Annotated in this window: 102 protein-coding genes (1 of these 102 only partly in view); 37 read left to right on the top strand and 65 right to left on the bottom strand. The window is 67.8% G+C overall.

Going from position 1 to position 114,579, the window contains the following annotated elements; all coding sequences use genetic code 11:
- The 3 genes from V9K99_RS33165 to V9K99_RS33155 all read right to left on the bottom strand — a co-directional run.
- Positions 1-27: the beginning of a PhoH family protein gene (locus V9K99_RS33165; RefSeq protein WP_337323967.1), read on the bottom strand. It extends 888 nt beyond the left edge of the window; 27 of the gene's 915 nt are visible here — the first part of the coding sequence; it begins with the start codon at positions 25-27; its stop codon lies beyond the left edge, outside the window.
- Between the two features lie 326 nt (positions 28-353).
- Positions 354-899: a hypothetical protein gene (locus tag V9K99_RS33160; protein WP_337323865.1), complete on the bottom strand. Its 546-nt coding sequence runs from the start codon at positions 897-899 to the stop codon at positions 354-356.
- A complete protein-coding gene (locus V9K99_RS33155) occupies positions 896-2,098 on the bottom strand; it encodes a helix-turn-helix domain-containing protein (protein WP_337323866.1) in 1,203 nt (400 codons plus the stop codon). The genes V9K99_RS33160 and V9K99_RS33155 overlap by 4 nt, the downstream gene beginning before the upstream one ends.
- 151 nt (positions 2,099-2,249) lie before the next feature.
- On the opposite strand from V9K99_RS33155, the gene V9K99_RS33150 reads away from it, so the two are divergent.
- Together V9K99_RS33150 and V9K99_RS33145 are read left to right on the top strand one after the other, a co-directional pair.
- A complete protein-coding gene (locus V9K99_RS33150; RefSeq protein ID WP_337336416.1) occupies positions 2,250-2,759 on the top strand; it encodes a SigE family RNA polymerase sigma factor in 510 nt (169 codons plus the stop codon).
- 76 nt (positions 2,760-2,835) lie between these two features.
- The gene (locus tag V9K99_RS33145; RefSeq protein ID WP_337323868.1) at positions 2,836-3,957 is read left to right on the top strand and encodes a Gmad2 immunoglobulin-like domain-containing protein; all 1,122 of its coding nucleotides are present in this window, start codon (positions 2,836-2,838) and stop codon (positions 3,955-3,957) included.
- On the opposite strand, the gene V9K99_RS33140 is transcribed toward V9K99_RS33145, so the two are convergent.
- From V9K99_RS33140 to V9K99_RS33100, 9 genes are all read right to left on the bottom strand, one after another.
- On the bottom strand, positions 3,950-5,332 hold the full coding sequence (locus V9K99_RS33140; RefSeq protein ID WP_337323869.1) for a sensor histidine kinase: 1,383 nt from the start codon (positions 5,330-5,332) through the stop codon (positions 3,950-3,952). The two genes, V9K99_RS33145 and V9K99_RS33140, sit on opposite strands and share 8 nt — an antisense overlap.
- A complete protein-coding gene (locus tag V9K99_RS33135; protein ID WP_443137108.1) occupies positions 5,329-6,021 on the bottom strand; it encodes a response regulator in 693 nt (230 codons plus the stop codon). Before V9K99_RS33135 ends, V9K99_RS33140 begins: the two co-directional genes overlap by 4 nt.
- Before the next feature lie 16 nt (positions 6,022-6,037).
- On the bottom strand, positions 6,038-6,283 hold the full coding sequence (locus V9K99_RS33130; RefSeq protein ID WP_337323871.1) for a hypothetical protein: 246 nt from the start codon (positions 6,281-6,283) through the stop codon (positions 6,038-6,040).
- Positions 6,283-6,690 carry a hypothetical protein gene (locus tag V9K99_RS33125; RefSeq protein WP_337323872.1) on the bottom strand — a complete coding sequence of 136 codons (408 nt, stop codon included), beginning with the start codon at positions 6,688-6,690 and terminating at the stop codon, positions 6,283-6,285. The genes V9K99_RS33130 and V9K99_RS33125 overlap by 1 nt, the downstream gene beginning before the upstream one ends.
- Positions 6,691-6,785: 95 nt before the next feature.
- Positions 6,786-7,502, bottom strand: coding sequence for a 16S rRNA (uracil(1498)-N(3))-methyltransferase (locus tag V9K99_RS33120; protein WP_337323873.1), 717 nt, complete (start codon positions 7,500-7,502; stop codon positions 6,786-6,788).
- The gene (dnaJ, locus tag V9K99_RS33115; RefSeq protein ID WP_337323874.1) at positions 7,503-8,645 is read right to left on the bottom strand and encodes a molecular chaperone DnaJ; all 1,143 of its coding nucleotides are present in this window, start codon (positions 8,643-8,645) and stop codon (positions 7,503-7,505) included.
- Between the two features lie 25 nt (positions 8,646-8,670).
- Positions 8,671-9,693 (bottom strand): heat-inducible transcriptional repressor HrcA, encoded by a 1,023-nt coding sequence (hrcA, locus tag V9K99_RS33110; RefSeq protein ID WP_337323875.1) that lies wholly within the window; start codon positions 9,691-9,693, stop codon positions 8,671-8,673.
- Positions 9,694-9,815: 122 nt separating this feature from the next.
- Complete coding sequence (locus tag V9K99_RS33105; RefSeq protein WP_337323876.1) at positions 9,816-10,919, bottom strand: Gfo/Idh/MocA family protein; 1,104 nt, start codon at positions 10,917-10,919, stop codon at positions 9,816-9,818.
- Complete coding sequence (locus tag V9K99_RS33100) at positions 10,904-11,545, bottom strand: ThuA domain-containing protein (protein ID WP_337323877.1); 642 nt, start codon at positions 11,543-11,545, stop codon at positions 10,904-10,906. Before V9K99_RS33100 ends, V9K99_RS33105 begins: the two co-directional genes overlap by 16 nt.
- Before the next feature lie 140 nt (positions 11,546-11,685).
- Here V9K99_RS33100 and V9K99_RS33095 point away from each other — a divergent pair, with 140 nt between their 5' ends.
- The 4 genes from V9K99_RS33095 to V9K99_RS33080 all read left to right on the top strand — a co-directional run bounded on the left by V9K99_RS33095 (position 11,686) and on the right by V9K99_RS33080 (position 16,212).
- Positions 11,686-12,036, top strand: a complete 351-nt coding sequence (locus tag V9K99_RS33095) for an EF-Tu/IF-2/RF-3 family GTPase (protein WP_337323878.1) — start codon at positions 11,686-11,688, stop codon at positions 12,034-12,036.
- A 10-nt stretch (positions 12,037-12,046) separates the two neighbouring features.
- Positions 12,047-12,811, top strand: a complete 765-nt coding sequence (locus V9K99_RS33090) for an MBL fold metallo-hydrolase (protein ID WP_337323879.1) — start codon at positions 12,047-12,049, stop codon at positions 12,809-12,811.
- A gap of 117 nt (positions 12,812-12,928) precedes the next feature.
- Positions 12,929-14,464, top strand: coding sequence for an NCS1 family nucleobase:cation symporter-1 (locus V9K99_RS33085; RefSeq protein ID WP_337323880.1), 1,536 nt, complete (start codon positions 12,929-12,931; stop codon positions 14,462-14,464).
- A gap of 923 nt (positions 14,465-15,387) precedes the next feature.
- Positions 15,388-16,212, top strand: coding sequence for a DUF3097 domain-containing protein (locus V9K99_RS33080; RefSeq protein WP_337323881.1), 825 nt, complete (start codon positions 15,388-15,390; stop codon positions 16,210-16,212).
- On the opposite strand, the gene V9K99_RS33075 is transcribed toward V9K99_RS33080, so the two are convergent.
- Positions 16,187-18,766, bottom strand: coding sequence for a DUF3376 domain-containing protein (locus V9K99_RS33075; RefSeq protein ID WP_337323882.1), 2,580 nt, complete (start codon positions 18,764-18,766; stop codon positions 16,187-16,189). The genes V9K99_RS33080 and V9K99_RS33075 overlap by 26 nt on opposite strands.
- Before the next feature lie 138 nt (positions 18,767-18,904).
- Here V9K99_RS33075 and V9K99_RS33070 point away from each other — a divergent pair, with 138 nt between their 5' ends.
- Entirely contained in the window at positions 18,905-19,504 is a 600-nt protein-coding gene (locus V9K99_RS33070; protein ID WP_337323883.1) for a hypothetical protein, read from the top strand.
- Positions 19,497-20,333: a hypothetical protein gene (locus tag V9K99_RS33065; protein WP_337323884.1), complete on the top strand. Its 837-nt coding sequence runs from the start codon at positions 19,497-19,499 to the stop codon at positions 20,331-20,333. The genes V9K99_RS33070 and V9K99_RS33065 overlap by 8 nt, the downstream gene beginning before the upstream one ends.
- A gap of 9 nt (positions 20,334-20,342) precedes the next feature.
- On the opposite strand, the gene V9K99_RS33060 is transcribed toward V9K99_RS33065, so the two are convergent.
- The 4 genes from V9K99_RS33060 to hemW form a co-directional block, all read right to left on the bottom strand.
- A complete protein-coding gene (locus V9K99_RS33060; protein ID WP_337323885.1) occupies positions 20,343-21,350 on the bottom strand; it encodes a LacI family DNA-binding transcriptional regulator in 1,008 nt (335 codons plus the stop codon).
- An 82-nt stretch (positions 21,351-21,432) separates the two neighbouring features.
- Positions 21,433-22,755 carry an ABC transporter substrate-binding protein gene (locus V9K99_RS33055; RefSeq protein ID WP_337323886.1) on the bottom strand — a complete coding sequence of 441 codons (1,323 nt, stop codon included), beginning with the start codon at positions 22,753-22,755 and terminating at the stop codon, positions 21,433-21,435.
- A gap of 215 nt (positions 22,756-22,970) precedes the next feature.
- Positions 22,971-25,343, bottom strand: a complete 2,373-nt coding sequence (locus tag V9K99_RS33050) for a polysaccharide lyase 8 family protein (RefSeq protein WP_337323887.1) — start codon at positions 25,341-25,343, stop codon at positions 22,971-22,973.
- A 122-nt stretch (positions 25,344-25,465) separates the two neighbouring features.
- The gene (hemW, locus tag V9K99_RS33045) at positions 25,466-26,677 is read right to left on the bottom strand and encodes a radical SAM family heme chaperone HemW (RefSeq protein ID WP_337323888.1); all 1,212 of its coding nucleotides are present in this window, start codon (positions 26,675-26,677) and stop codon (positions 25,466-25,468) included.
- 83 nt (positions 26,678-26,760) lie between these two features.
- Here hemW and V9K99_RS33040 point away from each other — a divergent pair, with 83 nt between their 5' ends.
- The 3 genes from V9K99_RS33040 to V9K99_RS33030 all read left to right on the top strand — a co-directional run bounded on the left by V9K99_RS33040 (position 26,761) and on the right by V9K99_RS33030 (position 30,206).
- Positions 26,761-28,767 (top strand): MDR family MFS transporter, encoded by a 2,007-nt coding sequence (locus V9K99_RS33040; protein ID WP_337323889.1) that lies wholly within the window; start codon positions 26,761-26,763, stop codon positions 28,765-28,767.
- Between the two features lie 82 nt (positions 28,768-28,849).
- Positions 28,850-29,752 (top strand): DUF929 family protein, encoded by a 903-nt coding sequence (locus V9K99_RS33035; RefSeq protein ID WP_337323890.1) that lies wholly within the window; start codon positions 28,850-28,852, stop codon positions 29,750-29,752.
- A gap of 7 nt (positions 29,753-29,759) precedes the next feature.
- Entirely contained in the window at positions 29,760-30,206 is a 447-nt protein-coding gene (locus V9K99_RS33030) for a vitamin K epoxide reductase family protein (RefSeq protein WP_337323891.1), read from the top strand.
- Positions 30,207-30,585: 379 nt separating this feature from the next.
- On the opposite strand, the gene V9K99_RS33025 is transcribed toward V9K99_RS33030, so the two are convergent.
- Genes V9K99_RS33025 through V9K99_RS33015 form a run of 3 tightly spaced genes read right to left on the bottom strand, consistent with a single transcriptional unit; the run spans position 30,586 to position 33,094 of the window.
- A complete protein-coding gene (locus V9K99_RS33025) occupies positions 30,586-31,371 on the bottom strand; it encodes an ABC transporter permease (RefSeq protein ID WP_337323892.1) in 786 nt (261 codons plus the stop codon).
- Positions 31,368-32,126: an ABC transporter permease gene (locus V9K99_RS33020; RefSeq protein WP_337323893.1), complete on the bottom strand. Its 759-nt coding sequence runs from the start codon at positions 32,124-32,126 to the stop codon at positions 31,368-31,370. Before V9K99_RS33020 ends, V9K99_RS33025 begins: the two co-directional genes overlap by 4 nt.
- Positions 32,123-33,094 carry an ABC transporter ATP-binding protein gene (locus V9K99_RS33015; RefSeq protein ID WP_337323894.1) on the bottom strand — a complete coding sequence of 324 codons (972 nt, stop codon included), beginning with the start codon at positions 33,092-33,094 and terminating at the stop codon, positions 32,123-32,125. The genes V9K99_RS33020 and V9K99_RS33015 overlap by 4 nt, the downstream gene beginning before the upstream one ends.
- 62 nt (positions 33,095-33,156) lie before the next feature.
- On the opposite strand from V9K99_RS33015, the gene V9K99_RS33010 reads away from it, so the two are divergent.
- Positions 33,157-34,089, top strand: coding sequence for a helix-turn-helix transcriptional regulator (locus V9K99_RS33010; protein ID WP_337323895.1), 933 nt, complete (start codon positions 33,157-33,159; stop codon positions 34,087-34,089).
- Here the strand turns inward: V9K99_RS33010 and V9K99_RS33005 are convergent.
- Positions 34,086-34,460, bottom strand: coding sequence for a winged helix-turn-helix transcriptional regulator (locus V9K99_RS33005; RefSeq protein WP_337323896.1), 375 nt, complete (start codon positions 34,458-34,460; stop codon positions 34,086-34,088). The genes V9K99_RS33010 and V9K99_RS33005 overlap by 4 nt on opposite strands.
- A 52-nt stretch (positions 34,461-34,512) precedes the next feature.
- Positions 34,513-34,905: a nuclear transport factor 2 family protein gene (locus V9K99_RS33000; protein WP_337336415.1), complete on the bottom strand. Its 393-nt coding sequence runs from the start codon at positions 34,903-34,905 to the stop codon at positions 34,513-34,515.
- Between the two features lie 130 nt (positions 34,906-35,035).
- Here V9K99_RS33000 and V9K99_RS32995 point away from each other — a divergent pair, with 130 nt between their 5' ends.
- On the top strand, positions 35,036-35,716 hold the full coding sequence (locus V9K99_RS32995; protein ID WP_337323968.1) for a uridine kinase family protein: 681 nt from the start codon (positions 35,036-35,038) through the stop codon (positions 35,714-35,716).
- On the opposite strand, the gene V9K99_RS32990 is transcribed toward V9K99_RS32995, so the two are convergent.
- Complete coding sequence (locus V9K99_RS32990; RefSeq protein WP_337323898.1) at positions 35,706-36,665, bottom strand: helix-turn-helix transcriptional regulator; 960 nt, start codon at positions 36,663-36,665, stop codon at positions 35,706-35,708. The genes V9K99_RS32995 and V9K99_RS32990 overlap by 11 nt on opposite strands.
- 85 nt (positions 36,666-36,750) lie before the next feature.
- Between V9K99_RS32990 and V9K99_RS32985 the strand changes: the two genes are divergently transcribed.
- Positions 36,751-37,161 (top strand): VOC family protein, encoded by a 411-nt coding sequence (locus V9K99_RS32985; protein ID WP_337323899.1) that lies wholly within the window; start codon positions 36,751-36,753, stop codon positions 37,159-37,161.
- A 26-nt stretch (positions 37,162-37,187) separates the two neighbouring features.
- Entirely contained in the window at positions 37,188-37,469 is a 282-nt protein-coding gene (locus tag V9K99_RS32980) for a SelT/SelW/SelH family protein (RefSeq protein ID WP_337323900.1), read from the top strand.
- A 17-nt stretch (positions 37,470-37,486) separates the two neighbouring features.
- Here V9K99_RS32980 and V9K99_RS32975 read toward each other — a convergent pair whose 3' ends face one another.
- From V9K99_RS32975 to V9K99_RS32940, 8 genes are all read right to left on the bottom strand, one after another.
- Positions 37,487-38,488, bottom strand: a complete 1,002-nt coding sequence (locus V9K99_RS32975; RefSeq protein ID WP_337323901.1) for a Gfo/Idh/MocA family protein — start codon at positions 38,486-38,488, stop codon at positions 37,487-37,489.
- Position 38,489: 1 nt separating this feature from the next.
- Positions 38,490-39,467 carry a Gfo/Idh/MocA family protein gene (locus tag V9K99_RS32970; protein ID WP_337323902.1) on the bottom strand — a complete coding sequence of 326 codons (978 nt, stop codon included), beginning with the start codon at positions 39,465-39,467 and terminating at the stop codon, positions 38,490-38,492.
- Positions 39,468-39,852: 385 nt separating this feature from the next.
- Complete coding sequence (locus tag V9K99_RS32965) at positions 39,853-40,113, bottom strand: hypothetical protein (RefSeq protein ID WP_337323903.1); 261 nt, start codon at positions 40,111-40,113, stop codon at positions 39,853-39,855.
- Positions 40,113-41,618, bottom strand: a complete 1,506-nt coding sequence (locus tag V9K99_RS32960) for an FAD-binding oxidoreductase (RefSeq protein ID WP_337323904.1) — start codon at positions 41,616-41,618, stop codon at positions 40,113-40,115. Before V9K99_RS32960 ends, V9K99_RS32965 begins: the two co-directional genes overlap by 1 nt.
- Positions 41,615-42,829 carry a (Fe-S)-binding protein gene (locus tag V9K99_RS32955; RefSeq protein WP_337323905.1) on the bottom strand — a complete coding sequence of 405 codons (1,215 nt, stop codon included), beginning with the start codon at positions 42,827-42,829 and terminating at the stop codon, positions 41,615-41,617. Before V9K99_RS32955 ends, V9K99_RS32960 begins: the two co-directional genes overlap by 4 nt.
- Complete coding sequence (locus V9K99_RS32950; protein WP_337323906.1) at positions 42,826-43,878, bottom strand: LLM class flavin-dependent oxidoreductase; 1,053 nt, start codon at positions 43,876-43,878, stop codon at positions 42,826-42,828. The genes V9K99_RS32955 and V9K99_RS32950 overlap by 4 nt, the downstream gene beginning before the upstream one ends.
- Before the next feature lie 139 nt (positions 43,879-44,017).
- Complete coding sequence (locus tag V9K99_RS32945; protein WP_337323907.1) at positions 44,018-46,573, bottom strand: DUF4153 domain-containing protein; 2,556 nt, start codon at positions 46,571-46,573, stop codon at positions 44,018-44,020.
- Positions 46,570-47,268 (bottom strand): response regulator transcription factor, encoded by a 699-nt coding sequence (locus tag V9K99_RS32940; RefSeq protein WP_337323908.1) that lies wholly within the window; start codon positions 47,266-47,268, stop codon positions 46,570-46,572. The genes V9K99_RS32945 and V9K99_RS32940 overlap by 4 nt, the downstream gene beginning before the upstream one ends.
- Positions 47,269-47,431: 163 nt before the next feature.
- On the opposite strand from V9K99_RS32940, the gene V9K99_RS32935 reads away from it, so the two are divergent.
- From V9K99_RS32935 to V9K99_RS32910, 6 genes are all read left to right on the top strand, one after another.
- Positions 47,432-47,713 (top strand): hypothetical protein, encoded by a 282-nt coding sequence (locus V9K99_RS32935; RefSeq protein ID WP_337323909.1) that lies wholly within the window; start codon positions 47,432-47,434, stop codon positions 47,711-47,713.
- 17 nt (positions 47,714-47,730) lie between these two features.
- Entirely contained in the window at positions 47,731-49,110 is a 1,380-nt protein-coding gene (locus V9K99_RS32930; protein ID WP_337323910.1) for a DUF4331 domain-containing protein, read from the top strand.
- Positions 49,107-49,454, top strand: a complete 348-nt coding sequence (locus V9K99_RS32925; protein ID WP_337323911.1) for a hypothetical protein — start codon at positions 49,107-49,109, stop codon at positions 49,452-49,454. Before V9K99_RS32930 ends, V9K99_RS32925 begins: the two co-directional genes overlap by 4 nt.
- Before the next feature lie 78 nt (positions 49,455-49,532).
- The gene (locus tag V9K99_RS32920; protein WP_337323912.1) at positions 49,533-50,468 is read left to right on the top strand and encodes an ABC transporter ATP-binding protein; all 936 of its coding nucleotides are present in this window, start codon (positions 49,533-49,535) and stop codon (positions 50,466-50,468) included.
- Positions 50,468-51,820, top strand: a complete 1,353-nt coding sequence (locus tag V9K99_RS32915; RefSeq protein WP_337323913.1) for an ABC transporter permease — start codon at positions 50,468-50,470, stop codon at positions 51,818-51,820. Before V9K99_RS32920 ends, V9K99_RS32915 begins: the two co-directional genes overlap by 1 nt.
- A gap of 3 nt (positions 51,821-51,823) precedes the next feature.
- Positions 51,824-54,568, top strand: coding sequence for a bifunctional YncE family protein/alkaline phosphatase family protein (locus V9K99_RS32910; RefSeq protein WP_337323914.1), 2,745 nt, complete (start codon positions 51,824-51,826; stop codon positions 54,566-54,568).
- 132 nt (positions 54,569-54,700) lie between these two features.
- Here V9K99_RS32910 and V9K99_RS32905 read toward each other — a convergent pair whose 3' ends face one another.
- The 7 genes from V9K99_RS32905 to V9K99_RS32875 all read right to left on the bottom strand — a co-directional run bounded on the left by V9K99_RS32905 (position 54,701) and on the right by V9K99_RS32875 (position 64,340).
- Positions 54,701-55,330: a DUF7002 family protein gene (locus V9K99_RS32905; protein WP_337323915.1), complete on the bottom strand. Its 630-nt coding sequence runs from the start codon at positions 55,328-55,330 to the stop codon at positions 54,701-54,703.
- Positions 55,331-55,336: 6 nt separating this feature from the next.
- Positions 55,337-56,188: a protein NO VEIN domain-containing protein gene (locus tag V9K99_RS32900; protein WP_337323916.1), complete on the bottom strand. Its 852-nt coding sequence runs from the start codon at positions 56,186-56,188 to the stop codon at positions 55,337-55,339.
- A gap of 389 nt (positions 56,189-56,577) precedes the next feature.
- A complete protein-coding gene (locus V9K99_RS32895) occupies positions 56,578-58,413 on the bottom strand; it encodes an AMP-dependent synthetase/ligase (RefSeq protein ID WP_337323917.1) in 1,836 nt (611 codons plus the stop codon).
- A 171-nt stretch (positions 58,414-58,584) separates the two neighbouring features.
- Positions 58,585-61,347: an AfsR/SARP family transcriptional regulator gene (locus tag V9K99_RS32890; protein WP_337323918.1), complete on the bottom strand. Its 2,763-nt coding sequence runs from the start codon at positions 61,345-61,347 to the stop codon at positions 58,585-58,587.
- 61 nt (positions 61,348-61,408) lie between these two features.
- On the bottom strand, positions 61,409-62,434 hold the full coding sequence (locus V9K99_RS32885; RefSeq protein ID WP_337323919.1) for an aspartate-semialdehyde dehydrogenase: 1,026 nt from the start codon (positions 62,432-62,434) through the stop codon (positions 61,409-61,411).
- Between the two features lie 156 nt (positions 62,435-62,590).
- Positions 62,591-62,776, bottom strand: coding sequence for a tautomerase family protein (locus V9K99_RS32880; protein WP_337323920.1), 186 nt, complete (start codon positions 62,774-62,776; stop codon positions 62,591-62,593).
- Positions 62,777-62,828: 52 nt separating this feature from the next.
- On the bottom strand, positions 62,829-64,340 hold the full coding sequence (locus tag V9K99_RS32875) for a sodium:solute symporter family protein (protein WP_337323921.1): 1,512 nt from the start codon (positions 64,338-64,340) through the stop codon (positions 62,829-62,831).
- Positions 64,341-64,489: 149 nt separating this feature from the next.
- On the opposite strand from V9K99_RS32875, the gene kduI reads away from it, so the two are divergent.
- Genes kduI through V9K99_RS32860 form a run of 3 tightly spaced genes read left to right on the top strand, consistent with a single transcriptional unit; the run spans position 64,490 to position 66,847 of the window.
- The gene (gene kduI, locus V9K99_RS32870; protein WP_337323922.1) at positions 64,490-65,314 is read left to right on the top strand and encodes a 5-dehydro-4-deoxy-D-glucuronate isomerase; all 825 of its coding nucleotides are present in this window, start codon (positions 64,490-64,492) and stop codon (positions 65,312-65,314) included.
- Positions 65,311-66,072 carry an SDR family oxidoreductase gene (locus V9K99_RS32865; protein WP_337323923.1) on the top strand — a complete coding sequence of 254 codons (762 nt, stop codon included), beginning with the start codon at positions 65,311-65,313 and terminating at the stop codon, positions 66,070-66,072. The genes kduI and V9K99_RS32865 overlap by 4 nt, the downstream gene beginning before the upstream one ends.
- A 19-nt stretch (positions 66,073-66,091) precedes the next feature.
- A complete protein-coding gene (locus V9K99_RS32860; RefSeq protein WP_337323924.1) occupies positions 66,092-66,847 on the top strand; it encodes an IclR family transcriptional regulator in 756 nt (251 codons plus the stop codon).
- A 19-nt stretch (positions 66,848-66,866) separates the two neighbouring features.
- Here V9K99_RS32860 and V9K99_RS32855 read toward each other — a convergent pair whose 3' ends face one another.
- The 3 genes from V9K99_RS32855 to lepA are packed head-to-tail and all read right to left on the bottom strand — an operon-like array spanning position 66,867 to position 70,335.
- Entirely contained in the window at positions 66,867-67,493 is a 627-nt protein-coding gene (locus V9K99_RS32855) for an MOSC domain-containing protein (RefSeq protein WP_337323925.1), read from the bottom strand.
- Positions 67,494-67,537: 44 nt separating this feature from the next.
- Positions 67,538-68,449: an aminoglycoside phosphotransferase family protein gene (locus V9K99_RS32850; RefSeq protein WP_337323926.1), complete on the bottom strand. Its 912-nt coding sequence runs from the start codon at positions 68,447-68,449 to the stop codon at positions 67,538-67,540.
- Positions 68,449-70,335 carry a translation elongation factor 4 gene (lepA, locus tag V9K99_RS32845; protein ID WP_337323927.1) on the bottom strand — a complete coding sequence of 629 codons (1,887 nt, stop codon included), beginning with the start codon at positions 70,333-70,335 and terminating at the stop codon, positions 68,449-68,451. Before lepA ends, V9K99_RS32850 begins: the two co-directional genes overlap by 1 nt.
- A gap of 117 nt (positions 70,336-70,452) precedes the next feature.
- Between lepA and V9K99_RS32840 the strand changes: the two genes are divergently transcribed.
- The 3 genes from V9K99_RS32840 to V9K99_RS32830 are packed head-to-tail and all read left to right on the top strand — an operon-like array spanning position 70,453 to position 73,056.
- On the top strand, positions 70,453-71,352 hold the full coding sequence (locus V9K99_RS32840) for a hypothetical protein (RefSeq protein ID WP_337323928.1): 900 nt from the start codon (positions 70,453-70,455) through the stop codon (positions 71,350-71,352).
- Positions 71,353-71,407: 55 nt separating this feature from the next.
- Positions 71,408-71,935 carry a SigE family RNA polymerase sigma factor gene (locus V9K99_RS32835; RefSeq protein ID WP_337323929.1) on the top strand — a complete coding sequence of 176 codons (528 nt, stop codon included), beginning with the start codon at positions 71,408-71,410 and terminating at the stop codon, positions 71,933-71,935.
- Entirely contained in the window at positions 71,932-73,056 is a 1,125-nt protein-coding gene (locus V9K99_RS32830; protein ID WP_337323930.1) for a hypothetical protein, read from the top strand. The genes V9K99_RS32835 and V9K99_RS32830 overlap by 4 nt, the downstream gene beginning before the upstream one ends.
- Before the next feature lie 39 nt (positions 73,057-73,095).
- On the opposite strand, the gene V9K99_RS32825 is transcribed toward V9K99_RS32830, so the two are convergent.
- Complete coding sequence (locus V9K99_RS32825) at positions 73,096-76,068, bottom strand: S8 family serine peptidase (RefSeq protein WP_337323931.1); 2,973 nt, start codon at positions 76,066-76,068, stop codon at positions 73,096-73,098.
- A gap of 208 nt (positions 76,069-76,276) precedes the next feature.
- Between V9K99_RS32825 and V9K99_RS32820 the strand changes: the two genes are divergently transcribed.
- Positions 76,277-76,741, top strand: coding sequence for an SRPBCC family protein (locus V9K99_RS32820; protein WP_337323932.1), 465 nt, complete (start codon positions 76,277-76,279; stop codon positions 76,739-76,741).
- A gap of 156 nt (positions 76,742-76,897) precedes the next feature.
- The gene (gene rpsT, locus V9K99_RS32815) at positions 76,898-77,158 is read left to right on the top strand and encodes a 30S ribosomal protein S20 (protein ID WP_337323933.1); all 261 of its coding nucleotides are present in this window, start codon (positions 76,898-76,900) and stop codon (positions 77,156-77,158) included.
- Between the two features lie 222 nt (positions 77,159-77,380).
- Here rpsT and holA read toward each other — a convergent pair whose 3' ends face one another.
- Complete coding sequence (gene holA, locus V9K99_RS32810) at positions 77,381-78,364, bottom strand: DNA polymerase III subunit delta (RefSeq protein ID WP_337323934.1); 984 nt, start codon at positions 78,362-78,364, stop codon at positions 77,381-77,383.
- A 284-nt stretch (positions 78,365-78,648) separates the two neighbouring features.
- Between holA and V9K99_RS32805 the strand changes: the two genes are divergently transcribed.
- The gene (locus tag V9K99_RS32805) at positions 78,649-79,224 is read left to right on the top strand and encodes an isochorismatase family protein (RefSeq protein ID WP_337323935.1); all 576 of its coding nucleotides are present in this window, start codon (positions 78,649-78,651) and stop codon (positions 79,222-79,224) included.
- Here V9K99_RS32805 and V9K99_RS32800 read toward each other — a convergent pair.
- From V9K99_RS32800 to V9K99_RS32790, 3 genes are all read right to left on the bottom strand, one after another.
- Positions 79,216-81,639, bottom strand: a complete 2,424-nt coding sequence (locus V9K99_RS32800) for a ComEC/Rec2 family competence protein (RefSeq protein WP_337323936.1) — start codon at positions 81,637-81,639, stop codon at positions 79,216-79,218. The genes V9K99_RS32805 and V9K99_RS32800 overlap by 9 nt on opposite strands.
- Positions 81,626-82,468, bottom strand: a complete 843-nt coding sequence (locus V9K99_RS32795; protein WP_337323937.1) for a ComEA family DNA-binding protein — start codon at positions 82,466-82,468, stop codon at positions 81,626-81,628. Before V9K99_RS32795 ends, V9K99_RS32800 begins: the two co-directional genes overlap by 14 nt.
- Positions 82,469-82,544: 76 nt before the next feature.
- Positions 82,545-83,387 carry a DegV family protein gene (locus V9K99_RS32790; RefSeq protein ID WP_337323938.1) on the bottom strand — a complete coding sequence of 281 codons (843 nt, stop codon included), beginning with the start codon at positions 83,385-83,387 and terminating at the stop codon, positions 82,545-82,547.
- 53 nt (positions 83,388-83,440) lie between these two features.
- On the opposite strand from V9K99_RS32790, the gene V9K99_RS32785 reads away from it, so the two are divergent.
- Positions 83,441-83,977, top strand: coding sequence for a pyridoxamine 5'-phosphate oxidase family protein (locus V9K99_RS32785; RefSeq protein WP_337323939.1), 537 nt, complete (start codon positions 83,441-83,443; stop codon positions 83,975-83,977).
- A gap of 665 nt (positions 83,978-84,642) precedes the next feature.
- On the opposite strand, the gene V9K99_RS32780 is transcribed toward V9K99_RS32785, so the two are convergent.
- From V9K99_RS32780 to V9K99_RS32760, 5 genes are all read right to left on the bottom strand, one after another.
- Positions 84,643-87,204: an ATP-binding protein gene (locus V9K99_RS32780; RefSeq protein ID WP_337323940.1), complete on the bottom strand. Its 2,562-nt coding sequence runs from the start codon at positions 87,202-87,204 to the stop codon at positions 84,643-84,645.
- Between the two features lie 180 nt (positions 87,205-87,384).
- Positions 87,385-87,591 carry a hypothetical protein gene (locus tag V9K99_RS32775; RefSeq protein WP_337323941.1) on the bottom strand — a complete coding sequence of 69 codons (207 nt, stop codon included), beginning with the start codon at positions 87,589-87,591 and terminating at the stop codon, positions 87,385-87,387.
- Positions 87,592-87,692: 101 nt separating this feature from the next.
- Positions 87,693-88,112 (bottom strand): YjbQ family protein, encoded by a 420-nt coding sequence (locus V9K99_RS32770; protein WP_337323942.1) that lies wholly within the window; start codon positions 88,110-88,112, stop codon positions 87,693-87,695.
- A 72-nt stretch (positions 88,113-88,184) separates the two neighbouring features.
- Positions 88,185-90,680, bottom strand: a complete 2,496-nt coding sequence (gene leuS, locus V9K99_RS32765) for a leucine--tRNA ligase (RefSeq protein ID WP_337323943.1) — start codon at positions 90,678-90,680, stop codon at positions 88,185-88,187.
- A 221-nt stretch (positions 90,681-90,901) separates the two neighbouring features.
- On the bottom strand, positions 90,902-91,762 hold the full coding sequence (locus V9K99_RS32760; RefSeq protein WP_337323944.1) for a trypsin-like serine protease: 861 nt from the start codon (positions 91,760-91,762) through the stop codon (positions 90,902-90,904).
- A gap of 193 nt (positions 91,763-91,955) precedes the next feature.
- Between V9K99_RS32760 and V9K99_RS32755 the strand changes: the two genes are divergently transcribed.
- Positions 91,956-92,399, top strand: a complete 444-nt coding sequence (locus V9K99_RS32755) for a DUF3574 domain-containing protein (RefSeq protein WP_337323945.1) — start codon at positions 91,956-91,958, stop codon at positions 92,397-92,399.
- Here the strand turns inward: V9K99_RS32755 and V9K99_RS32750 are convergent.
- From V9K99_RS32750 to V9K99_RS32725, 6 genes are all read right to left on the bottom strand, one after another.
- Positions 92,396-93,286, bottom strand: a complete 891-nt coding sequence (locus V9K99_RS32750) for an AraC family transcriptional regulator (RefSeq protein WP_337323946.1) — start codon at positions 93,284-93,286, stop codon at positions 92,396-92,398. The two genes, V9K99_RS32755 and V9K99_RS32750, sit on opposite strands and share 4 nt — an antisense overlap.
- On the bottom strand, positions 93,283-94,050 hold the full coding sequence (locus V9K99_RS32745; RefSeq protein WP_337323947.1) for a phytanoyl-CoA dioxygenase family protein: 768 nt from the start codon (positions 94,048-94,050) through the stop codon (positions 93,283-93,285). The genes V9K99_RS32750 and V9K99_RS32745 overlap by 4 nt, the downstream gene beginning before the upstream one ends.
- 96 nt (positions 94,051-94,146) lie before the next feature.
- Positions 94,147-95,913 (bottom strand): GMC oxidoreductase, encoded by a 1,767-nt coding sequence (locus V9K99_RS32740; RefSeq protein ID WP_337323948.1) that lies wholly within the window; start codon positions 95,911-95,913, stop codon positions 94,147-94,149.
- Positions 95,913-96,812: a hypothetical protein gene (locus V9K99_RS32735; protein WP_337323949.1), complete on the bottom strand. Its 900-nt coding sequence runs from the start codon at positions 96,810-96,812 to the stop codon at positions 95,913-95,915. The genes V9K99_RS32740 and V9K99_RS32735 overlap by 1 nt, the downstream gene beginning before the upstream one ends.
- A gap of 100 nt (positions 96,813-96,912) precedes the next feature.
- Positions 96,913-97,179, bottom strand: coding sequence for a hypothetical protein (locus V9K99_RS32730; RefSeq protein ID WP_337323950.1), 267 nt, complete (start codon positions 97,177-97,179; stop codon positions 96,913-96,915).
- 16 nt (positions 97,180-97,195) lie between these two features.
- On the bottom strand, positions 97,196-98,875 hold the full coding sequence (locus V9K99_RS32725; RefSeq protein WP_337323951.1) for a sodium:solute symporter family protein: 1,680 nt from the start codon (positions 98,873-98,875) through the stop codon (positions 97,196-97,198).
- 157 nt (positions 98,876-99,032) lie between these two features.
- Between V9K99_RS32725 and V9K99_RS32720 the strand changes: the two genes are divergently transcribed.
- Together V9K99_RS32720 and V9K99_RS32715 are read left to right on the top strand one after the other, a co-directional pair.
- Positions 99,033-100,148: a sensor histidine kinase gene (locus tag V9K99_RS32720; RefSeq protein ID WP_337323969.1), complete on the top strand. Its 1,116-nt coding sequence runs from the start codon at positions 99,033-99,035 to the stop codon at positions 100,146-100,148.
- On the top strand, positions 100,141-100,779 hold the full coding sequence (locus V9K99_RS32715) for a response regulator transcription factor (RefSeq protein ID WP_337323952.1): 639 nt from the start codon (positions 100,141-100,143) through the stop codon (positions 100,777-100,779). Before V9K99_RS32720 ends, V9K99_RS32715 begins: the two co-directional genes overlap by 8 nt.
- Positions 100,780-100,836: 57 nt before the next feature.
- Here V9K99_RS32715 and V9K99_RS32710 read toward each other — a convergent pair whose 3' ends face one another.
- The gene (locus V9K99_RS32710) at positions 100,837-101,736 is read right to left on the bottom strand and encodes an endonuclease/exonuclease/phosphatase family protein (protein ID WP_443137112.1); all 900 of its coding nucleotides are present in this window, start codon (positions 101,734-101,736) and stop codon (positions 100,837-100,839) included.
- 203 nt (positions 101,737-101,939) lie between these two features.
- Between V9K99_RS32710 and V9K99_RS32705 the strand changes: the two genes are divergently transcribed.
- The gene (locus V9K99_RS32705; RefSeq protein WP_337323954.1) at positions 101,940-102,599 is read left to right on the top strand and encodes a hypothetical protein; all 660 of its coding nucleotides are present in this window, start codon (positions 101,940-101,942) and stop codon (positions 102,597-102,599) included.
- Here V9K99_RS32705 and V9K99_RS32700 read toward each other — a convergent pair.
- The 6 genes from V9K99_RS32700 to V9K99_RS32675 all read right to left on the bottom strand — a co-directional run bounded on the left by V9K99_RS32700 (position 102,596) and on the right by V9K99_RS32675 (position 110,570).
- A complete protein-coding gene (locus V9K99_RS32700; RefSeq protein WP_337323955.1) occupies positions 102,596-103,609 on the bottom strand; it encodes an ABC transporter substrate-binding protein in 1,014 nt (337 codons plus the stop codon). The genes V9K99_RS32705 and V9K99_RS32700 overlap by 4 nt on opposite strands.
- Positions 103,610-103,635: 26 nt before the next feature.
- Positions 103,636-105,918, bottom strand: coding sequence for a glycoside hydrolase family 95 protein (locus V9K99_RS32695; protein WP_337323956.1), 2,283 nt, complete (start codon positions 105,916-105,918; stop codon positions 103,636-103,638).
- A gap of 6 nt (positions 105,919-105,924) precedes the next feature.
- Positions 105,925-107,565: an ABC transporter substrate-binding protein gene (locus V9K99_RS32690; protein ID WP_337323957.1), complete on the bottom strand. Its 1,641-nt coding sequence runs from the start codon at positions 107,563-107,565 to the stop codon at positions 105,925-105,927.
- A gap of 41 nt (positions 107,566-107,606) precedes the next feature.
- Positions 107,607-108,548 carry a carbohydrate ABC transporter permease gene (locus tag V9K99_RS32685; protein WP_337323958.1) on the bottom strand — a complete coding sequence of 314 codons (942 nt, stop codon included), beginning with the start codon at positions 108,546-108,548 and terminating at the stop codon, positions 107,607-107,609.
- Positions 108,545-109,540, bottom strand: a complete 996-nt coding sequence (locus V9K99_RS32680) for an ABC transporter permease (RefSeq protein WP_337323959.1) — start codon at positions 109,538-109,540, stop codon at positions 108,545-108,547. The genes V9K99_RS32685 and V9K99_RS32680 overlap by 4 nt, the downstream gene beginning before the upstream one ends.
- Before the next feature lie 280 nt (positions 109,541-109,820).
- Positions 109,821-110,570, bottom strand: a complete 750-nt coding sequence (locus V9K99_RS32675) for an SDR family NAD(P)-dependent oxidoreductase (protein WP_337323960.1) — start codon at positions 110,568-110,570, stop codon at positions 109,821-109,823.
- 327 nt (positions 110,571-110,897) lie between these two features.
- Between V9K99_RS32675 and V9K99_RS32670 the strand changes: the two genes are divergently transcribed.
- Complete coding sequence (locus tag V9K99_RS32670; RefSeq protein ID WP_337323961.1) at positions 110,898-112,166, top strand: MFS transporter; 1,269 nt, start codon at positions 110,898-110,900, stop codon at positions 112,164-112,166.
- A gap of 16 nt (positions 112,167-112,182) precedes the next feature.
- On the opposite strand, the gene V9K99_RS32665 is transcribed toward V9K99_RS32670, so the two are convergent.
- Entirely contained in the window at positions 112,183-113,175 is a 993-nt protein-coding gene (locus tag V9K99_RS32665) for a TerC/Alx family metal homeostasis membrane protein (RefSeq protein WP_337323962.1), read from the bottom strand.
- Positions 113,176-113,480: 305 nt separating this feature from the next.
- Here V9K99_RS32665 and V9K99_RS32660 point away from each other — a divergent pair, with 305 nt between their 5' ends.
- Positions 113,481-114,452: a threonine ammonia-lyase gene (locus V9K99_RS32660; protein WP_337323963.1), complete on the top strand. Its 972-nt coding sequence runs from the start codon at positions 113,481-113,483 to the stop codon at positions 114,450-114,452.
- Positions 114,453-114,579: the final 127 nt, after the last annotated feature.

The following is a 114,579-nucleotide window of genomic DNA, read 5'->3' as shown; positions in this document are numbered from 1 at the left end:
GTCCCGGGCTCCGAGCAGGGCCACCATGTCGATGCTGTTCGGCACGACGATCTTGTGTGACGCCTGCGTGGCGGTGGCGGCGCCGTTCGCGCGCGCCTCCGGTTCGATACTGCGTGGCCTGGACAGGCTCTTCCTCCTGATGCCGGTGATAGTGACCCCATGCTAGCCCGCTCCGCCGACACCCTCACTTGTAATTCCCCGAACACGCCCAACCCGTGATCCTCCGGCCGCTGTTGTCAACCCGCTGCTTGTGCTGGCTCCTGCCGATCAGTGGCCGACGACACAGCCGCCAAGCGCCGCCAGAGCAAGTTGACGGCGATCCGACGGACGCCCCGGGCCGCCCACGGCACTCCTCAGCTGAGTCCTTCGTCGTCCGCCCACCGCGCAAAGCCGCCCGGGCCGAACGGGAGCCGGTATTGGTGCGTCAGCAGGTCGTCGGCGACAGCGGAAACGAGCGGGACCGTCAGGAGGCCCTGCCGGATCGCGTCACACAGGAGACCAAGCGTTCCGCGCACTTCGACCTGGCGGCCTTGAGCGGCCTTTTTCGCAACTCGGTCGTCGATGATGGCGACGGAGCCAGGTGTTGTCTCGGCCAGCGCGAGCACACCGCACTCGCCGATGTTGCGCCCGTCCGATCCCACGAGCCTCTGCTCGTAGTAGGCGACGGCGGCGAGTTGCTCAGGGGAGTCGATCGGCATGACGTTGATCCAGTCGGCCTCCAGCGCAGCCTGAAGGTGCTGATGCTGACCAGCGCCGTTGCGCAGTTCCAACTCCACTACGTCGGGGATCAGCACCGTGGCGGCGCCTAGGACGACTTTCAGCACACCGAGCCACTGCGCGCGAGCGAAGTGACTCAGTGGGCCCGTGTCGAGGACATACGCCTCCGGAGCACCATTCACGAGGTGACGGTCCAGATCTCCGACTCTGCCACCGGCGGGAGGTCAGGCAGGGCGTCCCGGTCGAACGTGCCGAAGAGCAATCCCAGCGCCCGATCTTCACTGATTGTTTCGCTCCGGTACAGGCCGAGCACCGCCTGCTCGTAAGGGCGCGGCAGTGAAACTGGCTCCATCTCATGGTGGACCACCAGGTTCTTCTCTACGATGTCGGCCCGCTTGGTCTGGACACGGCGGATCGTGGTGGCTTCGTCGCCGTCGACGACACCGAGCTCAGTGAGTCGCCGAGCCAGGGTGGCCATGTCCACTCGGTAGTGGCTTCCGGCACGGACAGCCGCGTCACGGAGCGTCTCCTCTGGAATGTCCAGCCAGTCGCTCCAGCGGACGATCAAGTCTGCCGCGGGCAGCAGCAATGCTCGTGCGAAGCGGTCCAGTCGTGCCTCCAGCGCGTCCGCCTCAGTGGAGGCGATGCGCCAGTCGGTCGTGTATGGATCCGCGACGAGGTAGTGGCCCAACTCGTGAGCGAGTGCGAGACGCCGACGTCCCACATGCAGGTCGCCGTTGACGACAGATACCCCGCCGTTCTGTAGCAGCACCGTCCCTGCATCCGCACCGTGACCCAAGGACACCGCGAACGGGAGGAGGCCGATGCGAGTGACGAGGCCTGCAAGGTCGTTCGCCGGCTGGTCCGCACGGAGCCCCAACAGTTCCCGCGCAAGTCGCGCAAGGGAATCGGCCTCGTTCAGGGTCTGGGGCGGTGCCGCAGGCTGGGGCTGGGCGGCGACAAGGCTCGGAACCTGTCCGACAACGAACTCGACGTCGCGGACCACGCGGTCCAGTTCGGCGTCGATGGCCTGGGTCGCCATCTCTGGGCGAGTCGCCCGGTAGGACACAATCGACTCCGGCCCTGGATCGACGAACCATTCGACACGTCGGCGCAGTTCGCGTGCGATGGATACGAGTTCGACGGCGGAGACGCGCCGCGCGCCAGTCTCGATCTTGGCCAGCGCACTGCGGTCGACACCGACGGCGGAAGCCAGCTGGGCCTGCGTCAGCCCAGACTCAGCGCGTGCCTCGGCTACCCGCTCTCCGATTCCCATGTGTGCGATTCTAGAACAATTGCGCAACCAGGGCGACTCAAGTCCCGAACCTAGATCGTGCCGCACGGGCTGCTCAGGTACTGGAACGCCGGCCGACCGCGGCATACGTCAGCTCCCGACGCCCGCCCAGAGCCCGCCGCCAAGTGCTTCACCCCTTACGTTGTCATCGCGTCGGGTCCGCAGCCGTTGTCAACCTGGGACGTGGTCTCCGCGTCATCGTTTCGTGGCGCAACCGGCGGTGGTGTACGAAGAGGAAGTGACACACGAGTCCTCGTGGGATGCCGACGAGGCGCTGACGGCTGTCTACACGGCGCACTACACGTCGCTGGTCCGCCTCGGCGCCTTGTTGCTGCGTGACACCGGTACGGCGGAGGAGATCGTGCAGGACGCGTTCGTCGCGATGCACGGCCGCTGGCACCGGCTGCGCGACCCGCACAAAGCTCTCGCCTACCTGCGCACCGCGGTGGTGAACCGCTGCCGCTCCCGCCAGCGCCACCTGGTGGTGGTGGACAAGCACACGCCCCGCTCGCTCCCCGACGAGCCGAGCGCCGAACAGGCCGTCCTGCGGACGGTCGAGACCGACCGGGTGATCGACGCGATGCGCCACCTGCCGGAGAAGCAGCGCACCGTGATGGTGCTGCGGTACTACGGCGACCTGTCCGAGGCCGAGATCGCCGAGACGATGGGAATCAGCCGGGGATCCGTGAAGAGCCACGCCGCGCGGGCGAGCAAGTCGCTCCGCCAGCTCCTGGAGCAGAACGTATGAACGAGCGAAGCGAGTTCAGCATCAAACACAGAACGACTTGTGCCTCAGCCGCGCCCGGAGCGAAGCGAGGACGCGGATGAGTGATCAGCCGAACGACCCGTTCGACGACCTGGTTCGGCGGGCTCTGGCCGAGGAGGCCGACCGGATCGAACCGGCCGACGCCCTGCCCGAGATCCAGGCCCGGGTCCGCACCCAACGCCGACCGGCTACGCGCCGTCCGTGGGTGCTCACCGCGGGTGTCGCCGCGATCGGCACGGCCGCGGCGATCGGCGCCTTCACCGTCCTGAACGACGACGCCAAGACCGCGGGCGACGACCAGTTCGCCGGCGGCCCGGGTACGACGACCAGCGCCACCGGAGCCCCGTCGACGACGCTCCCGACGACCGAGGCCGCCCCGACGCCGGAGCCGACCGAAGCCACCCTGCCGCCCACCGCCCCCAAGACGACCGCCCCGGTCGGCCGAGGCACTCCGGAGCCGATGCGGAGCGCCGCCGTACCGGTCTACTGGCTCGGTGAGAAGATCGGTGCGACGTCAGCCCAGCCGACGGTCCGGCTGTACCGCACCTGGACCAAGATCAACGGCCGCCCCGCGCTCGAGGCGGTCCGGATCATGACGTCGAAGGACCCCGGCGACCCCGACTACTACTCCGCCTGGCGTGGCGCCCAGGTGAACTCGGTGATCCGGGCCGACGGCGTCGTAACGGTGGACTTCAAGCATCTCCCGGAGACGAAACTGGACGAGGCTGCCGCGCACGTCGCGACCCAGCAGCTCGTCTACACGGTCCAGGGCGCGCTGAACGCTCCGCGCGAGCCGGTCCAGGTCACCCAGCAGGGCAAGCCCGGCGGCCGCCTGTTCGGCCAGGTCGACACCTCACGCCCGCTCACCCGTGCCCCGGCAAGCAAGGTCCAAGCCCTGGTGTGGATCGACAACCTCAACGAGGGCCAGGTCACCCAGAGCCCACTCACCGTCACCGGAATCGCCGCCGCCTTCGAGGCAACGGTGAACTGGCGCGCCATCAACCTGAAGACCCGCGCCCCCCTGACCGGCTACGTCAACACCAAGGAAGGCCAGACCTACTCCCCCTTCGCCATCCCCCTCAAACTCACCCCCGGCGAATGGCGCATCGAGGCCTACCTGCTGTCCGGCGAGGACGGCTCCATCACCGACACCGACTCCAAGACCGTGTTCGTCAAGTAGCCGGCAGCCAGACGGTGAAGGTGGCGCCGCCTTCGGGGGCGGGGCCGGCGGTCATGGTGCCGCCGAGCCGGGCGACCAGGCCGAACGCGAGGGCCAGGCCGATCCCGGAGCCGACCGGGCGGCGGCCGCGGTACTTCTCATGAAGTACGCCGCGCTCGAAAGCCACGGCGTAGTCCTCGGGCGCGAGCCCGGGGCCGCCGTCACGGACCTGGAGCGCGAGCGTCCCCGGTCGGCTGGCATCCAGTGCGAGGGTCAGCTGCGAGCCAGCCGGGGTGACCCGGAGTGCGTTCTCCGCGAGTCCGTCCAGGACCTGACGGATCCGCCGGGCGTCGGTCGTCGCCACTGCCGGTGTCGACGGCAGTTCGAGCCGGAAGTGCACGCCTTGCCGCTCGCACCGCACCCGCCAGACCTCCGCACAGGCGCTGATCGTCTCCCGGAGATCCACTTCGGCCACGTCGAGCCGGAATTGGTCCGCCCCGAGCCGGGCCAGGTCGAGCAGGTCGCTGACCAGCCGCTCGAGCCGTTGCGACTCCTGCTGGATCACCTGCCCCGCGTGCTGCGCTTCCGGCCCGGTGACGACACCGTCCGCGAGCGACTCGGCGAACCCATGAACGGCGGTTAGCGGCGTACGGAGCTCATGCGAGACGGAGAGCAGGAACTCGCGCTGACGTTCCTCGCTGTGCCGCAACGCGACCGACAGTTCGTTGACGGCTTCAGCCACCTCGGCGACCTCAGCCGGTCCCTCGACCGGGACGTGCAGATCCCGTCGGCCCTGCCGCATCGCTCCTGCGACATCCGCCGTACGGCGAAGTGGACGAGCCAGCAGTCGACCCAGGAGTCCTCCGGCCAAGGCCGCGACCAGGAGTCCGGCGCCCAGGGCGAGCAGGATGTTCCGGACCAGGATCCGCTGGGCGCCGGCCGGCATCCGCAACGGCTCGACCAGGGCGAAACCCGACCGCGGGCCCACTCCCCTGGCCTCGACCAGGTACTCCTGACCGCTCACCGACACCTTGGTGGAGATCCGCTGCCCGCCGTTGATCCCGGTCAGGCCGGCTGCCCTCGCCGCGTCAGCGGACCGCTGGTCGACCGGCTGGATACCGCGACGAGGCAACAGAATCACCACGACGATGCCCTGTCCGCGAACCACCTCGGCCGCCCGGCCCAACCCGGCCGCCCGCGACCCGAGGCCGCGCTCATCCACCTGGCTGGCCAGTACGTCGGCCTGCGCGGCGAGCGAGTCCTGCAACACGCCTTGAGCGGACCGCCTCGCCAGGCCGGCCATGACGAGACCGGCCACCAACACCGCGACTCCGGCGACTGCTACACACACGAGCACTATCCGGGTCGCCAGCGACCCCCGTCGACCAGTCGTCATCGGTCGAGGTCGGCGGCGTACCCGACGCCGCGGACAGTGCGGATGGGGCTGGACGGACCGAGCTTGGCGCGGAGCTGGGCGATGTGTACGTCGACCGTGCGGGTGCCGGCCGAGCTTTGGTACCCCCACACCGAGCTGAGGAGCTCATCGCGTTCGAACACCCGGCCCGGCCTGCGGAACAGCTGCGCGAGCAGGTCGAACTCGGTGGACGTCAGCGACACCTCCGCGTCGTCGGCCCAGGCTCGCCGACGACTCACATCAACCCGTACGCCGCCAACGCTGAGGACCTCACCGCCCGGGACAGCACCGCCGCTTCGGCGCAGGACGGTCCGCACGCGCAGGGCGAGTTCGCGCGGGCTGAACGGCTTGGTGATGTAGTCATCGGCGCCCAGTTCCAGGCCGAGCAGCCGATCGACCTCGTCGTCGCGCGCGGTGACGAACAGGATCGGAGTCCAGTCCTCAGCGGCACGGATCGTGCGGCAGACGTCCGCACCATCCCGGCCCGGCAGGCCGATGTCGAGGATCACCGCGACCGGCCGGAGTCGCCGCCAGGCGGCCAGCGCGGCATCACCGTCGGTCTCGACGTGGACGGCGTACCCGTCCCGCCGCAGGTAGAGCGTGATCACCTCGGCGATCGCGGCCTCGTCCTCCACCACCAGCACCAGCCCGCGACCGGGTGCTGCGCCCATCATCTGCTCCTGGGGCTCAGGGTGAGCCGTCCGATGCCAGCTCCGAATCAATGGCGTCCAGGGTAGACCCGATCCCCGCCAGCTCCTGCCCCGGCGACCCCGCCTGCTGCCCCGCGCCGGCTGAGCCCTGTTGGCCCGCGCCGGTGCCCGCCTGCTGCCCGGCGTCGGCCGGGGCCGCGGGGCCGGGCTGGTCGGCGTCGGCGCAGGAGGCCAGGCTCAGGACGAGTCCGACGGTGCCGATCAGGGCCATCAGGGTCCGCATCACTTCACCACCTGGCAGTGCTTGGTCTTGAACGCCTCGAGCTCGCCCTTGATCTTGGCGAGTTGCTCGAGCCGCCCGGCCCGGCGTTCGGCCCGCTTCTCGAGCTGGGCCGCGACCTTCTCGTGCCCTTTCGCCTTCTGCTTCGCGGCCCGGGCCTTCAGCCACGCCACCGAACCCTTCACATCGGCCCCGCCGTTGATCCTGGTCGCCAGCTTCTCCCGCCGCGCGATCAGCTTCGGCAGCACCTCCGCACACAGCCGTTGAGACTCTTCCGGGCTCAAGGTGATCGGTGCATAAGTCGGGGTCGGGGTCGGATCAGCCGACGCGACCGTCGTACCTCCGACCAAACCGCTCAGCAGGACGACGGCCGACGTACCCCAAGCCATGCCGCGGACGGACCTGCGCATCTCGCCACTCCTCGCTCTCGACCACTCCGAACGAGAACGACTCTCCCGCGTCGGCATTCGAGAACCATCGCCCTTGTGTTCGGGCTTTGTAAGGATCAGCTCCAGCGGGAGCGGGCGAGTAGGGCTGCGGCGGCGGCTACGCCGGCCGTCGAGGTGCGGAGGACGGTGTCGCCGAGGCGGACGGGCTCTACGTCGAAGGCGGCTAGCTCGGCTGGGGCGATGCCGCCTTCGGGGCCGATCACCATGACGATGTCACCGGACGTGGGTACGTCGAGGCCGGCCAGCCGGGTCTTTGCTTCTTCGTGCAGTACGACGGGGAGCGCGGCGTCGGCCACGAGTCGCGCGACCTCCGCGGTCGTCGCGATCGGGGTCACCTCGACGAACCAGGACCGGCGGGACTGCTTGCTCGCCTCGAAAGCCCACGCTTGCCATTTCGCAAGCGTTTTCGCCGACCGCTCCGGGTTGCTGCGGAACTGACTCCGCTCCGCGTTCCACGGCACGATCACGTCCGCACCGACCTCGGTCAGCATCTCGACCGCCAGCTCGGCCCGCTCGCCCTTCGGCAACGCCTGTACGACGACCAACCGGGGACTGCTCGCCGCCACCGTCCTCCGGTGGTCGACAGCAACAGTCACCCCGCTCTTCGAGGCAGCCGTCACCGCGCCCTCGGCGTACGAACCCCGCCCATCAGTCAGCCGGATCCGCTCCCCCGGACCGATCCGCCGTACGACCGCCGCGTGACGTCCCTCAGCACCATCCAGCGTCAGCTCGTCACGGGACAGGTCTTCCGAGAAGAAGACCGCGACGCCCATCTAGTGGGCGCCGAAGGCGTCGCGGAGGCGGCCGAAGACGCCCTTGTGGGCGGCCTGGACCTGGCCCTGCGGGCGTTCCTCGCCGCGGATGCCAGCCAACTGCCTCAACAAGTCGGCCTGGGTGTCGTCCAGCTTGGTCGGGGTCTCGACGATCACCTGGACGATCAGGTCGCCGCGACCCGCGTGCCGCAGTCGCGGCACACCACGAGCCGTCAGCGTCATCGCCGTACCGGACTGCGTGCCCGGCCGGATCTCCAGCGGGGTGGTCTCGCCCTCCAGGGTCGGCAGGTCGATCGTCGTACCGAGCGCCGCCGCCGTCATCGGCAGGGTGACCGTGCAGTGCAGGTCGTCGCCGCTGCGGGTGAAGATCTCGTGCGGCTCGACCTCGATCTCGACGTACAGGTCGCCGGCCGGACCGCCGCCGGGGCCGACCTCGCCCTGGCCGGACAGCTGGACCCGGGTGCCGCTGTCCACGCCGCCGGGGATCTTCACGGTGACGGTACGGCGGGACCGGACCCGGCCGTCGCCGGAGCACTCGACGCACGGGTTCGGGATGGTGGTGCCGAAGCCGCGGCAGTTCGGGCACGGCCGCATCGTCCGCACCTCGCCGAGGAACGAGCGCTGGGTGTGGGTGACCTCACCGCGCCCGTGGCAGATCTCGCAGGTGACTGGCTCGGAACCGGCCGCCGCACCCGAGCCCGAACAGGTCGGGCACAGTACGGCGGTGTCGACCTTCAGCTCCCGGGTGGTGCCGAACGCGGCCTCGGCCAGATCGATCCGCAGCGGGATCAACGCGTCCTGGCCGCGCCGGGTCCGCGGCCGCGGCCCGCGGGTGGCCCCGCCGGTCTGGCCGAAGAAGGCGTCCATGATGTCGGTGAAGGTGAAGGCCTGGCCGAAGCCCGGTCCCGCCCCGGCCCCCGCGCCGGTCGCGAACGGGTCACCGCCGAGATCGTGCATCTGCCGCTTCTGCGGGTCGCTCAGCACCTGGAAGGCGCGGCCGATCTCCTGGAACTTGTGGTGCGCGTCCTCGGAGTCGTTCACGTCCGGGTGATACTGGCGGGCCAGCTTGCGGTACGCCTTCTTGATCTCGTCCGGTGAAGCGTCACGGCTGACGCCCAGGACGGCGTAGTAATCGGTGCTCATACTCCAGACCAGGGGGTTGGTGGGCTTAGGTGTCGGCCAGGATCTGGCTGACGTAGCGGGCGACGGCGCGGACGGCGCCCATCGTGCTCGGATAGTCCATGTGAGTCGGGCCGACGATGCCGAGCGTGGCCAGCGCCTCCGACTTGGACCCGTACCCGGTCGCGACCACCGAGGTGGTGGCCAGTTCCTCGTACGGGTTCTCGTGCCCGATGCGGACGGTCAGCGTCTGCGGGTTGGTCGCTTCACCGAGCAGCTTGAGCAGGATGACGTGCTCCTCCAGCGCCTCCAGCACCGGCTTCACGTTGCGCTCGAAGTCGTCGCCGTACCGGGTCAGGTTGGCCGCGCCGCCGACCGCGATCCGCTGCTCGCCGACCTCGTCGGTGAACGCCTCCAGCAGCGTCGTCACGATCGCCGCCACCAAGTGGCGGTCGGCCGGAGCGAACGTCTCGGGGACGGCGGCCAGCGAGGTCGCCGCCTCGGTCAGCCGTTGGCCGGCGAGTGCCGTGTTCAGCCTCGACCGGAGGTCGCCGATCAGCTGCTCGTCGACGTCGTGCGGCGGCTCGACGATCCGCTGCTCGACCCGGCCGGTGCTGGTGATCAGCACCAACAGCAGTCGCCGCGGGGTCATCGTCACCACCTCGACGTGCCGCACGTGCGACCGGTTCAGCGACGGGTACTGCACGATCGCGACCTGCCGGGTGATCTGGGCGAGCAACCGGACAGTACGGCGTACGACGTCGTCCAGGTCGACCGCACCGGCCAGGAACGACGTGATCGCCTTCTTCTCGGCCGGCGACAACGTCTTCACCGTGCTCAGCTTGTCGACGAACAGCCGGTAGCCGGCGTCGGTCGGGATCCGGCCGGCGCTGGTGTGCGGCTGGGTGATGTACCCCTCCTCCTCCAGCGCGGCCATGTCGTTGCGCACGGTCGCCGGCGACACTCCGAGGTTGTGCCGGTCCACCAGCGTCTTCGAACCGACCGGCTCATGGGTCGCCACGTAGTCCTCGACGATGGCGCGGAGAACATCAAGCTTGCGTTCGTCCAGCACGCGCACCACCCTCTCTCGCCATCGACCGTCGACGTCAGCGGACCCTGGCACTCAAATGATCCGAGTGCCAGTCTACCGAGCCGTAGTAGCCGCCAGTGCCAGATTCCGGCGTGGGACGGGTCTCAGGCGATTTCGGGAGACGCGCCCAACGGTACGGCGGCGGGTCGGTCGACCGTACTCGCGACGTCCACCGGCTGATCCTGGGCCGCCGCCTCCAGCACCGACTCGAGTACGTCGAGCACGTGGTACGCCAGCGCGCCGTCGGCCCGGTGTGGCTCGCCGTTGCGGATCGCGCGGGCCATGTCCGCGACACCGACACCCCGGCCGGCTCCGGCGTACCCACCGGCTACAGGGAGTTCGATCCAGTCACGGTTCGTGGCCGTGGCGATCTCCACCTTGCCGTCGAAGCCGTTCGGGTCCGGCACCGAGATGCTGCCCTCAGTCCCGTGCACCTCGATCCGCGGCAGCCGCGCGGCCCACACGTCGAACGACATCAGCAGCGTCGTCAGTGCACCGGACTCGTGCTCCAGTACGCCGGTCACGTGCGTCGGCACCTGGACCGGGAAGGTCTCCCCGGCTCGCGGACCGGTGTGGATCTTCCGCTGCTGCTGCGACTGACCAGCGCGTGCAGTGACCCGTCGTACCGGACCAAGGAGGGTGATGAGGCTCGTGACGTAGTACGGGCCCATGTCGAGGACCGGACCGCCGCCGGGCTGGTAGTAGAACTCGGGCGCCGGGTGCCACAGCTCGTGGCCTGGTGTGACGAAGGACGCGGTCGCGGCGGTGGGTACGCCGATGTCGCCGCGGTCGATGGCGACGCGGGCGGTCTGAGTACCGGTGCCGAGCACAGTGTCGGGTGCGCAGCCGACGCGCAGGTTGTTGGCGGCCGCGTACTTCAGCAGCGGCTCGGCCTCGGCGCGGTCCACGGCCAGCGGCTTCTCGCCGTACACGTGCTTGCCCGCCTCGAGGGCGGCCTGGTGAACCGCCGCGTGGGCGGCCGGGATCGTCAGGTTGAGCACGATGTCGACGTCGTCCGCGGCGTACAGATCGTCGGACGTGAGCGCGCGGATGCCCGGGTTCTTGTCGGCGATCGCCTGGGCGCGGCTCACGTCGAGGTCGGCGACCGCGACCACGTCGACACCGGGGAGCTTGCCCAGGTGGTCGAGATACGTGCCGGAGATGACCCCAGTGCCGACGATGCCGACCCGCGTCACTTGCTCGCCCACAGCAGCCCCCGCTCGATGATCGTTCGGACCTCGGGTACTTCGAGGTCGTCCAGCTTGTGACCGACGGTGCAGACGAAGACCTTGCCCGCACCCCAGGTCCGGGTCCAGACGGCCGGCATCACGGCGCCCTCGATCCACGGGTAGTCCGGGTGCGAGCGGAACGTGGTGGTGGCCAGCACGGTGTTCGTCGGGTCGTAGTGGACGTAGTACTGCTCGGTGTGGACGTCGAAGTGCGTGATGCCCTCGACGATCGGGTGCTCGGCGACGACGTCGACCCGGTAGTCGGTGAACCCGTGCGGGTGCGAGATGAACTGACCGCCGGTGATGAAGCTGTAGTCGGAGTTGTCCCGGAACGAGTCGCAGATCCCGCCGTGCCACCCGGCGAACCCGGTGCCCTTGCGGATCGCCGCCTCCAGGCCCTTGAAGTGCGCGGGCTCGATCTGGCTCATGGTGACGCACTGCAGCACCAGGTCGGTGCCGTCCAGGTCGAGGTAGCTCTCGGTCGTGTCGGAGACGGTGACCTCGAAGCCGCTCTCGCGCAGGTAGGGAATGAACATGTCGGTCGCCTCGACCGGGGAGTGCCCTTCCCAGCCGCCCCGGACCACCAGTGCACGTCGTGTCGTCACGCCGTCCGCCCTTCGAAAGTATCGGTACCGGGCTCGGAATAATTGCGGAGCCGCCACCGCGACACTAGGCGCCGCTCGACCGGCCTTCAAGTGCGATTCCGACCCCTGGATAGGGCTTGCTGGCGACTAGGGTCGGCGGTATGGGATGGAAGTTCTGGAAGCGCGAGAGTGATCGGCCGATGGACACCTTTCCCGCGACGCGGCCGCAGGACACGCTGCCGGTGGGATCCTTCGGGCTGACGGTCGAGGACGTGTTCTCGATCACCGGACGCGGCACGGTCGTCACCGGCCGGGTGCTGGCCGGGACCGTGGCCGTCGGGGACCGGGTACTGCTCAGCCGGGCCGGTCAGCCGTTGACGCAGATCGAGGTCGGCGGCATCGAGATGTTCCGCAAGACCGTCCGGGTCGCGAAAGCGGGCGACAACGTCGGGCTGCTCCTGCGCGGCCTGCAACGGGACCAGGTGCTCAAGGGCGACGTACTGAGCAAGTAGTGTCGAGGCCATGTGGACCGAGATTGGGGATCGCTGCTGGGTCCGCCGGTACGACGAATGGGACCTCAACGTCGGCCTGGTCGTCGGCTCTGACGGCGCGCTGGTCATCGACACGCGAGCCACCGTCGAGCAGGCTTCCGAGCTACTTGGTCACATCCGCGAGTTCACCGACGCCCCGGTCCGCTGGGTGGTGAACACCCACGCTCACTTCGATCACGTGGTCGGCAACACCGTCTTCACCGACGCCACCGTCTACCTGCACGAGAACGCGGCCGCCGAGGAGAACCTCGCGGGTACGACGTTCTCCGTCGCGAAGGTGATCGACCTCGGCGACCGCCGCGTGGAGCTGCTGCACCTCGGCAACGCACACACGTCCGGTGACAGCGTGGTCGTCGTACCGGACGTGGATGTGTACTTCGTCGGCGATCTGATCGAGGAGTCGGCGCCACCGTCGTACGGCCAAGACTCCTTCCCGCTCGAATGGCCCGACACGATCGACCGCGTGATCGGCATGCTGTCCGCCACCTCGAAGGTCGTCCCGGGACACGGCGCGGTCGTCGATGCCGAGTTCGTCCGTGACCAGGCCAGTGACCTCGGCACCGTCGCCAACACGATCTCCGGCCTCCACCACGCCGGCACCTCGTTGGACGACGCTCTCAAGCACACCGACGACTGGCCGTGGCCGATCGAGCATGTGCAGGACGCGATCAAGCGCGGCTACGAGGCTCTGGGCGCTCCGCGCAGACCTACGTTGCCATTGCTCGGCCCCGGCTGACCTGCCTGAAGGCGCAGGGCTGTCTGGTCGTTTGGTAGTTGTCCGTTGACAGGACGTCATCGCAGAGCGCAACTTGTTCCGAAGCGATCGTCCTAAACCGGATGGGGTGGTGGGTCCATGACCACGACTGAACAGACCGTGCACCCCGATGGACGGGTCGAGCTGACCGATCCGGAGGCGGTGGCGAACAGCCCGTACGGGAACGCCGAACTCGCGCCGACCCGGTTGCCTGAGCGGCACTGGACGACGTACAACTACGCGGCCCTGTGGATGGGGATGGCGCACAACATCCCCAGCTACCTGCTCGCCGCCGGCCTGGTCGCCCTCGGGATGAACTGGTTGCAGGCGTTCATCACCATCACCCTCGGGAACCTCATCGTCCTCGTCCCGCTGCTGCTGAACAGCCACGCGGGGACGAAGTACGGCATCCCGTTCCCGGTCTTCGCGCGGGCCTTCTACGGCGTCCGCGGCGCGAACTTCCCGGCGTTACTACGGGCCTTCATCGCCTGCGGCTGGTTCGGCATCCAGACCTGGATCGGCGGTCAGGCGATCTACGTGATCGTCGGCGAACTGGCCGGGGACGGCTGGACCAACGCCTCCGCGATCGGCGGGCACCCGTGGACGATGTGGCTGAGCTTCGCCTTCTTCTGGGTGATCCAGATGATCCTGATCTTCCGCGGCATCGAGGGTCTGCGCCGGTTCGAGAACTGGGCCGCGCCGCTGGTCACGGTCGCGTTCCTGGCGCTGATGATCGCGATCCTGGTCAAGGCCGGCGGGCTCGGCCCAATCCTGGACCAGCCGTCGAAACTCGGCTGGGACGCCGACTTCTGGAAGATCTTCGCGCCGTCGCTGATGGGCATGATCGCGTTCTGGGCCACGCTGAGCCTGAACATGCCGGACTTCACCCGGTTCGGGAAGGGCCAGCGCCAGCAGGTGTGGGGCCAGATCATCGGCCTGCCGACGACGATGTCGTTCATCGCGCTGGTCTCGATCATCACCACGTCCGGCACCGTGCTGCTGTACGGCGAGGCGATCTGGGACCCGGTAGAGCTGACCCGCCGGTTCGAGAACCCGGTGGTCGTCACGATCGGCCTGATCATGGCGATCCTGGCGACGATGTCGTGCAATGTGGCCGCCAACGTGGTCAGTCCGTCGTACGACTTCGCCAACGCCCTGCCCCGCTGGCTGAACTTCCGCACCGCCGGCCTGCTCACCGGCGTGATCGGCATCGTGATCCAGCCCTGGCGGCTGATCTCCGACCCGTCGATCTACATCTTCGTCTGGCTCTCGTTCTACGGCGGCCTGCTCGCGTCGGTGGCCGGCGTACTGATCGCGGGCTACTGGTTCATCGACCGCACCAACCTGTTCCTGGCCGACCTCTACCAACCCGGCGGCCGCTACTGGTACGCCGCCGGCTGGAACTGGCGAGCCGTCGTCGCCACCCTCTTCGGCTCCCTCCTGGCCGTCGGCGGCGCCTACTCCAACCCCGGCGCCGGCCCCTTCCCCGCCGACGGCCTGATCCCGCTCCTCAAACCCCTCTACGACTACTCCTGGGCAGTAGGCCTGGTCGTCGGCTTCCTCACCTACATAGCCCTCACCATCACCGCCCCCACCCGCCAATCCAACGCCACCCACGCCGCCCCCATGTTCTGACCACGCCACCCCACGGCACAGGCTGTGGTGTCGCATGCTCCGGTACGGCGGCTGTGGTCGTCGCGTGCTCGGTAAGGCGGCTTGTGGTTGTGGCGTGCTGCGAGTAAGGGGACTGTGGTGTCGCGGCTCCGGGCTGCGTGATGGTGCTGGTCGTGGTGGTGTGCGTCAAGGGCGCCTTCGGCGTCCGCTGCGCGGATCGAACGAGTTCGACCCTTGACCCCCACCACCACGACCAGGGAAGGACGCAGCTATCCCGGAGCTGCTCACCCGAGTGGTCACACTCCCCCGCTGGATGCGGTGGCCGGACCTGGATCCGGGGGGATTTAGTGCAATGGGCGGACCTTGAACACCTGGTGGGGACCTCGGACATCTGACCGGGTGTCCGAGGTCCCCACCCGGTGTACGAGGTTCCGGGCTCCGGGCTGTTTGACCACCATTCGGCCGACACTGTCCGGATCCCGGGATTCCCGGCCCGATCGGTCGCCGAGTCGTGGATATCTGTCGTCTCCCGGCTGAATCTGGAGCAGCGATCCACGACTCGACGAACCCTTTGCCCGAAGCACCGATCCACGACAACCAGAACCGGCCGCCCCGGCGACTGGAGTCGCCTTGAGCGACCAGATCCCCGACTGTTCGGGCTGCTCTGCTCGCGGGATCCGCGTAGCTGCGGCCTTCCCTGGTCGGGGTGGTGTGGGTCAAGGGGCGAAGCTCCCGCAGGGACGCCGAAGGCGCCCTTGACGCACGCCACCCCGACTAGCACCATCACGCAGCGGAGACCGCGAAACCACGACCCGTCTCCCCCACAAAACCAACCCGCACACACGCCATCGGCAGAACCCCCACGAGGCGTCCCCGAATACGGACCCCACGTAGGTGGTGTGTGGTTGACCGGTCAGACGGCGTGCACGGCATACGGTTGGGCGGTGGCTGATCGGTATGGGAATGATGTGCTGGCTGGTGACTGGCGGAAGCCCAAGAACGGGCGGACCGTCGAGGTGGAGCTCGAGAAGGGGATGGTCGTCGAGGAGCCGAGTTCGGGGTTCGTCGGCGCGGTGGTCCGGTGGGAGCACGGGGTGGTCGATCTCGAGGACCGGTTCGGCAAGATCAGGACGTATCCGCTCGGGCCTGGGTTCTGGCTGGACGGCAAGCCGGTCAGCCTGAAGGCACCGAAGAAGGCCGGTCCGGCGAAGAAGACGCGGACGGCGTCGGGCTCGGTGGCGGTGGACAACGTCCGGGCGAAGGTGGCGCGGGCCAGCCGGATCTACGTCGAGGGCCGGCACGACGCGGAACTGGTCGAGAAGGTCTGGGGTGACGACCTGCGGATCGAGGGGGTCGTGGTCGAGTACCTCGAGGGTGTCGACGACCTGCCCGGGATCGTGAACCGGTTCCAGCCCGGTCCGGGCCGTCGGCTCGGCGTACTCGTGGACCACCTGGTCGACGGGTCCAAGGAGTCCAAGATCGCCGCACAGGTGACCAACAGTCACGTGCTGGTCGTCGGTCACCCGTTCATCGACATCTGGGAGGCGGTCAAGCCGTCCTCGGTCGGGATCAAGGCCTGGCCGAAGATCCCGCACGGTCAGGAGTGGAAGAAGGGCGTGCTGCAGACGTTCGGCTGGCCCGCGACCGATCAGGCCGACGTGGCCGCGGCCTGGAAGCACATCCTGTCGAAGGTGGGCAGCTTCGCCGATCTTGAGCCGGAGCTCCTCGGCCGGGTCGAGGAGCTCATCGACTTCGTGACTCAGGACTGATCACCGGGATCTTGTCGGCGATCCGCTGCTGAATCCAGGTCCGGACCTTGCCGACGTACCAGGTGACCACGCCGAGCGCGACCCCGACGGCGAGCACCAGCCCGGCGAGCAGCGCCGCGATGATCCGTACGGCGGCCACGTCGACGACACCGGCTACGACCAGCAGCGCGACGCTCAGCCCGATCGCTGCCAGCGGCAACCACCGCTTGAAGATCAGCGGATGCTTGGCCGGCGTGAGCTTCGGACTCCGCACCAGCCGCTCCCACAGGGCCGTCCGGGCCGGCTCGGTGAACCATCGTGCGGTCTGCAGCAGCCACGACCCCGGCTGGTCCTTCCGGCCCGCCATCGCCTTGATCCAGTCCCCGGGCCCGTCGCCGAGCCCGCCGGAGACCTGGACCATCCGATCGGCCAGGCCCTTCGTCGTCGCCCGGCCCTCGGTCGACTGGTTCAGTTCGTCGCGCATCGTGGTGAGCGCGTTCAGCACCTTGGCGTCGCGGAAGTCGTTGGCCAGCCGCTGCACCCGCTCGGCGACCTTCTCGACCTTCCAGTCCTCCGAAATCAGCACCTGCTTCTGGGTCTCGCGGATCCAGTCCGGATCGGCTCCGAGCATCGCGCCCAGATGCGCGACGCAGTGCAGCCGGCCCATCAGCCAGTCCCACCGCCGCCAGTCGGCCGCACCGAACGCACCGAAGTGACCGACCTGCGTCCCGTAGAGGATCCGGTCCTTGAGCGCGTTCGCGACCGACCCTTCCTGCAGATCGTCCAGCAGGGTCAGCGGGATGTCCGGTCCGAGCCGGAGGAACTGGAACGGCGCACTGCGCTGCTGCGGCGTCCGCGCCGACGTACACCGCGACACGATCTCCACCTCGAGCCCGGTCTCGACCAGATCCCAGCCGACGGCCGCGATCAGCTCGGAGAACGCGTCCCCGAGGGCACGCTGCACCTGCAGGTCCTCGAAGATGTCGCTCAGCCCGACCGCGACCGTCTCCGCACCACCGGGCAGGCCCAGCTCCAGGTCGGCCTTGGCCAGCCGCTCGGACAACGCGTCCCGCACCGCCTGTGTCTTCATCAGACAGTCGCTGGTCGCCTGCAGCCGCTGCTCCAGCTCCTCGCGCTGCGGCAGCGCGGCAGTCACGAGCTTGGCCCGCAACGAGCGCAGTACCAGCCGTACGACGCGCTCGGCCGCACCGGTCCCCCACGGCCAACTGGGGTTGCCCTCGGCATCGTTGCGCAGCGGAGCCGTCACGCCGTCCGGATCCGGGACCCACGGATGCTCCGTCTTGAGAATCTCGTCGATGTCCTGCTCGGACAGTGCGGTCGCGGCGTCGAGCACGGTCGTCTGCTCCTGGCTCGCGATCGTCACCGCCTCCCACACCTCACCGGCGGCGCGACCGCGCGAGTACGTCGATTGCAGCGCCTTCGCCGCCGCCCGCAGCCGATCCCGTTCGTCTGATTGCGCTATGCAACGATCGAACAGCCGCTGGGTGTCGGACCAGGACGCGTCGGCCTCCAGCAGCAGCCGCTCGAGCTGCTCGACATCGGATCGGAAGTCCACCTCACGCGGGAACTGCACGGCGGACAACGCCGCCTTGAACCACTTCGGATCGGTGCCACCGACCTCGGTCGACGCATGGCCGACGCCTGCGGACGGTACGACGTACAGCACATAACGGCTCGCCCGGCCTGCCACCGGACGGCGGGCGACCACGTCGAGAACCGGCCCGAACGGCGCGTTGTCGAGTACGCCGCCATCCACCAGCCAAGCACCGGGCGCGGCGGTCGTGGGCTGCAGCCGCGGCGGTGAGTCGGCCAGCTTCGGCGTCTCCCGGACCGGTGCGAACGCGGCCGGGAACGACGCGGACGCGCGGGCGGCGAGGGCGAGCAGCTTCGTGTTGGTCAGCTCGTTCCGCTCCGCGACCGAGAACGTCCGGGTGAGACCGTCGTACGTCGCGGTCTGCTCGCTCGTGAAGCGGAACAGGTAGCGGTGGTCCGGCACCACGAAGCACTGGCCGGCCGCGTCCGTCGCCTCGAACTGCTGGACACCCAGCCCGGACGCGGTGACAAACAACGTGACTGCCTCTTGCGCACCGGTCTCACCGGCTTCCGCGACACCCTTGATCAGGCTGTCGAGCTCCTTCAGGAAGTACCCGCCGTCCAGGACCGAGCTCGGCTTGACGCCGGCCGACGGCACCAGCTTGCCGACCTCCAGCGACCCCAGCCCGACCCACTTCTGCCGCAACCACGGCCCGTGCTCCCCATCCGGATCGAGGGTCGATCCGTTCGAGATCGCGGTCGCCAGCAACGATCCGTTCAGCCCGCCGGCACTCGTCCCGGCGATCACGTCGACCACGACCCGCCGTCGCTCGTCGCCGCTATGGCACAGCTCGCGCCACCGTTCCGCGAGCACCTCGTCGTACGGCTGCGCGGGCGGTGCGCCCGCCGGGCCGGACGCACGCCGGATCAGGTCCAGCTCGTGCGTCACCCCACCCATCCAGACGGCCAAGCTGACCCCGCCGTTCAGCACCAGCGCGATCCGCACCTCGTGATCGGTCATTCGTCCCCCTCTTTGTGTCAAGGGATACCAAACGGTGACGAGTAATGACAGTCGTCGCAGCGGAGAGTGAACAAAAGGGTGCACTAACCGTTGTCGAGGGCACCAGCCGAGGTCATTCTGTAGCTGGGGGTGGTCGTCATGATCACGAGGCTTCTGGCGGTGGCGGCGGTCGGCGCTCTGCTCCTGGCCGGCTGTGCGGACACGCCCACGCCGTCTCCCGCGCCCATCACGGTCTCGGAGAGCACCGGCGAGCCGCCGCCCGAGCCCACCGATCCGGAGCCCACGCAGACCCAGCAGAACAAGCCGTCGATCTCGATCGCGAACGCCCCGATCGGCGGCAACGTCGAGGAGGACGGCGTCGAACAGTGCGCCGAGGTCAACTGGCTGGGCAAGAACCCGATTCCCACCGGTACGACGATCAGCCTCGGCGCGGCCGGCCTCGCCCCGACCGGTGTCTTCGAGTTCTACCAAGGATCCTGCCCCGGCGACGTCCGGGCCTGCGCCGACGTCAAGTGGCAGAGCAGCGACTTCAAACCCTGTTACGTCGGCGTCCGGCAAGTGGCCAACGGCACCGACTCCGTCGATCTCGTCATCCCGATGGAGGCCAGCTGCGAGACCGACGAAGACTGCCGGAGCCTGGTCGAGGGTTTCGGCGACACCCAGATCAACTTCGACCCGATCACCCTCGAGACTCCATCGAACGGCACTCCCTCGAACGGCACTCCCTCGAATGGCTGACGAGCAGTCCCAGGTCGAGCGCTGGGTGACGTTCGCGGCGAAGATCGTCACGCCGATCAGCCTGATCAGCGCCCTGCTGTTCTACTTCGGCTACGTCTCCGCGCGATCGCAGTACGAGTACTTCGGCATCGACGTCGACACCATCGGCCTGAGTACGCAGGACTACGTGATGCGCAGTCCCCAGCCGCTCCTCGTCCCGCTGCTGGTCATCACCTTGCTCGCGGTCGCCGGACTGCTCCTGCACAACGCCATCCACCCGACCGAGACCGGCGTACGACGTGCCGCCCGGGCGACCGTCGTACTGCTCCTGATCGGTGTCGCCGGGCTGCTCGCGTACCCGTTGATCGGACAGGTCCCGTACTACGCCTTGTTCGTGCCCGGGGTGATCGGTCTGGCCTCGGCCACACTCGCCTACCTCACCTACCTGCGGCGCAAGCTGGATCCGCAGCTCAGCGGTCAGCGTTCCCTGATCGCCCTGCTCGTGGTCGTCACCGTCACCTGCGCGTTCTGGGCCACCGCGACGACAGCGCAGTACTCCGGTCGCGGTCTGGCCAAGGGGGACGCGGAGAACCTGGACAAGTTCCCGGTCGTCATCCTCGACACCAAGGAGAAGCTGTCTCTGCGCTCCCCCGGACTCGAGGAGACGACGCTGCAGTCGGGTGCGGGCCAGACCTTCAACTACCGCTACCGCGGGCTGCGCCTCCTCGTCGTCGGCGAGGACCGGCTCTTCCTGGTCCCGCGACAGTGGAATGCTTCGAACACGACTGTCGTCGTACCCCTGGACAGCTCGATCCGTGTCCAGTTCCAATTCCAGAACGATCCGCCGTAGCGCGGGCGTTCAGGCAGAGTCCCGGACGATCAGTTCGGTGCCGTAGATCTCCGGGCTGGTGAGTTCGGCGCCGCCGATCTTGGCGAGCAGGATCTCGGCCAACCGGGCGCCGAGTTTCTCGACCGGCTGGCGGACCGTGGTCAGCTTCGGCGTCGTGGTCGTCGCCAGCACCGAGTCGTCGAACCCGACCACCGCCACGTCCTCCGGCACCCGCCGGCGCCGCTGCGACAGCACCCGCAGCGCCGTCGTCGCCATCAGATCGTTGGCTACGAACAGCCCGTCCAGGTCGGGGAACTCGTCGAACAACCGCAGCGCCGCCTGCTCGCCGCCGTCGGCCGTGAAGTCGCCGAAGGCAACGGCCTCGGTCAGCCCGGCCTCCTTCATCACGTCCTTGTAGCCGGTCAGCCGGTCCAGCCCGGCGGTCATGTCGAGCGGCCCGGCGATCGTCCCGATCTTGCGACGCCCGATCGACAGCAGGTACTCGACCGCCGTCCGCGCACCCGCGACGTTGTCCACGTCCACACTCGCCACCGGTACGTCGACGCCCAGCGGCCGGGCGCTGAACACGATCGGCAGCGGCAACTGCGCCAACTCCTGCAGCACGTTGTCGCGCCCGTGGTGGCTGACGATGATCGCGCCGTCGACGTGACCGCCGCGCAGGTACCGCAGCAGGCGCTGGTCGTCACCTTCGGCGGGCTCGATCAGCAGCACGAGCTGCGAGGACGTCGGCGCGAGCGTCATGCTGACACCGCGCAGGATGCCGGCGAAGAACGGATCGGAGAACACCCGGCTGTCCGGCTCGGGTACGACGATCGCGACCGAATCGGTCCGCCGCGTCACCAGCGCCCGGGCGGCGCGGTTGGGTACATAGCCGAGCTGGCCGATCGCGCGCTCGACCGCGGCCACCGTGTCCGGCAGCACCTTGGGCGATCCGTTCACGACCCGCGACACAGTGGCCCGCGAAACTCCCGCGAGTGCGGCGACCTGCTCCAATGTCGGAGAACCAGAGTCCTTCATCGGTCCTCCTCCGGACGACTGAGTGACCTTCACACCGTAATACGTCCGCGGGCGATCACGGAGCCTCGAGGCTGGGCGTGGCTCAGCCCTTCTTCCTGGTGTTCGCGGCTTTGTCGGCCAGGTCGAGCGCTTGCTTCCAGGCCGCCTCGGGCGTCTGCTTGCCCTCGTCGACCCGGGCCAGCGCGGCGCTGAAGACCTGGTTGATCTCACCCTCGCGCGGTCCCTTGTGCTGCTTGAGGATCACGTTCTTGGCCCGGTTGATGAAGATCGTCCCGACCGGCGCGTTGTTGAAGTACGCGTTGACCTGGTTCTTCACCTGCTCGTCGTCGTACGCGTCGAGCGTGGACGGGAACGAGCCGACCTTCTTGAACACCTTGATCTGCTGCTCGGGCGCGGTCAGCCAGGCGGCCAGCCGGGCCGCCTCCTCGGGCTGCGGCGACTGCGTCGGCACGGTGAGGTACGAACCACCCCAGTTGCCGCCACCGCCGGGGAACACGTCGGCGACGTCCCACTTGCCCTTGCCGAAGCTGCCCGCGTTGTCCTGGATCACGCCGAGCATCCAGCCCGGGCAGGCCATCGTCGCGAACGCGTCGGTGCGGAACGCCTTGTTCCAGGCGTCGCTCCAGGCCGGCAGCTTCGCGGACAGGCCGTCCGCGCTGCCCTGGACGATCTGGTTCCAGGTCCGCTTCAGCAGCGGGTTCTCCGCGCCGAGATAGCGGTCCTGGTTCGAGTAGTACGCCTGGATCAGCTGGTTCCGCATCGCCTCCCAGGTGAGCACCGCGGAGTCGTACCAGGCCGAGCCCGGCACCTTCTGCTTGAACTTCCGTCCGGTCGCGAAGTACGACGACCAGTCGGGGAACAGCTTGGCCACCTGGGCCCGGTCGGTCGGCAGGCCCGCCAGGGCGAACAGGTCGCGGCGGTAGCAGATCGCCTCCGGGCCGATGTCGGTGCCGTAGCCGATGATCTTGCCGTCCTGGGTGGTCGCGGCGGCCACCTTCCAGTCCAGCCAGCGGTCCTTCAGCTCGTCGGCGCCGTACTGGCGCAGGTCGACGAACTTGTCCGCCTTGGCCAGATAGTTGTAGATCCAGCTGACCTCCATCGCCTCGATGTCGGCCAGCCCGGACCCGGCGGCCAGGTTGGTGTCCAGGTTCTTGATGTGCGCGTCGACGGTGGGTGCCTTGCGCTGCACGATCTTGATGTTCGGATGCATCGCCTCGTACTCGCGGTACAGGTCGTCGTACCCGAACTCGTTGAAGGTGGCGATGGTCAGCTCGATCTTCGGCCGGTCGACGACTTCGTTGCCGGAGGCATCAGAGCTGCCGGAGCCGCCGCAGGCGGAGGCCAACAGGACCGCGCCGCAGGCAAGCAGAAGCGCAACGGGGCGATAGCCGGCACTGGGCCGCATGTGAAGCTCCCTGGAACTGGACGGAGTTGAGGAGAGCGCTCTCGGATCGCGAAAGTGTGCTGAGTTTCGAGCGTCCCAACCGGTTATGTCAAGCACCATCTCGTCACGCTGAGACACCAGCGTCGTCAGGTCAGTACATACCAGCCCGCGCCGTCACAGAACGAACCGCGCCGATCACCAACCGCAGTCCTACCTGGGAGTTTGCTGTGCTGAGGTTACCGGAGGAACGACGCCGTGTGGGTCGCGCCGCGGGATCCGCCGACCGCGATGTCGAGGACCATCTGCTTACTCAGCGCAACCACCGTGACCGTATCGTCAGCGGCGACCACCTGGGCCGCTCGATTGTCGACAATCAGACGTAGGGTCTCGACCGTGCGGCTCGGGTCGGACACGGCGACGGTGATCGTCCGGCCGTCCGTGCCGACGACGACCGACGCCGGTCCCGACGCGGTGATTCCACCGGCCGCGCCCGCGGTCCAGAAGTTGGCCAGCGTGAGCTGATCGCGACCCGAGTGGATCGCCTGGACGTCGGCAGTGTTCGCCAGCACGGCGACGCCGGGGTCCGCGGCCCGCTCGGCCGTCCGCCACGTGCTTGCCCCGGGCAACAGGATGTAGGCGTACTCGCCGATGTCCGTCCCGTGCTCGACCACGAGCGACACATAACGACGGGTGTACGGCGTGGTCGAACCGCCGGTGTCGTTGCCGGTGTTGATCTCGCGCCACGTGCCGGTGCGATCCTCCCTGGTGGCGCGCACGCGTCCTCCTCGCGGGAAGATGCAACCGCCGACGCCTTCGAGGTGTGCCCACCGCGGATCGTCGTACGACGCGTTCCCCGGCTGCGTGACTCCGTCGACCACGAGAGCCGCCGTACCGTCCGCGTGCAGGTTGCGGTTCTCGACCACGGTCTCGACCGGGTAGCCGTCGGTGCCGGTGATTCCGGCGCCCAGGGCAACGATCGAGTCAGCGAGGCAGAACCAGGACTTCCTTGCCTGCAAGGTCTTGTCGTGATTGATGAGATGCATGCCGACGGCACCGGCTTTGTCGCGGTACGACGCTCCGCCGACCCACTCGGCGTACGCGGCGATGGTTCCGGTGCCGCCGCCGGTGCCGTGTGGCTGCCGTGGTTTCGTGCTGACCGTCGTACCGGGCAGGCGCTGGGCGTCGACGGTCGGCCAGTAGGCGTCGTAGAACTGGGCGTGGTCGTCGTTGTAGAGGTAGGTCATGCCGTCGCCGACGTACCAGCCGCGGAGGTTCTCACCGTTGCCCCACTCGTAGCGGGCCATCCGCTTGGACGACATGGCGATCGCGAAGGTCCAGCCCGGGCGGCGGTGGACGACGCGATCCTGGTTGTGGAACTGGAAGTGCTTCGGGTTCGTAGGTGCCGCAGTCGTGCTGCTGTCGTCGAGGACGGCTTTGGCGCGGGAGATCTCCGGGATCGATGCGCCAGTTAGGTAGTCGGCCAGGCGGTCGCGGGTGATCCAGCCCTTGACCAGCGCCTTGAAACGGCTGGCGTACGGCTCGGCGACTCCGGTAGCAAGCAGCAGCACGCTCGAGGTGGTGCCGTGACCGTTGCGGTGGTCGCCGCCGCGTTCGCGGGAGATGGCGCGACCGGAGACGCAGTCCATCATCAGATTGTTGACAATGAACGGCGCGAAGCTCGCCTCCACCGCGTCCAGGATGACCGCACGGTTCGGGTCGGTGATCTGCCAGGTCGATCCGCCGAGCAGGGAGAACAGGTTCGCCACACCGCCGAGCGCGACGTTGCCGTAGGTGCCGACGTACGCGAGGTTGCCGTGCTGGACGAACGAGCCGTCGCGGTAGAAGCCGTCGCCGCTGGTGACGTAGGTGAAGACGCTGTTCTTGCCGGCCTCCGCGACGTCGCTGAGTGCGTCGCGGGCGGCGGCGAGCTTCTCGGCGGACTTGCCGACGATGCCGCGGAGGGCGACGATCAGTGCCTTGTCGACACGGTTGGCGCCGGTCTCGCGAACGTTCGGTGAGTTGGTCCGGCGATTCGGGTCGGGGACGAAGCGGTCGACGGCTCTCAGGTATGACGTGAGTTGGTCGGCGCTGAGGGCGTCGTACGCGAGGATGCAGGTGTCGAGCAGGGCGCGTGGTGCGCCGATCTCCCAGAACCACCAGTTGCCGGTCTCGGGGAGAGTCTCGTTGTAGGCGCGCTGGTTGAGGAAGTCGAGGGCGCTGGCGAGACGGTCGGCCGGGTCGGTCGTGAGCGTGGTGCCTGGGGTCGCGCGAGCCAGGGCGATGGACTTCAGCCTGGTGTAGCTGATGGAGAAGTTCCCCGAGGTCGAACTGAGCGGGAGGTCCGGCCAGAGGGCCGTCCGGTCGCTGTCGATGATCAGATTGTCGACAAGCTCCTGCGCCTGGGTGGTCAGCTTGGCCAGAGCGTCGGCGTACGCGGGCACGGTGGGGTCGATCGCACCACCGGTGTTCAGGGCCGCCCAGCGATCCCGCAGTACGTCGAACTCGTCGGCGGCCGCGGCGGCCCGGGTGCTGTGCGAACCGGTGGCGGCGAGCGCACCGCCGGCAAGGCCGGCCTGGATCAACAGGCGTCGACTGATGAAGGACGGCATCACGACTCCTCGGGGCGGAAGGCAGCAATCGCTTGCCGCACAGCCTCCCCGCTGCGCACAACAGTCGTCAACAGCTCATGATGATCACTTCTGATCACTTTGATTTGGGGACGGCGCAGGGTTTACGGGAGGAGGGTGCGGACTACTGCGTCGGCGAGGAGGCGGCCTCGGGGGGTTAGGACCAGGCGATCGGCGGCGAGTTCGGCGAGGCCGTTGGTGAGGACCTCGGGGACGGCGGCGCGGCCCTGCTCGTCGAGGACGTCGAGGGGGAGGCCGGCGGCTAGGCGGACCTCGAGGAGGACTCGTTCGATGCGGCGGGTTTCGGGGTCGAGGGTTTCGCGGGCGTGGGCCGGACTTTCGCCGGCGTTGAGGCGTTCGGCGTACGCGCTGGGATGCTTGACGTTCCACCAGCGGATGCCGCCGACGTGGCTGTGGGCACCCGGGCCGATCCCCCACCAGGTGTCGCCGCGCCAGTAGAGCTCGTTGTGCCGGCAGCGCGCGTCCTCGGTGCGGGCCCAGTTCGAGACCTCATACCAGCTGAGGCCGTGGCCGGACAGCAGCTCGTCGGCCAGCACGTACTTGTCCGCGAGGTCGTCGTCATCCGGCATCGGCAGCTCCCCGCGACGGATCCGACGAGCCAACTGAGTGCCGTCCTCAACGATCAACGCGTAGGCACTGACATGGTCGGGATCGGCGGACAGCGCCGACTCCAGCGACAGCCGCCAGTCGTCGAGCGACTCCCCCGGCGTCCCGTAGATCAAGTCCAGGTTCACGTGCTCGAACCCGGCGGCCGTGGCCTCCTTCACCGCCTGCAACGCCCGCCCCGGCGTGTGCTGCCGATCAAGAATCTTCAGCACATGGGACGCCGCACTCTGCATCCCGAAACTCACCCGCGTGAACCCCGCGGCCAGCAACTCCTCCAGATACCGCGCATCCACCGACTCCGGATTCGCCTCCGTCGTCACCTCAGCACCGGCCGCGAGCCCGAACTCGTCCCGCACCGCAGCCAGCATCCGACCCAGATCCTTCGCCGGCAGCAAAGTCGGCGTACCGCCCCCGAAGAACACCGTCTCGACCGGCCGATCGAGCCCACCAAGCACCCGCCGAGCCATCCGGACCTCTTCGACCGCGGTCTCGGCGTACGACGCCTGCGACCCGCCCCCGCCGAGTTCCTTCGCCGTATAGGTGTTGAAGTCGCAATATCCACACCGGGACGCACAGAACGGCACATGCAGGTAGAAGCCGAGCGGCCTGCTGGCGGCTTCGCGTACGGCGGCTTCCGGCAACGCCCCATCCCGAGGCGCAACCTCCCCCTCGGGCAATGTCGACGGCACCGCTCCATCGTACGGACCTTTTCGAGACGCGATCGCCGCACGTCTGTGGTAGCCGAAAGTGTCGGAATGGCTACATTCGGCACATGGAGACCGAGGGTCAGCCGGTCGGGCGAGCCACCCGGAACGCGGTGGTCGTGGCGATCATGCTCGGAATGTTGCTCGCGGCCCTCGATCAGACGATCGTGGCGACCGCGTTGCCGACCATCGTCAGCGACCTGGGCGGCGCGAACCACCTGTCCTGGGTGGTCACGTCGTACCTGCTGGCCGAGACGATCATGACCGCACTGGTCGGGAAGTTCGGCGACCTGTACGGGCGCAAGCCGATGTTCCTGATCAGCGTGGTGCTGTTCCTGGCCGGCTCGGCGCTGTGCGGGATGGCCGACTCGATGCTGTGGCTGGTCGGCTCGCGGGCGCTGCAGGGGCTCGGCGCGGGCGGGCTGATGGTGACCGCGACCGCGGTGATCGCGGACGTCGTACCGCTGAGTGAGCGGGGCAAGTACCAGGGCTTCATGGGGTCGGTGTTCGGCGTCTCGACCGTGGCCGGGCCGCTGCTCGGCGGGTTGTTCGTCGACCACCTGAGCTGGCGGTGGGCGTTCTACGTGAACATCCCGCTCGGCATCGTCGTACTGATCGTTGCCACCGTCACACTGCCGTCGGTGAAGGCGGCGGTCGGGCCGAAGATCGACTACGCCGGCATCCTGCTGATCGGCCTGGCCGCGACCGGGCTGACGCTGGTGACGACGTGGGGCGGGAACGAGTACGCCTGGACGTCGACCACGATCATCGCGATGACGGTGGGATCCGTGATCGCGCTGGTCCTGTTCGTCCAGGTGGAACGACGCGCGGCCGAACCGTTGCTGCCAATGCGGTTGTTCCGGTCCGGCGTGTTCACGGTGTGCGCGGTGATGAGCTTCATCATCGGGTTCGCGATGCTCGGCGGGGTCACGTATCTGCCGACGTACCTGCAATTCGTGCACGGTGCTTCGGCCACCGAATCAGGGCTGCAGATGCTGCCGCTGGTGTGCGGTCTGCTCGTCGCCTCGATCGTGGTCGGGCAGATCATCAGCAAGACCGGGCGCTACCGGCTGTTCCCGATCGTCGGCACGGTCCTGATCGGCGTCGGGCTGTGGCTATTGTCGACGCTCGACAATCAGACGGCGTACGGCGAGACTGCCGGCTTCATGATCGTGCTCGGACTGGGCGTCGGACTGTGCATGCCGGTGCCGACCGTGGTCGTGCAGAGCACCGTCGACTACGCGGATCTGGGTGTCGCGACGTCCGGGGTCAGCTTCCTGCGCACGATGGGCAGTTCCTTCGGTGTCGCGGTCTTCGGCTCGATCTACGCCCACCAGCTCCCGACGCAGCTGGCCGAAGCGGTCCGCGCGACCGGCGTCGACGCGCGTCTGACGACCACGGTCGACGGCGTTCGGTCTCTGCCTTCCACGGTCCGTTCTGCGGTCACTGCGGCGTACGCGGACTCCCTGCACGTGGTCTTCCTGTGGGCGGTGCCGGTCGCGGCCCTCGGGTTCCTGACCTCCCTGCTGCTGAAGGAGGTTCCGCTCCGCGACACCGCGCGGATGGCGGCCAACGTCGGCGAGAGTTTCGGTGCGCCGGCGTCCTTCGACTCCGAACACGAACTGCAGAAGCTCGCCGCCCTCGTCGTCCAGCACCACAAGCGCAACCCGGCGCCCGAGGTCCTGGCCGAGTCCGGCATCCCGTTGAGCGTCGCGCAGGCGTGGATGATCATGCGCGTCTTCCGCGGCGGCGCCGAGAGCGGGTCGGCGACGCTGGCCGAGATCACCGGCGATCTCAAGGTCCCGCCCGGCGCCTTCGAGCCGCTCGCCAGTCAACTGGTTGCCGACGGCTACCTCTCCGAGACCCTCGGGCACTACCGCTTCACCCCGATCGGCCTGGAGATGTTCCAGCGCTTCGTCGGCGCCTTCCGGGTCTGGATGCTCGACCGCCTCCACGAGTGGGACCCGGAGAACTCCGAATCCTTCTCCGCCGCGGTCGACCGGATCGCCGAACAGATGATCGACCAGGGCCAGTCCCTGACCACCGGCAAACACGCCGCTCCCGCCCTGGTCTGACCGCGTTCCATCGGCGGCCAATGGAACTTCGGAGCGTGGCCGGAAGTTGTGCTTCTGGGGTGTGTTCTCGAGAGGACCACAGATGAGCAGGCGAGTCGAACAGAAGGCTCAGGCGCGGCAGAAGGTTGCGGAGCTTCGCGCAGCCCAATTGCGAGCCGAACGGCGTAAGCGTCTCCTGATCGCACTCGGCGCCGTCACCGTCGTGGTCGTCGTGGTGGCCGGGCTGGTCGTCATCCGGCTAGCCGGCGGCAGCAAGCAGACCGCGACCGGCCCGTCCGGCACCGCCGATTCACAGCTGGTCTCAGCGTTGGCCGCCGTATCCTCGGCGACGTTCGACCAGGTTGGCACCGAGGGCGTCCAGGGCGGACCGGCCGCAATCACCGCGCCGGAATTGACCGCGTCCGGGAAGCCGAAGGTGCTCTACATCGGCGCCGAGTTCTGCCCGTTCTGCGCGGCGGAGCGTTGGCCGGTCGCGGTCGCGCTGTCGCGATTCGGTACGTTCGCGAACCTCGGTACGACGCACTCCGCCGGCGACGACGTGTATCCGAACACTCCCACGCTGTCCTTCCACGGGGCGACGTACACGAGCCAGTACTTGGCGTTCACCGGGGTGGAGACCACGACCAACGAGAAGGTCAACGGCCAGTACGCCCCGCTGGACACGCCGACCGAGGCCGATCAGCAGACGTTCGACACGTACAACCAGCCGCCGTACGTGAAGAGCGGAGGGTCGATCCCGTTCATCGACATCGGCGGGAAGTTCGTCTCGTCCGGTGCGACGTACAGTCCGGAGATCCTGGCCGGCAAGACACAGACCGAGATCGCGAACGCGCTGAAGGACCCGTCCAGCCCGATCGCGCGAGCCGTCGACGCGTCCGCCAACCGGTACACGGCCGCGCTGTGCCAGGTGACCGGTAACCAACCCGGCAACGTGTGCACGAGCGCCGCGGTCACCGCAGCAGCCGGCAAACTCGGAAAGAGCTGATCCGACGGTGAGGAAGCCGTTGGGTTGGATCCCCTGGACCACGTTGGTCCTGTCGATCGCGGGCCTCGCGGTCGCGTCGTACCTCACCTATGAGCACTTCACCGCCGGTACGACGCTCGCCTGCCCCGACACGGGCGTCGTCAACTGTGTCAAGGTCACCACCAGCTCCTACTCCCGCCTCGCCGGCATCCCCGTCGCCCTCCTCGGCCTAGGCTTCTTCGCCGCCATGACCGCCCTCTCCCTCCCCCCACTCTGGCGCACCCCCTCCCCCTGGCCCACCCGCCTCCGCCTGACCGCCGTCACCACCGGCATCATCTTCGTCTGCTACCTGATCTGGGCCGAACTCTTCCAAATCAACGCCATCTGCCTCTGGTGCACAGTCATCCACGCCCTAACCCTCCTCCTCTTCGCACTAGTAGTCGTCCACCAAGCCCTGCACGACGCGAACACCTGAGCAACACCTCCTAACCCACGCACAGCTACGCGGGCTCCTCGGACGCCTGCTCGCCAGCGCTCCCGCCCTCCCACGAGCGCGTGCAGGCGACCCCACGATCGGTCTCCGACCACGTGGACTCGGGCAAATATCTGCAGACAGCTCCACAACTGGCCTCAACCAAGCGGGCCCCGACAAACACCCCCACGCGACCCCACAAGCTCGCCCTCAACCACGCATGCCCGGATGAACACTTCCAAGCGGCTCCACAGTCGGCTCTCGACTCAAGCGGGCGACAGCACGCGCATATAAGCGGGCGGCAGCACGCGCCTGTGGGTGGGTGGGAGTGGCGGCGAGCACGGCGACGCAGGAGCCGCGCGTAGCGGCGCGTGGGAGGGACTCATGAGGTGGCGCCGGTGTAGCGGTGGAGGCCTTTGTGCCAGGTTGTGGTGGCTAGGAGGGCTAGGAGTGCGGCGGCGAGGGGGCCGGCTAGGAGGAGTTGCCAGTTGGGGCCTCGGAGGAGGGTGGCTGAGGGAACGGACGCGATCAGGGCCATGGGGAAGACGTAGGTCAGCACCATCCGAAGTGGGCGGGCGAAGATGTCTGTTGGGTAGCGGCCCAGCTGCCAGGCAGAGTGGTAGAAGACGTCGAGCTGCAGCTTCGGCGCCCAGAACGCGAGGCAGGCCAGCAGAACGCTGAGCGCCCACGTGACCACGAGCGCTGCTGCGACCAGCAACAGCCAGCCCAGCACACCCGTCAACCGAGGCTGTTCGTCGGCGACCGCTATTCCCCAGGCGAGTACGCCGAGACCCGGCACCAGTTGGATCAGGGTCAGTGGGGAGGACAGTGAGAGGCTGGCCAGGAAGAGACTCGATGCCGGCTGCAACAAATAGCTGTCGAGCTTGCCGTTGCGGATCCCGTTGTCCGGGAACCAGGACAGGTTGGGGTCGATGAACGTGCCTCGCAACCCGGTGATCAGCTGGTAGGTGCCGATCAGGACGAGGGTCTCGGCCTTCGACCACCCGGCCAGCGTCTCGGCTTGGGTGAACACGATCAGCAGCGGGGCGATCGCCGTACCAAGACCGACGAACGCAAGCACCACGTCGAAGACCAGGTTGATCCGGAACGCCATGCTTCGCCGCAGCGACATAGAGAAGCTCGCGCCGACGAGACTGAGGAGCTTCACGAGCCCACCGCCGTATACCGCCGTACCCCGGCTCGCCAGGCAACCCTCACGCCGACCAGCAACGCGGCCAGCCAGAACAGCTGAAGCCCGAGGTCGGCAACCGTCGCCCCGCCGTACGCCGCGATCTCGGCAGGCAGCCCGCTCATCGCGTAGAACGGCGAGGCCTCGGCGATCTGCCGCCAGAAGTCCGGCAGGAGACGGACCGGTGCCGCCGTACCGCCGAAGAGAAAGATCAACGTGTGGCCGAAGCCGACGATCGAGTGGACGCGATCGGTCCAGAATCCTGTCATCGACAATAGGAATGTCAACAAAAACATCAACGCGGCAGCGAGTACGACGAACGGCAGGCTGAGCAGCACCGACCGCCAGTCGAATCCGGTGTCGAGGGACAGTCCGGTGATCAGTACGACGGGTGCACCCAGGAAAGTCAGCCACGCCCGGATCGCCAGGTTCGTGCCCAGTATGCCGATCACGACCGGCTGCGGCCGAAGCAGTTCGTGGCTGATCGTTCCGTCGTAGATCCGCTCCGAGAACGTGTGCTGTTCGAACGACTCGGTCATCAGCGTCACCAGGATGATCGCAACGTAGTATCGCCCGATTGTCGGATCGTCCGGATAGACGGCCGACCAGACGAAGAGCCCGATCAGCGGCCCGATCACAGCCTGGACGACGAGGGTCGCGAGAAACCACCAAGCACCGGACCACTCCAGCACCTCCTGACGAAGCCGGAACCCCAGCAGCACGAAGGTCCTCATCGCAGCCCTTCCCGGTACGCCCGGTCGATGACCTTCTCCAACGGCGGTTCCTCGACGGCCAGGTCGACGACGTCGAGGGTCTGGAGCAGTCGCGACGTCGTCTGAGCGACCTCGTCCCGCGGCACCCGGAGCACCCACATCCCGTCCGACGACTCCACCACCTCGCCGAAATCAGGCTCCGGACCACCTCGCGCCGTGATCCGGATCAGCTTGTACGGCGATAGTCGTGCGGACAGTTCGGCCAGCGGACCGTCGTACTCGACCCGCCCCTGATCGATCAGGATCAGCCGCGGGCACAGCGACGCGACGTCGGCCATGTAGTGGCTGGTCAGCAGGACCGTGGCGCCGGTCTGGGTCACGTAGTCGGAGACGAACTCGCGGATCTGACTGGCCGCGGTGACGTCGAGGCCGATCGTCGGCTCGTCGAGAAAGAGCACCTCGGGTCGATAGATCAGCGCCAGCGCCAGACCGACCCGCATCCGTTCGCCGAGGCTCAGGGCTCGTAATTGCCTTTCCAGCAAGGGGGTTAGTTGCAACAGGTCTTCCACGACCTTGAGCGTGCTCTCGAAGTCCGACCGCGGTACGTCGTATAGGAGCCGCTGGTACTCGAGTGAATCCATCACAGTCAGTTCCTGCGAACCACCCACCGGCTGACTGCCGCGCACGAACGCGATCCGCTTCAGAAAGTCGGTACGCCGTTCCCACGGCACCGACCCGAGGACGCGAACGTCGCCACTCGTCGGGTGCAGGATCCCGGACAGGATCTTCATCGTGGTCGTCTTGCCGGCACCGTTCGGCCCGATGAACCCGACCACCTCACCCGGCGCGATAGCGAACGACACGTCGTCGAGCGCCTGCACCTCGCGATATTCACGTCGTACCAGCGAACCCAACGCCGCGCGCAGCCCGGACTTCCGGACCGGCGCGCGGAAGGACATGGACAGGGCGGCGACCTCGATCACAGTCATGAGAGCGACCGTAGGAACAAAAGACGCCAGCTGATGGCTTGTTTTCCTGGCATAGTCGATTCGTGCGCGCCGAACGGCTCCTCAGGCTCCTGCTGCGGCTGCAGACCCGCGGCCAGTCGACCGTGAACGAGCTCGCGCAGTACCTGGACGTTTCACCCCGCACGGTCCAGCGGGATCTCGACGCGCTCAGCCTCGCCGGGGTGCCGGTCTACTCCGTCCGCGGCCGGGGCGGCGGGTGGGCCCTGCTGCCCGATTACCGCACCCGGCTCACCGGACTTGCGCCAGCCGAGGTGATGTCGGTGTTCGTCGGCGCGACCGCGCACGTGCTCGCCGACCTCGGCATGGACGCGTCGAGTGACCTAGCGATGTCGAAGCTGATCGCGGCCCTGCCCGAGAGCACGCGGCGCGATGCCGAGTTCGCCCGGCAACGGCTCCTGATCGACCACGCCGGTTGGGACGACCGCCGGGAGGTGCCGCGCTGGCTGGACCTGTGCCGGCAGGCGATCTGGGAGGAACGGCGGATCGCGATCACCTACCGGGACCCGGCTGAGCCGTTCGAGGTCGAGCCACTCGGCCTGGTCGCCAAGAGCCGGACGTGGTACCTCATCGCGTGCCGGCCGGACGGGGCCCTGCGCACGTATCGCTTGAGCCGGGTGACCTCGGCCGAAGCGACTGACAAGCCGTTCGCGCGACCCCGCGATTTCGACTTGTCCACCTACTGGGCCGAGGCGCAGGAGCAGTTCCGGGCGATGAGGCCGTCGTACCCGATCGTGCTTCGCGTCCGCGGCCACGCCGTACTCCGCTTCAGGCCGACTGCACCGCCGCTGCCTGACGCCGACGGCTGGTTCATTGTCCACACCGATCTGGAGAACCCGAACGAAGCCTGCGCCGCCGTCCTCGCTCAGGCCGGTGAAGCGAAAGTCCTTGCCCCGAAGGAACTCGCCGAGATGGTCCACCGTGCGGCCGCCGAGATCGTCGGCTCACACGAGGACTAACTGTGAGTGCGGGCGTCGTACGTGTCGCGGGCGGCGAGGACCTGTTCGATGTGTTGTTCGGCCCAGTGGCCGAGGGCTTGCAGGGGGACGTGGAGAGTGCGGCCCAGATCGGTCAGTTCGTACTCCACTCTGGGCGGCATCTCGGCGTACACGTGCCGCTCGACCAGGCCGTCACGTTCCAGGTCGCGCAGCGTCTCGGTGAGCACCTTGCCGCTGATGCCCTCGACCGCCGTGCGCAGGTCGCCGAACCGCTGCCGGCCGTCGCTGAGCACGATCACCACCATCGCTGTCCATTTGTTGGCAATCCGCGCCAGCGACGTACGGGACGGACAACTCGCGGTGAGCACGTTGAACGCCGGGTGCTGAGCCATGGACGACATCCGATCGGTCGAAGCGACGGTTTACCCACAAGATAAGGCGATTTCAGACGCCCCAGAACGCATCCTCGGCGTCCTGATCACTGGAGAACAGCCGAACCTCCACGATCCGATCCCTGTCGATCCGCAGTACGTCGACGCCGTCCTGCTCGAACTCGGCACCCGTACGGCGTCCCGCGAAGTGGACTGGGATCGCCACCTGATCGCCGTTCACCATCGGTACGCCGGTCACCGACAACTCGAACGTTCCTTCACTGATCGTCATCATTCCGCCGAGCAACTGGTCGACGGCGGCACTTCCCCGGTGAACACCCGAGAACCGGTTCGCACCCGGCTGGTGCCAGACGACGTCATCGGCCAGCAAGTCCGCAACCGCGCCGAAATCCTTCGCCGCCACCGCATCAACGTATTTCCGGGCCACCGCAAGCGTGGAGTCCACAGTCATCTCCTTCAGAGGTCGTCGCAACGCCTCCATGCTCACCATTGGTAACCATGAACCTCAACGTAACTAACGTCCCGATGTGACCCACTTCACACACGATCTGTCGGGCAGACTGGGGTCCGTGATCATGAAGCCCGGGCCAGGTGAGCCGCTCGCAGGCCCGTGGCATCGGGTGAGTACGGCCGAACTGGCAGGGAAGATCCTCGACGGCGCGGAGGTCCGGGCGCCGCAACCGGCTGACGATGGCAAGCGCCCGCACATCGTGGCAGTCGACGGCCGCAGCGGTGGCGGGAAGACGACGTTCGCGGATCGGCTGGCCGGCGCCGTGCCGCGGTCCGCGGTCGTTCACGTCGATGACGTGGCCTGGCACGCCCCCATGTTCGAGTGGACCGAGTTGCTGGCCACCGGCGTACTCGAGCCCCTTCGCCGGGGCGAGGCGGTGTCGTATCGCCCACCCGCGTGGATGATGCGCGATCGGCCCGGTGCGATCGACGTACCGGCTGGACTGGAGCTGGTGGTCGTCGAGGGAGTCGGCGCCGGCCGACGTGAACTCACGGACCTGATCGATGTCCTCGTCTGGGTCCAGTCCGACTATGCCGAAGCCGAGCGCCTCGGCATCGCCCGCGACATCGAGTCCGGCGTCAACGGCGACATGCAGGCGACCGTCGACTTCTGGCGCACCTGGATGGCAGCCGAGGTCCCCTTTCTCGAACGCGACCGCCCCTGGGAACGCGCGACCATCATCGTCGCCGGCACCTCCGCACACTCCCGGGCCAACTCCGGCGTGGAGGCCTCCTTCAAAGACTGACACCAGCTCGGGAGAAGCGGGCGGCCCAGTCGGTGGCCAGGGTTGTGAGTTCCGGCGGGGTGATGACGGTGAAGTCGGCGCCGATCGCCCCGAGGGTGAACAGCGGGCCGTCCAGTGAGTCGGTTTCCATCAGCAAGGTGCAGCTCTGCGGTGTGCGCGCTCGCACCTCTGCCCACTGCCCAACAAATCCGCTCACGGTCTCGGCGGAAGCTTCGACGTTCACCTCAACCTGGTAGCGACCGCCTGGCGACCCACCGCGAACCTTGGAGCGTACGTACGCCGCGACGTCGTCGAAAGGCGGCCTGCGTACGGCGAACGTCGTACCAGCGCCCGTTGCGGTGAGGACGCGATCGATCCGGAAGGTCCGCCAATCACGCCGATCGATGTCGTAGGCAACGAAGTACCAGCGGCGGCCGAGCGGTACGAGTTTGAAGGGCTCGACCAACCGGGACGACTGCGACCCGTTGGCCGCCCGGTACGTGAATCGGATCCGCTCGGAATCACGGCACCCCAGAGCAAGTGTCGACAGAACCGAGTGGTCGACCGGTTCGCCCGGACTCCAGGACGATGGGATTGTCGACAATCGTACGGCGTTGAGCCGGGCCCGTAGCCGACGCGGCATCACCTGGATGATCTTCGTCAACGCGCGCAGCCCCGCCTCGTCGCCGTCCCCGGTCGCCAGATGGGACTGAACAGCCACCGCCAGCGCCATCGCCTCGTCGTCGTCGACCACCAGCGGCGGCAACGCGGCACCCGGTGCAAGGGCGTAGCCGCCATCGACTCCCGGGTGCGCGTCGACCGGGTACCCGAGCTCGCGCAGCCGGTCCACATCACGGCGCAAGGTCCGCGCCGACACACCCAGCCGCTCGGCCAGCAACGGCCCCGGCCAGTACCGGCGGGCCTGCAGCAACGACAACAGCCGCAGCGTCCGAGAACTCGTGTTCGCCATGGCTCCAGGATCCCCGACATTGCGGTCAGGAACTGGCCGCGATCCTCCCTACGGTCTGGAATCACCAACTGAAAGAGGAGGAACGATGTCCATCACCACGACCACCCACCTGAACTTCCGCGGCGACGCCCGCCCAGCCCTCGAGTTCTACCGATCCGTCTTCGGCGGCGAACTCGTCGCGGTCAGCTACCAGGACGCCCACAGCGTCCAGGACCCGTCCGAGGCCGACCAGCTCATGTGGGGCCAGGTCCAGGGCGACAACGGCATCCATGTGATGGCGTACGACGTACCGTCAAGCCTGCCGTACGATGCAGGCGTCAATGCGGTCTTCGTCTCCGTCCGCGGCAAGGACGCCGACGAGATCAGCGCGCACTGGAGCCGCCTCTCCGACGGCGCGACCATCATCCAGGACCTGGCCCCGGCCGCCTGGTCCCCGCTCTACGGCATGCTGAAGGACCGCTTCGGTGTGACCTGGGTCCTCGACGTCATGAACTAGCCGGCCAAGCGGCGATACTGGTCGGCGTGACGAGAGAGCCGCGGTTGGAAGTCGAGTACTGCACGCAGTGCCGGTGGTTGTTGCGCGCGGCATGGACCGCGCAGGAACTGCTGACCACCTTCACCACCGACCTCGGCGAGGTCGCGCTGATTCCCGGGACCGGAGGGATCTTCGAAGTCCGCCTGGACGGCGAGACCCTCTGGTCCCGGAAAGCGCAGAACGGCTTCCCCGAAATCCCGACCCTCAAGCAACTGGTCCGCGACCGCATCGCCCCCGACCGAGACCTGGGCCACTCCGACCGCCGCTGATCACGAGATGCCGCTGGTCACGGGATCTGCAGGACCGGGGCGATCGTCTTGGTGCGGGCGCCTTCGTAGGCGGCGAGGAGGATTCCGAGTACGGCGATGCCCTCTTCCTCGGTGTGGATCGGACGGGTCTTGGCGTGCAGGGAGTCGGCGAAGTGGCCGATTTCGGCGGTGAATGTGTCGACCGGTTCGAGGTCCACGGTCTGGATTTCGCCGGTGCGGAGCCGGTAAGTGACGGAGTTGCCGTCGCTGTGCAGGGCTCCGAGCTCCCCGACCGCGGAGAAGCGTTCGGTGGCGGCGGCCGGTTGGTAGGCCCAACTGGTCACCATCTGACCCACGACGCCGTTGTCGAACCTGATCAGCACCTGCGCGGAGTCCTCGCCTTCCATGAACTTCAGCCGATGCGTGGACAGCATCGCGGTCGCCTCGACCGGTGAGCCGCCGGCCAGGTGCAGCATCAGGTACGTCGGGTGGTACCCGGTGTCGATCAGCTCGCCCCCACCACTCGTCTTGCTGCTCGCGCGCCAGCCCATGCTGTTCGGGTCGAAGTCGTTGTAGAAGCTGTCCGTCGTACGCACCTCGTAGACAGTGCCGATGGTCCCGGCCTCGAGGAGTTCCTTCGCCTTGGCCACGGCCGGCAGGAACAGCTGGTTGTGCGCACACATCAGCGTCACACCGTTGTCCAGGACCGCCTTCCGCACATCCGCCGCCTCGTCCGCAGTCAGACAGAGCGGCTTCTCGCAGAGGATGTGCTTACCGGCCTCGGCAGCGGCGACGATCGCGTCCCGGTGCAGGTGGTGCGGCAGGCAGATGTCGACCGCGTCGATGTCCTCGGCCTCGATCATCCGGCGATAATCGACGTACGGCGTGGCACCCAACTCATTGCCACGCGCAACAGCCGTCTCCTCCACCGCGTCCACGACGGCGGTGATACCGATCCGCTCGGCGTGCGCGCGATAGCCCCGGATGTGGGCGCCCGCGATGCCGCCGCCCCCGATCAGCCCGACCTTGATCGCTGGCATATCAGCCTCCGCAGGAGATGGTTCGGCCGTGTTCGGCAGCCTCGTTGGCGGCGACGACAAGGCGGGTCAGCTCGACCGCGCGATGCAGGTTGTCGTCGGCCCGGGTGCCGTTGGTGACGTGGTCGACCCACTGAGCGAAGGGGTCTGGGTTGTGCTCCGGCACCGGCACTTGCCGGTCGCCGACCTGCAGGATGTTGCCGGCATCGGTGTAGGTCAGGCTGCTCTCGGTGCCGAAGATCTCGATCGTGAAGGGGTTCCGGCTGGTGAAACCCGCCTCGATTACGCCGATCTTCGCGTCGCCGTACCCAACCGTGACGACCGCGTTGTCCTCGAGTCCACGGCCGTTGACGGACCGATAGGTCGCGCTGACCGTCTCGGGCGTCGTACCGAGGAACAACTGGACGAGGTAGACCGGATGGCAGCCGAGGTCAGTCAGCGCTCCACCGATCGCCGCCTTCTGGTCGAAGAACCGCTGCGGCAACCACCCCTCGGCACCATCTCGCGGCACGGCCCCGTCGTGCGACAACCGGACCCGCCCGTACGTGAGCTGCCCGAGCTCGCCGCTGGCGATCACTTCACTGATCGCTTGCGTGTACCCATGCGCGAGCCGCGGCAGCGAGACCACCACCTTGACCCCGTTCGCGTCGGCCGCCGCGATGATCTCCTCGGCCTCCGCCACGGTCGGCGCGAGCAACTTCTCGGTGAAGATGTGCTTCCCCGCGTACGCCGCCTTGACCATGACGTCGCGGTGTTCGTTCGTCGGCGTGGTGATCACGACCCCGTCGACATCCGCCAGCACCCCGTCGAGATCCTGACTGAACGGCACCCCGAACTCATCGGCCCCCGCCTGCCCGAGCGCCACGTCGTCATCCCAGACCGCGACCAGCTCCGTCCCAGGATGCGCCTGAGCCTGCCGCGCGTAATCCTTCGCATGAACATGCCAGAACCCCAGCACCGCAACCTTCAGCGGCTTCGACACCTTGCCTCCTCGCTGAATCCACTAGCCCGGAAAACGATCTCCCACCCCACCATGCCAACCCCAGCCCCACCCCACACCCCCACCGGCGTTTCATCCCACCACCCGGACCACCCCACCCCGCAGCCGAGCCCCCGAGCACGCCACGCAACGATCGTCGAGTCGTGGATCCCTGCTCCAAAAATCGAGTCGCCCCAGCAGATCTCCACGACTCGGCGCAGGTGCTTGCTCAGTACGTCGATCTGCCTGATGGGGACGCCTCGCGACGAACATCGAGGCGGCCCCACGAGGCGTTCAACCAAGCGGGCGACAGCACGCGCCACTGGGCGGGCGGGAGCGGCGGCTAGCACGGCGACGAAGGAGCCGCGCGTAGCGGCGTGTGGGAAGACTAAGGTTCGGTGCCGTCTTCGTTGAGGCCTAGGTCGGGCATGCCTAGGAGTTTGTCGGCGAAATGTTGGTGCATCCAGGCCAGGTGGTCCCAGCGGCTGTCGATGATGCGGTGGGTGTCCCACGCGGGGAAGTCTTGTTGGGGGAAGATCGCCATCTTTTCGGGGTCGACCTCGTAGACGTGGTCGAAGCGCATGACCACGTCGTCGGTGATTCGCCGCGCGTCAGGCGGTTTCTGGGCGGACAGCCGGAAGCCGAACATCACAAGTCCTCGTAGGCCTGGTCGAGCAGGTACTTGCCAGGGTTCATCACGTTGTTGGGATCCAGCGCCCGCTTGATCTTCTTCATCACGTCGAAGGCGCCGCCGAGTTCAACCGGCACATACTCGACATCACCTTCGCGACTGGCCCCGTGACAGGCGCTGATCGAGCCGCCGTACTTGAGGGTCACCTCGGTGATCTCGCGCTTGCAGTTGAGCCACGCCTCCCACATCTCGTCGTCGAGTTTCTGTTCCCAGATCCCGATGTCGATCTCGACCAGGTAGTCGCCCCACGGCTTGTACGCACCGTTGGTGTAGGCGAAGATCCCCCAGTCGTCGAAGACGCCGTACCGCCGGCTGTAGTGGTCGGCGACTTTGTGCCACTCCTCCCGGACCCGGGGCAGCACGCTGTAGTTGAGGGCGGCGTCCTCGCAATGCCAGGACATCGGCACGACTTCGCCGGTGCGCAGCCGGCCGTGCAGCGGGATCGCGTAGCGGTCGTGGCGGGCGGCCCAGTCGCCTTGGCTGACCTCGTCGCCGAGGTAGGTGCCGCCGGACTCGCGCCCGATCCGCATGATCTCCCGTGCGGCCGGGACGACCTCGGCCTCGTTGCCGTACATCGCGACCGCTACCACGCTCTGCAGCCAATCGGGCTGCTCGATGTAAGCCTCGTCGTCCCGGCGCAGGTACGCGAGCTTCCACTCGTCGAACAGCACCACCCCGGCGAGGGTCGCGAACCCCGACTTGGCCAGAGCGCCCGTGCTCTGCCAAGCCGTTTCATAGTCGCGGTACCCGAAGAACGCGGCGAACTCCACCTGCGGCCGCGGCACCAGCTCGAGTGTCGCCTCGGTGACGACTCCGAGCGTCCCCTCGTGGCCGAAGAACAGGGGCTTGATCGTGTACCCGGTCGATGCCTTGCGCAACTTCCGTCCACCACCCTCGCCGACCCGGATGATGTCGCCGGTCGGCAACACGACCTCCATCGAGCAGACCAGGTCGCGGGTGTGGCCGTAGCGGGCCCCGATCAACGACCAGCCGCTGGTGCCGATCCGGCCGCCGACCATTGAGCACGGGTAGCTCGCCGGGTTGTCCGGATACATCACACCATGCGGCTGGAGTACTTCGTTCAGCTTGAGCATGTTGATCCCCGGCTGGACCGTGACCGTGCGGTCTAGGAGGTCGATCTCGCGGATCTCGTTCATCCGCTTCACGTCGAGCAGGATCCCGCCCCGCAGCGGGGTGGCTCCGTCGGTCAGACCGGTCCCGGCCGCTCGTGGCACGACCGCCGTACCGGTGCGATTGGCGAGGCGGACGATCTCGGCGACCTGCTCGGTCGTGCGGGGCAACACCACGACGTCAGGCACGTACTCCTTCCAGCGATGCACGGGGAACGGCGCCGGCGTCCGCGTGCGGTTCCAGCGCGCCGACTTGCCCGTCAGTACGCCGTCCTCGCCGAGGATCCCGACCAGTTCGTCGTACAACGCATCGGAGATCGCCATCGTCGTCATGCCGTCACCCCCGTCACCTCGAGACCGGCGGACTCGGCCACCAGCTCCATCAGGTCACGGACCTCAATGTCCACGGCCTGCCCAGCAGCAGCCAGCGGCCGCTCGGACCAGACGCAGGCACTGACCAGCAGATCGACCTCCAACGCGGCCGCGCGGTGGAGCCGTTGCGTGCTGATGGCCGCCGTGATCTCAGGTCGTTCGATACTCAGCCCGCCGCCCGCACCCGAGCAGTACGACCACTGCGTCACATGATCGACGTCGCGGAAGTCCAGCCCCGGGATCGCGCGCAGGATCTCCCGCGGCGACTTGTGAATCCCCTTGCGCTTATTGAGCCGACAAGGATCGTGGTACGTCGCCACCCGCTCGATCGGCACCGTCAGTGACAGTTTCCCCTCCCGGATCAACTCCGCCACCAACTCGGTGATGTGCACGATCTCGAACTCGTACTCGTCGCCGAAGAACCGAGGATAGTCCTCCGTGAACGTGATGTAGTCATGCGGATCGAGCGTGATGATCCGGCTGGCTCCGATGCTCCGCCAGTCGGCAACATTGTGTACGGCGAACTCCTGCGACCGAGCCACATACCCCATCTCGGCCGCCGGTCCACCGCAGCACCATTGCTCTCGCATCAGCCCGAACTCGACCCCGCCCTTCAACAGGATCTGGGCGACGGCGCGAGGCAGCGTCGTCCGGTAGAACGCTGCCTCGCAGTCGACGAACAGCACCGTCTCGCCGCCGACGCCAAGCCCGAGTCCGTCGGCCCACTTCGCGACGTTCTCCTGCGCGACCGGTACGTCGAGAACGGGCTCGTTCTTCCGGTCCACGGTCGCCTCGACCCAGCGTTTCCAGTTCGGCTGTTCGATGCCGGAGTCAACGGCCAGTGCTCGCATCGCCTTGACCACGTCGACCGTCCGCGTCCGGGCGCGGTAGAACTCGCCGGCCATCAGCGTGTTTGGGCAACGCAACTCGCAGGCGCCGCACTGGGTGCAGTGGACGTAGTCGTCGGCGACGTCGGCCACCGTCAGCGCGCCCTGCTCCATCGCCACGATGTTCGCGTGGAACGCGGTGGGCGAGTGGTTCTCGTTCTGCGTGACCTGCATGACCGGGCACACGTTGCGGCAGAACTTGTGACCCGAGCTGAAACAGTTGTACGCCGGGTCACGCCACTGCTTCACGAAGTCCCGCTGCTGGTCCTCAGCCTCAGTGCTCATGAGAGTTCGGGCATCACCTTGTCGTGGATAAGGCGTAGTTGTCCCTGGACGTCCGGGACACCCTCGATCTCCTTGCCGCTAAAGGATTTCACCATCATCGGGTCGGTGACCGCGGCGATAATGTGGTTGACCCCGGTGGGCAGGATGTCGGTCTTCAGCTTGGCGACGCACTCCTCCGGCGTACCGGACACGGACAGGGTGGCCGCGATCTCCGGGGAAGTGAGTTCGATGGCCCGGTCGATCTCGCCTGCCCCGAGGGCGTCGATGATCGGCTGCAGGTCGTCGCGGTTCAGACCGTGCCGGGCGAGCTGGTTGGCCGGCATCGAGGAGATGTAGAAGGCGACCATGATCCGTGCGGCCCGCTTGGCCGCCTCGGAGTCGTCGGAGACCGCGAACACCACCCAGGCGCCCAGGTCGAAGTCGTCCAGGCTGCGGCCGGCCTTGTCCAGGCCGAGCTTGACGTGCTCGGCGACGTACTCGTAGTTCTCCCGGGAGTAGCCGCACGCGTGGTGCATGCCGTCGGCAATCTCCCCCGCGACCTCGAACGAGTGCGGCCCGCCCATCGCGCCCATCTTCAGCGGGATCCTCTCCTGCACCGGGCGGGCGAAGGTGAACAGCCCGGTGTACTTGAAGAACTCGCCGTCGAAGGTGATCGCGCCCTCGTCGAGGAAGCGGCGCATCACCTCCATCGCCTCGCGCACCCGGGACAACGGCTTCATCGACTTCCAGTCGACGTGGTACTGCTCGAGCAGGCCGAGGTTACCGAAGCTGACCACCGCCTCGGCTCGGCCGCCGGACAGCTCGTCGAGCGTGGCCAGCATCTGGACGATGTGGGTCGGCTCGCGCAGGATCACGTGCGTGACGTTCGGTCCGAGGCGGATGTTCCTCGTCTTGTCGGCGGCTGCCGCGAACAGCAGCCACATGTCCTTGTGCCAGGTCTCGTCGACGCTGTACGCGGCGTAGAAGCCCAAGTCGTCCGCGGTCTTGATCATGTCGATACAGTCCGCGAGCGGGTAGTCGGGCAACTGGACGTAACTGAACCGCACCATGGCCTGCTCCCTCCCTGATCACACCGAGCGCATCGGGGCAGCAGTGAAAACGGGCGGCAGACTGCACGGCTCGGTCCCCATCTCCGAATCTTTTTACTGTAGGCAGCCAACCGCGCGTTTGTCTCTGCCTCAGCGAGTGCTAACCGGCAGGCTCGCTCTTGCAACTGACCGGAGTGGCGTCGGCGTGGTCGCGGATCAGGGGGTTGGCGCGGTCGCGGCCCAGGTTCCACTCGAGCCAGTCGTCCTTACTGGGCTCACGAGCGGTCAGCGCGCAGTAGACCACGTTGTCCGGGAGGGTGGCGAGCACCGGTACGGCGTCGTCGGAAAGGCCTTGCAGGTGGTACCAGTCCACCTTGCCGGTCTCGGTGTAGCGGTCGATGTTGTGCTGGGCGATCCAGGCGTCCGGGTTGAGCGCTGCCAGCCCGAGCAGCAGGCTGGCGCCGCTGAGCAGCGCGGCCCGGGGCAGCCAGCCAGCCCTCATGGTCACGCCGGCCACCATCACTCCGATCACGAGCAGACCGAGCCAGCCCTCGAACACGTCGACGAGCAGCCGGAGCTGAGTGAAGCCGTACGCCTCCTGGTAGACGTGCATCCGGTAGAGAGCCGACGCGACGACAACCAGGGTCAGCAAGCAGAGCAGTCCGAGTGACACGCGGAGCCAGACCACGTCTGCGGTCGTGGCACGCGGTGCCTTGCGAGCAGCTGCCCACACCACGAGCAAAGTGAGTGCAGTGGCCACAGTGAGCTGGCCGAAGCCCTGGTGGACGTACTCCGCGTAGGTCAGGCCAGTGATGCGCTCCAGGTACTCGTGCCCGCCGAAGTTGGCCGTCGCCTGCGCTGCCAGGAACACCAGGAAGACCGCGTCCACGAGCAGTACCGGCACAAGCCACTCGTAGCGCCGCGCAACCGGCCGCACCGCGGCACCCCGGGTCTCGACGTTGGGCGGGTTCAACCCGAGGTACGTCGCTGCCAGCACCACCCCACCAACAGCCACAGTGATGAACGCCCGCAGGACGAACGAGTCAAGCTTCAGATCCGGTACGACGACGCCCGCCCACTCCGCGAAGACCGCATCGGCCGAGGCGAACAGCAGTCCGAAGACCAAGACCCCCAGCAACGACCACACGATCGTCCGCAGCGCCGCAGCACTCGTCCGCAGTCCCTTGACGCCCTGCGCCGAACGACCCAACCACGGAAGGCCCCGCAGCCCGGCGAGCGGCCAAGCCAACCCGGCCAGTACGAAGGCCGGCAGCGTGCGACCGTTCACCAGCCCCGCCATACAGACCGCGCCGCCCGCCAACAGGCACAAGACCACGATCCACTCGGCATCCCGCAGTACGACGGTTGCCGCCAAGAGCACGCACAACGCCGCACACGCCAAGGTGAAGCGGGATCGACGGTTGACGCTGAACCCGAGGATCACTCCCCCGGCCGCCAGCAGTACGACGAACGTGCCGAGACCGAGGTCGCGGAACGGCAGCACGATGCCGGCCAACAGGCCGACGCCCAAGCAGTACAGGACCGCACGCACGTTGCCAGGTACGCCTGCCTCCGGCCAGAACCGGCCGAACAACATGTCCATCCCCGACTCGGGCACTCGCGCTACAGCGGGAGCTGTCCGGGGTGCTGGAGGAGGTGCTGGGGTAGTCATGACTGGCTCCTGTGCCTTCTTGGTGACGTGAGTGTGTTGCCTTGGTTCGCGGGGTAGGTCGACGCGGACCCGGGCACCCGTACTGCCCGCCGCAGGGTCGACGAAGTGGATGCTGCCGCCGTGGAGATCGGTCACCCAGCGCGCGATCGCCAGACCGAGACCGGTGCCACCGCCACCTTCGGCCTCCGTCAACGTCCCGAACCGCTCGAAGACGCGGTCCCGATCCGCCACGGGGACGCCTGGCCCCTCATCGGCGACCTCCAGCCGCCACCCGGTGCCCGTGGCCTCGGCGGTGATCTGTACGACGCCACCGGCCGGACTGTGCCGAGAGGCGTTGTCGAGCAGGTTGGCGATCAGTTGGTGGAGCCGCGCCGGATCGGCCGGGACAGTCAGGTCCGGTGGCGTGACGCGTACGTCGTATCGCACCTCACGACCGACCACGCGCGCTTCGGCCACGGCACGCTCAAGCAACTCCAGAGCGGGTACCTGCGTGGTGGACAGTCGGGCCGCGCCGGCATCCACCCGGGCTAGATCGAGCAGGTCGGAGGCTAACGCCGAAAGCCGCTCCGCTTGGTCGAGCGCCGTACGCAAAGCCACGGGATCCGGCTCGGCGACTCCGTCGACCAGGTTCTCGAGTACGGCGCACAACGCGGCGAGCGGCGTCCGAAGTTCGTGACTCACGTTGGCCACCAACTCGCGGCGCTGGCGATCCACGGCAGCCAAGTCTTCAGCCATCCGGTTGAAGGCCCTGGCCAGCTCACCCACCTCGTCGCTCGAACTCGCGGTGACCCGGGCGGAGTAATCGCCCCGCGCCATTCCCCGGGCTGCGGCGGTCATCTCGCGTAGGGGTGAGGTCATGCCGACCGCCAGCAGTTGGGTCACGCCGAGGGCCAGCCCCACCGTGACCGGGATGCTGAGCCAGGCCGGTACGTCGGCGACGGCTCCGACCGCCGCGACGATCGAGGCCACGGTGACACTAACCGCGACGAGCAGCCCGAGTTTGACCTTGACCGACGTGACCTGGTCCAGAATCGGGCTACTCATGCGACGCTCCCGGACTCGAGGGCGTAGCCGACACCATGCACCGTACGCACCCGGTCCGCGCCGATCTTGGCGCGCAGCGCCTTCACGTGGCTGTCGACCGTGCGAGTCCCGGACGCACCCGGCCAGCCCCAGACCTCGGCGTACAGGTTCTCCCGGGTCAGGACATCGCCCGGCTTGGCCGCCAGACAGAGCAGCAGATCGAACTCGGTCGGTGTCAGGTGGACCTCGGCATCGGCGACGAATGCTCGGCGAGCGGCTGCGTCGATCCGGAGATCGCCCACCTCGGTCGCCGGTCGAGTGGCCAACTCAGCGGCCCGGTCGACCCGTCGAAGCAAGGCCGCCACCCGCGCCACCAACTCCCGCATCCGGAACGGTTTCGTCAGGTAGTCGTCCGCACCGACGCCGAGCCCGACCAGGATGTCCGCCTCGTCGTCGCGGGCGGTCAACATCAGCACCGGCACCGGCCGCTCGGCCTGGATCCGCCGGCACACCTCGTGGCCGTCGTACCCGGGAAGCATCACGTCCAGCAGGACCAGATCCGGTGCGGTCGCCGCGAACTTCGCCACCGCACCCGGCCCGTCCCAGGCCTGGACGACGTCGTACCCCGATCCACGCAAGCGGTCGGTCACCGCCTGGTTGATCACCGGCTCGTCCTCGACCACGAGGATCCTGCGGACCGCTTCATCGACTGCCACGGTTCGAGCGTAGGAGTCGAACTGGTCAGGAGTGAGGGGCGACTCGTGAAGGTTCTGTGCAGGTCTATCTGCGCTGACCCATCCGGAGGCGACCCGTCTCCGAATTGTCGTCTGTGACCCGGCCGGCCCGGCCGAGGTCTGTGACGAAGGAGAGGGGAAGGGCATGACTGACGCAACCCGCCGGGGCTTCCTGGTGATCGCGGGTGCGGGGACCGCGGCGGCGGTCGGGGCCGTCGCGGCTCCGAAGCTGTTCGACGACCAGGCCGCCGAGGCGGTCAACACCGCGAGGCCTCTGGAGCCCGCGGACCTGGCGAACGCGGAGTCGTTCGTCGTCCACGTCAAGGACGTGAAATCCGGCCGGCTGGCGATCATGGTCGGCGAACGCGAGGTCCTGGTCACCGATCGCGACCTCGCCGCCCGGCTGGCCGGCGCCACCAACGGCTGAACCCGAAAGGACCTGCCATGTCTTCGCACCGTGAAGCGCCGGAGATCTCGAAGGATCCGGTCGCCGACAACACCGACGTGTACGCGTTCGTCAGCCCGGACAAGCCGGACACCGTGACGATCATCGCCAACTTCATCCCGTTCCAGAACCCGTACGGCGGCCCGAACTTCTACGAATTCGGCGACGACGTGCTGTACCAGATCCACATCTCCAACAGCGGCACCGGGAAGGCCGACATCAGCTACCAGTTCCGCTTCCGCGCCCAGATCCGGAACAAGAGAACCTTCCTGTACAACACCGGCCCGATCACCTCGCTGAAGGACCCGAACTGGAACCGACCCCAGGTCTATTCGGTCACCAGGGTCGAGCGCGGCCGATCCCGCATCCTCGCCCGCGACCTGGCCGCTCCCCCGGTCAACGTCGGTGTCCGCAGTACGCCGAACTACGCCAAGCTGGCGCGTACGGCGATCCACACCATCGGCCGCAATCGCAAGGTGTTCGCCGGTCAGCGCGCGGACGCGTTCTTCGCCGACCTGGGCAGCATCTTCGATCTGGGCACCCTCCGACCGTTCCAGATGGCACACCTGATCCCGTCCGCGGCCGCGATCGGCGTCAACGGGTTGCAGGGGTCGAACGTGCACACCATCGCCCTGCAGGTCCCGATCACCGATCTCACGCGTGACGGCCGCAAACCGACCGACGTACTGGACGCCAGGTCCGTCATCGGCGTGTACGCCACGGCCAGCCGGCGGCAGTCCCGCATCCTCGACGACCAACTCGGCGTCCCCGTCTCGCACGGTCCCTACAAGCAGGTCTCCCGACTGGGAAACCCGTTGTTCAACGAGGTCATCGTGCCGATGGCCGACAAGGACAGGTGGAACAGTCGGCCGCCCTCGGAGGACAAGCGGTTCGCGAAGTACGTCACCAAGCCTGAGCTCGCCGGGCTGCTCCCCGTGCTCTATCCCGGGGTGTTCCCGAACCTGGCGGCGTACAAGAAGGATCGCGCCGACCTCGCGGCGATCCTGCTGACCGGCATCCCGAAAGGCGTCGTACCCGGCTTCCAGAACTACACCGGCCCGGTCCAGGCCGACATGCTGCGCCTCAACGTGGCAGTGCCCCCGGCGGACTCACCGAACCCGCTCGGCCTGGTCGCCGGCGACGCCGCCGGCTTCCCGAACGGGCGCCGCCTGATCGACGACGTCGTGACAGTCGAACTGCGAGCGGTGGCCGGACTCACCATCCCGCTGGTCGACCCGTCGTACAAACCCGACGCAGCGGCCGCGGCGATCACCGACGGCACCTCGAACACGAACCCGCCACTCCTCGACTGGTTCCCCTACCTCGGCACACCGGCCGGCGGCTACCAGTCCACCCCCGGAACCCCGGCCGCATCATGACCAGCATCGAGAATCCCCATGCAGGCAAGGGTTCCTCAGTCCCTCTGGACATCGGCGGTGAAATCGGCGCCCTCGTCATCCACCTCCCGGCCGAACTCGAGGACCAGGAGATCGAACTGCGCCCAACCACTCATCACGGGCACGGTCACGGCCACAGCCATCACTTGCCGCACGTAGCCGTCGTCCCCCGCCCAGCAGCCGACGGAACCATCCTGCACTCCGCCGTCTTCCCCGAGGTACGCCGAGGCAGCTACCAGCTCTACGTTCGCCCCGACGGCCCGGTCCGGCTGACCGTGGCCGTCCACGGCGGCCACGTCACGGAGGCGACCTGGCCGAGTTCGTAGTCCGGTCGCCCCTCGTTCCCGAAACGTTCAACGGGTGTCGCGAGCCGACAGATCCATTCGTGGCTAATGTATTTCGTCATGGACGCAGGCATCGCGGTCCGGGCTCGCGGGATCACCAAGTGTTTCGGCGACGTCGTGGCCCTCGACGGCATCGAGCTGGATGTCGCGCAGGGACAGATCCACGGATTGGTCGGGCCGAACGGCGCCGGCAAGACGACCTTGCTCGGCCTGCTGCTCGGCCTGGCCGTCGCCGACAGCGGCAAGCTCGAGATCCTGGGTACGCAGGTCGGCCGGGCGCTCGCCGTTCCCGACGGTGTCGGGGGGTTCGTCGACGGTCCCGGCCTGTACCCCTCACTGACCGCGCGGCAGAACCTGGCGGCGCTGGCCGCTCTCCGCGACGACGCGCGGATGATGGACATCGACGACGCGCTCGACCAGGTCGGGCTCACCGATGTCGCCGACGACAAGGTTCGCGGCTTCTCCCTCGGCATGCGGCAACGGCTCGGACTCGCCGCCGCGCTACTCACCAAGCCCCGTCTGCTGGTGCTCGACGAACCGTCCAACGGCCTCGACCCAGCCGGCAAGAAGCACGTGTACGGCGTCCTCACGCGGCTCGCGGCCGACGGAACCGCCGTGGTGCTGTCGAGCCATCGGATGGACGACGTCGAGGCGCTCTGCTCCGAGGTCACCATCCTGGCCACCGGACGGGTGGCGTTCTCCGGACCGTTGAGCAAACTGGCGGCCGAGAGCCGTGAACTCGACTACCGGCTCGTCACCTCCGACCCGAGCGCCGCCCGCCAATTGGCTGTCGAAACGGCAGGCATCCGGATCGGTGACGAAAGCGGCGTACGGCACGGCACCGAGCTGCTGGTGGTCTCGGCAACTGTCCCCGCCCTGGACGAACTCGTGAAGCAACTCGTGCACGGAGGAATCGCGGTGCGCGAGCTCGCACCAGTGGTGTCGCCGCTCGAAGCCGCCTTTCTCGCCCTCACTGACCAGCCGGAGCCGAACTGATGACCGCCACCGTTGCGGAGACAGCGACTGCCCGCCGCGTCTCGGTCGTGCGCGGTTATCGCTTCGAGTTGGTCAAGCTCCTCTCGCAATGGCGGGTGCGGTTGCTGGTCGTCGCCTGCTGGCTGGCGCCCGCGCTTTTCGTTGCCGTCGTGAGCCAACAGGCCTCGCTCCCCGTCGACACCCTCTTCGGCCGCTGGATGCACGCCACCGGGTGGGCTGGACCGCTGGTGATCCTTGGCTTCTCGGGCTCCTGGGCGCTGCCGTTGCTCACCTCGCTGATCGCCGGCGACGTGTTCGCATCGGAGGACCGGCTCGGCACCTGGCGCCACCTCTTGGTCGCGGTTCGTTCGCCGCGCCGGATCTTCGTGTCGAAGGCACTCGCCAGCCTCACGGTCATCGTGCTGCTCGTCATCGGGCTCGTGGGTTCGAGCGCGATCAGCGGCGTCGCGGTCGTCGGGAACCGATCCCTGATCGGCCTCGACGGACACCTACTCTCGCCCGGTGACGCCGCCGGGAAGGTCCTGCTCGCCTGGGTCTGCGCCCTCGCTCCGACCCTGGCCCTCGCCGCGATCGGCCTGCTCGGATCGGTCGCCTTGGGGCGTTCGCCGATGGGCCTGCTGCTGCCGGCCGTAGTGGCCCTCGCGATGCAACTCATCCAGATGCTGCCGGTGCCCGTCGCCGTACGGCTCGCGCTGCCGGGCTATGCCTTCATCTCCTGGAACGGTCTGTTCACCAGCCCCGCACAACTCCGACCGCTCCTGATCGGCATCGCGGTCAGCCTGGTGTGGGCCCTCGCCGCGACCGCGCTGGCCTATTTCCTCTTCGTACGACGTGACTTCACCAACCCGGCCCACGACGGCTCCGGCCGGTTGGCGATCACCGCCGGCTTGCTGCCCCTCGTCGTACTGTTCGGAATCACCACGGCGGTCGTCGCTCCGGCGACCGGGGGCAGCGGCTCCGGGATCGATCAGGACAAGGTGCAGCGGTCGGTCGCCACGGCCTTCGCTCACCTCTATCGCCTGCAGACCAAACAGCTCAACCGGCCCGACGTCACCGAGGAGCAACTGAACACCTCGGCCGCGTGCACCAAGGGCGGCGACCAGGTGGCCGCCCAGGGACCGGGCAACGACTGGCGTTGCGTCGTGACCTGGCATCTCCCCGATGTCGAGGCCGCGGGCTCGGCCATCTACCAACTCGACATCAACCCGCTCGGCCGGTACGTCGCTGACGGCGACGGCCCGAAGGAAGTCAACGGCTACTTCCTGGTGCGCACCCCGGCGGGCGACGAGCCGAACCCGCTCTGGCAGTTCGACGGCAACCTCGAACTGCTTCCGTCCACCCCGAAGGGATAACCCATGCAGGTAACACGCCGTCGCCGGCGTGACGAGAAGGGCCGCCTCCGGCTCTTCCGCCGCCGGCTTCCACTGCTCACGGCGGGCACAACCGCTGTGGCCGTGGCCCTCGCCGGCACCGCGGCCGCCTCGACACACCAGTTCGGGACCGACCAGGTCGGCCAGGTCACCGACAAGGGCCAGGTCGTCTCGGCCGACCAGTACATCGCGCCGTACGGCGACCGTCTCGTCCTCCAGAAGGGCAAGATCATGTCGTCCGCGGTCAGCCCGGACGGCAGCCACCTGGCCGCCTCGGTGACCGACGGCGGGATGGCGCTCGCGATCGTCGATCTGAAGAACTGGAAGGTGCAGCAGTATGTCGGCAACAACGCCGCGGCCGACCTGAAGATCCCTGGTAACGACGTCGGCCAGGAAGGCCCGACGTACTCGCCCGACGGGTCGCAACTGTGGCTGGGGCAGGCCGACGGGTACCGCAAGTTCACCGTGAACGCGGACGGGACTCTCGCCAAGCCGGCCTTCGTCACGATCGCGGCGGACGGCGCCAAGCGCGCGCTCGTGGGTGAGGCCGTGTTCTCGGCCGACAGCTCCACCGTCTACTCGGCGGTCAACGGCCAGAACCGCGTGGTCGCGATCGACACGGCGACCGGCACGATCAAGCAGAGCTGGGCCGTCGGCAACGCACCGCGCGACCTGGTCCAGGTCGGATCCAAGCTCTACGTCAGCAACGAGGGTGGTCGTCCCGCCAAGCCGGGCGAGCCCACGATCAACTCGTACGGCACCCAGGTACCGGCCTCCCAGATCACCGCTGCCACCACCACCGGCACGGTCAGCGTGATCGACCTGGCCAACCCGGCCGCTGCGCCGGCGAGCATCGACGTGGGTCTGCACCCGACCGCGATGTACGCCAAGGGCGGCGCCCTGTTCGTCACCAACACCGCGACCAACACCGTGTCCGTCATCGACACGCACCGGGACAAGGTCGTCCAGACCATCGCCACTCAGCCGTGGCCGGAGGCCTCGGTGGGCTACGAGCCCGACGGCGTGACGCTCACCGACGACGGTCACCTGCTGGTGACGCTCGGCCGTGCCAACGCGGTCGCGGTCTACCGGTACAAGAACCCGCTGGAGCCGGTCAGCTACGTCGGCCTGCTCCCGACGGACTACTTCCCGGCGGAGATCGCCCAGGTCGGCAAGGACATCGTGGTGTCCAACACCCGCGGTGTCGACGCCCGTCGTACGACGACCGCCGCCGGACGCGGCACCCACGACACCACGTCGAGCCTGACCCGGTTCACGCTGCCGAACGACCAGGCGATCCGCGGCACCACGGCCAAGGTCTTCCAGCAGAACGGCTGGACCCCCGGTTCGGTCCAGGTGACCGACGACAAGGCAGCCAAGGCCCCGGTGCCGGTCCCGCAGCGACTCGGCGACCCGTCGACGATCAAGCACGTGTTCCTGATCGTCAAGGAGAACCGCACCTACGACCAGGTGTACGGCGACATCCCGGAGGGGAACGGCGACCCGGCGCTGGCGCAGTACGGCGAGAACGTGACACCGAACCAGCACGCGATGGCCAAGCAGTTCGGCCTGTACGACAACACCTACGACATCGGCACGAACTCTGCCGAGGGCCACAACTGGCTGATGCAGGCCGACAACCCCGAGTACACCGAGTCCTCGGCCGGTGAGTACCTGCGCAGCTACGACACCGAGGACGACGCACTCGGCCACCAGCGGACCGGCTTCATCTGGACCGGTGCGCAGGCCGCCGGCAAGACCGTGCGCGACTTCGGTGAGTTCCAGCAGTTCCTCACCAAGCCGGCCGGCGCGACCTGGCAGAACCTGTACTGCGACACCAAGAACATGGCCACGACCGGACAGGACACGGCCTACCCCTTGGTCTCGTCCTCGCCGATCCCGTCGCTGAACAACGTCTCGGTGCACGGCTTCCCGAAGTTCGACACCGACGTCCCGGACATCTACCGGTACGAGATCTGGAAGCGTGACTTCGAGCAGAACGGGCCGGCGAACCTGAACATGTTCTGGCTCTCCAGCGACCACACCGGCGGCCCGCCGAACGGAGCCGCCCAGGTCGCCGACAACGACCTCGCCGCCGGCAAGATCGTCGACCAGATCTCACACAGCAAGTACTGGAAGGACTCGGCGATCTTCATCGTCGAGGACGACTCCCAGGCCGGTCTCGACCACGTCGACGGCCACCGGGCCCCGATCCAGATCATCAGCCCGTGGGCCCAGCGCGGCGTCGTCGACAGCCACTACTACACCCAGATCACGATGATCCGGACGATCGAGCAGATCCTCGGGATCAAGCCGATGAACCAGAAGGACAGCGCAGCCACCCCGATGGCCACCGCGTTCACGCAGAAGCCCGACTACACGCCGTTCAACGCCGTACCCAACCGCACGTCACTGACCGCGGGCCTGAGCACCCTGCCATCCTGTGGCGCAGATGTCCCGGCAGCACAGAACCCAGCCGCCGCCCCAGCCCCGAAGGCGACGGTACCGACCGACCAGCAGGCGGTCGCCGCACAATGGGACACCTGGAAGTCGCAGCAACACCTCACCGGCCCCAACGCCAGAGCCGACTACGCCAACCCCGCCCAAATGAACCACTTCGACTGGTACCAGTCCCACGACTGGACCAAGCCATACCCCGGCGAAACCAAGATCCTGGCCCCCACCGAAGTCCCCGGCGCCACCATCCCATCAGCAGAAAACGACGGCTGATACACCTGATCACGCCACCCCAGACCCCCGGCCGGATCCCGGCCGGGGGTCTGGTTGCTTGGGGCAACTGAGTGCTGTGGGTGGAGTCGCCGGCGATAAGGCGGACGTAAGAGTCGCAGACATCCATGCACATCAGCGCACGAACTCGACATCGATGAGCAGGTCCTCGATGTCAGGCACCGCGTCGAGCACAGTCACCTCGGCGAGCGCCTTCCCGCGTCCGTACCTGCGCTCGTATTCTTCGTATGGGTAATCGGCAATGGACAGCCACGAGCGGTGCCCCCGAGTCGGGTGGTTCTTCTGCATGATCGCGCCGGAGTTGAACCGACACAGCTGGATGGCCCGCTCGTAGCGCTCGATGAGTCGGCCGGTGTCCACACACAGGATCACCTGCGGCTGGCCTCGGTATTCCTTCGCGTCACGCAGACGTTCGAGGCGCTCGCGGCTGGCCCAGAAGAAGACACGTGAGTTGATCGCATCCAAGTACTGCTGGAGCGACGACTCCGGGTCGATCTTCTCACCGATGAACTTCATCGGCTTCTGGTCACGGATCACGACCGCGGGCAGGCCATCAGCATGCAGAACCACAGATTCGCGACGCGGCCGGCTCAGGAGTTCGGTACGCTGCGCCTCCGTCACGCCGAATATGTCGAGCAACTGCAGCGTCGACTGGAGCCCGAACTTTTGAATCGACGGCCAAGCGCTCTCGCTCGTGGAGTGGAACACGCACGGGTGCAGCCTGGCCAAGAGTTCAGGGTCCATGGCGAATCACACAGCGAACAGCTCGTTGGGAACGCGGACTTGGTAGAGCGCAGGCACGGCGTACGCCGCAGCAGTCGGACCGTCGAGCTCGTACCACTGGGGCTCACCGAGCGCGTCCGTCACGACAACGAGCAGCCACTTCGGATCACTCAGCGCACACTTGCACTCGTTAGCCGTAAGGAAGAACCTCACCAATGAGCCAGCAATACCCTTTACCTCGACGTGGATCTCCTCGACACCCTTCGAGACGGTCAGATCCCAGCCACAGCGATCGCGCTCGACGCTCCTGACCTGGTAGTCCTCTGAGGCGTAGGCCTTGGTGACGTAGTCGACCGCAGCCTTCTCAACCTCTTGGTTCTGCTCGGCGGTACCAAACCCGGCGCCCTGCACAATCGGCGGCATCACAGCGGCGTCAGCTACCTGACCTGACCAGAGCTCTTCAAGCCTGGCGCCATGCTGCGTGATGTCGCGCCCCGAGCTGTAGACGCTGTTCCATTGGAATTCGGGGATCTCCGCTGCCAGTTCGTGGACATCTATCCGCTCCTCCAGCGGGACGGCCTCATGCCAAATCACGTTGACGTATTGCGAAGTTTCGCGATCACTGCGCCATGAGCCGTCCGTGTACGGTTCGCTCGTGATCTCACCGATCGCCACGATTCCACGCCCGTGAATCCCCTGCCGGAGCATGTAGGCCCGGTCACCCGGCTCAATCCCCTGGACACGGTTGCCGACGCTCCAGCGAGCCTCGTACCCGTCGCCCGCTGACGTACCGCCGACCATCTCCGCCTCCCATTCCTCGGGAGTCCATTGCTCGTCATTGCCCTGCCCAGGATTCCATGTCAGCAGAATGTGGCGCATGGACCCGAGTCTGACAGCAGAACGACCTCGCGTCAGCGATGTCCCGACACTGATGCCGGCTGCAGGCGTGTGGTCAAGGTTCGTGTCCCCTCGCACGAGTTCCGACTGGAGTCGCCGGACGATGGATGTTAAGACGACTCCACGAGGCTGTTGATCAAGCGGGCGACAGCACGCGCCCCATGGGCGGGCGGGAGCGACAGCGAGCACGGCGACGAAGGAGCCGCGCGTAGCGGCGCGTGGGTAAACCGCGTGGAGTCGCCTGACGACGAGCGTGCAGGCGACTCCACGGGGCTTTCGAACAAGCGGGCGACAGCACGCGCCCCTGGGCGGGCGGGAGCGGCGCGAGCACGGCGACGGAGGAGCCGCGCGTAGCGGCGCGTGGGTAGAAGTCAGTCGTACATCTTGTCCAGGAGGTCGGCGTACTGGGTTTCTACGTGTTTGCGCTTGAGTTTGAGGCTGGGGGTCATTTCGCCGGACTCGACGGTCAGGTCGCGGTCGAGGATGGTGAACTTCTTGATGGTTTCCCAGCGGTTCAGGCCGGCGTTGAGTTCGTCGACGTACCCCTGGACCATGGCGCGCGCCGCGTCGGAGCTGACGATTTCGGCGTACGGTTTGCCGCCGAGGCCGTTCGCCGCGGCCCAGCCCTGGATGGCGTCGGGGTCGAGGGTGACGAGGGCGCTGACGAAGTTGCGCTTGTTGCCGTGGACAACGAACTGGCCGACGTACGGGCAGATCATCTTGAACCGGCCCTCGATCGCCTGCGGGGCGACGTACTTGCCGCCGGAGGTCTTGAACAGGTCCTTCTTCCGGTCGGTGATGAAGAGGAACTCGTCCTCGAAGTGACCGATGTCGCCGGTGTGGAACCAGCCGTCGGCGTCGATCACCTCGGCGGTCTGCTCGGGCTGGTTGTGGTACCCGCTCATCACGCCGTCGCCCCGGATCAGGATCTCGCCGTCCTCGGCGATCTTCGCCTCGGTGGCCGGGAAGATCGGGCCGACGCTGCCGAGCCGGTACTGGCCGGGGCGGTTGAGCGACGACCCGGCCGCGGTCTCGGACAGGCCGTAGCCCTCCAGGATCAGCAGACCGGCCGCGTGGAACCACTCGGCCAGCTTCTTGTCGAGGGCGGCCGAGCCGGAGACGAAGAACCGGATCCGCCCACCGAACCGGGCCCTGATCTTCGACAGGACGAGCTTGTCGGCCAGCGCGTACTGCGCGGCCAGCGCTCCACCGGGCTCCTTGCCGGCCTGCCGCAACGCCGAGACCTTCGCCCCGACCCCGAAGGCCCAGTGGAAGAGCTTGGCCTTGACCCCGCCCTCCTCCTCGATCATGGTGACGATCCGGGCGTGCGCCTTCTCGAAGATGCGCGGCGCCGCGGCCATGAAGGTCGGCTGGACGACGGCCGCGTTCTCGACGATCTTGTCGATCCGGCCGTCGATCGCGGTGGCGAAACCGATCTGGAACTGTACGGCGAGCAGCACCTGACCGAACACGTGGGACAGCGGCAGCCAGAGGAACTGCAGGTCGTCCGGGCTGAGCACCCGGATCCCCTCCACCGCGGCACCCTCGTACGTCCAGACCGAGTGGGGCAGCCGGACGCCCTTGGGACGCCCGGTGGTGCCGGAGGTGTAGATCAGCGTGCAGAGGTGGTCCGGCTGGATCTGAGCAAGCCGCTCATCGATGGCCTCGGGATGCTCTTCCAGATACTTGGCGCCCAGCTCGTCGAGCGCAGCCAGTGAGAGGACCCACGATTCGTCCTCCGCCGGGGCTTCGCCGTCGATCAGGACGACCTTCTGCAGCGAGGGTGTCTCGGACCGGTGCTCCCGCAGCTTGTCCAGCTGGGTCGCGTCCTCGGCGAACACGACCTGTACGTCGGCGTCCGCCACGATGAATGCGACGTCGGTCGCCATCGTGGTCGGGTAGATCGTGGTCGTGGCAGCGGCCGCGAGTACGGCGGCCAGGTAGCACTCGACCCACTCCATCCGGGTACTCGAGGCGACCGCCACCCGCTGCTCGGGCTGGACCCCGAGGGCGATCAGGCCGGCCGCACGGCGCCGGGCCAGCTCGTCGAGGTCCCGCCAGCTGGCGGATTTCCACTGGTCCCCTGACGGGTACCTGAAGGCCTCGCGGGACGGGGTCGCGGCGACCCGGTCGAGGAACATCGTGGCCATGTTCTCTTTGCGATTGCTGAGCAGCGCGAGCTGGCCCTCATCGGCGACTGGCTTCATTGTCTGGCCTCCATCGGGGGTCAAGTAACCGGAGAGTAATGGCTAGCAGGCACGGCTGACTATGCCCCTCGCTCGCCCGCCCCGACTTCTCCATTACGTTTCCGCAACGCACACACACGGCCAGTGGCCTTTGTCTCACTGTCAGTTCTACTCCGCGGCCGCCCGGCCCCGTCAACCGCCGCGCCGCAGTTCATCCAGCGTACGGCGAACCACCTCCGCATCGGGGTGGTCCATCGCCTCGAGGATCCCGAGCGCCTTGGTCCAGCTCGCCCGGGCTTCCTGCAGCCGACCGGCCCGCCGCTGGACCTCGGCCATCGATCTCAGACTGTCGGTGGTGTCCTGGCTGCGACCCAGATCCTGCAGGATGGCGACCGCGGTCTCGTAGCTGGCGATGGCTTCGTCGAGACGGCCGGAGCCGGCCTGAGCGTAGGCCATCGTGTCGATCACCACAGCACGCCCGAACTCCGAGCCGAGCTCCTTGTGCAGCTTCAGCGCCTGCCCCGCATAGTCGACCGCCGCCTCGTACTCACCGAGCTGCCCGTGGTACCAGCCGAGGTTGTTGAGCGCGTTGGCCCGCGCGTCGGTGTAATTGGTCCGCTCGTAGATCCTGAGCGCGCGGGTGGTCTTCTCGATGGCCTGCCGGTGCTCCCCCATCCGGCTCAGCACCCGGGCCAGGCTCAGCGACCCGTGGGCGATGCCGGCGTCGTCATCCAGTTCCTCCGCGATGCCGAGCGCCAGCTCGTGCTGCCGGATCGCGTCGTCCCACTCCCGCAGCGCCATGTGACCGCGGGCGAGGTCGCGCCGGGTCTGGGCCTGCTTGCGCAGGTCGCCGAGCCGCACCGCCGCATCGAGCGCCAGCAGCTCCGACTCCATGTACCCAGGCCGCCCGCGGAAGTCCAGATAGTCCGCGATCGCCCACACGTACAACCACAACAACCCATCGGCCCGCCCGGCAGCAGCCCGCAGTACGGCGAGATTGTTCGGCTGCTCGGAGTCGAACCAAGCGAACGCCTCGTCACGGGTCGACGGCAGGACGAGGTCGACACCGGGATCCAGCCCCGGCAGCTCGACCGGAACCCGCCCGGGCGCGAGCAACAGCGCGGCCGCACTGCCCGTGTGCACCAAGTACCCGAGCAGCCGCTCGAACGCCTCGTCGGCCTCCTGCTCCTCGCACAACTCCAGCGCGTAGCTGCGCAGCAGATCGTGCAGCGCATAGCGATCCGGCCCGAGTTCAACAAGTTGATGGTTTGCAACCAGTACGGCGAGCATGTCGCGAGCCTCATGCACTGGCACGCCGGCCAACGCCGCCGCGGCGCCGACCGTGATCTCCGCACCGGGATGCTGCGCCAATAGGCGGAACAACTGCGCGAGCTCAGGCCGCAGCTGCCGGTACGACCAGGAGAAGATCGTCCGTACGTCGACCCCGTCGGTGGTCGAGAGTGCGTCGAGCGGCGCCTGACTCAGCGTCTCGACGAAGGAGTCCAGCCGACGTCGCGGCCGCAGCGCGATCTGTGCCCCGAGCAACGAAAGTGCCAGCGGAAGCCCAGCACACCGGGCGATCAGCTCATCGGTGCTCTGGGCATTCACTTGCAGCCGCCGCTCACCGACCCTTGCCGCCAGCAACTGTCTGGACTGCGCCGGGTCGAGCACGTCCAACAGGATCGGCTCCGCCTGCTCGGTCGCGACCAGCCCGGCGAGCTCGTTCCGGCTGGTGACGAGGGTGACACAGTTCGGCCCGGACGCTGCCAGCGGCCGGACCTGTTCGGAGGTCCGTGCGTTGTCCAGTACGACGAGAACCGACCGCTCGGCGAGAAGACTCCGGTACAACGCGATCTGCTCGTCCGCGCTGATCGGCAGCCGATCAGCCGGGATCCCCAAGCCGGCCAGGAACCGCGGCACCACCGTCAGCGGGTCGGCGGGCTCGATCGAGGGCGAGAAGCCGAGCAGGTCGGCGTACAGGATCCCGTCGGGGAAGCTGTCCGCCACCAGCCGCCCCCAATGGATCGCGAGCGAGGTCTTGCCGACTCCGGCGGGCCCGATGATGAGTCCGAGGTGCGCGCCGGGGAGCAGTTCGTTCAGCCGTTCCAGGTGTTCGGTCCGGCCGGCGAAGGCTCGTACGGCGGTCGGCAGCTGACGCGGAACCACCATGCTCTCGGTGTCCGTCGCCTCCAGCAGCTCGGCGTGGACCCGCTGCAGTTCAGGACCAGGCCCGACCCCGAGGCTCTCACGCAGCCTTCTGGAGACTTCGGCGTACGTCGACAACGCGAGAGCCTGCCGTCCGGACGCGTGCTGCGCGCGCATGAGCTGGGCCCAGAACCGCTCCCGGGTCGGGTGGCGCTCGACGAGTTCGGTCAGTTCCGGGATCACCGCGGCCGCGTCACCCATCGCCAGCCGGGCCTCGAAGGACAGCTCCTGCGCCTGCAGGTGCTCCTCGACCAGGCGTGGGATCATCTCGCGGGTCAGCGCGCCCGCATCCAGACCCGCCAGCGGTTCGCCTCGCCAGAGTGCGAGACCCTCGGTCACCAGCGCGACCTGTTCGGCCGGGTCAGCAGCCGCCCCGGCGCGGCGGACCAGCGACCGAAACGTCTCGAGGTCGAGCTGCGCCGGGTCAGCCTGCAGCGTGTAACCGCCGTCGCCGGTGCGGATCATCGTCCGGCTGGTATCGCCCAGGGCAGTCCGGAGCCGGGAGACGTAGATCTGCAGCGCGGCGCGCGGGTTGCTCGGCAGCTCCTCCTCGTCCCAGAGAACGTCGACGAGATCATCGGTCTGAACAGTGCGATTGAGCCGCAGCAGCAGCGCGGCCAGCAGGACCGCAGGACGATGCGAGGGCAGTGGGATCACCTCACCGCCGGCGGTCCGCACCTCCACTGTTCCGAGCAGGCGGAACCGCAGCCCGGAAGAGCCGATCACACCACTCTGCTCCAGCTCTGTCACCTCCACTGCAGCCCGGTCGAACAGACCGGCAGGGAAGGCTTACCTTATCGCTGCAGCAGGCTCAGCGCTCGGCGAGCAGCTCGGCGATCTGGACGGCGTTCAGGGCGGCGCCCTTGCGGAGGTTGTCGTTGGAGATGAACAGCACCAGGCCGCGGTTGTCCGGGACCGACTGGTCCTGGCGGATCCGGCCGACGTACGACGGATCCTGGCCGGCCGCGAGCAGCGGCGTCGGCAGGTCGGCGAGCGCGACACCGGGAGCGGTGCCCAGCAGCTCGGTCGCCTGCTCGGGCGTGATCGGGTCGGCGAACTCGGCGTGGATGCTGAGCGAATGACCGGTGAAGACCGGCACCCGGACACAGGTCCCGGCGACCAGAAGGTCCGGGATGTGCAGGATCTTGCGGCTCTCGTTCCGCAGCTTCTGCTCCTCGTCGGTCTCACCGGTGCCGTCGGCAACGATCGAGCCGGCCAGCGGGAGCACGTTGAACGCGATCGGCCCGGCGTACACCTTGGGCTCGGGCAGCGTGATGCCCTCGGCGCCGCGAGCGAGCCGGCCGCCGGGCTCGACGAGGGCACGAGCCTGGTCTTCCAGCTCGCTCACGCCGGCGCCACCGGAGCCGGACACGGCCTGGTACGTCGACACCACGAGCCGGGTCAAGGTGGCGGCGCGGTGCAGCGGGGCCAGCACCGGCATCGCGGCCATGGTGGTGCAGTTCGGGTTGGCGACGATCCCCTTGGGCAGGTTGTCGAGGTCGCTCGGGTTCACCTCGGAGACGACCAGCGGTACGTCGGGGTCCATCCGCCACGCGGACGAGTTGTCAACCACCACGGCACCCGCGGCAGCCACCTTCGGCGCAAATTCCTTCGAGGCCGTCTTCCCGTTGGAGAACAACGCCAGATCCAGCCCGGAGAAGTCCGCGGTGGCGGAGTCCTCAACAGTGATCTCGGCGTCACCGAACGGCAGCGTCGTACCAGCCGACCGCGCAGACGCGAAGTACCGAATCTCCTCCACCGGGAACTTCCGCTCAACCAGCAGCTCCCGCATGACGCTACCAACCTGACCCGTGGCCCCAAACACTCCTACTCGCATGGAGAAGACAGTAACGGGTGGGCTCCGGCCAGGCTCCGGAATTCCAGCATGCGTACCGACGAACGGGTAGTAGCGGGCCGCGGCGTGGCCTGCCCGGTGTATTCAGGCGGGCGGCCGCCGCCGGCGCCGGACTACTACCCGTTCGTCCGTACCGAGTCAGGCGTCGGCGACCAGGGTGCCGCCGTTGGCTACGTCGGTGGTTTCTATTTCGGTGAAGACGATGCGGACGGATTCGCGCTTGGCGTTCAGGATGGAGATGGCGGACTCGGTCACGGCGGCGACGAACTCGCGGCGTTGGTCGAGAGTGCGGCCGGACAGGAGTTCGACGGTGATGTTCGGCATTGAGGTGACTCCATATCGTTTAGTTCTGTGTCACGGGACAGTGTTCCAGGCGTCAGCCGACCGCGGCCGCCCGTCTCGCCGCGACCTCGTCGGTCTCGTCGGGGTCGGTGTTCAGCGAGTCGACCAGTTCGTCGACCTCCGGGCGGCGTTCGGGCAGCAGCAGGCCGAGGCCGACGTACACCACCAAGGAAGTTGCCAGCGGCAACGCGACGACCAGGGTGGTGTCGGTGGACTCGATCCCCCACTTGACGATCGCCCAGACCACCAGGCCGGTCGCCCAGGACGCGATCGCGGCCCGCGCGCCGCTGCGCTTGAACCACGGCAGCAGCCCGAGCATCAGCGGGATCGAGATCGGGCCCATGGTCGCGGCCACCAGGTCCACGACGATCTTCAGGACGACGCCCTGCCCGTTCGTCAGGATCGCGATCAGCATGCTGATCGTGACGAAGGTGAACGTGGTGATCCGTGCGAACTTCAGTACGGCGGCATCGCTCAGCCGCCGGATCTTCGGGACGAGCACCGGCGCCAGGTCCCGGGTGATGACGGAGGAGATCACGTTCGCGTCGGAGGCGACCATCGCCATCGTGTGCGAGAAGAACCCGGCCAGCACCAGCCCGATCAGTCCGGTCGGCAACAGCAGTTGGGCGAGTTCGACGTACGACTGCTCCGGCTTGCCCGGGCTGACCAGCAGCGGCGCGGCGCACATCGGGATGAACAGGATCAGCGGCCAGACCAGCCACAGGAACGACGACAACAGCGCGGACTTCTTGGCGGCGGTCCCGGACGGCGCGGCCATGTAGCGCTGGGCCAGGTTCCACATGCCGCCGTTGTATTCGAAGGTTTTGATGAACAGGAACGCGACCAGGAAGATCGTTGTGTACGGCCCGTTCAGTGGATCGCCGTGCCCGGCCGGCAACTCGTCCCACATCTTCCACAGCGTCGGTACGCCGTCCAGGTGCGCGAGCACCCCGACGAACATGGCGATCCCGGCCGCGAACTGGATGACGAACTGCCCGAAGTCGGTGAGTACGTCGGCCCACAACCCACCGAGGGTCGCGTAGGCCATCGTGACCACGCCGGTCAGCAGGATCCCCCACCGCATCGGTACGCCGGTGAATCCGTTCAGCAGGACGGCGATCGCGACCCACTTCGACGCGATGTCGACCACCTTCAGCGCGGCACCGGAGTACGCCAAGGCCTGCTGGGTCGGCAGGTTGTAGCGGCGAGCCAGGTACTCGAGCGGTGAGACGACACCATGTTTGGCGCGGAGTCGGTTCCACCGGGCCGCGAACACGAAGGCACCGATGCCGACACCGACACCGATCGAGACCGCCCACCAGACGTAGACGGTGATGCCGTAGGTGTAGGCGACTGCGGCGAAGGCGACGAACATGACCGCGCTGTAGCCGGACATGTGGTGCGAGATGCCGGACAACCACCACGGAATCTTGCCGCCGGTGGTGAAGTAGTCGACCACTGTCTTGATCTTCGTCCGCGACCAGATGCCGATCAGGACCATCAGGACGAAGTAGCCGACCAGGACCGTCCAGTCCAAAGCGGTCATTGTGGATCCTCCCAGGGGCGATGGGCGCTGTGTGGAAGGTTCCGTCAACCAGAACAGAGTGTCAAGGGGCGGAACCTGGAACAATTCGGCCTCCAGTTCCGCTTGCTCAGCTGTTTGACAGTGGGTTCCGTGGAGTAGAACCTAGTTCTGTGAATCTGCAGATCAGGCACGCCACCCATCCCGATCAGGTGCCCGGCTTCGACACCGCCGCGCTCCGCCGGCACTACCTGGTCGACGACCTCTTCGTCCCGGACACGATCACCGCGGTGCTCACTCACCACGACCGGATCGTGCTGGCCGGCGCGCGACCCGTGAGCGGTCCGCTGACACTGGGCACCTGGCCGGAACTGCGCAGCGAGTACTTCCTCGAACGCCGCGAGGCGGGCATCGTCAACGTCGGCGGACCAGGCACCGTCTCGGCCGACGGAACGAAGTACGAGCTGACCACCGGAGCCTGCCTGTACGTCGGACGCGGCGTACGCGACGTGGTCTTCGACGGCCCCGACGCCGCGTTCTATCTCTTCTCCGCAAACGCTCACACCGACTTCCCCACCACCCTGGTCAATCCGGGTGAGGGCAACCGGCTCGAGCTCGGCGACCAGCAGACAGCGAATCGCCGCACGATCGACCAGTACATCCACGCGGACGGCGTACGCAGCTGTCAGATCGTGCTCGGCGTGACCACACTCCACGCGGGCAGCACCTGGAACACCATGCCCGCGCACACACACGACCGTCGTACCGAGTGCTACCTGTACTTCGGCCTGCCCGAGACCGAGCGGATCGTCCACCTGCTCGGCGAGCCCAACGAGACGAGGCATCTCCTGGTCGCCGACCGCCAGGCGGTCATCTCGCCGAGCTGGTCGATCCACTCCGGCGCCGGCACCTCGTCGTACAGCTTCGTCTGGGCGATGGCCGGCGAGAACCAGGCATTCGGGGACATGGACGGCGTCGACGTACGGGACCTGCGGTGACGGCTGACCCGTTCAGCCTTCAGGGCCGTACGGCGCTCGTCACCGGAGCCCGGCGGGGTATCGGCGCGGCCATCGCCGCCGGGTACGCCGCGGCCGGCGCCGAACTGATCCTGATGGCCCGGGACGCCGCTCTCGAGGACACCCTCGAGGCGATCAAGCAGAACGGTGGCGGGGACGCGACCTTAGTGATCGCAGACTTCGCCGACCCGGCAGCGGTCGAGGCGGCCGCAACCGAACTGGCGAACACCCAAAAGATCGACATCCTGGTCAACAACGCCGGCACGATCCGGCGTGCCCCGGCCGCCGAGACCAGCACCGCCGACTGGCAGCACGTGATCGACGTGAACCTCAACTCCACCTGGTCGGTGACCCGGCCGATCGGCGCCGCGATGGTCGAGCGCGGCGCCGGCGCGGTCGTCACGATCGCGTCGCTGCTGAGTTTCCAGGGCGGGATCACCGTTCCGGCCTACACTGCGAGCAAGCACGCGGTCGCGGGACTGACCAGGGCGCTGGCCAACGAGTGGGGACCGGCCGGAGTCCGGGTGAACGCGATCGCACCCGGCTACATCAGCACCGACAACACCACCGACCTGCGCGCAGACCCCGGTCGCGAAGCGGCCATCCGGGAACGCATCCCGGCCGGACGCTGGGGACAGCCGGTGGACGTGGTCGGCGCCGCGGTCTTCCTGGCCTCAGCGGCAGCCGACTATGTCAACGGCCACGTCCTCGCGGTCGACGGCGGCTGGCTGGCGAGATAGGAGTGGCAAGATGACGGACATGAGTTCGCCTTCGGCCATCGACAAGACGTTGATGGTGCTGGACGCCGTCCTGGAACACTCGCGGTTCACCGACGTCGTCAACGCGACCGGTCTGGCCAAGTCGACCGTGCACCGGATCATGGCGTCGCTGGTCGAGCACGAGTTCGTCGCGCAGGCCGAGGACGGTTCGTACCACCCGGGCCCGAAGGCGCTCCGGCTCGCCGGGCACGCGCTCACCAACGTCGACCTCGCCACGGTCGCCCGCCCGGTGCTCGCCGACCTGGTCGCGCAGACTCGTTGCACCGTGCATGTCGGTCTTCTGAACGGTGACGAGGCGATCTACGTCGCGCGCCTCGACGGCCCGAAGCCTTATCGGATGCCATCGCGCGTCGGCAAGGCCTTCTGGCTGCACTGCACCGGCATCGGCAAGGCACTGCTCGCCGAGAAGGACGACGACGCACTCGACGCCCACATCACCCGGACCGGTCTCCCGGCCCGCACTCCCCTGACGCACACGACCGCGGCCGCTTTGAAGGCGGATCTCGCCCAGGTCCGGTCCCGCGGCTACGCGCTCGACGACGAGGAGAACGAGCCGGGCATCCGCTGCGTTGCCGCCGTCATCCACGACCACACCGGCGCCGCGATCGCCGCGGTCAGCATCTCCACCCTCTCGCTGGAGCAGTCCATCGCCCAGGTCGCCCTGATGGCTCCCGCCGCCATCGAAGCCGCCCGCAAAATCTCCGCCGCCCTCGGCTACCGCGAACCCACCAACTGACGCGCTCGCATCAGCCCCGTCATGCGCGGGCGGCGACGCGTTGCGCCAGCTCGACCATCTCGTCGCCCAGGTCGGTACCGGAGTCGAGCATGCGCTGCATGCGCGCCGGATCCGGGGAGCCGAAGACCTCACCGACGGTCACCTCGTGAGCCGGCCGGTGGACGATCTCGATCGGGTCGCCGGCGCCGGCGGTGCCGGTCTTCAGCACCTTCAGGTAGGCACCGGGCCGCCCCTCACGGTGGAAGCGCTTGATCCAGTGAGGGATGCCCATCCGGTGCTCGAACGTCACGCACGGCGTGCGCGGATACCGGACCATCACCTCGACCTCCGGCCCGATCCGCCAGACCTCACCGATCAGCGCACCGGTGATGTCGAGCCCCTCGGTGCGCAGGTTCTCACCGAACAGACCGGTCGGGATCTCGCGGTCCAGTTCGGCCGCCCACCACCGAGCGTCCTCCTCGGCGTACGCGTAGAGCGCGAGGTCGGGGCCACCGTGGTTCTTGGTGTCGCACACCCGGTCACCGGCGAGTCCGAGCTCACCGACCTGCACGCGCCCCGGCTGCGGTCGCTTGTCGATCGCGGTCCATCCGGTCTCTTTGGGCCCCGGAATCAGCTCTTCCACCACATTCACCGTCAGCAGCCGCATGCGCCCATCATCCGTCGATCCGGGCCACGGCTCCACTGAGTTTCTCAGTCCTGGATCGCCTTCACGATGGCGATGTTGCGGGTGAGCCAGTCCTGCGGGAGGGTCTCGTCGGTGCCGGTGCCCTCCAGGGTCCACAAGACGTTGAGCATCTGGCGGACGATCACCCAGTCGCGGGCGCGCTCCTCGTCCAGCTCGCCCGCGTCGATCGCGGCGTAGAACCGCTGCCGGACCGCGAACCGAAGGTCGCCGGAGGCAACGACCTCGTCCCAGAGGTTCCAGACCAGCGGAGCGACCTCGTAGTGCGGGTCGCCGGACAGCGGTTTGGGGTCGATCACCAGCCAGGGTTCGCGAACACCCGCCAGCACGTTGTTGTAGTGCAGGTCAGTGTGGATCAGCTTGCCGTCACACGCCGGGTCGGTGCTGAAGTCCTCGGCCAGCGCGATCGCCTGTTCGACGTACCGATGCGGCACCGGCGCGGATGCGGGCAGCTGCCGGAGCCGTTCGAGCCAGCGCTTCAGCTCGCCGGAGAGCGTCCGGTACTGCGGACCCGCCGGGACATGCAGTCGTTTGTAGGTCGCCCCCACGATCTCGCAGGCCTCGATCGCGTCGATCGTGGACAGGTCCCGGGGCTCCAACCGCTCGAGCAGCAGGGCGAACCGGCGCGGATCCGCACGCAGCAGCTGCACCGCGCCGTTCCCGCCCCAGTCCCGGAGCGCGAGGTGCTCGGTCTCCGCCTCCCAGTGCGGGAACTGGACCTTCAGTACGGCGGGCTGCCCGTCGGCCGTGGTCACCGGCACGACCAGAGCGCAGTACCCGTGCGTCGTCGTACCGTCGACCCGTACGTCCCATTCGTCGAGCAGGTCGCGGGTGAGCCGCGGCAACCGGTCCAGCCAGTCGGCCCAGTCCTGACCCCGCGACCCGACGAGCAGCAAGTCCGCTGGGATCTCGACCGGCACTACTTCTTGGCCTTCTCCCCTGTGTCGGACGTGCGAAGGGCGGCGATGAAGGCCTCCTGCGGGACCTCGACCCGGCCGACCATCTTCATCCGCTTCTTGCCTTCCTTCTGCTTCTCCAGCAGCTTGCGCTTCCGGGTGATGTCACCGCCGTAGCACTTGGCCAGAACGTCCTTGCGGATCGCCCGGATCGACTCGCGGGCGATGATCCGGGACCCGATCGCGGCCTGGATCGGCACCTCGAACTGCTGCCTGGGGATCAGTTCCTTCAGCTTGCCGGCCAGCGCGACGCCGTAGGAGTACGCGTTGTCGCGGTGCACGATCGCCGAGAACGCGTCCACCGTCTCGCCCTGCAGCAGGATGTCCACCTTGACCAGCGCCGCGGCCTGCTCGCCGGTCGGCTCGTAGTCCAGTGACGCGTAGCCCTTGGTCTTGGACTTCAGCTGGTCGAAGAAGTCGAAGACGATCTCGGCCAGCGGCAGCGTGTAGCGCAGCTCGACCCGGTCCTCGGACAGGTACTCCATCCCCTGCAGGTTGCCCCGCTTGGTCTGGCAGAGCTCCATGATGACGCCGATGAAGTCCTTCGGGCTGAGGATCGTCGCCTTGACCACCGGCTCGTAGATGTCGGCGATCTTGCCTTCGGGGAACTCGCTCGGGTTGGTGACGACGTGCTCCCGGCCGTCCTCCATCTCGACCCGGTAGACCACGTTCGGCGCGGTCGAGATCAGGTCCAGGTCGAACTCGCGCTCGAGCCGCTCGCGGACGATCTCCATGTGCAACAGGCCGAGGAAGCCGCAGCGGAACCCGAACCCGAGCGCGCCCGAGGTCTCCGGCTCGTACTGCAGGGCCGCGTCGTTCAGCTGCAGCCGCTCCAGCGCGTCCCGCAGGGTCGGGTAGTCGTCGCCGTCGATCGGGAACAGCCCGGAGTACACCATCGGCTGCGGGTGCTTGTAGCCGCCGAGCGCTTCGGTTGCGCCGTGGACGGCCGCGGTCACGGTGTCACCGACCCGGGACTGGCGGACGTCCTTCACCCCGGTGATCAGGTAGCCGACCTCGCCGACGCCGATACTCGGCGACTTCATCGGCTCCGGGGAGATGACACCGACCTCGAGCATCTCGTGCACGGCGCCGGTGGACATCATCTTGATCCGGTCCCGGTGGGTCAGCTCGCCGTCGACCACCCGGACGTAGGTGACCACGCCGCGGTAGGTGTCGTAGACCGAGTCGAAGATCAGCGCCCGCGGCGGCGCGTCCTTGACGCCCTTCGGCGGCTCGACCTGGGCGACGATCTCGCTCAGCAGCTCGTCGACACCCTCGCCGGTCTTGGCCGACACCTTGAGGACGTCGGACGCGTCGCAGCCGATGATGTGGGCCAGCTCGGCCGCGTACTTCTCCGGCTGGGCGCTGGGCAGGTCGATCTTGTTCAGCACCGGGATGATGTGCAGGTCCGCGTTCAGCGCGAGGTAGAGGTTGGCCAGCGTCTGCGCCTCGATCCCCTGCGCCGCGTCGACCAGCAGCACCGCACCCTCACACGCCTCCAGCGACCGCGACACCTCGTAGGTGAAGTCGACGTGGCCCGGGGTGTCGATCATGTTCAGGATGTACGTCGTCCCGTCCGGGGCGAGCAGGCCGCCCGGGGAGTCCGGCTTCGGCGCGAACGGCAGCCGGACCGCCTGCGACTTGATCGTGATGCCGCGTTCCCGCTCGATGTCCATCCGGTCCAGGTACTGCGCCCGCATCGAGCGGTCGTCGACCACCCCGGTGATCTGCAGCATCCGGTCGGCCAGCGTCGACTTGCCGTGGTCGATGTGGGCGATGATGCAGAAGTTCCGGATCAGCGACGGGTCGGTACGACCCGGCTGCGGCACGGTCGTGGGGCCAACGGGCACGGAGGAGATCCAGTTCTTCTCGGGACTTACCTGATAACCGGTCAATCATCCCATGCGGGGCCAGCGGAACTGAAAATACCGGGCAGCGACGCCGCCGGACGCCTACCGTTGGGGCGCATGGCACACGCTGCGGGGGTCCGGTTGCCCTTCGAGGAGATGCCCGCTCCGGTGCGGGCGTGGGTGGAACGCGCGCTGGGGTCGGTGGTGGTCTCCGCCAGCACTCAGCAGGGCGGCTTCTCCCCCGGCGTCGCCGCCCGCGTGGTGACCGCCTCCGGCCGCCGCGCCTTCGTCAAGGCCGTCGGTACGTCGCTCAACCCGAAGACGCCGGAGTTGTTCCGCAACGAGATCGCCGCCATGCGAGGCGGCGGGCAGCTCCCCCAGACCCCTGTCCTGTACGACGTCTACGACGACGGCGACTGGGTCGTCCTGCTGCTCGAGGACATCGAAGGCTGGTTGCCGCCACACCCCTGGGTGCAGGAGGACGCCGTACGGGTCCTGGACGCCCTGGACGAGCTGACCTCGGCTCTGGACCCGTCGCCATGGACGGACGCACCCGTTGCCGCCGTACGGAGTCGGGAGTTCCTGAGCCGGTGGGACAACGTGATCGCGGACGGGCTCGACGTACCGGCCTGGGCGGCTGGGCGGGAGCAGGAGCTGGCCGAGCTGGCCCGGGTAGGCATAGCGGCCCTTTCGGCGGGTAAGGCACTCGCGCACTGGGATCTGCGCGCCGACAACGTGATCCTGACCGAGGACCGCGTGGTGTTCATCGACTGGGCCCATGCGGCGCTGGCACCGGCTTGGGCCGACACGGTCATCCTGCAGGCCGACATGCGCGAATCGGTGCGATTGCCGGAGTTGCCGGACGATGTCGCCATCACCGGTTTCTTGGCCGCGATCGCGGGCGGCCTGTGGTGGGGTGCGGCTCAGCCGGCGCCACCTGGCCTGCCGACGATCCGGGCCTGGCAGCGTCGGCATGCGATCGTTCACCTGGACTGGGTGCGGGAACGGCTGACTTAGCCCTCGGACGCAGCGTTTCGGGAGGATGCGCGTCTCTGGGGGTGTGACGAATCCAATGGTGAGCATCAGCGACCCACACGAGGCGCTGGCGCACGACGACGCGCGGGCCGCCGTGTCGGAGCTCTATCAGCAGCACTGGGTCGGACTGATCCGCCTGGCCGTGCTGGTGATGGACGACCGGCAGGCGGCGGAGGACGTCGTACAGGAGGCTTTCGCCGACCTGTACCGGCACTGGCCGCTGCGAGAGTCCGACAAAGCGCTCGGGTACCTCCGCACAGCTGTCCTCAACCGCAGTCGCTCGGTCCTGCGCCGCCGCAAGGTCGCACGGCTCTACATCCCGCCCCAGGAGGAGCCGCAGGACTCCGCCGAGAGCTCGGCAGTACTCGGCGAGGACCGCCTGCAGGTACGGCGTGCGCTGCGTGCCCTGCCCACACGGACCCGGGCGGTCCTGGTCCTGCGCTACTACCTCGATCTCCCGTACGCCGAGATCGCCGAGACCCTCGGGATCAGTGAATCCACCGCACGGTCCACCTCCTCGCGCGGGATCGCGGTCCTCACTCAGAAGCTGAAGGAAGTCCGATGAACGACACCGAGACTCGACTGCGCGACTACCTGCAGACCACCGCCGCCACCGTCTCCGACAACCCCCCGGGCCTTGACCTCGAGACGGACAGCACTCCGCACCGCCGTCGCTGGCCGGTGATCCTCGCCGCCGCGGCCATCGCGGTGGTCCTCGTGCTCGCGGCGTCATTCCTGACCCGCCTCTCACCCGCCCAGCCCGAGCCCGCCGCACCGGTGTCGGGCGAGGCTCCGCTGATTCCGTACACGGTGTCCAAGAAGCGCGTGACCACGCTGCACGACGGAGCGCAGCAGGTCCGCGTCACGTTCCCGTCGGACGGTTACTTCCGCGGCCGGGTCGGCGGCGGTTGGCTCGCGCTCACGATGCCGAACAACCGGATCCTGCAGGTCGGCATTCTCCTGCCGAACGGCTCCTTCCGACCCGTCGGCCCGCCCCGGAGCGAGAGCCCGGTGCTGTCACCTGATGGCAGGCAGGTCGTGTTGGTGGCGCGCCAGGCCGACCAGAAGGGCCAGGTCATGGTCGTCGACGTGCGGACCGGCCGGGAGATCGCCAGCACCCCGGTGCAGGCGAGAGTGCCGCAGATCCTGGGCTGGAACAAGACCGGTATCTGGCTGAGCCACGACGAGACGAACAAGCCCGAGCTGCTCGTCTGGCAGCCAGGATCGGGCCAGCCTCAGCCCATCACCGCACCAGACTTCGCCGGCGCGAGGGCAATCCCTGGCACCACCGACATCGTGGTCCTGTCGACCAGGGCAGGTGAGAGCCGCTGTCTGAAGGCTGGGGTACTGCGTGACACGACCTTCGAGGTCAAGCGGGAGTACTGCGACCAGGGGCAAGAGCATCAGTACCCGGTGCTGTCGCCCGACGGCCGGACCATGATCCACAGTCTGCAGAAGGTCGCCGTCGACGTCGCCACCGGCAAGGTGACCAAGCTCCAACTGCCGGATCAGATGCTGGATTGGCCGGAGGCAGTCTTCGAGGACGCGACGCATCTGCTGGCGCTCACCCAGCGCGACGACGTCATGGGAGCTATCCCGCGGAAGCTCTACCGCTGTGACGTCACCTCGGGTGCGTGCAAGCTGCTGGTGGAGGAAGCCGCGGACATCAGCCTGCAGCAGCCCTGACATAGCACGGGGGCGGCCCTGTTGGGCCGCCCCGTCTTGCTAGCTGTCTACCCGCACGATGGTCGAGCCGGAGCCGTCTGCGCCGTCGGTGTACTGCAGGCGGCCCAAGTACCGGGTGCCGGCGGTCAGGCCGGTCCAGGAGGCTGTCACCGACGTCTGGCCGGCTACCTGGACGGACTGGGTCGCCGGAGTGACGGTGAGGTTGCCCTCTGTGTTCAGCAGCTCCCAGTGGTTGAGCTTCACCTGCTGAGTGCTGGCTCCCGCGAACAGGTCGACGTACACGTCGTACGAGCCTCCAGCGGGTGCCGGGAGGTTGACCTCTTCCTCGGCCGATCCACCGGTGCTGCTGCCGAGCAGAGCCGTCGTACCGGTCTTGTAGACGAAGACGTCGAGGTCGGTGCCCGCCGGGTAGTCCGCGTCGAACGTCGAGAACCGGGCGTGCTTCACACCCGCCGGGACGTTCACGGTGAACTTCGCGACGTGGTCGTTGACCGCCGGGTTCGTGGTCGGGAACGACACGCCACCCGGGTTCTTCAGGGCGGCCTCAGCCACGGTGGCAGCGGTCAGGCCGACCGCACTGGTGTTGAGTGTGCCGGTGTACCCGGCCGTGATCGGCACCTGCACGGACCCCGCGGTCCCGGTCCCGCTGACCTGCACCGGCGCCTTGACCGTCAGCGGCTTGATCGCCACCGTGCTGCTGACCGCGTGCTCGGTCGACTTCCAGATCAGCTTGCCGAACGAGTACTGCTCCAGCGGTGCACCGGTGTTCTCGACGGTGACCTTGTACGTCGCCGTCTGGCCGGGCAGCGTGATCAGGATCCGCGGCGACACCGTCACCTTGAAGCCCGTCAGCCCCTCGACCTTCGGGAAGTAGACCTCCGGCAGCGTGCCGACGTTGCGCACGGTCCGGGTGACGGTCTGCTTACCGGCCAGGTCGCCGACCGCGATCGTCGGGTAGTTCAGGTCGCTCGGATCGATCTTGCCGTTCGCGCACAGCTCGTGCGTGGCGGACACCTGACCGGAGCCGCAGACGAACTTGGTCCAGTCCTCGTACGACGAGTCGTAGACCAGGCCCGGGTCCATGGCCTTCTTGGGCTGCATGAGGCCGGCGCCGTACCCGAACGGCGTGCCCGGCGAGCCGGAGTCGTTCTGGATCGGCTTGCCGCTGGTGTCCTTGTCGGTGCCGGTGGTCAGCAGGGCCGACTTGATCGCCATCGGGGACCAGGTCGGGTACTTGCTCTTCAGCACGGCCGCCGCGCCGGCGATGTGCGGCGAGGCCATCGACGTACCGCTCATGAAGGCGTACTCGCCACCGGCCGCGCTGAACGCGGTCGTCGCGGCCAGGACGTTCGTACCCGGCGCCATCACGTCCGGCTTGAGCAGGTCGCCGTTGCCGGCCAGGGACGGGCCGCGGCTGGACGAGCTGGCGACCTTCGGTGCGTTCACGCGGACCGGCGTACCGGCGCTGATCGTGGCGGTCGGGTTCGCGGTGCCGCCGACGTACGCCTTGATCGCGGGCGCGGCGGTGTGGTCGAGGTGCACGGTCGGGACCGAGTGCAGGTCCGCGTCCAGGGTGCCCGCGGTGATGTTGACCAGGATCATGCCGACCCCACCGGCGTTCTTCACCTGCAGGCTCTTGTCCACGCGGGCGTTGACACCACGGTCACAGACGACGATCTTGCCGGTGACCTTGGCCGGGTCGAGCGTGCCCGGCATACAGAGGACCAGGTTGGTCGGGTTCGCGCCGGCGAGCCCCGCGTCCTTCGCCAGGACGACCGGGGTGCTCGGCACACCGGACCCGATCCCGGCGCCGGTGTAGGACTTGCCGTCGCCCAGCGTCACCGTGGTCTGGATGTCGCGGTCATGGGTGCCGTTGGCAACTGTCGTCACCCACGGGTAGTTCTTGCCGACCGTGCTGACCCCGGGACCGGTGTTGCCGGCGCTGGTGGCGACGAACACGCCCGCCCGGGCCGCGCGCAGGAAGGCGAGGCCGGTGGCGTTCACGAAGGTCGAGCCGGAGCCGGAGATCGAGTAGTTGATGACGTCGACGCCGTCCGCGACCGCTGCGTCGATACCGGCCACGATGTCCGCGTCGGTACCACTGCCGCCACCGGCCTGGTCGACTGCCCACAGCACCTTGTAGATCGCCAGCCGGGCGTGCGGGGCGATACCCGAGCCCTTGCCGTAGTCGCGACCCATGACGCTCATGTCGACGCCGTAGTTGCCGCCTGCCGTACTCGCCGTGTGAGTGCCGTGGCCGCCGTAGTCACGCGGCGACTTGAACTCCTCCGGGATCGGACGGGTGCCGATGCCCTTGTCGAAGTACCGGGCGCCGATCACCTTGTTGTTGCAGGCAACTGGCGCCTCCTCACCGGCCTGGCAGGTGCCCTTCCACTTCTTCGCGACCAGCGCGTCCGACTGCTTGGTCGTCTTGATCGGCGCAAAGCTGGGCCGCTCCGGCACGAAGCCGGTGTCGAGCACGCCGATGATGACGCCGTCGCCTGCCTTGTCGATGCCACCGGCCTGCTGCCACGCACCGCCCTTGCCGGACACCCCGAGGAACCGCGGGGTGTCCACGGTGTCCTGGTGCTGCATCTCACTCGGCTCAACGCTCTTCACACCGGACGACTTCGCCAGCTTGACGGCGTCGTCGTACGACATCTGCGCGGAGAAACCGGCGTACGTGTAGTTGTAGTCGTACAGCTTCTTCACGTCGGGCACCTTGGCCAGGACCTCCTGGCGCTCGCCGGCGAGGTGCTGGACGTAGCTGACGACCTGACCGGCGGTCTTGACCAGCTTCCCCCCAGGTACGACGCGAGTGGACGGCAGGCCGGCGATGTCGCCGCCGTACTCGGCCACCGGGGCGTCGTCGAGCTGGACGATGTACGACCCGGTCGACGACTCCTTGACCTGCGGGTCAGCCGCGACGGGCGACTCCCCGGCCTGGAGCGCGTCAGCGGCACGTGCCGCGAACGGGACGGCGACCAGTGACGCGACAAGCGCGGTGGCCACGATGAGCGGAGTACGGCGGGGCACTGAGTTCCTCCAGGGCTTGGACGGCGCGATGGTGGAGCTTGGTCTCGCTGCTGGACCTGTGACGACCGCACACACACCACACCCCCTGCGGTGATCAGCGTCACGCGGCCCCGAGTATGCCGGTGGCGGCACCCGATGTCACGCTCAGCACTGCACGTGTCAGCCGACAGCAAGGGAAAACCCGATGCCGGACCTGAGCGAGTCCATCACGGTGTCTGCGCCGGCGTTGTCGGTCTACAACCTGGTCAGCGACCTACCGCGAATGGGCGAGTGGAGCCCCGAGTGCACAAGGGTCACCTGGTCCTCCCGTACGCCAGGCCCCGCAGTCGGAGCGCGTTTCGTCGGCCACAACCGGGTCGGCGCCATCCGATGGTTCACCCAGGGCCGCGTGGTGGACGCCGTACCGGGCGAGCGATTCAGTTTCCAGATCCACTTCGGCCCGATCCCCATCTCCCTCTGGACCTACGACTTCAAGCCCTCGGGCCTGACCTGCGAAATCACCGAATCCTGGACCGACCACCGCCCCACCCCCTTCCGCCTCCTCTTCCGCCCCTTCTTCGGCAACCGCACCCCCCGCAACGCCCACGGCATCCACACAACCCTCCAACGCCTCAAGTCGACCGCCGAGGCCGCCGCCGGCGCGAGCTAGCCTGGTGACTCTGCGCGCTCGGTCTGACAGCCTCGGTTTGGTGGTGGGTGGGGCTTGTTGGTAATCTGGCTCTTCGCGCACCCACGGGTGATGCTCAGCCGTGCGCGCGACACCTTTCCTGTACTGACCGCACACACCTGATCGAGGCTCTGCTCCGTGGCGAACATCAAGTCCCAGATCAAGCGCAACCGCCAGAACGAGGCTGCGCGACTTCGCAACAAGTCGGTGAAGTCGACCCTCAAGACGGCTGTTCGCCGCTTCAACGAGGCCGCCGAGGCCGGCGACTCCGCGAAGGCGCAGGAGAACGCCCGCCTGGCCGGCCGCCTGCTCGACAAGGCCGCCAGCAAGGGCGTCATCCACGCCAACCAGGCCGCCAACCGGAAGTCGTCCATCTTCAAGAAGGCCGCCTCCCTCTAAGCACCGCCAAACGATCGGCCGTCCCCTCGGACAGGCCGATCGTTTTTGCGTCCCCACCCAGCTGGCCACCACACCAGCTGGGTTTTGCATGCCCCCACTCGCGCATCCGCCGCGGCCGGCGGGCGGTCGGCGGCGGGCGTCGTACCTGCGTGTACGGGGTGCTGACCAGCGGCGGCCGTGGGATCGGCGGCGGGCGTCGTACCTGGGTGTTCCGCGTGCTGGCTAGCGGCGGCCGTGGGATCGGCTGACGGCGATGACCATGCGTTCGAGGGCGTAGCCGGCGTCGCCGGAGGCGCCCTTCACGTCGGCGTCGGCCTGGGCGACTGCCTTGATCGCGGTCGCCAGCCCGCCGGGAGTCCAACCGCGAGCCTGTTGCCTGAGCTGCTTCAGCTTCCACGGCGGTACGCCGACCTCGCGAGCCAGATCCGCCTCGCGCAGACCGCCGGGCGCGCTGGAGAACTTCGCCAGCCCGCGCAATCCGCCCGCCATCGCACTGGTCACCAGCACGGGCGCGACGCCGCAGTCCAAAGCCCAACGCAGCTGCTCCAGCGCCGGCTCGGTCCGCCCCGCGATCGCCGCGTCCGCGACTGCGAAGCTCGTCACCTCGGCGCGACCGCCGAAGTACTGACCGATCAGCTCCGCGGTGACCGCCTGCCCGCCCGAGTCCGACACCAACTGAGAACACGCCCCCGCCAGCGCCCGAAGATCGTGCCCGACCGCATCGACCAGCGCCGACGCGGCCCGCTCGTCCACGGTCCCACCGTGCAACCGGATCTCCCCCGCCACGAACTGCGGCAACTCCCACGTTTTCGGCGCGGTCGCGACCACCTCGTTGACCGATGCCTTCCGCAACTTGTCGAGGACGGCCTTGCCCTTCTGCCCACCGGAGTGCACCAGCACGACCAGTACGTCGTCGGAGGGTGCGCCGGCGTACTCGATCAGATGCGGCGCCATCTCGGCCGGCAGATTCTCCAGCGCCCGCAGCACCAGCACCCGCTCACTCGCGAACAGCGACGGCCCGGTCAGCTCCGCGAACACCCCGACATCCAGCGCGACCGCCTCGACATCGGTCACCTCGATCTCGGCGCCACCCTTCGACACCGCCGCGATCGCCGACCGAACGGCCCGATCCGCCAGAAACGCCTCGGCCCCGGTCACCAGCAGCACATCGCCCAACTTCGGCGCAGAACCCCTACGAGCAGCCACCCCGCCACCCTCCCACACCCCACCGACAACACCCCCAACCAGCCACCCACCACCCCACCACCCCACCACCCCGCCACCCCGCCACCTGCCACCTGCCACCTGCCACCTGCCACCTGCCACCTGCCACCTGCGCCAGGGTCCGCCCTCGTCCGGGCCACCGCGGCTTTCCGGAAGAAAAGTGCCGCTGGGTGGCACCCAAGTTCCGGAAAACGACGGTTGCGTTGGAGACGAGCCCGGCTGGAAATGCGGTGGAGGATGGTGGGGCAAGCCGGGAGGATGGCGCCGTGACTGAAGCCGTATCGCCTGTTGAGGCGCTCATTGTTGTCGACATGCAGACCGCGTTCGTTTCAGGTGCGGGCGCCGTACCCGATGCGGCTCGGCTGCTCGACCGGGTGAGCGACCTCCTGGACCGTGCGCGGCAGTCGGGTGCGCTCGTCGTACATCTGCAGAACGATGGTGCGCCCGGCGCGGACGACGAGCCGAACACGCCGGGGTGGGAGCTGTACCTCCCGGTCAAGCCCGGGCCGAGTGAGCACGTGATCCGCAAGCCTCGCGACGACGGCTTCGACGGCACCCCGCTCGGCGAGGTACTCGTTCAAGCAGGTGTGCGTGCCGTCGTCATCTGCGGGGTGATGTCGGAGATGTGTGTGCAGGCGACCGCACGGACGGCTCTCGCCCGCGGTTATCGAGTCGTCCTCCCCTACGACGCGCATGCGACGTACGACGTCCCGGCTGTTCCCGACGTCAGCGACGCCGTACCCGCGCATGTCGTCTCTCGAGTCGCCGCCTGGGCGCTCGGCGATCAAGCCGAGAACACGGTCCCCGCCGAGGCCGTCACCTTCACCAGCTCGTCAACGTGAGAGGGCTTGCTGGTTGGTGGTGAGGGTCAGGTGGTTGCCCGGATTGGTGACGGTGAGGGAGCCGTTGGTGAGGGTGGTGGCCGTTCGGGTGGACTGGTGGGACAGGAGATCGAGGGTCCTGGGGGCTGGGTGGCCGTAGTCGTTGTCTCGGCCGGCGGAGATGAGGGCGAGGCGGGCGTTGGTGGCGGCGATGAAGGCCGGATCTTGCTGGGCTGAGCCGTGGTGAGGGACCTTCAGGATGTCGGCGCGGAGGTCGGCGCCGGTGGCGAGGATGGCGCGTTGGGACTCGGGTTCGAGGTCGCCGGTGAGGAGGATCCGGAGGCCGGAGACCTCGACCATCATGGTGATGCTCGCGTTGTTCTCCGGCGACCCCTCGTCGGTGGAGGTCGCCGACGACGTACCGCGCGGCGGCAACGCCGGGACGCGCGCCGGCCACAGTGTGGTCCAACTCAGTGACCCGACCACACGCTCCTCCCGATAGGTCACAGTCCGCAGGCTGATGCCGTGATATGAGGCGAGGTCGACGACCCGGTCGTACTCCGCGGCCGGCGAGAAGTACGGCGTGACCTCGATCTCGTCGACCCGTCGATCCTTCAGTACGCCGGCCAACCCGCCGACGTGATCCGCATGAAAATGACTGAGCACGAGCACCGGGATGTGCTCGACCCCGAGATCACGCAGACACCGATCCATCGCGGTCGGGTCCGGACCGGTGTCGACGACCACAGCCGCTTTGTCGCCTGCCCGCAGTACCAGGCCGTCTCCTTGGCCCACGTCACACATCACGAAGACCCAGTCGTCGGGCGGCCAGCCGATCGATCCGACCGGACGCAGTACGACGATCGCCAGCAGGACCACCGCGAGCACCATCGCTATCGGGCGGGCCAGAATGCGGTGCAGGCCGAACACGAGCGCGATGCAGAGCGAGGTCAGTACGGCGACTCCGACCGCGGTCGCCGGCCAGGCGTTCGCGGCACCGGGTAGGTCTGCACCCTCACGGGCGATGAGGATGATCCAGCGAGCCGGCCAACCTGCTGCCCAACCGACCACGTGTGCCACCTCCGTGCTCACGAGGGCGACCCCGGCCGCGGCGAACCCGAGGATCGTCGCCGGACCGACGGCCGGACCCGCCAGCAAATTGGCGCCCACGGCAACCAACGAGACCTCACCGGACAACCAGGCGACGATCGGCGTACACGCAAGCTGAGCGGCCAGCGGGCAAGCGATCGCGTCGGCCAGCCACACCGGCATCCACATGGCCAACGCGTCCCGCCACCCCGGACCGAGCACCACGATGCCCGCGGTCGCGAGCACCGACAATGCGAACCCGGCTGACCTCGCGAGCGACGTGTCCAAGAGAAGCAAGCCGATCACCGCGAACGACAAACTGCGTACGGCCCGACGACGGGCTCCACCGCTCGTCATCGCCGCCAACGCGATCAGCCCCATCGCGGCCGCGCGCAGGACGCTGGGCTGAGGTCTGGCGAGGATCACGAACACGACGACCGTCATCAGGCCGATCGCGGTCAGACCACGCGCGCGTACGCCGATCAAGCGTGCGAACGGGAGCACGAACGCCAACAGCAAGGTCAAGTTTGTGCCGGAGACCGCTGACAGATGAGTCAGCCCAGTTGTCTGGAAGTCCTCGGTGAGGTCGGCAGGCAGACCGGATTCGTCACCCATCACGAGTGCCGGAACGAGGCCGCGTACGTCGTCCGGTTGGCCGGCAACCGATTCACGCAGACCGGCTCGAACCTTCTCGGCAGCACGCAACCACCACGGCGGCTGATCCACGATCCGAGGAGCCGAGCGGATCGAGAGCATCGCGGCGACATCCGAACCGCGCTCGACCGCCTCGAGCCGACCATTCGCATCGACCCGCTGCCCGTACCGGACGTGTTGCCACTGCACGGACCCGATCACGAACACCGGCGTACGCACCCGGGTCATGGTCCCCCGTGCTCTCACCTCCTCGATCGTCGCTTTCACCACCACATACGGCGGTCGCCGGCTGCCCGGACTACGCCGTACGGACGGATCACCGTCGACCTTCAGCCGCACGCCGACCGACGCACTCTCCGCCGCCAGCCCTGTCACAGGCCCAGCCCGCAACCCCTTCACCTGCAACCCGGCCGCCAGCCCCATCCCCGCCACCACAACCAGGACCCCGACCACGGTCCACCCAGCCTGCTTCCGAATGGCACCACGCAGAAGCAGAGCAAGCGCGCCGGCGAGGGTGAGGGCGATGGCAGCGGTGAGCACGCCGACGAGCGGCCGGTGGGCAACCAGGAGAACCGCCGCCAACCACCCCGCAGCCGCCGGCACCAACAACCGCACATCAACCGGCTCACCCCGCTCCTCGGGCTCGCCTTGGTCCTCGGGCTGGGCGGGTTCTGCGGGACTAGATGCGGACATGGGGTTTGAGGGAGTCGAACTTCTTGGGGCCTACGCCAGGGACCTCCTGGAGTTGGTCGATGGTGGTGAAGGGGCCGTTCTGGGTGCGGTAGTCGAGGATGCGCTGGGCCAGCACCGGGCCGACGCCGGGGAGGGCGTCGAGTTGGTCGAGGGTGGCTGTGTTGAGGTTGACGGGCGAGTCGGCTGGGGCGGTGGACGGGTTGGACGTGGTGCCTGATGCTGTGGACGACGCGCCGGGTGGGGCTGGTTGGCCGACGAGGATCTGCTCGCCATCGGTGACCTGGCGGGCGAGGTTGAGGGTGGTGAGGTCGACGCCTGGGAGCGGGCCGCCGGCGAGGGTGAGTACGTCGGCGACGCGGGAGCCGGTGGGCGCGCGGACCAGGCCGGGGCGGCGTACCTTGCCGGCGACGTGGACGATGACGGTGCCCGCTGTCTGACCGGGGGTGGCTTGCGACGGCTGGGCGCCGCTTGAGGATCCCGTGCCGGTCGACGGTTGGGTGACAGGAGCGCCGGGGGTGAGGGTGGTTGGTGGGCGGGCGTCGGGGAGGGTCTCGGGGCGGGCGCGGAAGACAGACCACGCGGCCCAGGCCAGGCCGATGGAGAGTACGACGGCCAGGACCACGACATGACGTGGTGACAGGGTCCAGCGGGCATCACGTAGTCGCTCGGGCCGGACGGCTTTGGGGATCCATCCACCTCGCACCTCCTCATCACGCTCCTCCAGTTCTTCGTCGGCCTCGTCGTGCTGAGGTGCGCCGGCGACGAGACGCGCCAGCGCACGCTCGCGCGCACCCGGGTCGGGTACGGCGGCACGGCGGAAGACCTTCACGCCAGAGAAAGTACGAGTCTGCCGACGGGCTCGAACGACGACTTCAAACCTGTGGAAACTGAGATGGCGCCCGCAGCTAGTGGGGGGCTATTACTACGGCTAGGAGGCCGGGGCCTACGTGGGCGCCTATGACGGCGCCTACTTCTCGGAGGACTATTTCTTCGGCTTGGGGGAGGCGTTCGGCGAGGCCGTCGGCGAGGGTGTGGGCCTTTTCCAGGTTGGCCAGGTGGTGGACGGCGACCTGGACGGGGCCGTCGCCGGCTCGTTGGACGGCTATGTCGGCGAGGCGAGCGATGGCTCGGCTCGAGGTGCGGACCTTTTCCAGCGGGACGATCCGGCCGCTGCTGATCGTCAGCAGTGGTTTGACTGCGAGCGCCGTACCGAGGAGGGCTTGGGCGGCGCCGATGCGGCCGCCGCGGCGGAGGTATTCGAGGGTGTCGACGTAGAAGTACGCCGAGATCGACGACATCCGGACGCGCGCCGCGGCCTCGACGGCGGCCTGGTTCTCCCCCGCCGCGGCACAGGCGGCCGCGGCCAGGACCGGGAACCCGAGGCCCATCGCGATGGAGCGGGAGTCGATCACCCGGACCGGGATCGGCGACTCCTTCGCGCCGATCATGGCGGCCTCGACCGTGCCCGACATGTCGCCGGAGAGGTGGATGGACACGACCGACTCGGCTCCGGCCGCGGCGCAGGCTGCGTACGTGTCGGCGAAGGTCTGTGGTGCCGGGCGGCTGGTGGAGACCGGCGTGAAGGTCTTGAGCGCCTCCGCGACCGCGTCGGCCGAGGTCGCGCCGTCGTCGTACGACGTCCCGCCGATGACGACCTGGACCGGTACGACGGTCAGCGGGAGGCGGAGGACCTCGTGCGTGGACAGACCGGCCGTGGAGTCGGTGACGACGTGCACGCGGGCTGACATGAAGCGAGGTTACCGGACAGTTTTTGTCGGCGCGCGGTGTCAGACTCCAGAAGATGAGGGAGACAGCGGCGGAAGTCACCGAACTGCAGCAGCTCCTCGATGCGGCATACCCGCGCGCGACGGAGCATCTGCGCAGCATCATCACGGGCCCGCGCCGGCTGGACGCCGACGCCATGGTGCGGGTTCTGACCGGCATGTGCACCATCAACTTGGCCACCGTCACCGCGCGTGGCGAGCCGCGGATCAGCGCGGTCGACGGGCATTTCCTGCATGCGCGGTGGGTGTTCACCACGTCCGGCTCAGCGGCGAAGGCGCGGCACCTCAGGGCCAGACCGGCGGCCAGCATCTCGTACGTCGACGGCGAGCGGATCGGCGTGTTCAGCCACGGCGACGTGGAGTTCCTGACGCCCGGGCACGCGGACTACGACGAGATCGAGGCGTATCTGACCAAGTACTACGGGAGCTCGCCGTCGAGTTGGGGCGAGGACATCGTGTACTGCCGGCTCCAGCCGTCCTGGATGGTCGGGTACGGCGACCAGGCCGCGCTGCTCGCGGAAGCGGAGAAGAAGGGCGCGAAGAAGAAGAAGTAGCCGGAAAACTAGCGAGGTGAAGGCCACCCCTCCGGAGCCTTCACCTCGCTGTGCCGACTTCCCCTGTCAGTCAGCCCTTCACCGCTGTGCCGATGTCCCCTGTGCATCGGCACTTCACCGCTGTGCTGACTCCCCCTGGTTGTCAGCCGAGTTCAGTCCTCGCCGAGCTACTCCCCGTGCCGGTTCCGCGAAATACCGGCCTGACCGCGAGCTCGTCGAGGTCCCGGGAGGCCCCAGCGGCTGACCCGCCGGCGGGTGACCAAACCCGCCGGCTTCCCTGTGTCAGCCGGGCCGGCACTCGTCCCCTGTGTCGTGTGCACGGCCGTGTACTGGGACCCCACCCCGGGTGTGGTGCCCTGACGGCGCACGGCACCCGGTACAGGCAGGACAGATCCGCACGACGCAGCACTCCGGAGCTCTCGACTGCCGATCGGCGCCCCCACCGTCCGGCCGCCGGATGCCCTCCGCGTCGCCTCCCCCAAGCTGCTCGGCAGTCCAGCGCAGCACCATGGCCTCATCACGGTTCACCGCCCATTCCCTGCCTGTGCCCGGCTTCGGACTCTGCTTCGTGGAACCTGTCCTACGGCTGTAATTCTTGGTCCGGCAGCCATGTCAGGACGAGGCAGAAGAACCGGCAGTTACCCGGCAGCTTCAGCGGATGTGCGTCACGAAAGAGCGGTGAGTACGTCGTTCGCCAGCCGCTGTACGGCGGCCGCGGGGTCGGGCTCCGGCCAGCCGTCGGCGACCGAAGCGCGCTCGCAGGACTCCTGCAGCACCGCCCACACGGTTGGCAGCATCGGCGGGTCCATGGACCGCTGCCACGCCAGCAACTGGCCGCAGAGGGCATCACCGGCTGCGGACTTCCCCAGCGCGTGCAGCACGGCTACTGCCTCAGGCAGTACTTCGAGCAGGTACACGACCCGGCCCTCGAGCAGGAGCCGGTTGACCGCGTCCCGGATGCACAGCCGGGCCTGCTCCACGTCACCGGCGTCGCGGGCCAGTCGTGAGCGGTAGAGCATGACCAGGTAGTCGAAGTACCCCCGGTGCCCGCGGATGTCGGCGTCTGCGGCGTCGAGCAGCGCCCGCGCCTCGTCGTACCGTCCCTCGTGGTACTCGACCATCGCCAGGCAGCCGGCCACCTTCGTGCGCTCCGGGTCGTCGGAGGCCTGGCTGTCGCGGGCGAGCAGTGCCCAGCGGCGGGCCTCGGACAGGTTGCCCAGCTCGAGCTCCACCCGGCTGAGCGCCATGTAGGCGATCTCGTCCGGGTAGACGCCCGGGTTGACCAGTGCGGCCTCCCAGGCGAGCAGCAACTCCTTCGCCTCGGGTAGGCGCCCCCAACGCAGTAGCGCGAGGCCGCAGGTGGCCTGGACAGTTGCGGACCGCTGCACGTCTCCGTGCTTGCGTGCGTCCTCCACCAGCCCTGGGACCTCGGCAAGGCTCTGTGTGTCGAGCAGATGCGAGCCGGACGACACCCACCCGCCCCTGGCGACCAGACCCATCTCTGTCTCGCCCGGGATGAGCTGGCGGGCCTCTCCGTAGTACCGCCGGGCGCCACGCACGTCACCGGTCAGACTGGACAGCCGACCGGCGATGGCCAGCAGTCTGCCGCTGACCTCCTTGTCCGCGACGTTCTCCGCGCACACGGTCGCCCAGCGGATGCCACTCTCGGCCACACTCGCCTGGTACTGCCACGCGATCCGGAACCCGAGCACCATCTGCGCAGCCACGTCCCACTGCTCCAGCTCGGCCGCACGCTCCAGCGCCACCTCGAACAGCGCTGAGTTCGCATGGGCGGCCCGGTAGCGCCGGTCACGGTCCGGCGAGGACCAGGCGCCGCCAAGTCCCTCGACGTACGTCGAACACCACGCGACCGCCCGGTCCCGGAACTCGATCAGGTCGTCGGCCTGCGACGACAGACCGGCGTACGCGTGCTCCCGGATCGTCTCCAGCAGCTTGTAGCGAGCGCCGTACAGCTGTTCGAACTCGGTCACCGGTTGCAGCAGCGACTTGTCGACCAGCTCGGCCAGCAGCATGGGTACGTCGGCCGCGTCGATCGGAGCGCCCGTACACACCCCCACCACCGCGTCCAGCGTGAACGGCGACCCGAGCACCGACGTCCGGTAGAGCAGCTGGCGTGCAGCGTCCGAGAGCGCGTCCACACTCCAAGCGATTGTGTCGGCCAGCGTCCGCTGGTGTGGGGCCCCGAACCGCCGCGGCCCGGACAGCAGCCGGAACCGGTCGTCCAACGCCGCCAGGATCGTCTCAACCGACAGCGACCCAGCTCGCGCGGCAGCCAGCTCCAGCGCCAGTGGCAGCCCGTCCAGGCGCCGGCACAGCCTGGCGACAGTCGGAGCGTTCTCCTCGGTCAGCGCGAAGTCGGGCCGGACCCGGGCCACGCGCCGGCAGAACATCTCCACCGCCGGGCTGGCCACGATCTCGTCGAAGTCCTTGTCGTTCGCCGGTACGCCGAGCACCGCCACCCGCCGGACCACCTCGTCCGGCAGGCCGAGCGGGATCCGCGACGTCACCAGTACGCCGATCCCCGGGAAGCTGCGGACCATCCGGTTCGCCACCGTCGCCACCCCGTCGAGCACGTGCTCGGCGTTGTCCTCGACGATGACCAGGTCCCCCGGCTGGCGACCGGACAGTACGTCGTCCAAGTCCGACGTACCGGGTGCCGTGCCGAAGGCGTCCAGGATGGCCGTCGGTACGGCGGCATCACGCTGAACGGTCGTGAGGTCGACGACCACGACAGTGGTGTCGACACCGGAGACCCGGTCAGCCGCGGCCAGTGCGAGCTCGGTCTTGCCGACACCACCAGGCCCGACGAGTGTGACGAGCCGGTTCTGCCGGAGCAGCGTCTCGAGCTCCAGCAACTCCTGTTCACGACCGACGAGTCCGTCGGGGATGGGCCTGGTGCCGCGCCAGCGCAGGCCGGTCGGGGCAGGGTCGGCCACTGAGATGACCGGGCGGGTTGTCCCGTGTCCGGCGGCGGCGAGGAAGCGTTCGGCGTCACCGTCCTGCAGACCGAGCGCCGTACCGAGGAGCCGGACGGAGTCCTTGCGGGGCCGTGCCACGCGGCCGGCCTCCAGCTCACGGATCGTGCGCACGCTGAGTCCGGCCCGATCGGCCAGCTCCTCCTGCGAGAGCCCTGCCTGAACCCTCAAGTCGAGCAAGAGATCGGCGAAACCCCGCCGTCCCTCAGCCCGGCCATCCGTGTCCGACAAAGCCCGTCACCCCTCTTGAGCCTCACGTTCCCGTCACAACATAGCGTGAGCGGGCCGCCGGTGCCGGACGCGCCCGGTGAGGTGCGTTGCGGCACAGGTCACACCGAACGGTTGATGAGGGCAACAAGTTTTGATTCAGGATGGAATTACTGAAGGCGCAGAAAAGCACACGCAGCTATTTCAAGCAGTTGCGCGAACCGAGGTTTGCTCATTTTCACCGGTGTAAAGCGAGAGGATGCCGGTCCAGTCCTCGAGTCGGGCGCTGGTGTCGGCTCGGCCGGTGTCGGCATTCAGCAGGCTCCCGTCGCAAATACCACGCGTGGCGCGGATCAGGAGTTCGGTGCCAAGCCCCACCCACTGGGCCCGAAGAGTGTCAAGCGCTGCCATGCGGGCAATTCAAGCGGAGTCGTGTTTCGCATGCGTAACGCAACCCGCAACATCACGATAAGTCACAAGAATTCCGGAACCCGTTGTTACCCGGTGGTCCATTAACCGGACAACCAGGAAAGGCGGACCTGCCGTTGCGGATTGTCAACGTTGGTGTCGACCAGGCAGATGGATTGCCAGGTGCCCAGCATCATCCGGCCGCCGAGCACCGGGATCGTCGCGTACGGCGGGATCAGCGCGGGCAGGACGTGGTCGCGACCGTGGCCGGGGGTGCCGTGGCGGTGGTGCCAGCTGAAGTCGCGTGGCAGCAGCTGCTCGAGCACCGCCAGCAGGTCGGTGTCGCTGCCCGCGCCGGTCTCCAGGATCGCGATCCCGGCCGTCGCGTGCGGCACGAACACGTGCAGCAGTCCGTCACCTTTGGCCTGGTGGGCCTCAGCGGTGACGAACTGCTCGCACCTGCTCGTCAGGTCGAAGACGACCCCGCTACCGCCGGTCTTGACGTCGATCAGCTCAGAACGCATCTGAGCAGACTAGGGCACGTCTCCCAATTCCCTGCGTGCTGCGCGGAATTGGGAGACGCACCCTAGCCGGGTCTAGGCCGGGACGATGTTGACCAGTTTGGGGGCGCGGACGATGACCTTGCGGACACCGCGGCCGTCCAGGGCCTTCTGGACCGCGTCGGAGGCCAGCGCCAGCTGCTCCAGGTCGGCGTCGCTGATGTCCGGGGACACCTCCAGCCGGTCCTTCACCTTGCCGGCGATCTGGACCACGCAGGTGACGGCGTCCTGGACCAGCAGCGCCGGGTCGACCTTCGGCCAGCCGGCCTTGGCGACGGTCGGCTCGTGGCCCAGCGCCTCCCACATGTCCTCGGCCGTGTACGGCGCGACCAGGCTCAGCAGGATCGCCACCGTCTCGGCCGCCTCGCGGACGGCCGGGTCGGCCGCACCCGGGCCGGCGTCGATCGCCTTCCGGGTCGCGTTCACCAGCTCCATGATCCGGGCGACCATCACGTTGAACCGCATCGAGTCGATCAGTTCGGCCGCGTCGGCCACCGTCCGGTGGGTGATCTTGCGCAGCTCGACATCACCGGTCGACGGATCCGAGCCCAGCGGCGCCTCGACCGATCCGGCCAGCCGCCAGGCCCGTTGCAGGAACTTCAGCGAACCTCCCGGCGACATGTCGGCCCAGTCGATGTCGTCCGACGGCGGGCCGGCGAACACCATGGTCAGCCGGACCGCGTCGACGCCGTACGCGTCGATCTGGTCGCCCAGGTTCACGCCGTTGCCCAGCGACTTGCTCATCGCCTTGCCCTGGTTGATCACCTGGCCCTGGTTCAGCAGCCGGGTGAACGGCTCGACCGCGGTCAGCAGGCCCATGTCGTGCAGCGCCTTGACGAAGAAGCGCGCGTACAGGAGATGCAGTACGGCGTGTTCCTTGCCGCCGACGTACTGGAACACCGGCATCCAGCGCTCGGCCGCCTCCGGGTCGAACGGGCCCTCGGTGTAGTCCGGCGACAGGTAGCGCAGGAAGTACCAGGACGAGTCGACGAAGGTGTCCATCGTGTCGGTGTCGCGCTCGGCCCGGCCACCACACTTCGGGCAGTCGACCTCGACCCACTCGCGGGCGGCCGCCAGCGGCGAGACACCCTTCGGCGCCAGGTCGGCACCGCGCAGGTCGGGCAGCTCCATCGGCAGCTGGTCGTCCGGAACCGGCACCTCACCACAGGACGGGCAGTGGATGATCGGGATCGGGCAACCCCAGTACCGCTGCCGGCTCAGCAGCCAGTCGCGCAGCCGGTAGTTGATCGTCCGCTCGCCCAGGCCCTTGCTCTCCAGCCAGTCACTGATCCGCGCCTTGGCCTCGACGACACCCAGCCCGTTCAGGCTGATCTCGTCGTTCGCACTGTTGATCGCCGGGCCCTCGCCGGTGTACGCCTTGCCCTCGAAATCGGCGTCCGGCTGCACGGTCCGCACGATCGGCAGGCCGAACTTCTCCGCGAACTCCCAGTCCCGGGTGTCCTGGCCGGGCACGGCCATGATCGCGCCGGTGCCGTAGTCGGCCAGCACGTAGTCGGCCGCCCAGATCGGGATCCGCTCACCGGTCACCGGGTTGATCGCGTACGAGCCCAGGAAGACACCGGTCTTGTCCCGCTCGGTGCTCAGCCGCTCGATCTCGGTCTCGCCCTTGACCTTCGCCAGATAGGTGTCGAAGGCCTCCTGCTGCTCCGGCGTGACCAGCTCGGCGGCCAGCTTCGCGTCCGGCGCGACCACCATGAAGGTGGCCCCGAACAGCGTGTCCGGCCGGGTGGTGAAGACCCGGATCGGCTCCTCGCGGCCCTCGACCTGGAAGTCCGCGAACGCACCCTCGGACCGGCCGATCCAGTTGCGCTGCATCAGCAGGATCTCTTCCGGCCACTGCAGCAGCTCCATGTCGTCCAGCAGCCGCTGGGCGTACTCCGTGGTCTTGAAGTACCACTGGGTCAGCTCGCGCTTGGTGACCTCGAACCCGCACCGCTCACACCGGCCCTGCACCACCTGCTCATTGGCCAGCACGGTCTGGTCGTTCGGGCACCAGTTCACGTACGACGCCTTGCGGTACGCCAGCCCACGCTCGTAGAACCGCAGGAACAGCCACTGCGTCCACCGGTAGTACTCCGGGTCGGACGTGTGCAGCCGGCGCGACCAGTCGAAGCTCAGGCCGTAGCGCCGGATCGACTCGGCCTGGGTCTCGATGTTGGCGTAGGTGTAGGTCGCCGGGTGCTCGTTGCGCTTGATCGCCGCGTTCTCGGCGGGCAGCCCGAACGAATCCCAGCCGACCGGGTTCAGCACGTCGTACCCCTGCTGGAACCAGTAGCGCGCCAGTACGTCGTGCAGCGCGAACACCTCGCCGTGACCCATGTGCAGGTCGCCGGACGGGTAGGAGAACATCGTGAGCGCGTAGCGACGCTCCGCGGAGCCGTCGTCACGCGTCTTGAACGGGTCCAGCTTCTCCCACACCGGCCGCCACTTGGCCTGCATCGCGTCGAAGTCGTACCCGCCCCGGTCGATAGGGCCATCACTCGACGGCACAGTGTCCACCTGCTCGCTCACGGTCCTACTCCTGCTTCGTGTGTTGTTGAGCCTAAATCTGCCAGAAGGCGTCCTGAGAAATAAAAAAGCCCCTCGCACAGGAGGGGACGCCGCACTGACCGGCGCTCTAGCGCCTGGATGCCAGTACGGCTAACTAAGGAGCAGGCTCACTCGCATGAGGTCAGGATAGCACCGGTGCCGCGACCTCCGGAGACGGTCGCGGCACCGCGTGTGACGGGCTGTCAGGCGATCGGTACGCCGTACGTCTTCAGCCAGTCCTGGACGACCTTGATGTCGATCCGCTGCAGACCGTCGAGGTACCGGCAGTTCTGCGTGTAGCCGTAACTGGTCACGGTCACCACGTAGCCGCCGTGGTAGGTCGGACCACCGGAGTCACCGAAGCAGGTGCCGCCGGTGCCGCGGTTGTCGTGCTCGTTGCCGTTGACCTGCAGGATCTGCGGCGTGAGCTTCTGGCCGGGCTCCTCGGCCCAGCGGCGCAGCAGCGGGTACGACATCGGCGTCGGCTTCTGCGGACCGGAGTCGGCCTTGCGGACCTCGGTGCCGTAGCCGACCGACGTGAAGATCGTGCTGTTCAGCTTCGGCTGCTGGTACGCGTTCAGGTAGTTGGCCGGCGCGATCTTGGCCGGGGCGATGTTCGTGACCGGACGGTCGAGCACGATCACGCCGACGTCGTTCCAGTTGTCCATATCGGTGAAGTCCGAGTACTGCGGGTGGGCGGCCGCCGTACCCGACTTGTAGCCGGCCTTCTCCAGCTCGGCCTGGGTGTAGCCCTTGGCCGGGTCGGCCGCCACCGGGAACGGGGACGGCGGCTGCTCGGCGATCACCGAGTCGAAGGTCACGAGTGTCTTGCCGAGGGTGCCCTTGGTGCAGTGCGCCGCGGTCACCAGCACCGTCGGCGAGACCAGGGTCGCGGTGCAGCGGAAGCGCCCGTCGGCCATATAGAACAGGATCACCCCTACGTTCGGGTGACCGTTGCCGTCCGGCTGACCGCCGGTGATCGCGGATGCGGGTACCAGGGACGTGGCCGCGAGGCCCACGGCCATCGCGATGACGCCGGCGATGCGGCCGAGTCGACTCCTCATATGTCTCCTCCAGGGGTACGGCGGAATGCCTGAGTGCATTTGAGCAGTGACCGACTGCGCTGTCCAGACGCGGTCTGGCTACGCTGCGTGATCGACCTATCGGGCAGCGTTGCTTGGCCAGTCGGGCAGAGAGTCACCGGATCGCGCCGGTAGGTGGTTACGGTTCGAGCAAATCGACCACTCTGGGGGATCAATGCACCTGGGCAAGACGACCGCGACGGCCGCGCTGGTGATGACCGCGCTGGGGGCACCGGCTGCGGTGGCGCTGCAGCAGGCGGATGACAAGCCGGCTGGTGTCCAGCTCGCCGGTGAGACCTGGGTCCGGACTGAGCTGTTCTTCGGGACGGACAAGCCGGGGCCGGATGTGACTGACCACCAGTTCAACCGGTTCGTCAACGAGACCGTGACGCCGCGCTTCCCGGACGGTCTGACCGTGATGGCCGGCAACGGGCAGTGGAAGGACAGCGAGACCGGGCAGATCGTCCGCGAGCGCTCCAAGGTCGTCGTACTGCTGTATCCGGTGGACGGCGCACAGGACAGCAGCCGCAAGATCGAAGAGATCCGGGACACCTACGAGAAGAAGTTCCAGCAGCAGTCCGTCCTCCGCACCGACAGCACCGAACAGGTGTCGTTCTAGACGAACTCAGTTCCTCCAGTACGGCGGTGCTCCCCCGGCGTGCGGCCGTAGTGGCGGCGGAAGGCGGTGGAGAAGGGGCGTACGTCGGAGTAGCCGCAGGCTCGGGCTACCTCGGTTACGGTCACCGAGGGGTCTAGCAGGAGTTGTGCGGCCAGCTCTAGGCGTAGGCGGCGGAGGGTGGACATGATCGACGCACCGGTCTGTTGGTGGAACAGGCGTTCGGCGTGCCGCTCTGAGAGGTGTGCGACTGCTGCGACGTCCCGGACGGTGATCGGTCGGGAGAGGTTGTCGCGGAGGTGCCGCTGCATGGCTTCCACCACCAGGGGGCCGCGGTCGCGGCGGACCGGCTCGACGGCTAGGTCCTCGTCGAGTGCGAAGGCGCGGGCGGTTTCCATGACCAGAGTGGCGCCCAGTGCGCCGAGGGCAGTGCTGTAGCCGGCGACTGGCGCGCCCGCCTCGGCGGCGAGTGCTGTGATCAAGGACGGCAAGGAGCCGGTCCGGTCGGAGACAACCGGGCCGTCCGGCCGCGTGAGTCCTGACCACCAGCCATGCTGGTCGGAGCCCGGGCGGAAGGTGAAGCCCCAGAAGGCGATGCCCAGTGGGTCTGAGTGGCTGGACTCTATTTCGTGGACGTCGCCGGGGCGGGCGATGAACACTGAGCCGGGCACTACGTCGTACTGCGTAGAGCCTGAGTTGAAGCGGCCGGAGCCGGAGTAGGCCAGGCAGACCTCGTGGAACGAGTGGCTGTGCCAGTAGTTGCGCCAGTACTCCGGCCGGTAGTGCCCCCAGCTCAGGAAGTCCGCACGGAACCCGTCGACCTCGCAGGACTCGAGCAGCCCGGCGAGGTCGACGAAACGGTCCGCATCAGCGACGCCCGCGAGGGTCAAACGGCACTCCTGCCGGTCGGGTCGACTCCACGCAGCATCATGCCCTGGCCGAGGGAGAAGTCGTGCGTCTTCACCGTCGGCGGGTCCGCCGGGTCGCGGTACTGGATCAGCCAGGTGGTCCGGGCCTCGTCACTCACATTCACCCCGGACCCGTGCACGGTCAGGTAGGTGAAGAACAGTACGTCGCCCGCCTCGGCCGGCTGCGGGATCGCCAGCTCGAACGGTACGTCGGGCAGGTGGTACGAGCCCTCCGGATCATGCTCACGCGGACCGCCGACGTGGCTGCCCGGGATGACCCGCACACACCCCTTCTCCTCAGGCGCGTCGTCGAAGTGGAAGATCGCCGCGCCGACGCGGTGGTACTTGTGCGGAAAGAACGGGTAGTCCTGGTGCAGCGGGAACGGCGAACCGTTCTCCGGCGGCTTCACGAACAGCTTGGTGTGGTGGAGTTGCACGTTCTCCACCCCCATCACCGCGGCGGCCACGTCGGTGAACCGCGGGTCCACCAGCAGCCGGGAGAAGGCGGCGTCGTAGAACTGCGCGTCGTGCAGATGCTGAAGCCGGGTAGCACCGCCGGAAAGGCCCATCGCCGACTTCCAGGTCGGGTCGTCGTGCCGGTCCAACATCGCCAGCAGGTCGTGGCTGCGCTGTCGGTAGTAGGCCGCTTCTTCCTTGCTGAGCAGGCCTTTCACCAGCACGAAGCCGTCCTCGGCGTACTGCTGAGCCAGCGCCGACAGATCTGCTCCGCTCGAAGTGATCGTCATCTCGAAGTCCTCCTGATCGGGTACTTCGAGGGTAGGAAAATCGGCGCCGGGACGGCAGGACCACCCCGGACGCCGATGTTCGTCAAACGGACACGCTCACAGACCGAGCTGCCCCAACCGGACGCTGATCCGGGGATCCGTGGACACGACAGGGGAGCTCGAGCGCACCCACGGATCACCCCCGAAGTACGTGGAGAAGATCTTCTCTGCCGTACGGGTGGCCAGCGCCTGGGAGGTGAGGGTCGGGTTCGGTCCGCCGAGCCCGTTCGACAGGGCCGAGTTGTCGGCCACGAACAGCCGCTTCACAGCCCGGGTTTCCCCGCGCGGATCGAGGACGGAGTTCCGCGCCGACGACCCCATCCGCATCGACGACTGGACGTGCAGGATGAGCGGCGCCCAGTCGATCCGGTAGACCTTGCGAGCACCCGCGCCGCGGAGCAGCTCGGCCGCCTTGCGGGCCATGAATTCGCGGTTCCGCAGCGTCCGCGCGGTCCGCTGGCGCTGCTTGAAGGTGACCTTCGGGATCGGTCCGTTCTCGTCCGCGGGCAGCGCCGAGAGGGTGACCCGGTTCTGCGCCTCGACGTCGTCGTCGGTGATCACCAGCACGCTCAGCAGCCGGTCCAGCCCGTGCGACAGGACCTCCTTCAGCTCCGGCCCCATCACCCGCCCGGCCGGCCCGTCCCACGGCCCGGTCCGCCCGCGACCGTTCTTGTACTGACCGCGGATCCCGCTGTCCGACAAGGTCCCCGCGAACGCGGCCAGCGCCGGTGGGAGGCCGACGTTCTCCAGGCCGCCGTACGGCGGGAAGTCGAGTCTCGCGCTCGAGCCGACGCCCTTCGGGTTGCCGGTGTAGTCGTCGAAGACGCCGAACACCCAGTCGAAGAAGTGATCGGTGTAGCCGCGGCCGACCCAGCCGTTCGGGTTCGGCAGGCCGCTGTTGAACCACAGCCGCGGGTTCTCCGTGCACCCGCCCGACATCACCACGACCCGAGCGTCCTCACGATGCTCAGCACCACCCGACAGCCACGTCACCCCGGTGGCAGTGAGTACGCCGTGCCGCTTCTCCGCATGTACTCGGGTGACGAAGGCATCCGTGATCAACTCGATCGGCCGCCCGGACGACCACACCTCGGCGGTCAACGCCATCGGCACGTAACTGTTGTCCGTCGACCGCTTGGCGAACTGGTTGCGCGGGGCACCGTTCGGCCGCATGCAGCCCTGGAAGCAGTAGCCGCAGAACGTGCACCCGGTGGCCTTCGGATACACCAAGAGGTCGGAGGACGACGTCTTGCCGGCCGTCCCGCCCGGCTGCAGGATCGCGTTCTCCTGCGGCCGGTACGACGGCCGATGCGTCGTCTTGGTGGTCTGCACCGGCAACCCGAGGGTCTCGGCACCGCGGAAGAACATCTGTTCCTTGTGGCCCATCGCCGCCGTCATCACCGGCATGGTCGCCTCGACCCATTCGAAGTACGGCACCAGCTCGCCGTACGTGAACGGGAAGCGATGGTCGACGTCGTACCCGTTCCGGTCGGGGCCGTCGTACCCCTCGAAGACGCCCGGGTACGCGCGCGGGTAGTTGCCGTAGAAGTGTTGCGTGGTGCCGCCGACGCCGGACAGCTGCCAGACGAAGGAGTTCTGCGGCCACTCCCGGAACCAGGCCGGTTTCGACCGGTCCGACGGGCCCCAGCGGAGATAGCCGGTCAGCGGGTTGTTCGCGTCGTCCTCGAAGGTCGTCCACTCCTCCCGCGGCTTGGCGTGCCGCGGTCCGGCCTCCAGCAGCAGTACGTCGAGACCCTGAGCGGCCAGCTCCTTGGCCACCACCGGACCACCGCCGCCGGCCCCGATCACGATGACGTCGCGCATCAGTCGTGCACCTCCTGGCGCCCTTGGTAGTAACCGATGAAGTCGTCCCAGCCCTCGACCGGGCCGTTCGGCTGGTAGCCGGTGTGGTTCCACCCGACCGGGCGCTCCCGCAGCGTGCGGCTCACCTTGTCGTAGACGGCCGACTCGCCGTACGCGCCGAAGGTGGCGAACTCGATCAGGGCGCCGCCGACGAACTTGAGCAGCCCGGACACCGAGCTCTTCAACGGCTCGGGGAACTGCACGTCGAGCAACGCGATCAGGTCCGCGTCGGTGCGCTCGATCAGCTCGAACGCCTGCGCCTTCTCGGCGTACGACAACCGCGCGAACGGCGACAGGTGCGGCCCGTTCACTGCCAGCGGGTTCACCTGGGTCGCCATCAGGTTCAGCAGCCCGGCGATCGGGAACGACAGCGGCATCGCCTCGTCGCTCTGCAGGTACGCCGCCACCGCTCGATCCAGCCGCCGGAGCTCGACCGGGAGGACCTCGAGCCCCGGCAGCGCGATCCCGGAGTCGGCCAGGCCCGTCACCAGAGCGGCCCCGACCGGCTGGGCGACCGCGTCCGGGAACGGGACGAAGTTGTCCAGCGAGTTGATGATGAAGTCGGTCGCGCCGGCCTCGATCGCACCCGGCGTACTGCTCGGCGTGCCCTGGGTCCGTGAGTACGGATCGGGGCCCGGCATCGCGAACACGGTGAGCCCGTTGAGGGTGTCCCGAGCGAGCTCGGCCAGCAGCGGCCGGATCAGGTCCACCGTCGGCGGCAGCAGCGGATTGGTGGCGGCATCGGCCGGGGCCAGCACGCTGCGCGCCAGCAGGCCACCTCCCCCGAGTGCCGCGCCGAGTACGCCGATGCGGGCGAGAAAAGCCCGGCGGGACAGGGGCGGTGGATCTGCTACCGGCATCACGAGTCCTTCGCAGTGGGACGGGACCGTTCGGGCCGGCGTCCCACAACGAAAGGACCACCGGCACCACTGGTCCTACAACGACCAGTGCTGCCGTAAGTCACTCCCCCGGCGGCCGCTCCTCGGCCGACGACTGCGCTTCCAGCGGTACGACGATGGGCCGCAGCCAGGCCCACAGCACGAACAAGGCGGCGAACACCAGCATCGCCAGACCACCCCAGAGGTTGATGTTGATCCCGGCCGCCTTGTCCACCTCCTTCGGGTCCGCGATGATGCCGAGGATCGTCAGCACCACGCCGTAGATCGCGATCAGGGTCGCGATCACCACCCGGATGTCGAATGCTCCGGCCTTCTTCTTCTCCGCCATGACTCTTCCTCCCGGATCAGCCGAAGACGATGTTGAGGACGACGGTCATCGCCAGCGAGATGCCGGCCAGCAGCACCGGCTTGCGGTACCAGCCGTGGTCGCCGCGCAGCGTAACCTCGGACCGCTGTTCCTTCGGCGTCAGCGAATAGACCAGGCCGACCAGCTCCTCGTCCCGTTTCGGTACCGTCGCCAGGCTGACGATCACGCTGACCACGATGTCCACCACGAAGGCCGCACCGGCGCCGACGAAGCTGGCGCCCTGACCGGGCAGGTCGATGACGCCGTTCTCGGACAGGATGAACACCAGCACGGCGGTCGTCGTACCGCTGACCAGGCCGACCCAGCCGGCCGTCGCGGTCATCCGCTTCCAAAACATTCCGAGGATGAAGGTGGCGAACAGCGGCGCATTGAAGAACGAGAACAGCTGCTGCAGGTAGTCCATCAGGTTGCTGTAGCCGGACGCGATCGCCGCGGTGCCGATCGCGATCACGGTGCCCACGACGGTGACCCAGCGGCCGGTGCGCAGGTAGAAGTCGTCCGGCCGGTCCTTGATCACGTACCGCTCGATCAGGTCGTAGGACACCACCGTGTTGAACGAGCTGAGGTTGGCCGCCATACCGGCCATGAACGAGGCCAGCAGACCGGTGATGGCCAGGCCGAGCATGCCGTTCGGGAGCAGGTCGCGCATCAGGATCAGCAGCGCGTCGTTGTAGTCCACGTCCCCGCTGCCGGTGGCCTTGAACTGGGCCAGATCGGGCGCGACCACGGCCGCGATCATGCCCGGGATGATGACGATGAACGGGACGAACATCTTCGGGAACGACCCGATGATCGGCGTCCGCCGGGCCGCCGACATGTTCTTCGACGCCATCGCCCGCTGCACCTCGACGAAGTTCGTCGTCCAGTACCCGAAGGACAGCACGAAGCCCAGACCGAAGACGAGCCCGATCACGGACAGGAAGTTGCTGCTGAACCCGCTCAGCGCGTTCCCCGGCCAGGCGCTCATCTGCTCGCCGCCGCCGGGCGAGGCGGTCACCTTGTCGACCAGCCCCTGCCAGCCGCCGACCTTGTGCAGGCCGACGATGGTCAGCGGCAGCAGCGCGGCCACGATCACGAAGAACTGCAGCACCTCGTTGTAGATGGCCGCCGACAGGCCGCCGAGGGTGATGTAGCTGAGCACGATCACCGCGGCGACGATCACCGACACCCAGATCGGCCAGCCGAGCAGCACGTTGACGATGGTGGCCAGCAGGAACAGGTTCACCCCGGCGATCAGCACCTGGGCGACGGCGAAGCTGATCGCGTTCACCAGGTGGGCGGTCCGGCCGAACCGGCGCAGCATGAACTCCGGCACACTGCGTACCTTGGAGCCGTAGTAGAACGGCATCATCACGACGCCGAGGAACAGCATCGCCGGGATGGCGCCGATCCAGAAGTAGTGCACCGTGGGCATGCCGTACTCCGCGCCGTTCGCGGACATGCCCATGATCTCGATCGCGCCCAGGTTCGCCGAGATGAACGCCAGGCCGGTCACCCAGGCCGGCAGCGACCGGCCGGACAGGAAGAAGTCGAGACTGCTGGAGACCGCCCGTTTGGCCAGGTACCCGATGCCGAGCACGAAGGCGAAGTACAAGGCGATGATGAGGTAGTCGATCGCCGTGGCGTCCAGCCTCAGGATGGAGTCTTGCGCAAGCATCGGCCCTCCGAGTCGTCGTGGTGACGGATCGTGGTGTTACCGGTTCGGAACGTTACTCCTGCTCGCCGACACAATCGCGCCGACCCGCGTCTCCACCCAGATCTCCACCCCTGGACGGTCCGCCGCATCCGCCGTCCCTGCGTAGGGTTCCGGTGTGATGCGGTTGACCTTGCACGGGGAGAGCGGCTGGCTCGGCCGCGCGCTGACGTCGTTCGTCGCGATCGCCGTACTCGCCACCGCTCGTCCGGCCGAGGGCTGGGCCTGGTTCGTACTCGGCGGCGGCCTGGCCGTGTTCCTGGCCGGCACCGTCCTGATGACGGTCCGCCCGTACGTCGCCCTGGCCCTGCTCGGGGCCGTCGCGGTGAGCAACGCCGTGATCTCCGGCCTGCCGGACTCGAATGCGCTCGTCCTGGTCCTGGTCGCCATCACCGACATCGCCGTGATGACCTTCCCCCGGTACGGCGTCCTCCGCGGCAACCGGCCGATCGTTGCCGCGGGCATCGGTGTGGCGGCGGCATTCGCGGTGTCCACGTGGTGGTTCGATCGGCCGGACAGCTGGTACTTCAGCCAGCTGCTGTGGACCTCGGTGCTCGTCGCCTTCGGGCTCAACCGGCGCCAGTACGAGGTCCAGGTCCGGCAGACCGAGCAGCTGCTGGAACAGACCCGCAGAGCCCAAAGCGAGCACACCAGAGCGGCGGCGCTCGAGGAACGCGGCCGGATCGCGCGTGATCTGCACGATGTCCTGGCTCACTCACTCGGCGCGCTCAGCGTGCAACTCGAGTTGGCCGAGGCGCTGCTCGACGAACGCGGTGACACCGAGGGTGCTCTGGACCGCATCCGGCGTTCGCGACGGCTCGCCGTACAAGGGCTGAGTGAGGCGCGGAACGCGGTGGCCGCGCTGCGGGCGGACGACGTACCCGAGCTGCCGCAGGCACTCGCGGCACTCGCCGAACAACACGAAGCGGATCACGGCTCGGCGGTTCTGCTGACTGTGGCAGGCCCGGCCGGACGGCTCGACTCGGGCGCGACGGTCGCGTTGCTCAATGCCGCGCGGGAGGCCCTGACGAACGCGGCCCGGCACGCACCTGGTCAGCGCGTCACGGTTGAACTGAGGAACGGTGTACGGCTTACGGTGCGGAACAAGGGAGCGACGGCCGGGGAAGGGTTCGGGCTGGCGGGGATGCGGGAGCGGCTGGCCCTGGTCGGTGGAACGCTGACGGCAGGTCCGGACGGGGACGACTGGCTCGTGGTCGCGGAGGTGCCTGGTGGGTGATGGGATCCGGGTCATCGTTGCGGATGATCAGCAAGTGGTCCGGGAGGGACTGGTCGCGCTGCTCGGCCTGCTGGACGGTATCGAGGTGACCGGTGCGGCCGCGAACGGCGTCGAGGCGGTCGATCTCGTTGCCCGGGGCAACGTTGACGTCGTCCTGATGGATCTCAAGATGCCGATCCTCGACGGCGTCCAGGCGACCGCACGGATCACCGCCGACTTCCCCGGCATCGCCGTACTGGTGCTGACGACGTACGCCGATGACGAGTCGATCGCGACCGCACTGCGGGCCGGGGCGCGGGGCTACCTGACCAAGGACGCCGGCCGGGCCGAGATCGGGGCGGCGCTCCGCTCGACCGCCGCCGGCCAGTCCACCTTCGACCCGGAGGTCTCCCGCCGACTGATCGCCGGGCTCACCCCAGGCCGGGTCAAAGCCACCGACGGGCTGACCGCGCGGGAGACCGAGGTACTGCGCCTGATCGCGCAAGGACTCAGCAACCAGGAGATCGCCGAGCGGCTGTACATCGGCGAGGCGACCGTGAAGACGCACATCAACAACACCTTCGCCAAGATCGGCGCCCGGCACCGCGCCGAAGCCGTCCGCTACGCCTACCGCAACGGCATCGCCGACTGAACCGTTACGTCCGAAGATCCGAGGCCTATAGGCCACACTTCTTCGGACGTAACTCACCTAGATGCGGACCTCGGCGACGACCGGGCGGTGGTCGCTGCCGGTCGACCCCATCACCCAGGCCTTCGTCGGGGTGATGCCGCGGACCATGATGTGGTCGATCCGCGCCATCGGGAACTTGGCCGGCCAGGTGAACCCGAACCCGTAGCCCGCCGCCCCCTGAGCCGACCGCAGTCCGGCGGTCAGCGGGGCCAGGCTGCGGTCGTTCGCCGTACCGTTGAAGTCGCCCATCACGATCACGCCGGCCAGTCGCTCGTCGGCGATCTGCCGGCCGAGGGCTTCGATCGTGTCGTTGCGCTGGCCAGAGGTGAAGCCGCTGGTGCCGACCCGGACGGAGGCGAGGTGGGCGACGTACACCGCCACCTTGCCCTCCGGCGTACTCACCTCGGCACGCAGCGCCCGCGTCCACTTGAAACCGACGTCGACCGATTTGCTCTCGGCCACCGGGTACTTCGACCACAGCGCCACCGTGTCCCGGGCGACCTCGTACGGGTACTCCTTGGCGAACGCGGCCTTGTAGATCTTCATGTCCGCCGCGGTGATCTCCTCGAGCGCCATCACATCGGCGTCGGCAGCGAGCAGGTCCTGCGCGGTCCGCTCCGGATCCGGGTTGGCCGCGTCGACGTTGTGCGACAGGACCCGCAGGTCGTAGGCGCCACCACCCTTGCCCGGGATCAGCAGGTTGCCGAACATCAGGCCCCACACGACCGCGGGCACCAGCAACGCGACTCCGGCGATGGCGGAACGTCGTACCAGGGCCGCTACTGCCAGTACGGGTACGGCGAGGCCGACCCAGGGCAGGAAGGTGTCGAGCAGGCTGCCCAGGTTGCCGAACGAGTTCGGCACCCAGCGGTGGAACAGCAGCGGCAGGGCGGACAGCACCGCGAGGACGGCGATCATCCAGCCGCGACGCCACTTACTGCCCTTGCGGCGTCGCCGGCCTGAGGTGCGCGTCGGCGGCTTCCGGGATGCGACGGCGGTCTGGCGGTCCGGCATGGTGCGATTGTTGCGGACACTGGGGCCGGACCAAAGTCCGTGCCGGGTCAGGGAGAGCTATTTCATCCGTACGAAGGACCGGTTCGGGCCGAAATGAGTACGGTTCGGTGAGGATGCTGGTGCGTACGGCGGATGCACCCGACAATGCCGGTATGCCGCCCGAGCAGACCACCGAGCCGTTCGTGGTGAAGCGGCGCGGTCTCGGGACGACCAAGACCACGCTGCTCTTCGGCACGGTCCTGTTCGGCCTGATGGTCCTGATCACGGTGCTGTGTGCCGTGGTCCAGTTGATGAGGGGCGAGTCGATCCGCGCGCCGCTCGAGGCGATCTGGCTGTCCTGGGGCGGGATGCCGCTGATCTTCGCGGTCGGGCTGCCGATCCTGCTCCTGGTCGGCGCGGTGACGGCGTTCGAAGAGAGCCGCGAGGCCGACGAGGAAGACGTCCTGCTCTCGATCGACGAGACCGGGATCTACCTGGGCGGTGATCAACCGCTGAGGGTCCCGTGGTCGCAGGTGCACGGGATCTGCCGGATCGAGCGGCGCCAGGGCAACGGCGAGGGCGGCGAGTGGTGGGAGCCGTACCTCGTCGTCCTGCTCCACGACGACGACTCCCTCGCCCGCAACTCGAAGTCCTGGGGCCCCTCCCGCCCCTGGCCCGGCACCTTCGAGGTCCTGGGCCGAGAACTCCCGTACGACGACCTGGTCGCAGCCGTCGCCCGCTACGCCCCGCACATCCAGGTCACCGACCGCGGCCGCGTCCCGGACTAGCCCTTGGGGCCGAGGAGTTTCTCCAGGTCCGACAGCACGTCCATCGCGCCGAGCGGGCCGAGGCCGAGGAACCAGACCTCGTCGTCGACGCGGGCGACCTGGCCGTTCTTGACCGCCGGGAGCGCCTTCCAGAGGTTGCCGTTGACAACGGTGTTCTCGGCGGTGGTCTCCGGCTTGCCGTAGCTGGAGTAGAAGATCCAGTCCCCCTCGGCCTTCGAGATGTTCTCCTGCGACACCTCGACCGCGAGGTCCTGGACGTCCTGGATCTTCGGCCGGGGCAGCCCGATGTCCTTCAGGATCACGCCGATGAACGACAGGTTGCCGTACAGCCGGATCTCGGCCGGCCGGAACCGGACCAGCGAGATCGTCGGCGACCCCTGCACCTTCTTCTTCACCTCGTCGGCGCGCTTCTGGTAGTCGTTCAGGATCCCGGTGGCCTTGTCCTCCTCGCCGACCGCGTCCGCGACCAGCAGGAAGTTCTCCTTCCACGGGAACCCGGGCCGGATGCTCATCACCGTCGGCGCGATCGCGCTGAGCTTGTCGTACAGGTCGTTCGCCCGCAGTTTGCTGCCCAGGATCAGGTCCGGCTTCAGCGCGGCGATCGCCTCCAGGTTCAGCTCGCTGATCCCACCGACGGTCTTGATCCCCTGCGCCTTGTCCGCCAGGTACGACGGAACACCCGCCTGACCCGCGGTCGTCGCCATCCCGACCGGCGTGATGCCGAGCGCGAGCACGTCGTCGAGCTCACCGCTGTCCAGGACGACGACGCGCTCTGGCTTCTTCTCCAGCTTGGTCTCACCCAGCGCGTGCTGCACCGTCCGCGGGAACGCCCCCGGCTGCGCGTCCGACCCCAGCTTGGCGGTCTCCTGGTCCGCGGTCTTGAACAGCCGCCCGCCTGTCGCCACCTCAGTGTCCCCCGGCCCGCTGTCGGCGCTCTTGGTGTCACCGCCTCCACACCCCGTCAACACCAGCAACGCAGCCACAACAGCAATCCCAAGGCGGTTCCTCATAGCCCCTGACCCTATAACAGCTTTGGTTAGGCAGCCCTAACCAGGTCGACCTGTTCACCCGCTGACAGCTCGATCGTCACGGTGCCGTCAGGTAGTGCGATCCGGTGCGTGCCGGCGTGGCTGGCCGTGACAGTCGCGGCCGTGAGCTTGCCGTCGCGCCAGGTGACGTCGAAGGACAGGCCGCCCCGGGCCCGGAGGCCGCGGAACGAGCCGTCGGGCCAGTCGGCCGGCAGGGCGGGCAGGAGGCGGATGGTGTCGGTGTGGCTCTGGATGAGGAGCTCGGGGATGCACCCGGTCATGCCGAAGTTGGCGTCGATCTGGAAGATGTCGCCGTCACGGTGCAGCAGGTTGTCCGAGACGAGCCGGCTCAGGTAGTCGCGGATCACCGCGGCCGCCTTCTCCGGCTCGAGCAACCGCGCCCACAACGCGACCAGCCACGCCGCCGTCCAGCCGCCCGGCGAAGCACCAGCCGTCCTGAGGTCGAGCGACGCACGGGCCGCCGCAGCCCATTCCGGCGTACGGGCGGGGTCGATCTCGGCGCCCGGGTAGAGACCGTAGAGGTGGGACTGGTGACGATGGTCGGGCTCGGATGGTTGCCAGTCCGTCGGCCATTCGAGCAGCCTGCCGTCGGCCGCCGTACGGATCTCTGGAAGTCGCTCGCGGGCGACACGAGCTCGGGCGGCCAGGCTGGTCGCGAGACCCAGCGCGCTCTCGGCTTCGGTGAGGTTGCCGAACAGTTCGCGGATCAGCCAGATGTCGTACGTCGTGGTGAGGTCGACCGAGGCCTTGTCTCCGGACGGCAGTACGAAGTGGTGCTCCGGTGCGGTCGACGGGATGAACTGCAACCGGCCGTCGCGGTCCTCGACCAGCATCGACAGGACGAACTCGGCCGCACCGGCGATCAACGGATAGGCGCGGTCGCGGAGGAAGTCCAGATCCTGCTGGAACCGGTAGTGCTCCATCAGATGCGCGGTCAGCCAGACACCGCAGGTCGCGCACATCGACCACACCGGGTCGTCGCCACCCTCGCCCACCGGCCAGGTCGCGCCCCAGATGTCCGAGTTGTGATGGGAGACCCATCCCGGTGCGTCGTACAGGATCCGGGCGGTCTCGGCACCCGACTCGGCCAGACCTTCGAGTAGGTCCGTGAGCGGGTCGAAGCACTCCCCCAGGCCGGTGAGATCGGCGAGCCAGTAGTTCATCTGGGTGTTGATGTTGTTCGTCCAGTCGCTGGCCCACATCGGCCGGCGGTCCTGGTTCCAGATGCCTTGCAGATTGGCCGCCTGCGTCCCAGGGCGGGAGGACGCCATCAACAGGTACCGGCCGAAGTTGAACATCAACGCAACCAGATCCGGATCGTTGCCGCCGGCCGCCACCGCCTTGATCCGCTCGTCGGTCGGCAGATCACTCGGCGTGCCCAGTTGCAGCTCAGCACGCCCGTGGAGCGCGGTGTGGTCGTCCAGATGGCGCTCTCTCACCTTCTCCAGGCTGAGGCTTTCAAGCACATCTGTTGCCTCGCGCAACGCCACGAGCGGATCCCGACCCGGCGGCACCTTCCACCCCGCGAACGTGCTTGCTGCTGCCAGCACCACCGTCAGGCCGTCGGCTCCGCGTACGGCGACACCGGTATCGCTCACGTTGACGGTGCCACCGGCGCTGGAGGCGCGCAGCGCGACCCCGAAGCCGATGCCGCGCCCTTCCTCGTAACGAATCGGGTCCGGACTCTGCCGGTACTCGATCGTCAGATCCGAAGGAGCGTGACCGACGACCCCATAGATGCCGTCGGCAACTTCCACCCGGATCGGATGCTGACTCGTCAGCTCCAGGTCGAGGTCGATCGTGCCCGGCCGGTCGGCGGTGATCGTCCACACCATTACCTGGTCCGGCGCGGAGACGTACGTCTCCCGGCGGAACCGCACGCCGTCGACCGTGTAGTCGACGGCGGCGGTCCCCGTGCGGAGGTCCAGGCTCCGCCGGTAGTCCTGTGGTTCTCCGGACGCATGGATCAGCAGGTCGGCGAGCGGTTGGTACGACTCGACCAGCGGGCCCTGCAAAGCCCGCGTCCGCTCGGTCGCCGCCAGCTGATCACCCTCGTCCAGCAACAACCGCCGTACATCGGCCAGCACTTGCGGACCGTCCGTCACGGTCAACGTGCGCGGACCGTCGCCCGACCAGACGTCGTCGAGGTTGAGCGCGATCCGCTCCTCGTCGATCCGGCCGAACACCTTGGCCCCGAGGTGACCGTTGCCGACCGGCAACGCCTCGAACCAGTCGGGGGCGGCTGTTGTGAACCACAGTTCGTGCGACATGTTGGGTTACTTGCTCCCGGATTTGTACTTGTCGTAGGCCTGCTGCTGGATCTCGAGGTACCTGGTCATCCCGGTGCTGTCCAGACCCTTCACGTAGGCGTCCCACTCGGTGTCGATGTTCTTCGACCCAGTGATGAAGGCCAACTGGTTCTGGTTCACGTAGCTGTTCAGGTTCGTCTGCAGGGTGGCCAGCTCACCACTCAGGCTCGGGTCCGGCCAGACCGAGGTCTGCGGGAACCACTGCGCCTTGTCCTCGTGACCCTCGTACAGCTTGGTCGCCTGGAACAGCCGCCGCTCGAGGCCGGCTCCGGTGTAGATGTCGGCCGGCACGACCTGCGCGTTGCGGTAGGCCAGCGTGTTGTTGTACTGCCCGAGCGCACCCCAGTTGATGTTCTTCGGCGCGTTCTGCTTCGGCTTGTACAGCGGCTTGACCTTGTCGTCGAGCGCGATGTCACCAGGACCCGGCTTGGTCCAGCCGACACCCTCCGGCCCCATGTTGGTGATCATCTGGCCCTCGTCGGTGTAGATGTAGTCCAGCATCTTGATCGCCGCGACCTGGGCCTCCTTGCTGGCCTTGTTGGTCAGCATGAACGTGTAGCCGGTGGACGTCGGGTAGTTCAGGCCGGTGTAGCTCTTGCCCTCCGGACCGGTCAGTGGCGGCACCGCGTCGTACTGCTTGTCCCGGCCGTCCTTCGAGTCGAGCTGGACGAAGATGCCCGGCCACAGCACCGGCACCGATCCGAGTACGACGGCCTTGGGGTTGTTGCCCTGGGCCTGCAGTGCCGCGGCGTTCTGGGTGAACGCGGCCTGGTCGATCAGGCCTTCCTTGTAGAGGGAGTTGATGTACTTCAGGCCCTCCTTCCACTGCGGCGACGTCACCGGCGTGACGACCTTGTCACCGTCGAGCGTGATCAGCGACCGGACGCCGTTGTTCGCGCCGACCGGGTCGTAGGCGAACGCGTTCATCAGGTACGCGATCAGGCTGCTGTCCTGCGGGTCGGTGGTCATCGGGATCTCGTCGGGCTTGCCGTTCCCGTTCGGGTCCTGCGTCTTGAAGGCCTGCAGCACCTTGCGCAGATCCTCGGTCGTCTTCGGCATCTGCAGGCCGAGCTTCTTCAGCCAGGCGCTGTTGATCCACAGCTTGTCCGGATACGTGCAGTGGTAGCAGTCGGCCCACTGCGGAAGGGCGTAGATGTGCCCGTCCGGCGCGGTCGCCATCTCCTTGTACGTCTTGTTGGAGTCGAGCGCCTTCTGGATGTTCGGCGCGTTCTCCTTGATCAGGTTCTCCAGCGGCAGCGCGATGCCCTGCTGGCCCAGCTTCAGGACTTCGGCCTGGGTGAAGGCGTCGACCCACGGGATCAGGAAGAACAGATCCGGGTAGTCGCCGCTGGCCAGCGAGATCTGCCGCTTCTCCTTGGCCGGCCCGCCGTCGTACGTCGTGGTCTGCCAGCGGAACTGGATCTTGAACTTGTCGCTCATGATCTTGGTGACCTGGTTGGTGTCCAGGTTGGAGTTCTGGTCGGCCGGGGTGAAGGCATCGATGACGACCTTGCCGTCGGCCGTCGTCTCGTTCGCCGCCCCCTGCGCCGATTTGTCCGAGCTGCACGCCGCGAGGGCGAGCGTGCCGGCCACTGCCAACGCGGCCATCTTGCTCATTGTTGAGCGCATTTCCCTTGTTCCTTTCGGAGTTAACCCTTGACCGCGCCGACCATCACGCCCTTGGTGAAGTGGCGGGCGACGAACGGGTAGATGATCAGTACGGGCAGGCTCGAGATGACGATGAGCGCGTACTTGAGGACATTGGCCAGCTGTTGCTGTTCGAGCTGCTGGGCCAGGTTCTGGGTGGTGGAGCCACCGGTGACGGTGTTCAGGATCAGTACGTTGCGCAGCACGATCTGCAACGGGTAGAGGCCGGGGTCCTTGAGGTAGACCAGCGCGTCGAAGTAGCTGTTCCACTGGAAGATCGCGTACATCAGCGCGATCACCGCGATCACCGGTTTCGACAACGGCAACACGATCGACCAGAGGAAGCGCAGGTCGCTCGCGCCGTCAATGGTGGCTGCCTCGTACAGCTCGTCCGGGATGGTCGAGCGGAAGAACGTCCGCGCGATGATCACCTGCCAGACCCCGATCGCGCTCGGGATCACCATCGCCCACCGGGTGTTCAGCATGCCCAGGTCCTGCACCACCAGGTACGTCGGGATCAGGCCGCCGGAGAACAACATGGTGAAGATCAGCACGCTCATGATCACGTTCTGGCCGTAGAAGGTACGGCGCGACAGCGGATAGGCGATCGCGATCGTCAGCGTGACGCTGATCAGCGTGCCGCCGATCGCGTAGATGAACGAGTTCAGGTAGCCCTGCATGATCTGCGGGTCGCCGAACGCCACCTTGTACGCCTGCAGGCTCGGCTCGACCGGCCACAGCAGCACCCGGCCGGCGCTCACCGCGGACGCGCTGCTGAACGAGTTCGCGACGATGTAGATCAGCGGCACCGCGACCAGGATCAGCGCGATCCAGAGCATGATCCGCACGCCGAGCAGGAAGATCTTGTCGGTCGGCGTCTCCGCGATCACGGTCGACTCGGGGCGTTCCGTCGTACGCCGGAAGGCTTGTAAAGAGAGGCTCATGACCAGAGTCCGTTTCCGGTGATGCGCTTGGCGGCGAAGTTCACGCCGAGCAGCAGGAAGAGGTTGATCACCGAGTTGAACAGCCCGATCGCCGTCGCCATGCTGAAGTCGGCGTTCAGCAGACCGGTCTTGTAGACGTAGGTGGCGATGATCTCGGACTGGGCCAGGTTCAGCGGGTTCTGCAGCAGGAACGCCTTCTCGAACCCGATCGACATGATGTTGCCGACACCCAGCACCAGGATGATCACCGCGGTCGGCATGATGCCGGGCAGGTCGACATGCCAGATCCGCTTGAGCCGGGTGGCGCCGTCGATCTTGGCCGACTCGTGCAGCGCCGGGTCGATCCCGGCCAGCGCGGCCAGGTAGATGACAGCCGAGTATCCCGTGGTCTGCCAGACGTCGGACCAGACGTAGATGTGCCGGAAGTAGTCCGGGTTGCCGAGGAAGTCGACCGCCGGTACGCCGAACAGCCCGATCGCGTCGTTGACGAACCCGAGCCGCGGCGACAGCACCAGGATCGTCATCGAGACGACCACCACGGTGGAGATGAAGTACGGCGCGTAGGTGACCAGCTGGACGACCTTCTTGAACCGGCCGTTGCGGATCTCGTTCAGCGCGATGGCCAGGATGATCGGGATCGGGAAGCTGGCCAGCACCGTGTAAGCGGCCAGGATGAAGGTGTTCTTCACCAGCGTCCAGAACACCGGGTTGGCGAAGAACAACTCGAAGTTGCGGAACCCGACCCACTCGCTGCCCCACGGACCCTTGACCGGGCTGTAGTTCTTGAACGCGATGACCGCGTTCGCGATCGGGATGTACTTGAAAATGACGAAGTAGCCGAGCGGTACGACGACCAGCAGGTACAGCTGCCAGTGCCGCCGCAGGCTCCGGCGTGCCGCGGTCCGGCGACTCGGGCGTGGTGTCCGGGTGGGTTTCACCGCCTCCCGGCGTACCGGTGCCGGCGGCGCGGCCGGTTTCAGGGTTGCGCTCACTCCGGAGGTTCCTTCCTGGACAAGGTCAGATCAGATATCCGATAGGATGTGTGGCCGGTTTTCCGGGAGGAAGGCACAGCGAAGAAGCCTGGTTCGGAGTCGTTCTGAGCCGACGACCCAGTCCTAGGCGGGTTTATTTCCTCCGTGAACTATGTCCGCAGTCAACCCGCCCACAGCCAGTGCTGTCAAGACCCGACGCTGCTGAGCTGGCCAGCATGGCTCTGTACGAAAGCCTCGGCTACCGCGTCGCCGAGCGGCAGCCGAGGTATCGCAAACCGTTCTAGTCCGCGACCGCGCCGCACGACAGGTTGAGTACGGCGGCTGTCATCGGGCCGGCGTGGTCCGATGCGGCGAAGGCTGCGGTGTGGGCGACCTCGGCGACCCTGGGCAACCGGCGGAGCGCGGTGCCCTTGATCAGGTGGTCCAGACCGCCTTCCTCGATCTCCCACTCCGGGTGAGTGTCGGGGGTGAAGTTGGGGCGCAGGGCGACCACGCGGACGCCGTACTGACCGACCTCACCGGCGAGGGCCCGGGTGAGCGTCTCGATGGACGCGCAGGCCAGGCTGAAACCGCCCATCTCGAACTCGGCCCCGGACTCGCGGGACGCTGACGACGACAGCATCATGATCACGCCGCCGCGCTGCTCGATCATCCGGCGCGCCACGCTGGTCGAGGTGATGAAGTTGGTCCGTGCGGCGTCCTCGACCGGCCGGACGAAGTCGTCCACCGACAGGTCGACGAGCGGGACGTTCTGCTTCACCCGCACGCTCACCGCGTTGAAAACAACGTCGATCCGGCCTTCGATCGACGCGACATGTTCGCTCACCGCATCGGCGTCGTACGCGTCGACGACGGCCACGGAGGCCTTGCCGCCGGACTCGGTGATGTCGGCGGCGACCTTCTCGAGCTTGGCCGGAGTCCGGCCGGCCAGGTGGACAGTGGCACCCTCGGCGGCGAATGCCCGGGCGATCGCGCCGCCCATCGCGCCCCCGCCGCCGTACACGATCGCGGTCTTGTTCTCGAGCAGCATGGTGGAGATCCTCTCGTCGGTCCTGCTGTCTACAGGGGCGACGGAGCCGCTCGGCGATTCTCTACATCCGGGCACATAAAACCTGACCCGACCATCACGGGGGAACGGCCGGGCCAGGCACTTTCGATGGTACCTCCGATGACCGCTCGTGGCCGCGAAAATCGGAGGCGGACTCGCCGGATCCTCCCCTACTCTTTCGCCATGCGTAGCCAGTTCTAGAAAGCGCACCTCCGCCGGGTCGGCCGGCCGTCGTGCGTCACGTCAAGCGTTTGACCTAGTCAGGTCACGCTTCGTCATGCCCGCATGCGCTTTCGGGAGCTACCCACGATGTTTCGTCCTGCCTTCCGTTCGGCCGATCCGGTCCGGACCTACTACGCCTACAACGGCGCCTGGGCCTTCCTCGGCGCGCTGACGTTCACGCTCAGCATGGTGTACTACGTCCGCGACGCCGGCCTGAACCCACTCCAGATGGTCCTGGTCGGGACCACCCTCGAGCTCGCCTGTTTCCTGTTCGAGGTGCCGACCGGCATCGTCGCCGATCTCTACAGCCGCCGGTTGTCCGTCATCATCGGCCTGGCCCTGATCGGGGCCGGCTTCCTGCTGCAGGGCCTGGTGCCCGAGTTCCTCGCGATCCTCGCCGCCCAGGTGCTCTGGGGCGTCGGCTACACCTTCACCTCCGGCGCCGACCAGGCCTGGATCACCGACGAGGTCGGCACCGAACGGGTCGGCAAGGTTTTCATCCGCACCCAGCAGATCAGCATGGTCACGAAGATCGCCGGCACCATCACCGCCGGTGCGCTCGGCCTGATCAGCCTGCCGTTGCCGCTGGTCGTGTCGGGCGCGGGGATGATCCTGCTGGCGCTGGTGCTGGCGGCATTCATGCGCGAGGACAACTTTCACCGGACGCCGCGGGCCGAGCGGGAGACGTTCCGGCAGCTGGCCGAGACGTTCAAGCACGGTCTCGCGGTCGCTCGGCGGCGTCCCGTCGTACGCACGCTGGTGCTGATCAGCCTGATCTCCGGGCTGTCCAGTGAGGCGTTCGACCGGTTGTGGTCGGTGAAGATCCTCGAGTTCGACTTCCCGACGGCCTTCGGTACGTCGGACCCGGCGTTCTGGTTCACCGTCCTTGCCCTGGTCGGCACGCTGCTGTCGCTGATCACCTCGGTCACGCTGAACAAGCTCTCGCCAGAGCGACTCAGCGCCACCCATCCGAACGGCATACTCGCGCTGCTCGCTCTCCTGCAGGTCGCCGGCGTGATCACCTTCGCCCTGCTGGATCACCTCTGGCTGGCGCTGGCCGCGATGTGGTTGGGGACGATCGCCGGCACGCTCGCCTGGCCGATCGAGACCGCCTGGCTGAACCGGCACGTCGACTCTCGATCCCGCGCGACGGTGATCTCGATGGTGTCGCAGGCCAACGCGATCGGCCAGGTCGTCGGCGGCCCGCCGCTCGGCGCCGTCGGCCGCTCGTCCCTGCGCACCGCCCTCCTCGCCTCGGGCCTGCTCCTCACCCCGATCCCCCTCCTCTACCTCCGCCTCCGCCCGACGCCGGACAGCGCGCTTTCCGGAAGGAAATCGTCACTGAGCGGCGATTAGTTTCCGGAAGCCGGCCTCACTCGTCGATCTTGATCCGGACCTCGACGCGGCGGCGGTCGTACGACGACTTGATCAGGCTGGCGACCGTCGTCACGAAGAGGGTGCCGGCGATGAACCCGAGGGAGGTGAGGATGCCGATGTGCGGCAGGTGGATCGAGCCGATGTCGTCGATGTGCGAACCGTGCAGTGCCTCGATGATCAGCTTCACGCCGATGAAGGCGAGGATCACCGACAGGCCGACGTTCAGGTAGATGACCCGCTCCAGCAGTCCGCCGATCAGGAAGTACAGCTGGCGCAGGCCCATCAGCGCGAACGCGTTGGCGGTCAGCACGATGTAGGCGTCCTGGGTGAGCCCGAAGATCGCCGGGATCGAGTCGAGCGCGAAGATCACGTTCGCCATCCCGATCGCGGCGATCACGATCACCAGCGGCGTCACCAGCTTCCGGCCGTCGACACGAGTCGTCAGCTTGGCACCGTCGTACTCATGTGACAGCGGGAGGATCCGGCGCATCCCCCGCAGTACGGCGTTCTCCTGGAAGTCTGTCTCGTTGTTGTCGCCCTCGAGCGCCAACCGGACCGCGGTGTAGACCAGGAACGCGCCGAAGAGGTAGAACACCCAACTCGCGGCCGCGATCGCCGCAGCGCCGGCCAGGATGAACACCGCCCGCAACACCATCGACACCACGATGCCGACGTACAGCACCTTGTCCTGCGCCAGACTCGGTACGGCGAACCTCGCCATGATGATCACGAACACAAACAGGTTGTCGACACTCAGGCTGTACTCGGTGATGTACCCGGCCACGAACTCGCCGCCGGTCGTCCCCGACTCCGGGGCGAACAGGAACAACCCGACCGCGAACAAGCCGGCCAGCCCGACGTAGAACAACACCCATCGGGTCGCGTCCTTGATCGTCACGCTGTGATCGCGCCGGGCGATCACCACCAGGTCGAAGGCGACGATCGCCAGCAACCCGACGATGGTGAGGACCCAGACGGCAGCGGGCATGACAGAGACCATGACGAACCTCCGGACGACGGCGTAGAGCTTGGTCCGGAGGTCTCTTCCGCCCGGGTGGTCCGGGCCGGCAGCACCGGTTCGGCCGCCCAGGCCTCCCGTGATGACGACACTGCCGCGTTCGGGCACGGATCACCGCCGCCCGAGAGGAATACTCCCCTCCACAAACACCCCCGAGTGTATCCGGCACCAATACAAATCACCGTGCGCCGGGTCACAGCCAGTGTGTTCCGACCGATCGTATACCGCATACAGACTCCACCGCTAGGGGCGCAGCCGTGGCAGAGTGCTGTGTCGTGCCGCAGACTCGCCTCGACACTGCCCGGATCCGGGCGGCTCGCCGGGTCATCGACCCGGTTTTTCTCGACACTCCGCTGTACCGCTGCGAGGCGCTGGAGCCCGACCTCGGCTGCACGGTGAGCATCAAGCTCGAAACGGCGAACCCGGTCCGCAGCTTCAAGGGACGCGGCACCGAGCTCGTCGCGACCCAACTCGCCTCGCGAGCCGTGGTCTGTGCCAGTGCGGGCAACCTCGGCCAAGCCCTCGCTTGGTCCGGCCGCAGACGTGGGCTCGACGTCACCGTCGTGGCATCCCGCTTTGCGACGGTAGCCAAGCTCGATCGCATCCGCGCACTGGGCGCCAGGCTGGAGCTGGTGGACGGCGACCACGAGCTGGCGCGTGAGCGGGCGGCGGCCATCGCGCAGTACGACGGCATCCGGCTGCTCGAAGACAGCCTGGACCTCGAGACCTGCGAGGGCGCGGCGACCATCGGCCTGGAACTGGTGGACGCCGCGCCGGCGTTCGACACCGTCCTCATCGCTCTCGGCGGCGGGGCACTGGCCACCGGTGTGGGTCATGTGGTGAAGGACTTGGCACCCGACGTCGAAGTGATCTGCGTCCAGCCGCTGGGCGCGCCGGCGCTCACGCACTCGTGGCACCAACGACGTGTCGTCACCACCGACTCGACCAACACCATCGCCGACGGCGTCGCCGGCCGCTACCCCATCCCAGCCGTCCTGGACGACCTCCTCCTGGTCGCCGACGACGCCGTACTGGTCGAGGAGGCGTCGATCATCACCGGCATGCGACTGCTCCTCGACCACGCCGGCCTAGTCGTCGAACCCTCGGCCGCACTCGGCATCGCAGCAATCCTCGAAAACCGCCCCCGCTTCGCCGACCGCCACGTAGTCACCATCATCTGCGGCAACAACGTAGACCTACCCAACTATCACCGCTGGGTCGGCTCAACTCCCACCCACAAGCCTTGACACTCACCTCCTCCACCACCGCCGCAAGGCGGCTGCATTTCAGGGGATAACCGGCTCTCCTGCTTGATGTGTGGGTGATCTGTCCGCACCGGGCGCGGGCTGGCGCCACCAGTCCGCGGGAAGGCCA

Origin of the sequence: Kribbella sp. CCNWLW201, assembly GCF_037203805.1 — a bacterium.
In the GTDB taxonomy this organism is placed as follows: domain Bacteria; phylum Actinomycetota; class Actinomycetes; order Propionibacteriales; family Kribbellaceae; genus Kribbella.
Note: the sequence above shows the minus strand (reverse complement) of the source record. Positions and strands in the feature narration are given on the sequence as shown.

What these genes read in the sequence shown, in the direction of transcription:
- V9K99_RS33155 (WP_337323866.1), bottom strand. Translation starts at nt 2,098, where the DNA reads ATGCCGCGGTCGGCCGGCGTTCCAGTACCTGAGCAGCCCGTGCGGCAC.
- V9K99_RS33145 (WP_337323868.1), top strand. Translation starts at nt 2,836, where the DNA reads ATGAGTGATCAGCCGAACGACCCGTTCGACGACCTGGTTCGGCGGGCT.
- V9K99_RS33140 (WP_337323869.1), bottom strand. Translation starts at nt 5,332, where the DNA reads ATGACGACTGGTCGACGGGGGTCGCTGGCGACCCGGATAGTGCTCGTG.
- V9K99_RS33135 (WP_443137108.1), bottom strand. Translation starts at nt 6,021, where the DNA reads ATGGGCGCAGCACCCGGTCGCGGGCTGGTGCTGGTGGTGGAGGACGAG.
- V9K99_RS33130 (WP_337323871.1), bottom strand. Translation starts at nt 6,283, where the DNA reads ATGCGGACCCTGATGGCCCTGATCGGCACCGTCGGACTCGTCCTGAGC.
- V9K99_RS33125 (WP_337323872.1), bottom strand. Translation starts at nt 6,690, where the DNA reads ATGCGCAGGTCCGTCCGCGGCATGGCTTGGGGTACGTCGGCCGTCGTC.
- V9K99_RS33120 (WP_337323873.1), bottom strand. Translation starts at nt 7,502, where the DNA reads ATGGGCGTCGCGGTCTTCTTCTCGGAAGACCTGTCCCGTGACGAGCTG.
- dnaJ (WP_337323874.1), bottom strand. Translation starts at nt 8,645, where the DNA reads ATGAGCACCGATTACTACGCCGTCCTGGGCGTCAGCCGTGACGCTTCA.
- V9K99_RS33095 (WP_337323878.1), top strand. Translation starts at nt 11,686, where the DNA reads ATGGGATGGAAGTTCTGGAAGCGCGAGAGTGATCGGCCGATGGACACC.
- V9K99_RS33090 (WP_337323879.1), top strand. Translation starts at nt 12,047, where the DNA reads ATGTGGACCGAGATTGGGGATCGCTGCTGGGTCCGCCGGTACGACGAA.
- V9K99_RS33085 (WP_337323880.1), top strand. Translation starts at nt 12,929, where the DNA reads ATGACCACGACTGAACAGACCGTGCACCCCGATGGACGGGTCGAGCTG.
- V9K99_RS33075 (WP_337323882.1), bottom strand. Translation starts at nt 18,766, where the DNA reads ATGACCGATCACGAGGTGCGGATCGCGCTGGTGCTGAACGGCGGGGTC.
- V9K99_RS33070 (WP_337323883.1), top strand. Translation starts at nt 18,905, where the DNA reads ATGATCACGAGGCTTCTGGCGGTGGCGGCGGTCGGCGCTCTGCTCCTG.
- V9K99_RS33065 (WP_337323884.1), top strand. Translation starts at nt 19,497, where the DNA reads ATGGCTGACGAGCAGTCCCAGGTCGAGCGCTGGGTGACGTTCGCGGCG.
- V9K99_RS33060 (WP_337323885.1), bottom strand. Translation starts at nt 21,350, where the DNA reads ATGAAGGACTCTGGTTCTCCGACATTGGAGCAGGTCGCCGCACTCGCG.
- V9K99_RS33055 (WP_337323886.1), bottom strand. Translation starts at nt 22,755, where the DNA reads ATGCGGCCCAGTGCCGGCTATCGCCCCGTTGCGCTTCTGCTTGCCTGC.
- V9K99_RS33050 (WP_337323887.1), bottom strand. Translation starts at nt 25,343, where the DNA reads ATGCCGTCCTTCATCAGTCGACGCCTGTTGATCCAGGCCGGCCTTGCC.
- V9K99_RS33040 (WP_337323889.1), top strand. Translation starts at nt 26,761, where the DNA reads ATGGAGACCGAGGGTCAGCCGGTCGGGCGAGCCACCCGGAACGCGGTG.
- V9K99_RS33035 (WP_337323890.1), top strand. Translation starts at nt 28,850, where the DNA reads ATGAGCAGGCGAGTCGAACAGAAGGCTCAGGCGCGGCAGAAGGTTGCG.
- V9K99_RS33020 (WP_337323893.1), bottom strand. Translation starts at nt 32,126, where the DNA reads ATGAGGACCTTCGTGCTGCTGGGGTTCCGGCTTCGTCAGGAGGTGCTG.
- V9K99_RS33015 (WP_337323894.1), bottom strand. Translation starts at nt 33,094, where the DNA reads ATGACTGTGATCGAGGTCGCCGCCCTGTCCATGTCCTTCCGCGCGCCG.
- V9K99_RS33005 (WP_337323896.1), bottom strand. Translation starts at nt 34,460, where the DNA reads ATGGCTCAGCACCCGGCGTTCAACGTGCTCACCGCGAGTTGTCCGTCC.
- V9K99_RS32995 (WP_337323968.1), top strand. Translation starts at nt 35,036, where the DNA reads ATGAAGCCCGGGCCAGGTGAGCCGCTCGCAGGCCCGTGGCATCGGGTG.
- V9K99_RS32990 (WP_337323898.1), bottom strand. Translation starts at nt 36,665, where the DNA reads ATGGCGAACACGAGTTCTCGGACGCTGCGGCTGTTGTCGTTGCTGCAG.
- V9K99_RS32985 (WP_337323899.1), top strand. Translation starts at nt 36,751, where the DNA reads ATGTCCATCACCACGACCACCCACCTGAACTTCCGCGGCGACGCCCGC.
- V9K99_RS32975 (WP_337323901.1), bottom strand. Translation starts at nt 38,488, where the DNA reads ATGCCAGCGATCAAGGTCGGGCTGATCGGGGGCGGCGGCATCGCGGGC.
- V9K99_RS32965 (WP_337323903.1), bottom strand. Translation starts at nt 40,113, where the DNA reads ATGTTCGGCTTCCGGCTGTCCGCCCAGAAACCGCCTGACGCGCGGCGA.
- V9K99_RS32960 (WP_337323904.1), bottom strand. Translation starts at nt 41,618, where the DNA reads ATGACGACGATGGCGATCTCCGATGCGTTGTACGACGAACTGGTCGGG.
- V9K99_RS32955 (WP_337323905.1), bottom strand. Translation starts at nt 42,829, where the DNA reads ATGAGCACTGAGGCTGAGGACCAGCAGCGGGACTTCGTGAAGCAGTGG.
- V9K99_RS32950 (WP_337323906.1), bottom strand. Translation starts at nt 43,878, where the DNA reads ATGGTGCGGTTCAGTTACGTCCAGTTGCCCGACTACCCGCTCGCGGAC.
- V9K99_RS32945 (WP_337323907.1), bottom strand. Translation starts at nt 46,573, where the DNA reads ATGAGTAGCCCGATTCTGGACCAGGTCACGTCGGTCAAGGTCAAACTC.
- V9K99_RS32935 (WP_337323909.1), top strand. Translation starts at nt 47,432, where the DNA reads ATGACTGACGCAACCCGCCGGGGCTTCCTGGTGATCGCGGGTGCGGGG.
- V9K99_RS32930 (WP_337323910.1), top strand. Translation starts at nt 47,731, where the DNA reads ATGTCTTCGCACCGTGAAGCGCCGGAGATCTCGAAGGATCCGGTCGCC.
- V9K99_RS32925 (WP_337323911.1), top strand. Translation starts at nt 49,107, where the DNA reads ATGACCAGCATCGAGAATCCCCATGCAGGCAAGGGTTCCTCAGTCCCT.
- V9K99_RS32920 (WP_337323912.1), top strand. Translation starts at nt 49,533, where the DNA reads ATGGACGCAGGCATCGCGGTCCGGGCTCGCGGGATCACCAAGTGTTTC.
- V9K99_RS32915 (WP_337323913.1), top strand. Translation starts at nt 50,468, where the DNA reads ATGACCGCCACCGTTGCGGAGACAGCGACTGCCCGCCGCGTCTCGGTC.
- V9K99_RS32910 (WP_337323914.1), top strand. Translation starts at nt 51,824, where the DNA reads ATGCAGGTAACACGCCGTCGCCGGCGTGACGAGAAGGGCCGCCTCCGG.
- V9K99_RS32905 (WP_337323915.1), bottom strand. Translation starts at nt 55,330, where the DNA reads ATGGACCCTGAACTCTTGGCCAGGCTGCACCCGTGCGTGTTCCACTCC.
- V9K99_RS32900 (WP_337323916.1), bottom strand. Translation starts at nt 56,188, where the DNA reads ATGCGCCACATTCTGCTGACATGGAATCCTGGGCAGGGCAATGACGAG.
- V9K99_RS32895 (WP_337323917.1), bottom strand. Translation starts at nt 58,413, where the DNA reads ATGAAGCCAGTCGCCGATGAGGGCCAGCTCGCGCTGCTCAGCAATCGC.
- V9K99_RS32885 (WP_337323919.1), bottom strand. Translation starts at nt 62,434, where the DNA reads ATGCGAGTAGGAGTGTTTGGGGCCACGGGTCAGGTTGGTAGCGTCATG.
- V9K99_RS32880 (WP_337323920.1), bottom strand. Translation starts at nt 62,776, where the DNA reads ATGCCGAACATCACCGTCGAACTCCTGTCCGGCCGCACTCTCGACCAA.
- V9K99_RS32875 (WP_337323921.1), bottom strand. Translation starts at nt 64,340, where the DNA reads ATGACCGCTTTGGACTGGACGGTCCTGGTCGGCTACTTCGTCCTGATG.
- V9K99_RS32860 (WP_337323924.1), top strand. Translation starts at nt 66,092, where the DNA reads ATGAGTTCGCCTTCGGCCATCGACAAGACGTTGATGGTGCTGGACGCC.
- V9K99_RS32855 (WP_337323925.1), bottom strand. Translation starts at nt 67,493, where the DNA reads ATGCGGCTGCTGACGGTGAATGTGGTGGAAGAGCTGATTCCGGGGCCC.
- V9K99_RS32840 (WP_337323928.1), top strand. Translation starts at nt 70,453, where the DNA reads ATGGCACACGCTGCGGGGGTCCGGTTGCCCTTCGAGGAGATGCCCGCT.
- V9K99_RS32835 (WP_337323929.1), top strand. Translation starts at nt 71,408, where the DNA reads ATGGTGAGCATCAGCGACCCACACGAGGCGCTGGCGCACGACGACGCG.
- V9K99_RS32830 (WP_337323930.1), top strand. Translation starts at nt 71,932, where the DNA reads ATGAACGACACCGAGACTCGACTGCGCGACTACCTGCAGACCACCGCC.
- V9K99_RS32820 (WP_337323932.1), top strand. Translation starts at nt 76,277, where the DNA reads ATGCCGGACCTGAGCGAGTCCATCACGGTGTCTGCGCCGGCGTTGTCG.
- V9K99_RS32800 (WP_337323936.1), bottom strand. Translation starts at nt 81,639, where the DNA reads ATGTCCGCATCTAGTCCCGCAGAACCCGCCCAGCCCGAGGACCAAGGC.
- V9K99_RS32790 (WP_337323938.1), bottom strand. Translation starts at nt 83,387, where the DNA reads ATGTCAGCCCGCGTGCACGTCGTCACCGACTCCACGGCCGGTCTGTCC.
- V9K99_RS32785 (WP_337323939.1), top strand. Translation starts at nt 83,441, where the DNA reads ATGAGGGAGACAGCGGCGGAAGTCACCGAACTGCAGCAGCTCCTCGAT.
- V9K99_RS32775 (WP_337323941.1), bottom strand. Translation starts at nt 87,591, where the DNA reads ATGGCAGCGCTTGACACTCTTCGGGCCCAGTGGGTGGGGCTTGGCACC.
- V9K99_RS32770 (WP_337323942.1), bottom strand. Translation starts at nt 88,112, where the DNA reads ATGCGTTCTGAGCTGATCGACGTCAAGACCGGCGGTAGCGGGGTCGTC.
- V9K99_RS32760 (WP_337323944.1), bottom strand. Translation starts at nt 91,762, where the DNA reads ATGAGGAGTCGACTCGGCCGCATCGCCGGCGTCATCGCGATGGCCGTG.
- V9K99_RS32755 (WP_337323945.1), top strand. Translation starts at nt 91,956, where the DNA reads ATGCACCTGGGCAAGACGACCGCGACGGCCGCGCTGGTGATGACCGCG.
- V9K99_RS32745 (WP_337323947.1), bottom strand. Translation starts at nt 94,050, where the DNA reads ATGACGATCACTTCGAGCGGAGCAGATCTGTCGGCGCTGGCTCAGCAG.
- V9K99_RS32740 (WP_337323948.1), bottom strand. Translation starts at nt 95,913, where the DNA reads ATGCGCGACGTCATCGTGATCGGGGCCGGCGGCGGTGGTCCGGTGGTG.
- V9K99_RS32735 (WP_337323949.1), bottom strand. Translation starts at nt 96,812, where the DNA reads ATGCCGGTAGCAGATCCACCGCCCCTGTCCCGCCGGGCTTTTCTCGCC.
- V9K99_RS32730 (WP_337323950.1), bottom strand. Translation starts at nt 97,179, where the DNA reads ATGGCGGAGAAGAAGAAGGCCGGAGCATTCGACATCCGGGTGGTGATC.
- V9K99_RS32725 (WP_337323951.1), bottom strand. Translation starts at nt 98,875, where the DNA reads ATGCTTGCGCAAGACTCCATCCTGAGGCTGGACGCCACGGCGATCGAC.
- V9K99_RS32720 (WP_337323969.1), top strand. Translation starts at nt 99,033, where the DNA reads ATGCGGTTGACCTTGCACGGGGAGAGCGGCTGGCTCGGCCGCGCGCTG.
- V9K99_RS32710 (WP_443137112.1), bottom strand. Translation starts at nt 101,736, where the DNA reads ATGATCGCCGTCCTCGCGGTGCTGTCCGCCCTGCCGCTGCTGTTCCAC.
- V9K99_RS32700 (WP_337323955.1), bottom strand. Translation starts at nt 103,609, where the DNA reads ATGAGGAACCGCCTTGGGATTGCTGTTGTGGCTGCGTTGCTGGTGTTG.
- V9K99_RS32695 (WP_337323956.1), bottom strand. Translation starts at nt 105,918, where the DNA reads ATGTCGCACGAACTGTGGTTCACAACAGCCGCCCCCGACTGGTTCGAG.
- V9K99_RS32690 (WP_337323957.1), bottom strand. Translation starts at nt 107,565, where the DNA reads ATGGCCGCGTTGGCAGTGGCCGGCACGCTCGCCCTCGCGGCGTGCAGC.
- V9K99_RS32685 (WP_337323958.1), bottom strand. Translation starts at nt 108,548, where the DNA reads ATGAGCCTCTCTTTACAAGCCTTCCGGCGTACGACGGAACGCCCCGAG.
- V9K99_RS32675 (WP_337323960.1), bottom strand. Translation starts at nt 110,570, where the DNA reads ATGCTGCTCGAGAACAAGACCGCGATCGTGTACGGCGGCGGGGGCGCG.
- V9K99_RS32670 (WP_337323961.1), top strand. Translation starts at nt 110,898, where the DNA reads ATGTTTCGTCCTGCCTTCCGTTCGGCCGATCCGGTCCGGACCTACTAC.
- V9K99_RS32665 (WP_337323962.1), bottom strand. Translation starts at nt 113,175, where the DNA reads ATGCCCGCTGCCGTCTGGGTCCTCACCATCGTCGGGTTGCTGGCGATC.